Below are 113,856 nucleotides of genomic sequence, written 5' to 3' on the forward strand. Positions count from 1 at the left end.
CCGGCCGAACTGCACGCCCAGGCCGGCCTCTACCGCAGCATCCTGGCCGAGCGCCGGATGCTGATCCTGCTCGACAACTGCCGCGACTGGGACCAGATCCGGCACCTGCTGCCCGGCACCGGCGGCAGTCTCGTCATCGCCACCAGCCGCCGCCGGATCACCGGGGTCGCCGGCCAGGCGGGCGCCCACCCGTTGCACCTCGACCTGCTGACCGATGCCGAGGCCCGCGAGCTGCTCACCCGCCGGCTCGGCGACACGGCGGACGCCGACCCGGACGCCGTCAACGAGATCATCGCGCGGTGCGGCCGGTTGCCGCTGGCCCTGGCGCTGGTCGCCACCCGCAGCGTCAGCCGGCCCGGGCTCAGCCTGCCCGCGGTCGCCGATGAGCTGGCCGAGTCTGACGGCCGGCTGGCCGGTTTCGGGGACGCACACGCCGATCTGGCGGCGATCTTCTCCTGGTCCTACCGGGCGCTGACTCCCGAGGCGGCCCGGCTCTTCCGGCTCCTTCCCCTGCACCCGGCGGCGGAGCTGAGCACGGAGACGGCCGCCGCCCTGGGCGGTCTGTCCCCGCGCTCGGCCCGCGGCCTGCTCGCCGAGCTGGGGGCACAACTGCTGGTCCAGCCCGCCGACGGCCGGTGGCGGATGCATGATCTGCTACGCGCCTATGCCGTGGAGCTCGGGGAGGAGCACGACGACGCGGCCGAGCGGAACGCTGCCATCGAGCGGGTCTACGACTACTACCAGCTCACTGCGTACGCGGCGCAGCTGCCCTTGCTGCCGCAGGTGCCGCTGCCTGAGCCGGAGCCGTCCGAGCACGGGGTCACCGGACGCGGCTTCACCGGCCGGGCCGACGCGATGGCCTGGTTCGCCGCCGAGCAGCGGGTACTGACCGACATCGTCGAGCGAGCCAAGGAGCGCGGCCGGCCCCGCACGGCCTGGCGGATCGCGTTGGCCCTGCAGAACTTCTTTCAGGACACCGCGCAGTTCAAGCAGTGGGCGGAAGTCGTGAGCGCCGGTCTCGCGACGACCGGGGACGACCCCGCCGCTCAGGCCCTGCTGCATCGCAGCCTCGCCGGCGCCTGCTACTTCCTGGCCGATCTCGACCGCGGGCTGTCACACCTGCAGCACGCCCGGGCGCTCTTCGACCGGCTCGGCCGGCGTGCCGAGCAGGGCCACGTGGAGAACAACATCGCCGAGATCCGGCTGGACCAGAGGCGCTACCGCGAGGCGATCCGGCATGCCGAGGCCGCGCGGGCGCTCCTTCGCGCCGAGGGCAACGTGCGCGGCGCCACCAACGCCCTGTTGCCCATCGCGCGGGCAAAGGGCTGGCTGGGCCGGCACGCCGAGGCGCTGGGCATGTTCGTCGAGGCGCGGCGCCAGTTCGAGGCCCTCGGCGACCTGCACGGGGTGGGCACCGCCCAGACCTGGCTGGCGCACACGTACTCGATGATCGACGATCTGCCGCACGCGATGGCGACCTGGCAGCAGGCGATCGACACCTTCCGCGGCGCTCGGGCCCCCCACCACACCGCGGAGGTGCTGGTCTCCATCGGCGACTTTCACTCCGCCAACGGCGATCCGGCCCTCGCCGCGCGGGCGTGGAGCGAGGCCCTCGCGGAGCTCGACGGAACGGACTCGCCGATGGCCCGGCGGATCCGCGACCGGCTGCTCTGGCACCGGTGACCCGGACGCGGCGCCGGTGAGGCGCCGCGCCCGGGGCAGCCTCAGTACCGGTAGGCGCGGATCACGGTCTGCTTGACCGTGTTACCGCTGGTGTCCGTCGCAGCGGAGCGCAGCGAGACGAAGCCGGTGCCGGCCGGGTTGCGCACCCAGGCGACCGCCTTCTCGCCCGACCGCTGCACGGGCAGCTGCCGCCAGGTCTTGCCTTCGTCGAAGGACGCCTCGACGCTCAGGGTCCTGGTTCGGCCCGGCGCCGCCCCGACCTGACGGTCGAGCGAGACCGGGATGGCGAACAGCCGGTTGGCCGGCGCCCGGTTGTCGATGTCGAGCTCCGGGGTGTACCGGATCGCCGTCATCGGCAGCTTCACCAGGTCGCCGTCGCTCACGTGTGCGGACTTGAAGGTCCACTCCGCGTCGACCACGGTGGACAGGCTGAAGGCCGGGTCGCTGCGGAAGGTCGCTGCCAGCCGGTAGTCACCCTTCTCGGCGGGCACGTCCCACGTCCAGGGCGTCTGGTTCGCGTCGCCGATCTTGACCCCGTTGCGGTAGAGGTCCACCTGCACGCTGCCACCGACGACGTGCCGGAAGCCCATGTGCCCGGCGCCGTCACCGTGCAGCGGCCCCGGCCCGCCCATCGTGTCGCCCCAGTAGCGGGTGGCGAACTGCTGGCCGAAGTTCGGCTCCGGGAAGACCGGGCCGGCCACCGCGTTGGCCCACTTCACGTCGTACGTGCGCCCGGGCCGGAAGCTGGTCCACGCCGACTCGTAGTACGTGTACCCCGGCTGGCCCGAGGTCGACTGCCACACCGCCTTCTTGTCCTGGTTGTAGTACTCGGTGATGGTGCTCGGCACGTCGTAGGTGAAGCTCGGCGGGCCTACGCGCTCGGTGCGGTAGACCGGCGAGTTGCCGGGCGCGTGTGCGCGCGCGAGCCGCGCAACCGGCACGTCGGCCACGTCCGCGCTGACCTGGGAGCGGACCGTGGCGAAGTCGCCCGCGCGCAGCTTGCGGTTCAGCCCGGTCATCATCTTCTGCGGCTCGTAGAGGTAGACCCGGTAGACGTACGGGCTGTTGTGCAGGCTGCCGTCCTGGGCCACCTGGCCCCACATCCCGTTGACGTAGGAGACGAAGCCGGGCGTCTTGCCGGCCCCGATCTGCGCGGTCCGCACGTGGTCGAAGGGGACGTTCATCAGCACGCCGAACGGGTCGTTGCTGCCCCAGATCTGCGGCTCCTCGGTCCGGATCGTCCAGCCGGACTCCTGGAAGACCGCGGTGGCCTCCGGGTTCGGCACCGACACCGCGATCGGCTTCGCCAGGCGGGTGTCCATGGTGAGCGCCTGGTCCGTGGTCAGGTCGAGGCTCGGGCGCACCAGCGAAGTGATGGTCGGGAAGCCCGGGTCATTGCTCACCATGTAGGTCTGGACCAGGTAGCGGCCCGCGCGGACGCGGTACGTGGTGGCCGTGGGGTCGCCGAGCTCCAGGAGGGTCTGCCGGTCCAGGTCGGTCAGGACGGTCACCCAGCCCTGGTCCGCCCTGGGGGCGCCACCGTCCGGCCCGACGAGCTTGAGGGTCAGCTGGTGGCGGGCGATGTCGAGCGCGACCGGGGTCTGCACCTGCGTACCGTCGCCGGTGGCGGTCACCTCACCGCCGAAGTAGCGGTCGGGCAGGCCGGTGCCGGCCTGCACCGTGACCGTCACGGTGGCCGTGCCGCCGGCCGGGACCGTCACCGAGGAGGCGCTGAGGCTGAACAGGCCGGCCGGTGCCGGGGCGCCGTCGGCGTCCTTCGCGGCGAGAGAGACAGCCAGGGTGAGCGCGGACGAGCCGCTGTTCGCGTACGTGACGGTGCGCTGCTGCGCAGCGGTGGTCCGCTCGAAGGCGACGCTGACCGGGCTCGCCGTGACGGTCTGCTGGATCGCCCGGGCGACGTCGAGGAAGCCCGCGCCCTGCTCGTAGACACCGATGCCGGCGTTCGGCTGGGCGGCCGCCATCAGCGTGGACTTGATCCGCTCAGGCGTCCAGTCCGGGTGCTGCTGGGTCAGGATCGCTGCCGCGCCGGCCACGTGCGGAGTGGCCATCGAGGTGCCGTTGAGGCTGGCGTACTGCGGGTTCTCGTCGCTCGGCCACAGGTCGGAGATCGAGCTGCGGGCGGCGACGATGCCGACGCCGGGCGCGGTGACGTCCGGCTTGATGCCGGCGTCGCCCGCGCGCGGACCCCGTCCCGAGAACTCGGCCAGCTCGCCCGTCTTGGTCACGGCGCCCACGGTCAGCGCCTCAGCAACGGAGCCGGGCGAATCCACGGTGGACTCGCCGGCCATTCCGTTGTTGCCCGCGGCGACGACGAAGAGCACGCCGTAGCGGTGAGTGAGGTCGGTCAGGGCCGCCTCGATCGGGTCGGTCCCCGGGCTGTCCGGGCCGCCGAGGCTCATGTTGGCGACCTTGACGCCCTGCTGGGCCGCCCAGGTCATGCCGGCCAGGATCGCCGACTCCGGGCAGCCCTCTGCGACGCAGACCTTGGCGCTGTAGAGGGTCGCGCCGGGCGCCATGCCCTTGTAGCGGCCCTGCGAGGCGGCTCCGTTGCCGGCGATGGTGGAGGCGACGTGGGTGCCGTGGCCAACCCGGTCGAGGGCGTCCGGGTCGGCGGTGAAGTTCTCCGCGGCGGCGACGTGACCGGCCAGGTCGGGGTGGGTCTGGTCGATGCCGGTGTCGATCACGCCGACCTTCACCCCCGTACCCGTCCAGCCGGCCTGCCAGGCCTGCGGCGCGCCGGTCATCGGGACGCTGACGTCAAGGCTGGGCTGGCGCAGCCCGTCGAGCCAGATCTTCTCGAACCCGGCCCGCAGTTTGCGCTCGGTGCCACCCTCGGTGGACGTGAGGTTGTTCCAGAAGGACACCGCGTCCGCGCGGTTCTCCGCGACAGCGCTCGCCCCGGAGAGCTCCCGGGTGGTCCGGGCGCCGGTGAGGCCAGCGGGGGCGGCACCGCCGTGCTGGACGATGAGCGGCAGGGTGGCCCGGGTGTCGTCGTAACCGAAGCGGACCAGCGTCGAGATGTCGAAGAGCCGCTCGTCGAGCTTGCCCCGGTTGAGCAGGCCGACGGCGTCGGCGGGGATGACCCGCACGTCCTCGCCGGCGCTGTGGGTGATGAACGGGATCCGTTCCCGTCCCTTGCCCGGCACGACGTCGACAGCCGTCTGGCCGTCCACGGTGCTGAGGTGGACGGTGTCGCCGGTGAGCAGGGTGACCGTCCGGGGCTTGGACGCGACCGTGGGTGTGGTCGCCGGCTTCGCGGCCCGGGGCTGCGCCGATGCCGGCGCACCACCCGGAGCCACCGCCGAGACGCCCAGCACCACCAGTGCCAGCGCCGATAACTTGCGAACTGAACGCATCATTCTCCCTGGATGAACTCGAGAGGTATCCAGGTGCTCCGGACGTGACCGGCAGGTGAAAGTTCACCCCGAGTGACGTGTGTCACAGCGGTTGGGTCTCCTGCGGGTGCTGCTCAGCGGGAGGTCGGCGTAGGCGAGTCCGAACTCCCGCTGGGAAGCGACCGCGGTCTCAGCTCACCGCCTGCTTCACGAGCGCGCCGATCCGCGCCTCGTCGTCGGCCGTCAGCTCGGTCAGCGCGAAGTAGCACGACCACATGGTGCCCTCGTCGAGGTTCGCCTGGTCACTGAAGCCGAGCGTCGCGTACCGAGTCTTGAACTTCGCCGCGCTCTGGAAGAAGCAGACCACCTTGCCGTCGCGGGCGTACGCGGGCATCCCGTACCACAGCTTCGGGGTGAGGACCGGCGCGTTGGCCTTGATCAAGGCGTGCAACCGCTCGGCGATCACCCGGTCGGACTCCGGCATCTCGGCGATCTTCGCGAGCACGTCGGGCTCCGTTTCGGCCTTGGCGCCCCGCCGGGCGCGCGTCTTCAGCTCCTTGGCGCGCTCCTTCATCGCGCCGCGCTCCTCCTCGGTGAAGCCGTCGTACTGCTCGCCGTTCGTGGTGGTGGTCTTCGTCGTGGTCGACATGTCAGAGGTCCTTCCGGTGACTGTGGCTTCGGGCGGTACTGGTCGGTGGGGTGGTTGCGGGTCGGTCCTGGTCAGGGACCGGTCACCACGTGCCCGCCTGCTGGCGGGTCGGCGCGTTGAGCCGGTTGAAGGCGTTGGTGATCGCGATGTGGAGCAGCAGCGCGGCAAGCTCCTTCTGGTCGAAGTGCTTGGCGGCCACGTCCCACAGCTGGTCCGGCACGGGGTCCGACTGGTCGGCGAGCCGGGTCACGGCCTCGGTCAGCGCCAGCGCGGCGCGCTCCTCGCCGCTGAACCAGGGCGTCTCCCGCCAGGCGGCGACGGCATGGACCTGGTCGGCGGTCGCACCGTGCTGGCGGGCCTGGTGGGCGCCCCCGGCCACACACGGGCCGCAGCCGTTGATCTGGCTGGCCCGCAGATGGCTCAGCGCCAACAGCTTGCCGTCCACCCCGGCGCCCGCGACGGCCCTGGTGACGGCCATCAGGGCCTCCATCGCGTCGGGGAGCAGAACCGCTGGGTTCGGCATGCGCTCGGTCGACATCGCTTCTCCTTCGTCGTCGGTGTCTCTGACGGGAGTCATCCGACCATCGGGGTGCCGGGGCACGCGCGGTCCGTGGGACACGGTGGGACAGCGAGACCCCTGTCCAGCAGCGCAAACGCATCGGCGATCCGCTCGCGCGGGCCGGGACGGTACGGTGTTGCAGGTGTCCAGCCCCCAGGAGCAACTGGTGGCTCAGCTGGCCCGGATCAAGGAGCTGAGCGGGCTCAGCCTGCGCGCCCTTGCCCGCGAGTCGGGTCTGAGCAGCTCGTCGATGTCCCGGTACCTGACCGGTCGGCTGGTGCCGCCGTGGGAGACCGTCGTGGCGCTGTGCCGGGCCGTGGGCCGCGACCCCCGGCCACTGCGCGCGGTGTGGGCCGAGGCGGCCAAGGCCGGCCCGGCACCCGTTCCGCGCCGCAACGACCTGCCGGCCGACCTGTTCGACTTCACCGGCCGGGAGGCGGAGTCCGCACTGGTCGAGGAGCTGCTGCGTACCGCCGGCGCGGTCGCGATCGACGGCATGGCGGGCGTGGGCAAGACCAGCCTGGCCGTGCACGTGGCCCATCGGCTCGCCCCTACCTATCCGGACGGCGGGCTCTACCTCGACCTGCACGGCTTCACCCCGGGCCAGGAGCCGCTGGAGCCGCAGGCCGCGCTGGGCCGGCTGCTGGGCGCGTTGGACGTCACGCACCCGCCGGCCAGCGCCGCCGAACGCGCGGCGCTCTGGCGGTCGGAGCTGTCCCGCCGGCGGGCGCTCGTCGTGCTCGACAACGCGGTCGACGCGGAGCAGGTGCGCCCACTGCTGCCCGGCGCGGGAAAGTCGACGGTCCTGATCACCAGCCGCCACCGGCTGGTCAGCCTGGACGGGGTGCCGCCGGTGTCCCTGGAGCCACTGCCCGACGGCGACGCGGCGCACCTGTTCGGCCGGGCGGCCGGGCTCGCGCTCAGCGAGGAGGAAGCGGTCGGCCAGGTGCTGCGGCAGTGCGGCGGGCTTCCGCTGGCGCTACGGATGGCCGGCGCGCGGCTTCGCCACCGCCCGGGCTGGACGGTGGCGGTGCTGGCCGAGCGGCTGCGCGACACGACAAACCGCTTCGACTCCGTGTTCGGCATGTCGCTCCAGCAGCTCGACGCCGTCCAGCGCCGCATGTTCCGGCTACTGGGCGTGCTGCCGGGCGCCGACTTCGACGCGGCGGTGGCCGGCGCGCTCGCCGACATGCCGCCCGAGCGGTTCGGCGCGGTGCTGGAGGAACTGGTCGACGCCCACCTGATCCAGGAGCTTGCGCCCGGGCGGTACCGGATGCACGACCTGATCCGGCAGTACGCGGCAGACATCGCCGCCGACGAGGAGCCGCAGGCTGACGCCGCCCTGCGCCGGGTCCTGAGGCACTATCTGGCGCAGGCGGTCGCCCACGATCGGACGCTGCCCTCGCCGTACCGTAAAGAGCATTCGCCGGGCGATCCGGCGAAGGCCATGGCCTGGTTCGACCTCGAGTACGTCAACCTGGTCGCCTGTTTCGACGCCGCCGTGCGGCTCGGCATGGACGAGGTGGTGGCCGACCTGCCACAGGCCATGCGGGTGTGGTTCTTCCGGCACCGGGGCACCGACGACCAGGCACGCCTGCTCGAAGCCGCCGCGGCCGCCGCGGCACGTCTCGGCCGCGACCAGCAGCGGGCTTCGCTGCTGGCGGACCTCGGCTTCGCCCGTGCCGCCGCCGGACGCCTCGCCGAGGCGCTCTCCGCCTACGAACTGGCCGAGCAGTCCGGGCCGGTCGACGACGACCTCGCAGCTGGTCTGGCGCTGCGCATCGGCCTCGTCCGCCGGGATCTCGGCGACCCCGAAGCGGCGCAACTGCGCTTCCGGCGAGCGCGCGAGCTGTTCGAGAAGATCGGGCGCCGCGCCGGGCAGTCCCAGGCGCTGGCCTTCGACGGATGGGTGACACTTCAGCTCGGGCGGCACGGCGAAGCCGTCGAACTCGCCCGGGCGTCCGTCGCCCTGGCCGACGGGCCTGCCCAGATCACCGGGCTGGTCACCCTCGGCGTCGCGCTGGCATCGCACGACCCGGCCGAGTCGTTGCGGACGCTGCACGACGCGTTGCGGCTGTCCGAGCAGAACAACCTCCAACACAACCAGGCGTGGTGCCACAACTATCTCGGCGTCGCGCTGCGGGTCATGGGTTCACCCGAGGAGGCTCTCGAACACCACCGGCGCGCCTTCGAGCTGCTGGAACCGCTGGCCGAGATGCAGTTGGAGATCGACTGCCTGCACGCCTACGCCGAGACGTGCCGTGTGGCGGGTCGCTGTGACGAGGCGCTGGCGCTGCTCGACCGGACCATCGAGCTCGCGCGTGAGCTGGGCCGGCCGCACGACGAGCAGCTCGCGAGCGCGGCGCGGGAAGCCGTGCGCGCCGGCTGCTGACGCGCTACGCCGCGTCCTGGGACGTCGAGAATCGCGCAGCGGCAATGATCCGTCCACGCTCCGACTCGGGAAAACGGTCGAGCATGGCCCGCACCTCGTCAGCGCTCACGTTGGCGCCGAACAACTCGCTGCCTGGTTCGAGCCGGACGCCCTCGGCGAGCGGACCGGCAACGACCGGATCGAAGCCGAGCGCGTCGACGAGGGACGCGGCCACCGCGAGATCGGCGGCGTCGTCGCCAGCGATCGCGATGGCCTTGCGACCGGCCGCTCCAGCCGGTCGCGCCTCATCCTCAAGGTCGTGGTACCCCATGTGGTTGAACGCCTTGACGATGCGGGCGCCGGACAGGAAGGCCCGGACGGTCTCGCTCGACGAGGTGCGCGGGTTGGTGAGGTCGTCGCGGATGCCGTCGACCTCCCACCAGTAGTTCATCGCGTCGATCACGAGCTTGCCGCGCAACGCCTCGGCGGGAACGCTGCGGTACTTGCCCAGCGGGAGAGCGAGGATGACGATGTCGGCGGCGGCCGCGGCGTCGACCGCGGTCGTGGCGACCGCTCCGGGTGTGAGCACCTCGACGGTGAGGGCGATCTTCGCCGGGTCGCCGGAGCCGGCGACGAGCACCCGATAGCCGGCGGCGACGGCGAGCCGGGCGAGCACGGTGCCCACCTTGCCGGCGCCGAGGACAGCGATGGTCTGTGGCCTGTTCCGGCCGTTGCCGTTCATGTCTTCCTTCCGGGGTGCCGATGCGGCGTTCGTGGGGACGGGTCAGCTGGCCAAAATGTCACGGACCATGGGGATCACCTTGGTGCCGTACAGCTCCACCGCGCGCATGCGGGCACTGACCGGCTGCGCTCCGGCCGTGTAGATGAGATCGAAGCGGCCCACGCCGACGCTGCGGATCGCCCGAGCGATGCGGCGGGCCACGGTCTCCGGTGAGCCGATGTAGAGCGAGCCGTGCTCCACCTCGGCGTCGAACTCCTGGCGACGGATTGCCGGCCAGCCCCGCAGCCGGCCGATCCGGTCCCGCATGACCCGGTAGTGCGGCCAGTACAGCTCCTTCGCCTCCTCGTCGGTGTCGGCGATGAAGCCGGGGGAGTGCATCCCGACCGGGTGCGCGGTCGTGCCGAGCTGCTCGGCCGCCCGCCGGTAGAGGTCGATGTAGGGCGCGAAGCGTTCGGGAGCCCCGCCGATGATGGCGAGCATGAGCGGGAGGCCGTACTGGGCGGTGCGCACGACCGACTGCGGCGAGCCGCCGACGCCCACCCAGGTGGTGAGGTGCCCAGACTCGGTCTTCGGGAAGACGTCCGCGTTCTCCAGCGGAGCGCGCTTCGTGCCGCTCCAGGTGACCGGCTGCTCGTCCAGCAGCTTCACGAACAGTTCGATCTTCTCCTCGAACAGCACGTCGTAGTCGCGCAGGTCGTAGCCGAACAGGGGGAAGGACTCGGTGAACGAGCCGCGACCGAGGATGACCTCGGCCCGGCCGTGCGACAGCGCGTCGACGGTCGCGAAGCGCTGGAACACCCGGACCGGGTCGTCCGAGCTCAGCACGGTCACCCCGGAGGCGAGCCGGATCCGCGACGTGCGGGTGGCGATACCGGCCAGCACGGTTTCCGGCGTCGATACGGAATATTCGGGCCGGTGGTGCTCGCCGAGGGCGATGACGTCGACGCCGAGCTGGTCGGCCAGCACCGCCTCGTCGACGACCTGTCGGATCGCCGCCGCGTAGGAGATGGGCTTCCCGGCGTCGTCCTCCGGTACGTCGCCAAAGGTGTCGAGGCCGAACTCGAGGTCAGACATTGGTGGGCTCCTTCGCCAGCAGCTCCCGGACCCGCGGCGCGACCTCGCTGCCCAGCAGCTCGATGGTGCGCGCGCGTGCCTCGCGGGGCAGGTGCATGATGTCGTATTTGAGGTCGAAGCGGCTCAGCTGCAGATCGCGGGCCACCGCGGCGATCTTCCGCGCGACCGTCTCCGGCGACCCGACGAACAGCGCGCCGTGGTCGATCTCGGCCTCGTAGCGCGCGCGGTCCGGCTTGTAGAAGCCGCGCTCCTCGGCGAGCGCTGCCACGACGGGCTGCCAGTACCGCCACCACGTCTCCACCGCCTCCTCGTCGGTGTCCGCGACGAGGCCCAGCGAGTGTTGCCCGATCGGCTGGACAGTATGCCCGGCCTGTTCGAGCGCCCGGAGGTAGAGATCGACGTGACCGGCGAACCGCTGCGGGCGCCCGCCGATGATCGCCATCATGAGCGGAAGTCCGTAGCGCGCCGCGCGGAGCACCGAGTTCGGGCTCCCGCCGACGCCGATCCACGTCGGGATGCCACCGGACGGCATTCGCGGATGCAGCCGCTGCCTGACCAGTGGGGTGCGTACGGTACCGGACCAGGTGACCGGTTCGTCCCGCTGGAGCCGTACGAAGAGGTCGAGCTTCTCCTCGAACAACCGCTCGTAGTCGGCCAGGTCGTAGCCGAACAGTGGAAACGACTCGGTCGCCGACGCCCGCCCGAGAACCATCTGGGCCCTGCCGTTGGACACCGCGTCGAGGGTGGAGAACTCGTGGTAGAGCCGTACCGGATCATTCGTGCTGAGCACCGTGACCGAGGTGCCGAGGCGGATCTGACGGGTCGCCGTCGCGATCGCCGCGAGCAACACGGGGGTGGCCGAGTCGTTGTGACCCTCCCGGTAGTGCTCACCCAGGCTGAACACGTCGAGTCCGACCGACTCGGCGAGCCGCGCCTCGTCGACGAGCAGCCGCACGGTCTCGGCGTCGCTCAGGACCCGGTCGCCATCGGTGGCCACCTCCCCGAACGAGTTGAGCCCCAGTTCGAAGCCTTCAGCCGTCATGGTCTCCTCCTCAAGTCGTCCCGCCCGGTGACTCCGCGGAGCAGAGGTCTGAGCGGTTGACACGTCAATGATGCTAACCTGCCAATTGACACGTCAACCAAGGGGTAGCAGATGACAAGGGCCACACCCGAGCGGCGGAGAGGACGCCAGCTGCCGACCGCGGAGGAGCTACAGATCTGGCGGGACTTCATCGAGACGACCGAAGCCCTCAGGTCCCAGCTCGCGTCACGCCTCCAGACTGAGTCCGAGCTCTCGCCGGGGGACTACGCGGTGCTGCTCGCCCTCACCGAGGCGCAGGACAGGCAGATGCGCTCCTCCGAGCTCGCGGCACACATCGGCTGGGAGCGGAGCCGGCTCTCCCACCACCTCGGGCGCATGGAGCGGCGCGGGCTCATCCGCCGCCAGGAGTGCCCCACCGTTCCCCGAGGGGCGGAGGTGCTGCTCACGCCGGCCGGAGCCGAGGCGTTCCAGCGGTCCACGGTTCCGCACCTGCGCGCCATTCGGGAACTCTTCGTCGACGCTCTCACCCCGGATCAACTCGTCGCGGCGGGCAAGATCGCGGAGGCGCTTCGCGCGCGCCTCGACCCGCACCACGAGGAATGAGTGCTCTGACCGTCGTAATCGATGCGGCAGGAGAGCAGGGCCGGCCCGTCGACGCGAGGGCGGGCATTGCGTGCGAGCGCGCGCCCGGTGCGGATCAGGTGAAGCTGGCACCGCCGTCGACGAGCAGTGACTGGCCGTTGATGTAGGCGCCGTCGTCGGAGAAGAGGAACGCCACCATGGCGGCGAGGTCCTCCGGTTTGCCCAGCCGTGGCGACCGTACCGTCGCGAGCATCTGCCCGCGGAACTCCTCAGTGGTGGTCTCGAGTGCCGCGCCGGTGAGAACCACGCCCGGCGACACGAGGTTGGTACGGACGCCGTGCCTGCCGCCGAGGGTCGCGGTGTGCCGGGTCAGGCCGATCAGCCCGCTCTTGGCCGCCTGGTAGGCGACGCGTTCGGGCTCGCCCAGCCACACTGCGCTCGACATGGTGTTGACGATCGACCCGCCGCCGTTCTTCATCATGATCGGCAGGGCGTAGCGGATGCCGTACATGTAGCCGGTGAGGGTGACGTCGATGGTGTGCTTCCAGACGTCGACCGGCACCGAGGTGACGTCGCTGTCCCGGCCTATGTTTCGTGGCGACAGATCCGCAGCCACGTTGAACAGGCCGTAGAGGCCGCCGAACCGGTCGACGGTGAAGGTGATGAGGTCCCGGTAGGACTCCTCGTTGGTGATGTCGAAGCCCTGCGCCACGGCCGTTCCGCCGGCGGCCGTGATGTCGTCGACCACGGTCTGGGCGGCGGCCTGGTTCAGATCCGCCGCGACGACCAGCATGCCCTCCTCGGCGAGACGGATCGCGGTCGCGCCACCGATGTTGCCCGGCGCCGCGCCGGCGACCAGGGCGACCTTGTCCTTGAGCCCACGCACCGTGCTGTTTCCTTTCAATTTTTTACGGGGGTGGCGTTGATCGGTCCGGTCGAGCCTTACGCGGCTCGCAGGGGAGCGAGGGCCTGGCTCCAGGCCACGACCTGGTCGAGGGTGACGTTCAGCGCGTCCCGCTGGAAGTCGTTGGGCTTGAAGACGCTGTAGTTCTCGAAGTCGGTGAAGAGCGAGAGCGCCACCTGGGACCGCACGTCGGCCAGTTGCAGCTCGGCTGAGATCAGCCGCAGGTGCTCCACCGCCCGGGCGCCGCCCACCGAGCCGTAGCTGACGAACCCGACGGCCTTGTTGTTCCACTCGCTGTAGAGGAAGTCGATCGCGTTCTTCAGCGCGCCGGACGTCGAGTGGTTGTACTCCGGCGTCACCATCACGAAGCCGTCGAACGACGCGATCTTTCTGGCCCATTCCAGCGTGTGCGGCTGCTGGTACTGGCCCATCGACGGCGGGTACACCTCGTCCAGGTGTGGCAGCTTGTAGTCGAGCAGGTCCACGAGCTCGAACTCGACGTCCGTGCGCTGCCTGGCGATGTCGTACACCCACTGCGCGACGGCCGCGCCGTTCCGTCCCGGGCGGGTGCTGCCGATGATAATGCCGATCCTGGTCATCTGCGGTTCCTCCTTGTACGGGGCACCTGAGTGGTGTCCTTGCTCGGCGAAGCAACATTACGTCAGAAGATTGCTTCGTCAAGCAAGTACAGTGGGTGCATGGTCACCGTCACATCGAACCCGACAAGGGGCCCGGAGTGGGGCCAACCGCTCAATCCGGATGAAGAGGCCATCGTTCGGGTGCTCAATCGGATCATGTACGCCCTGCCGCGCGCCATCGACGCCGACATGGCCCGCGAGCAGCGGCTTCCCCTCATTGACTACCTCGCCCTGATGCACCTCTCCGAGGCACCCCACTCGCGGTTGCGGATGAGCGAACTCGCCGCCGTCTGCGGAATGTCGGTCAGTGGCATGAGTCGCGTCGTGCACCGGTTGGAGAGCCAGGGGCTCATTCAGCGGATCAGGTGCGAAGAGGACGGGCGCGGCTGGAACGCCGTCCTGACCGACGCCGGCCTCGCCCGCCTGCAACAGGCCTGGCCCACCAGCCTGGCCTCCGTACGCCGGCACTTCCTCGACCATCTCACGGGCCTCGACCTCGGAACGCTCTCCCAGGCCCTGCGGAAGGTGGCCACCTGATTCCCTGTCGAGGATGGCGGAGGGCCAGGAACGCGTCAGCGCCACCGGGCCAGGCGCGGCAGTGGCGCCAGCACCTGGTTCTGGTGCTGGCGCCACTGCCGACAGTCAGCCCTTGGCTTCCCGCTTGGCCATCTGCGGCTCGGCGCCCTTGCCAACCTTGCGTAGCGCCTGCCGGAGTTGGTCCTCGGTCATCTTCGAGTTGCCCTCGATGCCCGCATTGTGGGCCTGCTGGCGCAGGTCGTGGAGCTTTTCCCGGTCCGCCATGTCGCTCTCCCCTCAACCACGGCACAGGTGCGCCCCGTACCTGTTTGATCGCTGGCTTCCCGGGCGCAACCGACGCAAACCGCGCCCGTCGCTCCGGCCCGGACCTGTGACGAGGGCCTGCGCAGGCGCAGGATCTGGGATTCGCATCGACGGGTGACCTCGTTTGTCGACATGGAGCCTGGGAACTCGACTGCTCCAACGGCGAGAGGAAGGCCGCACGGTGAACGACAACGAGTTCCTCGCCCTGGTGGCGACGCGATCCGGGATGTCGTCGGAGCAGGCGACTGCCGTCACGCAGGCCACCTTGACCACCCTGGCCGAACGGATCGACGGCGGTGAGGCGCGCGACCTGGCCGGCCAGCTTCCTGCCGGGCTGCGGGCGTACGCCTTCGGCGGCAGCGAAACCGCGGAACGGTTCGGCCTCGACGTCTTCGTCGATCGGGTCAGCGGCCGCGCGGACCTCGACATGGACGCGGCGAGGGACGGGGTGACGGCCGTTTTCGACGTCCTCCGGGACGCCCTCGACCCCACCGACTACGAACAGGTGGTCACCCAGCTGCCGGCGGAGTACGGAGACGTCGCTGACCAGACCGCGCCGTTCGTCCGTCGGCAGGCCTGACGATCGGGGGAGCGATCACCGGCGCCGCAATGACGGGTCGAGCAGGGCGGGCGGAGTGTCGAACTTCTCGTGGGCGGCAAGGTCGACGCCGGGAGGGACGATCGCGTCGATCGCATCGAGCACGTCAGCGGTGAGCACGGTGTCCGCGGCGGCGAGCTGAGAGTGCAGGTGGTCCGTGGTGCGCGGGCCGATGATCGCGCTGGTGACGGCGGGGTGCGCGGTGACGAACCCGAGCGCGAGCTGGATCATCGTCAGGCCGGCCGCGTCGGCGACCTTGGCCAACTGCTCGACGGCGTCCAGCTTGGCGCGGTTGGCGGGGATGGTGGTGTCGAAGCGCTGCGGCATGAACGCGGAGCGGTTGGTGGCGATCTCCTGGCCCTCGCGGATCACGCCCGACAGCCAGCCGGAGGCCAGGGGGCTCCACACCAGCACGCCGAGTCCGTACTGCTCGGTCACGGGCAGGACGTGGGTCTCGATCCCGCGCTGCAGGATCGAGTAGCCGGGCTGCTCAGTGACGTACCGGCTCAGGTGGTTTTCCCGGGCGGCCCACTCGGCCTGCACGATGCGGTACGCGGGAAAGGTCGAGGAGCCGAAGTAGCGGATCTTTCCGGCGCGCTGCAGGTCGGTCAGGGCCGACAGTGTCTCCTCGTCGCTGGTCCTCGGGTCCCACCGGTGGATCTGGTAGAGATCGACGTGGTCGACGCCCAGACGGCGCAGGCTGTTGTCCAGCTCGGTGATCAACCAGCGGCGCGAACTGCCCTGATGGTTGCGCTCGTCGCCCATGGGCATGCTCGCCTTCGTGGCCAGCACGATGTCGTCGCGGCGGCCGGCGATGGCCTTGCCGACCATCTGTTCCGACTCGCCCTGGCTGTACATGTCGGCGGTGTCGATGAGGTTGATCCCGGCTTCGAGGGCGGCGTCGACGATGGCGGTGGCGTCGTCCTGGGTCGTCTGTCCGATCTTGCCGAAGTTCATCGCGCCGAGCGCGAGAGTGCTGACCTGCACACCGGTGCGGCCCAAGGTGCGGTACTGCATGAGGTTTCCTCCACTGGTCGGTGAGGTGTGGTGGCGCGTGGCTTGGTTGTCGGCCCCTGCTCTGGCATCATGAGCAAACGGAACCTCGCTCCGTTAAACGATACGGAACGGTGTTCCGTTTGACAAGGCCGGTGACGGAAGGAACAGCGTGGCGACCGAGGGTGACGGGAGTGCGGGCGCATCCCCGCGCAGGCGGGCTGATGCGGTGCGCAACGAGAAGGCCCTGCTCGACGCGGCCGCCGCGGTCTTCGTGACGTCGGGCGTCGAAGCGCCGGTACGCGACATCGCGGCCAAGTCCGGCGTCGGGACGGGCACGATCTACCGACACTTCCCGACGCGCGCCGATCTGATCATCGCCGTCTACCGGCACCAGGTCGAGGCCTGTGCCGAGGCGGGGCCGGCCCTGCTCGCGAGCAGTGCGACTCCGCACGCCGCCCTCGGGCGATGGATCGACCTCTTCGTCGACTTCCTGGTCACCAAGCGCGGGCTTGCCGGCGTGCTACAGCCCGACAACGCCGGCTTCGACACACTGCACGCCTACTTCCTCGACCGCCTCGTGCCCGTGTGTACCCAACTGCTCGACGCCGCGGCAGAGGCCGGCGAGATACGCCCCGGCATGCATGCCTACGAACTGATGCGCGGCGTCGGCAACCTCTGTATCGGCGCCGACAGCGACCCCAACTATGACGCTCGACGACTGGTCGAGCTGCTCATCGCGGGGCTGCTCCGACGGCAGTAGTCACCGGCCGTGCCGGCACCACACCTGGGTCAGGCTGAGTCCGCGGTTGAGGTCATTTTGGCTCTCTGGAGGTCTTGAACCCCGCGCCGGCCGAGATATGCGGTTGCCGACCCGCTGATCAGACCGAACGTGGTCATGCAGGCCACGGCCAGCCACGCCGAGCCGCCCAGCTCGTGATCGGCTGCAAAGACAACCGCCATGTAGATCGCGCTAGCGAGAACCAGCAGCGTGACGCACGCACAAACGATGGTCACCGCGATGGCCATGAACGCACCAATCGGCGGCTTTCGCCTTGTGAACGAGCGTTCTCTCGCCATGCCAGGCATCGTACGGGTCGGTAGATGACGGCGACTCAATCTCATTTGCCTGGCACCCCACCTGCGTCCGTGTCTGCCACGAAGGTCAAGAATCGTGGCATGGAGTTCCTCTGCTACCACCGGGACCGGCGCGGCTCTCTGGCGCTGCGCGGCGAGCTGCTGGAAGAGCACTGGTCCTACATGGACCGGTACGCGGCGGAGATGATCGCCCGCGGCCCGACCTTCGCCGACGACGGTGACACGCCCACCGGCAGTCTGCACATCGTCGACCTGCCAGATTCCGCCGCCGCTCTGGCGTTCGCCTTCGACGAGCCCAACTACCAGGCCGGGGTGTACCGGGACGTACTGCTGCGCCGCTGGCGCAACACCCTGGGGCGCACCATGTGGGACTTCCCTGGAGGGCGCATGGGTGGTGGCCGGTACCTGGTGCTCGGCCTCGGCACGGGGCAGGCCGCCGACCTCGCCGTGCCGTCGGACCGGGACGGACTGATCGCGTACGGGCCGCTGCTGTCCGACGATGGCGTCACCTGGCTGGGTACGGCTGCGCTGGTCCAGGCGTCGGACCCGGACACGGCGCGCGCCGTCCTGACCCTGGATCGGTACGCCGACATCGAGGTGCACAACTGGGCGTTCGGCGGGCGGCCGTCATGACCTGACGGCGGCTGTGGGCTGCCCCGGTGGTCCGGCCCGGGGTGGACGGCGGCAGCTAGCCGTCCACCCCGGACCCGGCCCGGTTCAGGCGATCCGGTAGGCCCGCTGGATCGTCTGCGTCACCGTGTTGCCGGCGGTGTCGGTAGCCGTCATGCGCAACGACACGAAGCCGGGCTGGCGCGGATGGGTGATCCGGGCGACGCCCCGGATGACCGGCAACGCGACCCACGTCCTGCCGTCGTCGAACGACGCGGAGACGCCGAGCGTCCGGTTCGGCGCGGCCGCCGATCCCGGCTGCTGGTCGAGTGCCACGGGGATGGTCATCGCCCGGCCCGCCCGGGCCGTGTTGGTGTCGTCCAGCACGGGCGTCGGCCGGGCCGTGGTCAAGGGCAGCGGCTCCGGCTTCGACGTGTGCGCCGAGGTGAAGGTCCAGGCCACCGAGACCGATGTCGACAGGGTGTCCGGAGCACCGCGGGTGACGGTCGCCTCCAGGCGGTAGGTGGCCTTGCCGGCGGGCACCGAGAAGTCCGCGTACGAGCCGTCGGCGGTGGCGATCTCCTTGCCGTTCTGCGACAACCGGTAACGGACCTGCAGGTCCTCACGGCTGCCGGGGCGGCCGGAAGCGTCGCCGAAAAGGGGCGGCGAAGCGATCGAGATGGTATCCCCGTCGCGGCCCGCGTAGCCGAGCGACGACCAGGCCGGGGGCTGGGCCAACGTGGGCCCGAAGGGTGCCGCGTTCCAGGTCTGGTGGTAGGTCCTGCCCGCCTGGAAGGTGGACTCCTGCGTGGTGAGGTTGTCGCCCTCGACGAACGTGGACGTCCAGACGAGGCCTCCGTCGGTGTTGTAGTACTCGGTGGCGTGGAACGGCAGGTCGAACGAGTTGCTCGAACCGATCGGTCCCGGGCCGCCGGGGGACGCCGCGCGGTGGAAGCGGACGGCGGTCGCGTTGCTGGACTGGCTGCGGTAGGTCGTCTTGACGGTGGCGAGGTTCTTCGGGGTGAGCTTGCTGGTCAGGCCAGTGAACATGTCGCCCTGGCGCACGTACGCGAGGTCGTACGTGTAGGGGCTGTTCCGGAACGTCCCGTCCAGGCCCGGGCGGGCGAGCCCGACGCCGAGTGTCGCCGCGAACTCGGGGGCCGTGACGGCGGGCCCGATCCGGCCGAAGAAGACGTCCGCGAACGACACCCCGCTGAGCTGGACACCCGGGTAGCGGAAGCCGTCGTTCCAGTTCGCGCTCACGTTGATCGAGAGCGGTGCGGCGTCCCGCTGGGGCACGGTCAGCGAGACCGGCCGGGCGGTGCGGGCGTCGAGCGCCTCGGTGACCGGGCCGCGTACGTCCAGGACCGGCTGCACGAGCAGGGACGACTTGCCGCCCTCGTGGATCGTGCTGTACAGCGCGTAGCGGCCCTTGGGCAGCCGCATCGTGCCGCCGCCCGGTTGCCCGGCGAGGGTGGTGAACTCGCCGGTGGTCAGGTTCGCCGCCACGGTCTCGTACTCCGTTGCCGGTTTGCCGTCGCGCCCGGTGTGGTCGAGCCGGACGTCGTAGCTCTCGATCTCCCGGTTGAGCGCGAACGGCGTCCGTACCCGCAGGTCGCCGGCGCCGGTCGCGGTCACCGCGCCCGGGTAGAGGCCGTCGGTGGCCTCTCCCCGGGTGTCCACCGTGACCGTGGCCTCGGCGCGACCGCCGGCCGGCACCACCAGGGTGGCCGGGCTGACAGTGATCATTCCGGCGGGAGCCGGGGTGACGCTGAGCGAGAGACTGACCGGGGCGGTGCCGGTGTTGCGGTAACCGATGACGCGGGTGAACGGGGTGTCGTCGGCGTGGGGCCAGCGCTGGACCGGGAAGTCGATCGCGGCGACGTCGGTGGCGACGGGCTGAGCGACGGCACGACCGACGTCGACCCGCCCGGCGCCCTGGTCATAGAGGCTGTCGGCGTCGGCCGGCTTGGCCGAGCCCATCAGGGCAGCCTTGAGCTGGGCACCGGACCAGTCGGGATGGCGCCCGGCGAGGATCGCGGCCGAGCCCGCCACGTGCGGCGTCGCCATCGACGTGCCCGACATGGGGGCGTAGCCGCCGCCGGGGGCGGCCGCCACGATGTCGACGCCTGGCGCGCTGATCTCGGGCTTGATGTGGTTGTCGCCGACGCGGGGGCCCCGGCTCGAGAAGTAGGCCCGCTGGTCGTCGGCGTCGACCGCGGCGACGGCGAGGGCGTCGTCAGCGGAGGCTGGCGTCGAGACCGACTTCGGCTTGCCTTCGTTGCCGGCGGCGACCACGAAGAGGGTGCCGTACCGGTGGCTGAGGTCCTGGACCGCGGTCTCCAGCGGGTCGAGAGCCGGCGTGTCCTTGTCGCCGAGGCTCAGGTTGATCACCCGGGCCTGCGGCGCGGCCCACTGCATGCCGGCGATGATGTCCGAGTCCTGGCACTCGGTGGTGGCGCAGACCTTGCCGACGACCAGCTTCGCGCCCGGCGCCACGCCGCGGTACCTGCCGCCGGAGGCGGCGCCACTGCCCATGATGGTCGACGCCACGTGGGTGCCGTGGCCGACCGTGTCGCCGGGGTCGTTGCCGCCGGTGAAGTCGTGGATCGCGGCGATGTGCCCGGCGAAGTCGGGGTGGCTGGCGTCGATGCCGGTGTCCAGCACCCCGACCGTCACGCCGTCGCCGTCGAAGCCCTCCTGCCAGGCCGCCGGGGCGCCGATCTGCGGCACGCTGCGATCGAGGGACACTCGTCGCTTGCCGTCCAGCCACACGTGGGTGATCCCGGCGGCGAGCGCGCGCGCCGACGACGTGCCGCGGGTGAGTGACGACCACAGCTCGGCCCGGTCGTCCAAGCCCGCCCGCACGGCCAGCGCGTGGGCGGCGGGCAGGTCGGCCCGCACCCGTGCGGCTCCGGCGACGGCGGCGGACCGCGCCTGCGCCGCCATGTTCTCCGGGTACGTGACCAGCAGCGGCAGCTCGGCCGTCCGGTCGTCGTAGCCGAACTCACCGAGCGCGGTGAGGTCGAACAGCCGCCGGTCGAGCCGCCCGTCGCGCAGCATCGGCATCGCGTCCACCGGGATGACGTACTGGTGGCCACCCTCCCGGCTGCTCACGAACCGCATGCCGGCCCGTCCCGGTCCCCGCTGGATCCGCGGAGGGCCGCCCGCGTCGAGCGAAACCCGGTCCCCGGTGATCAACGTGAAGGTGCCGCGCGGCCCGGAGACCGTTGCCGCCGGCTTCTCCTGCGCGTCCGCGGGGGAAGCCGTCAGGCCCGCTGCCGCCAGTGCGGTCGCGAGCACTCCGGCTGTCAGGGCGCGTCGTTGCCGTCGTCGCACATCGTCCTCTCCGCCACGGGCGTCTCCCGGGACGGCACGATGACGCCTGGCGCGGTCGACGGGTTGATCATTGGAGGTGTGACGGTCGCCACAATTGCGTACCGCGCGGGCGCGACCAGGTGTGCCGCCCGGTTACATGCGGCCGGTGACCACGGGACGAGACGTCGGAAAGCGCAGGTCAGATGCGTGACGCCGAGGAGTTCGACGCCCTCTACGCGGCCTGTGCCGGCCGGATCGTGGGTCACGTCTATGCCCTCACCGGCAACCGCAGCGAGGCGGAGGACGCCGTCGCCGAGGCCTTCACCCGGGCCTGGCAGCGCTGGCCGACCGTGCGGCAGGCGGACAGCCCGGAGGCATGGGTCCGCCGGGTCGCCTCCCGAACCGCGGTGAGCAGTTGGCGCAAGACGTTCAACCGGATGCGCGCGCACCGCCGGGCAGCCGTCGACCAGAGCGTGCCCGGACTCAACGAGGACCACGTCGCCCTGTTGCAGGCGCTGCAACGGCTGAGCGCCAACCAGCGCCGCGCCGTCGTGCTGCACCACCTGAACGATCTCAGCGTCGCCGAGGTGGCAGCCGAGATGCAGGCGCCCATCGGGACCGTCAAGACGTACCTCGCCCGCGGTCGGAGGGCCATGGCCGGGTTGCTGGACGAGGCGCGGCAGGAGGGAACCTCCCATGACTGATCCGCACCACGACGACCTGACGGCGGTCGCCGACGCGGTCCGGCGAGTCACGACGCTGCCCGCAGCGGAAACCCTGCGCCGCCGTGGCGAGCGGCGCCGGCGGCGCCGAACGGCCGTCTCCGGGGCGGGGCTGCTCCTGCTGGTCGTGACCGCTGGCGCCGCCCTCCTGCCGGCACGGCACCAGACGCCGGACCGGGGTGTCGGCCCTGCCGGCACCGTCGCGCCCTCGGTCGTCCCGTCCGTGACCGCCTCGGCGGGACCGCAGGAGATCCTCGGCGGCCGACGGCAGGTCCTGATCGTGGTGCCCGGCCTCGGTCGAGCACCACTGGCGATCGGCCGTGACGACGACCGGGTGCGGGCCACCACCGAGCAGGGCGTCGACGACCGGGCGCTGTGGGTCCTGCGCCCCGAGGGGGACAAGTTCCGGATCATGCTGGCCGCGGCGCGCGACGCCAGCCAGGTCTGCATGACCGTCGTGCACGACGCCGCGCCGGGCAGCGTTCGCGGCCGGGTGTGTGACACGACCGCGCAGACGCAGCTCTTCACGATCGAGCAGGTCGCCGACGGCAGTTACTCGATCTTTCAGGGCAAGCGCTACGTCCAGGTCGTCGACGGCACCAACGCCCTGGTCCCTGACCTGCCGGAGGCCCTGACCACGACGTACGAGTTCGAGGACCGCGGCAACCGTCGCGACTGAGCCCGCCGCCCTCGCCAGGACAGGCGGATCAGCCCGGGCGAAGGCTTCCTTCGTCGAGGTCCCCGACGAGCGCGTGCGGCGCACGCATGCGCCACGCGTCGGTCACTAGCTCCCGCAGGCGGTCGACTCCCACCTCCTCCAGGCACAGCAGCACCAGTGGCAGGCCGTCGTAGCCGGGCGCGGTGAAGAAGAGGTCGGGCTCCCCGAGCAGCAGAGCCTGCTTCTCGGCCTCATCGCCGACGAACAGCACCGCGATATCGGTTCGGATCACGCGTGGCTCACCCGGCCTGCGCTCGGGATAGGACCACACGAAACCCTTGCCGTCCACGCGGAAGTCGAAGCCCTCACTGTCGATCTCCACCGCCTGCGGCAGGGCCAGCGCCAGACGACGAACATCGTCGGCGTCAGCCACCGGAACCCCTCGCGAAGCGCAGAAACCCCATGTGCCCAGGCTACGCGCCGGCACCGCTTCATCTCCTGAAAGGTGAAGACGGACGGGCCGATCCGGATCAGACGTCCACTCGGGGTGCGTACCGGCACGAGGGCTTCCACCCCGGACCCCTCCGGGAAGGCTTGTGGCATCGTGGCACCGCACCCGGTGCCTCAACCAAGGAGATGGCTGTGCGTAAGCTCGTGTACTTCGTAGCCGCCACAGTGGACGGTTTCATCGCCGGACCCGACGGCGCGGACCCCACCGGCCCTGGCGGGTTCTGGCCCATTCCGGACGACTACCTGCGCCACCTCATCTCCAGGTATCCGGAGACCCTGCCGGGCCCGGCCCGGCAGGCGTTCGGCATCGACGCGGAGGGCTCGCGGTTCGACACCGTTCTGGAGGGGCGTCACTCGTACGACCTTGGGCTGAAGGCCGGCGTGACCGATGCCTACCCCCACCTGCGTCACCTGGTGTTCTCGCGGACCCTGGGCGAGAGCCCCGACCCGGCCGTCGAGGTCAGGTCCGGGGACCCGATCACCACGGTGCGCGAGCTCAAACGCTACGACGGCAAGGACATCTGGGTGATCGGCGGTGGCGCCCTGGCCGGCGCCCTGTATCCCGAGATCGATGAGCTGGTCGTCAAGCTGGCTCCGCTGACCATCGGCGCCGGCATCCCGCTGTTCGGCCGTGACGCGGTCTTCGCGCCGCGCACCTGGCAGCTGACCGACCACACCGTGCTGGACAGTGGCGCGCTCTTCCTGACCTACGGCCGCCACACGCCGGACAGGAGCTGACGGGACCGGCAGTGACGCGAGGGGTGAACGGCACCGCCGTCCCGGCAGGTGTGCTCGTAGCGGCGAACGGCACGCCGGGCGACCGCAACCAGGCTCGGCACCACCCTGCCCACCAGCAGGCGTGATCGGCGCACGCCTGCGGGTCCACGGCACCGCCCGGGGCATTCCGTGGGGCCACTCGCTCTGGAGTTGGAGGCGTAACGCCAGATGAACGGCCACCGATGACGTGGCGGCCCGGGCCTTTCCGTGCCGGCCACGACCGTCGTCCAACCGGACAGCGCATATACCATTGACCGGTATATGCTCCTCGGCATGACCGAGAGTCCGCTTCGGGAGCCCACGTTCCTGGTGCTCACCGCGTTGGCCGAGGCACCCAGGCACGGCTACGCCGTCATCGAGGACGTGCTGCGCATCTCCGACGGCCGGGTGCGACTGCGTGCCGGCACCCTCTACGCCGTTCTCGATCGGCTCCGCGCTGACGGCCTCATCGAGGTCGAACGCGAAGAGGTGGTGCAGTCGCGACTGCGCCGCTACTACCGACTCACCGCCCTGGGCGCACGTCGGCTCACCGACGAGGCGGCCCGCCTGCGACACAACGCGGACGCGGCTCGCGTACGGCTGCGCCGGGGCGGCCTGCTGACCGACGGAGGTGCGGCGTGAGCAGCGACGACCTGGAGCGCCGCTACCGGCGGCTGCTGGCCGTCTATCCGTGGGAGCACCGCCGGGCGTACGAGGACGAGATGCTGGCCGTGCTCGTCGCCGGGACGCGGCCGGGCCAACGGCGTCCCGCCCCGGGTGACGTGCTGAATCTGGTCGGTGCCGGGCTGCGGGCCCGACTGCGGGTGGGCGCACGGGGGTTCACCGAGTCGGCCTGGGCGGACGCGGCGGCGGTGACCGGCCTGCTGGTCGGGCTCGTCCTGCTCGCCCTCTCCGCCAAATCCCTGCTCGACCAGCTCATCCGGAACCCGGGTCTGCCGCCGGGGTTCGGGCCGGGCAGCACCGACCTCGTCGACTGGCTGCGGGTGGCCGGCTGGGCGATCGTCTGTACGGCCGCGCTGGCCGGGTGGCGCTGGTTGGCCGCCGGTCCGGCCTGGGCTGGCGTGATCGGCTGGGGGGTGCTGGTCGCACCGCACGCCAGCGACAACCTGACGTACGTGGTGGACACCATGCCGCAGTTCGCGCTCGCCGTGGTGGCGGCCGCCGCACTGACCGTGCCGACGCCGCGTCACCGGCTGCTCGCGCTGCTGGGCGTACGCCGGTTGGTGACGTTGCTGCTCGCGCCGGCCGCCGCGGTCGCGCTGCTGGAGGTCAACCGGGTGACCAGGCCCGGGTTCGACCCTGACGGCGGGGTCAGCTACCAGGTCTTCTACGGCCTCGAGGCCAGCAGTGAGCTGGTCCTCTGGCTCTACATCGCTGGTCTGGCGGCCGTCGCGCTGGCCATGCTGGTCGCGCTGGTCACGCTCGCCCCCGGGGTACGCCGGCGGATCGTCGTCATGCTCCTGCCGGTGGCCGCGCTCGCCCTGGTGATCGACAGCGCCCTCGCCGGCTGGGCCACCTCCACCATGCACATGGGACACACCATCCCCCTGGTGCCCGCGCAGTGGGCGATGCTGATTCTCGTCCCACCGGTGACGTTCCTGGCCGGGACCCTGCTCGTCCGTCGCCGAGAGGAGACACTACACATGGTCGCCATCGGCCGGGCCGCGGACCGCGAGCGGCCGGCGGGTCAGTGAGGCGTCACCTTCGCTGAGACTGCGCAGATCTTGGGAGAGCGGGCGGCATGAGTTTCCCCGGTAGGGGCAGCAGCGGTTTCAGTCGTCAGCGGCCACGATCTGGGCCAAGGTACGGCTCGTGCGGTCGACGAGTACGAACTCGTGGAAGTCGTTGTGCACACCGCCCCAGTCGTGGAAGGCGGCCGGACCTAGGTCGCGCAGCTGGTACACACGATCAGCGGCGTGCAACGGCTGGTACACCGCACGCTGTAGCTCAGGCCGCACACGCCCGGGTACGGGAGCGAACTGCTCGGCCCACGATCGCAGGCACCGCTCGGCGATCCCGGCCTCGATCAGGTCGTAGCAGTCGGGTGTGATCTGGTCACGCCAGTACGGGCCGTGTCGTTCCGGGTCCCCGCCGGGCCCGGGCCCGGTGGCGTAGTTGTCGCCGAACGAGTCGTGGCCGGTCAACGCCGCTAGAAGGGCAACGTCGGGCTCGTCGGTCGCTGGCAACCCGAAGCGGTTGATGTGCACCCACTGGAACGTCTGATTGGCGAAGTTGATGAAGAGGTGACCGGTGTACGTGAGTTGGACTGTCATCGGGAACCTCGGCCAGTGGCGGACGCACCCCCGTCCGGTGCGGCCGGTCGGCCACCCTCTTCGAGGTGGCCCTGCCGTTCGATGTCCCGCACCCACCGCTCAGTCAGCGCCAAAGCGGCGGCGCGGCCCGTCACCCGTCGCCGATGCGACCGGTCGCCGCGCTGGTCATCCCTCGCGACCAGGGATGAATCAAGTGGGTAGGCCACAACCGGCCAACGGCTGGAGACCGCTCGATACGGCCAGACGACCGAGGTGGCCAGCAGCGCGGCGAGCCAGTTGAGCAGGTAGCCCAGGCCCAGCAAGAGGATGACGGCGACGACGATCATCTCGAACGGTCCGCCGTCTCCGCCGCCAAGCCATTCCGGCCGAGGAAAGCGGGGACGCCAAGCGAGGCGGCGGCGACCCACCCGCCATGCGCGCAGGTGACCGGACTCGTCCCGCCACAGCGCCAACATGACCGCCATGGTGGCGTACACCCCTCGGCCCGGCAACCCGCCAGCACCGACCTGCGGCGACGCTAGTCGTCGGCAACCGCCACCGGTTCTGAGCCGATACAGCGCAGCTTCAGCTCGTACTCGCCGGCCGGCCCCTCGAACTTGACCTCGACGTCGTCGTCCGGGCCCCGGTCCACGTCACGGACCCGGTAGCCCTGCGCAGGCGCCCAGGAGACGAGACGTACGCCGCCGGCACCGCACTCGGCCACGGCCGTGCCGCCGCCGGTGGCGAACCCCCGGCGGACCCCGGAGCTGGCGGTCGGCGCGGCGGGGCCGGCGGTCGGCGCGGCGGGGCCGGCGGTCGGCGCGGTGCCCGTCGTGCCGGCGGGCACCGGCTCCGGCGAGGCGAGCGCCCGTTCGATCTCCGCCTCGCTGCGCACCCCGCCCGGGGTGCCGGTGATGCTCTCACCCACCAGCCGGATCGCGCCCAACCCGATCAGGGTGGCCACGGCGGCGGTGGCCACCCACCCGGTGGCGACGAGGATCGAACGACGGCCCATCCCCTGACTATCCCCGATCCATGGTTGTCGTCGGCATATCCGGAGGCTAAGGCACGGTTAACGTGCGCCTCGCTTCCAGCCGCAGCGGCTAGCCTGCCAGCTGTGGCCCGCCTGCTGCTCATCGAGGACGACCTGACGATCCGTACGCCGCTGATCCGCGCGTTGCGGGAACGCGGCCACGCGGTGGCCGCCGCCTCGACCGCGATGGCCGGGCTCCGCGACGCGCTCGAGGACCGACCCGATCTCGTCGTGCTCGACCTGGGGCTGCCCGACCTGGACGGACGCGAGCTGCTGCGGATGCTGCGCGCGGTCAGCTCGGTGCCGGTCATCGTGGCCACCGCCCGCGACGACGAGGCCGAGATCGTTCGGGTCCTCGACGCGGGAGCCGACGACTACCTGGTCAAGCCGTTCACCGCGGCGCAGCTCGACGCCCGGGCCCGGGCGGTGCTGCGCCGGGGGCCTTCCGGCGCCGACGCGCAGGACTCGTCGCTCGTCGTCGGCGGGCTGCGGGTCGACCCCCGGGCCCGACAGGTCACCCTGGACGGGGTGGCGGTCGAGCTGACGCCCCGCGAGTTCGATCTGCTGCACCATCTCGCCGGCCGGCCCGGTCAGGTGGTCACCAAGCGCGAGCTGCTCACCGAGGTCTGGCAGATCCCGTACGGCGGTGCCGACAAGACCGTCGACGTGCACCTGTCCTGGTTGCGCCGCAAATTGGGTGAGAGCGCTCTGGAACCCCGCTACCTGCACACCGTGCGCGGTGTCGGGGTGCGGCTGGAGGCGCCGGGGGCGCAGCGGTGAGGGCGCGGCTCGCGCTGCTGGTCGCCGCGGTCAGCGTCCTCACCCTGATCGCGTTCCTCGTGCCACTCGCGTTGCTGGTCCGCACCGTCGCCGAGGACCGGGCCACGGTCCGGGCCACCGCCGACGCGCAGAGCCTGGTGCCGGTGGTCGGCACCGCCGACGCGACGACCATCCGGCTCACCGTCGAGCAACTCGCCGCGGAGTCCGGTCGACCGGTGAGCGTCTTCCTGCCGGACGGCACGGTGCTCGGCGCCCAGGCACCCCGTACGCCCGCGGTGGCCCTGGCGGCACGCGGGCAGAGCCTCACCGGGGAGTCGGCGGCCGGCCGGGAGGTGGTCATCGCGGTGCAGGGCGGCGCGGACGGCACCGGTGTGATCCGGATCGTGGTCCCCCGGGACGAGCTGACCGCCGGGGTGACCCGGGCCTGGCTGGTGCTGGCCCTGCTCGGAGTGGTGCTGGTGGTGATCGGGCTGGTGGTCGCGGACCGGCTGGCGCGCACCCTGGTCCGGCCGATCAGCGACCTCTCCGCGGTCTCCAACCGGCTGGCGAACGCCGAGCTGGACGCCCGGGTCGTGCCGGCCGGCCCGGCGGAGCTGCGGGAGGTGGCCGGCGCGCTCAACCACCTGGCCGGCCGGATCCAGGTGCTCCTGCTCCAAGAGCGGGAGCAGGTCGCCGACCTGTCACACCGGCTGCGTACGCCGTTGACGGCGCTGCGGCTGGAGGCGGAGTCGCTGCGCGACCCGGACGACGCAGCCCGGATCACCGCTGCCGCTGACGGGCTCGAACGGGCGGTCACCGGGCTGATCCGGCAGGCCCGCTGGCGCCGGTCACCGGCGACGGAAACGGCTGCCTCGGACGCCGCGACGATCGTCGGTGACCGGGTCGCGTTCTGGTCGGTGCTGGCCGAGGACACCGGCCGGACCGTCACCCTCGACCTGGCACCCGGCCCGCTTCCCGTCGGTGTGCCCGCCGACGACCTGGCGGCGGCCGTGGACGCCCTGCTGGGCAACGTTTTCGCGCACACCCCCGACGGCACGCCCTTCGCCGTCCGGCTCGCCCGGGACGAGGGCCAGGTGCTGCTCACCATCACCGACGAGGGCCCGGGGATGCCGGCCGGGGCGGTCCGGCGGGGTGCCAGCCCGGCCGGGTCGACCGGCCTCGGGCTGGACATCGCCCGGCGCGCCGCGCAGGCCGGCGGCGGTCGGCTGGAGCTGGTCGCCGGTCCGGGAGGCGGGGCACAGGTGCTGCTCCGGCTCGGGCCGCCGTCGCCGGAGCGACCGGCGGTGGACGGCGGGCCCAGGTCCGCCGGGAACGGCTTAACCCGGCCTTAGCGTCCGGACAGCGCGGCGCTATCCCAATTCAGCCGATCCTCGGAGTCGACAACCGAGGAAAGGTGGACATCATGATGAAGCGCAGCTCTCTGCTCCTGGCGTCGGTCGGCGGAGCGGCGGTGCTGGCCGTGGCCGGAGTCGCCGTCGGCGTCAGCGCCGCCGGCGACTCGCGGGCCACCGGCACGGCACTCGCCGCCGCCGTCGACCCGACGGCCACGGACGCGCCGGACGACAGCGCCACCAGCTCCGCGCCGGGGACCAGCGGCACGCCGTCGAGCGGCGCGCCCCCCAGCGGTACGCCGTCGAGTAGCAGCCCGTCGAGCGGCGGCCCCAGCGGAGCCGTCGACCAGCAGCGGGCCGGCGAGATCGCGCTCGCCAGGGCCGGCGGCGGTCAGATCGTCGAGGTCGAGGCCGAGCAGGAGCACGGCCGACCGGTCTGGAGCGTCGAGATCGTCGCGGGCGACACCGAGCACGAGGTCGACGTCGACCGGGACAACGGCACGGTGCTCAAGGCCGAGCAGGAGCCGGTCGACGACGACGACCGGGACGACGACGGCGACGACCGGGACGACGATGACGACGATGACGACGATGACGACGATGACGACGACAAGTCCGGCGACGACGACTGACGCCCAGTTTGCCGCCGCCCACCACGGGCTCACCGTGGCGGGCGGCGGTACGACGTCGTTCCTCAGACGGCCGCGACGCGCTCCTCCTGGACCACCGGCTCGTCCTGGTCGAACTGGGTGCGGTACAGATCCTGGTACCGGCCACCGGCGGCGAGCAGCTCGCTGTGTCGCCCGCGTTCGACGACGCGTCCGTCCTCGATGACGAGGATCTGGTCGGCCGCCCGGATGGTGGACAGCCGGTGCGCGATGACCACACTGGTCCGGCCGGTCAGGGCCTCGGCGAGGGCGTCCTGTACGGCGGCTTCCGACGTGGAGTCCAGATGCGCCGTGGCCTCGTCGAGGATGACCACACGGGGACGGGCCAGCAGTAGCCGCGCGATGGTGAGGCGTTGCCGTTCCCCGCCCGACAGGCGGTACCCCCGTTCACCGACGACGGTGTCGAGCCCATCGGGAAGTGAGCGGATCAGGGTGTCGAGCCGGGCCCGTCGCAGTACGTCCCACATCTCCTCCTCGGTCGCATCCGGCCGGGCGAACACCAGGTTGGCGCGGATGCTCTCGTGGAACAGGTGCCCGTCCTGGGTCACCACGCCGAGCGCCGTTCGGATCGACTCGGCCGACAGGTCGCGTACGTCGACGTCGGCGAGCTTCACCGCGCCACCCTCGACGTCGTACAGGCGCGGCACGAGTTGGGCGATCGTCGACTTGCCCGCCCCGGACGAGCCGACGAGGGCGACCATCTGCCCCCGCTTCGGCGCGGAACGACACGCCGTGCAGCACCTCCTCGCCGCCGCGCGTATCGAGCTTCGTCACGTCCTCAAGGGACGCGAGCGACACCTTGTCGGCCGACGGGTAGCCGAACCGTACCGCGTCGAACTCCACCGCGACCGGTCCGTCAGGGAGCGGCCGGGCATCGGCCTTGTCGAGGATCAGTGGCTTGAGGTCGAGGATCTCGAACACCCGCTCGAAGCTCACGAGCGCGCTCATCACCTCGACCCGGGCGCTGGCCAGCGACGTCAACGGCGCGTACAGGCGCGACAGCAGCAGCGCGAGCGCGACCACGGTGCCGGCGTCGAGGCTGCCCCGCAGGGCGTAGAGACCGCCCAACCCGTAGACCAGGGCCAGCGCCAGCGAGCCGACAACGGTGAGCGCGGTGATGAAGACCCACTGGAGCATGGCGGTGCGAATGCCGATGTCACGCACACGGCGCGCCCGCGCCGCGAACTCGGCCGACTCCTCGGCCGGACGTCCGTAGAGCTTGACCAGTGTCGCGCCGGGTGCCGAGAAGCGCTCGGTCATCCGGGTGCTCATGGCCGCGTTGTGCTCGGCCGCTTCCCGCTGCAACCGGGCGAGCCGCGACCCCATCCGCCGGGCCGGGAGGACGAAGATGGGCAGCAGTACGAGCGCCAGCAGGGTGATCTGCCACGAGAAGCTGAGCATCACCGCCAGGGTCAGGACCAGTGTGACGGCGTTGCCGACCACACCCGACAAGGTGTCGCTGAATGCCCGCTGCGCGCCGATCACATCGTTGTTCAAACGGCTGACCAGCGCACCGGTACGGGTCCGGGTGAAGAACGCCACCGGCATGCGCTGGACGTGGTCGAAGACGGCCGTCCGCAACTGGACGATCAGTCCCTCACCGATGCTGGCGGACAGGAACCGCGTCACCAGACCCAGGCCGGCTTCGGCCAGCGCGATCACGGCGATCAGCACCGCCAACCGGATCACGACACCGCTGTCGGCGCCGTCGACGATCGCGTCCACCACCCGACCGGCGAGGACCGGTGCCGCCACCGTGAGGACCGCCGTCACCACGCTCAACAGCAGGAACCTGATGATCAGGGCACGGTGCGGCCGCGCGAACCGCGCGATGCGCTTCAGGGTCGCCCGGGACAGTGGTCGTTCGTCCTGCGCGTTCATCGCGTGGTGCAGGGACGTCCACGCGGTAACTTCCATGCTCATGCCGTACCTCCGCGAAGCAGGCTAGAACCTCGTGTGAGGTTGAGGTCAAGCCGCCGCGCGGAAGGCATAGGCGGTGCGGTCCCGGGTAGCTGCGATCCATGGCGCGGTACACGAAGCCCGAACTCAGAGAGCAGATCAAGGAAGAGATCAAGGCTTCCGACAAGGGCGGCAGACCGGGGCAGTGGTCGGCACGGAAGTCACAACTGGTCACTCAGGAGTACAAGCGGCGCGGCGGGGGATTCCTGGGCCCCAAGGACGAGCGGCAGAAGTCCCTGCAACGGTGGGGCGCGGAGGACTGGCAGACCAAAGAGGGTGACACCCGGGCCCGGCACGGCGACACAACCAGTCGCTACCTGCCGAAGAAGGCCTGGGAGGAGCTGTCGGAGGAAGAGAAGCGCGCCACCGACACCAAGAAGCGGAGGGCGTCGCGAACCGGCAGGCAGTTCGTGGCCAACACGAGGCCGGCCAGTCGAGCCCGCCGGGACGCCACGACGGCCGGACGGATGTCGGAGATGTCGGTCGCCGAAGCGGCCAAGCTGGTCCGGGGCCTCGACACGCGCCAGCTCAGGGCCGCCCTGCGGAGCGAGCGCGGCGGAAAGGCCCGCAAGACGCTCATCCAGCGACTCGAGGCGGAGCTCAGCCGCCGCTGACCCGTTACAGGTCGGCCTGTGTGGTCAGGATCTGCCGGAGGTGGGTCTTGGGCCTGGAGCCCACGGTCGAGCCGACGACCTCGCCCCGGCGGAACACCAGCAGCGTCGGCAGAGACATGACGCCGTAGCGCCGGGTGGCCGCCGGGTTCTCGTCGGAGTTGAGCTTGGCCACGACCGTCCGGTCGCCGAACTCGCCGGCCAGCTCGGCGAGGCTCTTCTCGATCGCCTTGCAGGGCGGGCACCACTCCGCCCAGAAGTCGACCACCACGGGCCGGTCGCTGGCCAGCACCAAATCGGCGAACGTGTCGTCGGTGACGGTGACTAGCGAGCCAACTGCCGTTTCCTGGGGCATGTTTCCTCCCGGTGCGCGATGGCGTGGGTGAGCTGGGCGTGGAGTTGCTGGCGAACGGCGCCGAGCCGGTCGATGTAGGCGTCGACCTCGGCGAGCTTGCGTCGCAGCACCAGCACCGAGTCCGGGCAGACATCGCCGGACGTGTTGCCCGCCCGGAGGCAGGCGACGAACGGGCGGACGTCATCGAGGCCGAAGCCGACGTCGAGCAGTGCCCGGATCTCCCGTACGACCCGGAGCTCCGCCTCCTCGTAGACGCGGTAGCCGTTGGCCGAGCGTTGGGCGCGGACCAGCCCGTGCGCCTCGTAGTAGCGCAGGGCACGCGTGCTCGTGCCGGCCCGCTCAGCCAACTCACCGATCAGCATCCGACCCCCTCCGCCAGCCCGTCGCGACCACGCTAAACCTTGTCGCCGGCGTCAAGGCAAGGGCGCCTAGCCGATGCGGAACTGCTCCCCGTAGACGGCGAACACCAGCGGCGTGTTCAGGTCGACGTTGCCGTTGTTGAGGAACACCCGCTGGGCCGTGTCGACGCGGGACGTGTCCGAGTGGGCCGCCTCCTTCTTCATCTCGATGACCCGCTCGTCGAGGAAGGCGTTGAGCCAGGTCCGCTCGTCGCCGCCCTGCGCCGGGGGCTTCGCCCGGGCGAGGGCACGGTTGCGGATCGCCCGGATGCCCTCGTACCCGTGCATCACCGCCGCGTCGTAGTACGCGAACTGGCCGAGCGCCCGGACCTGGTCGGTCTTGCCGTCGCGTACCGAAGGGTTGAAGTACACCCGGTCCCGCTCGGCCTCCTGCGCGGCCCGGAAGACCGGGTCGGTGGCCGCGGCCCGCCAGTCGCGGGGGAAGCTGGGGTCGAGACCGGCGTGCGAGTCGGTGCCGTTGACGGCACGCAGCGCCGGTAGGTACGACGCCAGCACGTTGCCTGGCTTGGTGCGCGTGTACGCCTCGACAAGTTCGAGCATGTCGCCGGTGCCGGAACAGAACCCGATGATGCCGGCGGTGTAGCCCCGCCCGTCGCCGATGTCCTCGATGTAGGAGAACTGCGCGCGCCAGTCGAGCGAGGAGTTCTCCGCCGCCGACACGAGCTGCATGGCGACGTCCTTCTTCGCCGGGTCGTCGAGGTTGCGCACCGTCGGGGTGGTGGGGGGCGGGGTCCCACCGCCGGGCAGGGTCCACCGCTGGTTGGTGCCGCCCGAGCAGCTCCAAATCTGCAACCGGGTGCCGTTGGCCGTGCTTCGGTCCGTGACGTCGAGGCACTTGCCCGAGCCGCCGTTGACCAGTGCGCCGTTGCTGGCCGTCCACTTCTGAGCGCCGGTGCTGTTGCAGTCGTACAGCTGCACCTTGGCACCGTCAGCGGTCGACGCGGCGGTGACGTCCAGGCACTTGCCGAGTGCCCGGATCGAGCCGTCGGCGTTGCCGACCGTCCACGTCTGGGCCGCGCTGCCGTTGCAGTCGTAGAGCTGGACGGGCGTGCCGTTGGCCGGGCTGGCCCCGGCCACGTCGACGCACTTGCCGCCGAGGCCGGTGATCGGGCCGGCGGCCGCCGCGCTGGCCGACGGCAGGCCGTACCCGAGGGCCGCGGTGCCAACCAGCAGCGCGCCCACGACGTACGCGGCTGACCTCTTGCGAAGCATGGTGCTCCTCGGGGAAGGGGCGGCGTGCCGCCTGCGGGTCGGTGGCCCCCGTGCGGCGGATCGACCCCGAGGGCGCCGCGAGCATCAGGAAACTCTCTTAACAAATAGCAGCGCGTCGATGTGCTGTCAATCGGTGGTGGTCCACCGCAGGAGTGGCGGGTCGCGGTCGGTCGGCGCGGCTTCGGGCGCCCGGGCGGGCCGTCAGCTGATCCGCAGGCTCGCGATGAGGTTGTCGCGCAGGTGGAAGGTCATCGGGCCGGTGCCGTTGTAGCCGTTGCCGGTCACCGTGAGGGTGACGACGTAGCTGTCGGGATCGGAGCCGGGCTCGATCGCGACGACCTCGAAGTGCGATTGCTTGCCGATGTTGTCGGTGCGGTCCCAGTCGCGTACGCCGTCGCGGCCCCGATACTCGCGGCCCCAGTCGTTGAGGTAGGCGTCGTCGGTGAAGGCGGCGGCGAAGGCCTCCGAGTCGCCAGTGTTGGTCGCGTCGATGAAGGCGCGGATGGCGGCTGGGGTGTCCGTGGTGGTCATGAGTCGATCTTTCGTCGGTTGAGAAAAGCCTGGTGGCGAGCGTAGAACAACCGCTCCTGCTACGCGGGCGCGACGCGCCGCAGATCGTCTGTTCGCCAACTCATGTTGCAGCCAACACATTGGTCCGGATCCGGAATGTGCGGGCGGGCAAATAAGTTGTGGATCAACAGAAAGTTGGCGACCAACGAGAAGCAGATTGGTGGGTACGGCAATGCCCGATTACGGACATGACCTCCTGTTCGGGACGTTCCTTGCGCCAAGCGTGCACGACCCGGACCGGGTTGTGGCGTTGGCTGAGCTGACCGAGGCGACGGGGCTGGACCTCGCCACCTTTCAGGACCATCCCTACAACGCCGAGTACCTCGACACCTGGACTCTGCTGAGCTGGGTGGCCGCCCGTACCGAGCGGCTACGGATCTCGGGGAACGTCCTGAGCCTGCCGCTGCGCCCGCCGGCCGTCCTGGCCCGGGCCGCGGCGAGCCTGGACCGGCTGTCGCACGGCCGGTTCGAACTCGGCCTTGGCGCCGGCGCCTTCTGGGACGGGGTCGAGGGGATGGGCGCGCGTCGGCTGACCGCCGGGCAGGGCGTCGACGCGCTGCGCGAGGCGATGGACGTCCTGCGCGGCGTCTGGGACGACAGCGCCGCCGGGCCGCTCCAGCGCGAGGGAAAGTACTACCCGATTCCGGGCATGCGGCGCGGCCCGGCACCGGAACACGACATCAAAATCTGGCTCGGCGCCTACCAGCCTCGGATGCTGGCGTTGACCGGTCAGAAGGCCGACGGATGGTTGCCGACGCAGGAGTACCTCCGGTCGCCGGACCGGGCCACCGCCAACCGACTCATCGACGAGGCGGCGGTGGCGGCCGGACGCGACCCGCGACAGATCCGCCGGCTGCTCAACGTGTTCACGGTCGACGTGTCGTCGCGTAGTCGCGGCTTCCTCCAGGGGCCGGCCGAGCAGTGGGTCGACCAGCTCCTCCCGCTGGTCCTCGACGAGGGGTTCAGCACCTTCCTCATCGGCCGCGACGATCCACGCCTCATCCAGGTCTTCGGGCAGGAGATCGCCCCCGCGCTGCGGGAGGCCGTTGCCAAGGCGCGCTCGGGAAGCGCGACCACGACCGGCCGGGTCCGGTCGAGCGTCGCCCTGGCCAAGCGCCAGCCCGGCGTCGACTACGACGCCCTGCCCGCGTCGCTGGCCACCAGGGCCGTCGAGCCCGGCGACCCGGAGTACGAGCGGGTGCGCCACAGCCACAGCTGGCAGGGCTCACCGGCCCTGGTGATCCGCCCCCGGGACGCCGCCGAGGTGATCGACGCCGTGACCTACGCGCGGACGCAGCAGCTTCCGCTCGCCGTACGCAGCGGTGGGCACGGCATCAGCGGCCGGTCGACGAACGACGGTGGGGTCGTCATCGACATGTCCACGATGGACAAGGTCGAGGTGCTCGACCGGTCCACCCGCCGGATCCGCCTCGAGCCGGGAGCCCGCTGGGGACACGTCGCCCAGGCGCTCGCCCCGTACGGGCTGGCGATGAGCTCGGGGGACTACGGCGACGTGGGCGTCGGTGGCCTCGCCACCGCCGCCGGCGTCGGATACCTGGTGCGCAAGTACGGCCTGACCATCGACCACATCGTCGCCGCCGAGATCGTCACCGCGGACGGCAGCCTGCTGCGGGTGGACGCACATCATCACCCCGACCTGTTCTGGGCTATCCGCGGTGCGGGCGGCAACTTCGGGGTCGTCACCGCCCTCGAACTGGAGGCGTACGAGGTCGACAAGGTCGTGTTCGCCCGGCTCGTGGTCGACGCGAGCGACACCGCCGACCTGCTAGGTCGTTGGGGGCGGCTCGTCGAGGACGCGCCGCGGGAGTTGACCAGCTTCCTCTCGCTGTTCCCCGCACGCCGAGGCGACCCACCGATGGCCCAGGTCACCCTGGTGTACGCCGGAGACGACATCGAAGCGGCGCAGTCCGCCCTGAGCCCGTTCCTGGAGATCGGGCCCATCCTCGATCAGCAGGCCCAGCTCGCGCCGTATCCGGCGCTCGTCGCGCCGCCCGGCAACCAGCATCGGGGCCAGGGACTGTCGGACAGCCACAGCGGCCTGCTGCACCACATCACGCCGCAGGCCGCGGAGGTCATGGCGACGATGATCCGCTCCGGTGACGTGATGGTCATGCAGTTCCGTTCCGTCGGGGGAGCGGTCAACGACATCGCCGGCGAAGCCACCGCGTACGCGCACCGGGATCAGAACTTCTCCGTGCTCGCCGCCACCGTCCCGGACCGCAGGCTCCGGCTCGACAAGCTCTGGGCCGATCTGTACGAGCACCTCGACGGCATGTACCTCAGCTTCGAATCCGACACCAGCCCGGAGCGGCTCCTGGACGCCTTCCCCGAGCCCACCCTCAGTCGGCTGCGCGCCGTCAAGGCGGCGTACGACCCGGACAACGTCTTCAACCGCAACTTCCCCATCCCGCCGGCGCTTGCCGAGCAGGCCGGAGAGGGGACCGACGATGGCGCCTGAGATCGGTCGGGTCCGCGTCAGCGCGGGGGCTGATCCGTCGGGCTGATGACGCTGCTCACCGCGGCGCAGGGGTCGGTGCCGGGTGCGGCGGCCTGGATCGCCTCGGCGGCGCGGTCGGCGAAGTCGCGGAAGGTGGCACGCTGCTCCTCGGGCAGCCCGGCCAGCACGTGGTCCTCGGCGTGCGCGACCCGCTTCTCGGCGTCGGCGAGTGCCAGCCTCCCGCGCTCGGTGGCCACGATCCTGCGGGCACGGCGGTCGCGCGGGTCCAGTTGTCGCTCGATGAGGCCGGCGTTCTCCAGGTCGTCGATCACGTACGTCAGGACACTGCGGTCGATCACGAGCCGGGAGGCCAGGGCCGCCTGTGTCGGCACCTCTTCGTGGACGACCACGGCCAGGATGTGGTAGCCGCGGCTGCCGTGGGGCAGGTCCTTCAGCGCCTCCTCGACGTACTCGTGCCAGCGACGCAGCACCATGCCCAGAGACCACCCGAAGTTCGAACCGCGCTGGCGGTCAGCTGGCAGCTCGCACGGGTCGATGTCGGACATGTACCCAGCCTAGCAGCGGTGTGTTGATCGCTCTATCTGTTGTTCCGACAACCATTTGCTGGGCATGCTTCAGGCGGCAACGGGTCAGCGCAGTCCGGCGAAGAGGTCGTCCTCGGGTACCGGTGCGCCGGTCGTGTCACGGACCCGGACGTAGGTCTCCATGCCCATCAGCTCGGTGAACCGCTCCCTGCCCAGTTGCAGGAAGAAGATGGTCTCGCTCTGACTGGCATGCGCGGCCAACGCGTCGAACTTCTGCTCGCCGTAGCTCCTGGTGTCCACCCAGGTGGTGATCTCGTCGTCGGGCAGGCCGAGCTCCGGCTCCGGTGCGCCCGACGACGCGTCCGGCTCGGCCCACTCGACGCCGAGCTCCTGCATGACCCGGCCGAACTCCGCGAAAGCCGTACGAGGCACCGTGGTCCAGTACACCTTCGCGGGGACGTCCGTCTTCGCGACAGCGGCCATGGTGATGCGGTGGGCCTGGATGTGGTCCGGGTGGCCGTAGAAGCCGTTCTCGTCGTAGGTGACGACGACGTCCGGCCGGTACTGGCGGATCAACTCCGCCAGCCGGTCCGCGGCCTCGTCGACCGGCGTGGTCCAGAACGCGCCGGGCAGGTCGTTCGTCGCCCAGCCCATCATCCCGGAATCGGCATAGCCGAGCGTCTCCAGGTGGGTCACCTTCAACGCCGCGCAGCTGACCTCCAACTCGGCCTGGCGCAGCGCCACGACCGCAGCCGGGTCGTGCGCCGGGTCGCCGGGCTTGACGCCGCCGGGGCCGTCGCCACATCGCCCGTCGGTGCAGGTCACGAGCACGGTCGTGATCCCCTCCGCCGCGTAGCGCGCAAGGACACCACCGGTGCTCGTCGCCTCGTCGTCGGGGTGCGCGTGCACCGCCATCAAGGTCAGAGATCGCTCAGCCATGCCATCACCCTACGAGGGTCGCCGCGACCGCCTGCGCCTGCACACGTAAGTCGGGCTTTCCGTGGATACGTGCGGCGGCGCATCCTACCCACTCAGTCGTCGGCCACCCCGACCTTGCGGAACCCGCCATCGTGGCCGTCGCGCGGCCCTACGATTCGTGCTTGTCCGGCACCCCCGAAGCGTAGTTCTACATCGATGAGACGCGATGGAAGGGGCCAGTGCGATGGCTGTGTTGGACGACGTGCGACAGATCGACGCCGGTGTCCTGAACATCGGATACGTCGATGCCGGTCCGGCGGACGGCGCCGCCGTGATTCTCCTGCACGGCTGGCCGTACGACATCCACAGCTTCGTCGACGTCGTGCCCCTGCTGACTGACGCCGGCTGCCGGGTCATCGTGCCGTACGTCCGCGGCTACGGCACGACCCGATTCCAGTCCGATGAGTCCATCCGCAACGGCCAGCCGTCGGCCATGGCCGTCGACGTGGTCGAGCTGATGGGCGCCCTCGACATCGATACCGCGAAGCTGGCCGGGTTCGACTGGGGTGCGCGTACGGCCGACATCGTGGCCGCGCTGTGGCCCGAGCGCTGTCGCGGTCTGGTGTCGGTGAGCGGCTACCTGATCGACAGCCAGGAGTCGGGGAGACATCCGTTGCCCCCGAAGGCCGAAATCGCCTGGTGGTACCAGTTCTACTTCGCCACCGACCGCGGCCGGGAAGGGTACGACAAGAACCGGTACGACTTCGCCAGGCTGATCTGGCGCACGGCCTCCCCGCAGTGGGCGTTCGACGACGCGACGTTCGGCCGCAGCGCGGCCGCGTTGGACAACCCCGATCACGTCGACATCGTGATCCACAACTACCGGTGGCGGCTCGGCCTCGCCGCGGGCGAGCCACAGTACGCCGAGTTGGAGGCGCGACTGGCGGAGAAGCCGAAGATCAGGGTGCCCGCCATCACCCTCGAAGGCGATGCCAATGGCGCGCCGCACCTGGAGCCGAGCGTCTACGGCAAGCAGTTCGCCGGGCGGTACGAACACCGGACCATCGGCGGGGGTGTCGGGCACAACCTGCCGCAGGAGGCCCCTCGGGCGTTCGCCGACGCGGTGTTGCAGGTCTGAACTCGTCGCTGGTGCGAACGGACCTCGTCATCGTTGCCGCGAGCGCTGTCCGGGGGTGTCGTGTCCCGATGGCTCCGGGCCTTCGACGCGGGTGGGGTTGCCGCGTACGAGCTCGTCGTGGACGCGCCAGCGGGCGGTGGTGACGGCGCGACGGGCCGCCTCGTCGCCGCGCTCGATGCGCTGCCGCAGCAGGCGCAGGGCGATGCGCCGGTTGAGGCTGAACTGCCGCTCGTCGTCCACCACGACCACGATGCCCGAGGGGCGGTGCGTCGCCCGTACCGCCGTGCTCGCCTTGTTTCGGTGCTGCCCTCCGGGCCCGCCGGTACGGCAGGCGAGGATGTCGACATCCGCCTCCGCGAACGCCGTGGGCGGGGTGTCGAGCTGGGGCTGTTGCGCGATCACGTACCAGTTCTTTCGGCCGGCGCTCGCCCGGTAGGGACTGGGCGCCTGCCAGCACAGGGTTCCGGTCCACGAGGAGGTGAACGCCTCGGCTGCGGCTCCGGAGACCTGGATCAGGACCGATCGGTAGGTGCCCGGCCGGTCGCCGGGTACGGCCCGGACCCTCCGGACCGTCAGGCCCTGCCGGGTGGCCTCGCCCTCCAAGCGGCGCAGCAGGTGGGCCAGCGCCCAGGCACACTCCTGCGGGCCACGCCCGGCCGACAACAACAGGTGGACGCTCACACCCGGCCTCGCTTGCGGCGCTGGTCACGGCGGTCCGGTCGGTGCGTCGGCCCCAGATCCGGCGTCTTGTACGTGACCAGGGGAGTGGTGGTGGCCACCGGCGTGGCCAGGTGGTGGTCGACGAGGTCCGCGATCACCTGTTCGATGCGCTTGTACGCCGTGGGCGCCTCCTCGAAGAGCAGCTGACGATCGCCGCACACCACCAGCGACCCCACCGCAGTGCGGCGCAGCTCGTCGACGGTGTGCTTGGCCCGGCCCCGGCGCAGGGCGTCGGCGCGCGACATCTTGCGGCCCGCGCCGTGCGCGACGGAGTGGTTGGCGTCCGGCCCGGCGTGGGCGGCCACGAGGTAGGACGAGGTGCCCCGGGTACCGGCGATGAGCACGTCGCGGCCGTCGCCCGGTGCCGCCCCCTTGCGGTGCAGGTAGACCCCGTCGTGAACCTCGACCAGATTGTGGCACTGATCGACGAACGGTTCGCTGGGCTCGGCCCCCAGGGCGTACGCGACCCGGGCGGCCATCAACCGTCGGTTGAGCGATCCCCAGCGCACCGCGTCGTCATGCATCGCCAGGTAGGCGGCCGGATCGGAGACGGGGCCCGCGCCATGGACCTCGGTGTGCGCTCGCAGGATCCGCTCGCCCAGGCCCCGCGAACCACTGTGGACGATGAGCACGAGGTCGCCGGCGTCGAGCCCGAGGCGGGCCGCGTGACCGGAGTCGCAGACGGTGTCGACGCGCGCGAGTTCGACGAAGTGGTTGCCCCGGCCGACCGTTCCGAGGCCCTCCAGGTGGCCGGCCGGAATCTCGCAGTGCACGACGGCCCAGGCGGGGTCGTTGGCGTCCCGCTCGGGATCCAGCGCACGGTCGAGGTCGGGGAACCGCGCGGCGAGCCGCTCGGGTACGACGCGCTTGAGCCGGATGGGGAACACGGCGATGCCGCACCCGATGTCGGAGCCCACCAGGAACGGATACAACACGGTCGACGCCATGGCAGCGCCGATGGGTGCACCCTTGCCCGGGTGCAGGTCCGGCATGGCGGCAACGTGGATCATGCCGTCGAGGGCGGCCACCTGCTGGCACTGGTCGAGGGCATCGGACTCGATCCAGCTCGCGGGGGAGGCGAACACCGAGACGGTCGCCGGGGTGGACGGGGGCAGGGACTCCCGACGGGAGTGGGGCTGGGACAAGGACGCTCACTTCTCACGAAAACGCAGGGACGGACGGCAGCACGGCACCGGGGTGGCGTCGCCGGTGGCGCGGAGCGGGTTTGAAATCCGTCAGTACGTCATGGACACCACTCTGGCGGCGTCCGCCGCGCCCAGCAAGCGAGTTTCGTTCGTCGCGTATGCAGCCGGAGATGGATCACCGAACGGCGGCAGCGGGGACAGCCGACCGGAGGCCGTTCCCTCTACTGGGCGGGCGGCGTCGGCCTGATCGCGCGTCCCACCACGCAGGGCGAGGACGGGCTGTTGCTGCCGGCCGGGAACCGGAACCGGTGCAGCTCCTCGATGACGAACCCGGCGGCACTGATGGCGGCGGTGGTGTCGCGGCCGGTGTGGCAGCCGGCGAACAGCTTCGGCCACAGCGTCGCGTCGAACAGCCGTTGGGCCCGACGCAGACCGCCATTGCCCTCGACGGCGACGTGCTCGAAGAACCGCAGCTGACCGCCGGGGCGAAGCACCCGGTCGATCTCGGCGAGTGCGGCCGCCTGATCGGGGACGGTGCACAGCACCAACGCGACCACGGCCGCGTCGAACTCGCCATCCCCCGCCGGTAGTGCCTCGGCCAGACCGTCGACGACCGTCACGGGCACCGGCGCCGTCTGCGCGGCCCGGATGGCTGCGGCGCGCAGACGTCGTTCCGGCTCGACCGCGACGACCTCGGTGACCGCGGGTGGGTAGTGGGGGAACATGCGGCCATTGCCGGCGCCGATCTCGATCACCCGGCCGGACAGGCCGGCGACGAGACTCCGCCGGTACTCGGCGGTGCCGGCGCGGTCCATCGCCACGCTGAGCCGCTCATAGACCCGGGCGAAGACCGGGTGGGACACCGTGGCCACGTCGACCTCCAGATGCGATGGCGTCCCCATCGTGCATGACGTACACAACCAATGTGTTGGCAGACTGGCGCCGCCACAGCCGTTGCCAGCGTTCTCGTGCCTCCGGACTGCGCGCTGGTGTAGATACCGCACTGTGACAGTGGACTGGTTAGAAGCCTCTTCGGTTTGCGCTACGGGTCCGATCAAGTCCTACGCGCGGGGCCGGCCGCGGTGTGTCCTGGGCGAGGGATTCGGCGAGGAGCCGCCAGATTTCAGCGGCAAGTGCCATGTTGCCGTTGTTCTGGGCCTGCTCGGCGAGGCCGCGCAGGCCGGTGACCGCTTCGTCGCGTGCGCCGTCCAGTAGGAGGAGCCGGTTGCGTAGCACGTCGAGTTGGATGCGGTCCTGGTAGGGCAGGAGCGGGTCGAGGCTGTCGAGCTGGTCGAGCAGCGTGCGGGCCTCGGTGGGGTGTCCGGTGTGCATGGCGAGGTGCGCGCGCAGGAACAGCAGCTCTTGTTCGATGGTGGGTGTTCCGGTCAGGGGGAGGCTGGCCTGGACTTCCTCGACGCGGCGGTGGGCGGCTTCGGTGTCCGGCGGGGTGGTCTGGAGGTTGAGCCTGGCCGCGCTGATTCGCAGGCGCGTCCACAGGGTGGGGTTGTCGCGTCCGTCGAACCCTCGCACGGCCTCGCCGAGTAGCTCGGCCGCGGCGGCGGGCTCGCCCTGGCGGAGCCGGATGTTGGCCGCGGTCCAGAGTGCCTCGGCCCACAGCGGGTCTGACCGGCCCTCGACGAGGCTGAGCAGTTCGTCGGTGTGCCGGCTGGCCTCGGGCAGCCGGTCTGCCTCGGCCAGCACTGACACCACGGCCAGCAGGACGTTCGCCATGACATAGGGGGCCAACGCGTTGTCCTTGGCCAGCTGGTGGGCCGTCAGCGCGGTGTCGACGGCTGCTGGAACCTCGCCGGTGGACCGCAGGCAGCGGGCCAGCTCGGCCAGTGCCCTGGCCCGCAGCTCGGGCAGTCCGAGTTGGTCGCTGAGGGTGGTCAGCTCGTCGAGGCAGGCCCGCTGCTCGGCGTACTCCTTGCGTTGCCGCCGCCAGTCGGCGACCTGCCACAACGCCTGCCAGCGCAGCAGGGGGTCCTCGCCCCCGGCGGTGGCCAGCGCGCCGGACAGCAGCTCGCCCGTCTCGTCCGCGCCGAGGCCGGTGGCGATGGTGAGGCTGCGCGCCAGTGATGAGGCGGTGGACTCCACCAGCTCCTCGGTGCTGACACCGAGCTGGCTGGCCAGGTGCGCCAGCGCGCGTTCGGTGGGCTGGCGGGCCCCGGACTCCAGCCGGGACAGGTAGCCGGTCGACATGCCGTCACCGGCGAGCGCGCCCTGGGTCAGGCCCCGCTCGATCCGCAGTTGCCTGAGCCGGCGGCCGAAGGCTGGTTGTTCCACCACACCCGGATCCTAGCCAGCTTGCCTCAGTCTTGGCAACTAGCCTTACTCCGAGACGCTTCGTTGGCAAATCCTTTTGGCAAACTCTTGCCAAGAAGTTGGCAGTAGTCGTAACGTTGCCGGCGTTCGAAACCCCGAGTCGCAGGAGAGCACGATGCAGAAGATCATTTGCATGACGAACGACATGCAGTGGACCGACAGGACCAGGACAACCGCACGGCGTGCCGGCCGCGTGATCACCGTCGCCGGGGGAGCGGCCGGCGCTCTCCTGCTGTGGGCCGTCAACGACCCCTGGGCAGGCATCGACCTCGCCGTCCGCCAGGGCGACGCCACCCAGCACATCGGGCCGGCCGCCGTGGTGGTGGCCGCGCTGATCGCCGGCCTGGCCGCCTGGGGCCTGCTCGCGCTGCTGGAGCGTACCGTCGGCCGCGCCCCCGCCCGGACGTTCCGGATCATCGCGCTGATCGTGCTGGTGCTCTCGCTGGCCGGCCCGCTGGGCAGCGGCATCGGCATCAGCAGCCGGCTGGTCCTGCTCGCCATGCACCTGACCGTCGGCGCGGCGCTCATCATCGGGCTGCCCGGCTGGCAGACCCGCCGATAAGGATGGACAACGTGCCGATCGGATACGTGCGGGCACTCGCGGGATCCAAGTAGGTCGGCACCCGGTGCGCGCCAAACGCGCCTTGACACACCGGACGGGCGCTGGTGCGGGGAGAAGAGCGGGGTGGGGTGCGGCGAGTTACCTGGGCAGGCCGCCGCCCGCACCCCATCCCCACCGGGCAGCGACCCGCCCGACGACTGGCGGTGGCGCGTGCGGCCGGTTTCGGCCGCCTTGGAGACGTACAGAATCATGGGGCGTGATGTCTGCACGCAAGGTATCCGCAGGTACGTAGCCTGGTGTCGTCGTGACCCCGTCCGGGGGGTGATGCGTCAGCTGACAGCAGGAAGGCTCGTTCATGAAGATCGTCGTTATCGGCGGTAGCGGCCTCATCGGCTCCAAGCTCGTGGGCAAACTCGGCGCGCAGGGTCACGAGGCCGTTCCGGCGTCGCCCAAGACCGGCGTGAACACGCTGACCGGCGAAGGGGTGGGTGAGGTGCTCGACGGCGCCGATGTGCTCGTCGACGTGTCGAACTCGCCCTCGTTCGAGGACGCCGCCGTGCTGGATTTCTTCCAGACGTCCACCCGGACCCTCCTCGGCGCCGCGACGGAAGCCGGGGTGGGGCACTACGTGGCCCTCTCCATCGTGGGCTCGGACCGGCTTCCGGAGAGCGGGTACATGCGGGCCAAGGTCGCCCAGGAGAAGCTCATCGCCGCGTCCGGGCTGCCCTACTCGCTGGTGCACGCCACGCAGTTCTTCGAGTTCGTCCAGGGCATCATCGACACCGCCACGGACGGCGACACCGTCCGCCTCGCGCCGGTGCTCATCCAGCCGATGGCGGCCGACGACGTCGCGTCCGCGGTGGCCGAGGTCGCGGTCGGCGCACCGACGAACGGTACGGTCGAGATCGCCGGGCCGGAGCAGTTCCGCCTCGACGAGCTGGGCCGATCCACTCTCGCGGCCCGTTCCGACTCCCGTTCGGTGATGACCGATCCCGGCGCCCGGTACTTCGGCGCCACCCTGGGCGAGCGCTCCCTCGTCCCCGCCGATGGCGCCCGCGTCGCCGGTACGCGCCTGGACGACTGGCGCGCGCAGGCAGCCTAGCGGGAACTCCACTACCTCGCCGTGGCGGGCGGGTCCACCGGCTCGCCGAGGCGGCGCACCAGCTCACGCGCCGCAGCGGCGAACGACTCGTCGGATTCGTCCGGGCAGTGTCCCTGGATTGGTGGCGGGACGCTGTCGCTGGGCGGCGTCACCACATCGCTGGGATCTCGCAGCCGGCGGTCCACCGTGGCCGGCGGGCCGTCGACGGTGGCCCGCTCCCCGGGCCGGTGAGCGGAGAAGAGCCAGCCGCCGATGGAGTCGGTGTCGCGCCACAGGTTCACCCACCGCCAGCCGACCCGGCTCCCGATCTCGCGCAGCGCCGCGTCGTCGATGTAGGCGGGAAAGAGCCGCCCGTAGAGCCGGCGCAGCGGCGACCCGTGGGTGAGCAGGGCAACCCGGCTGCCGACCTCCGGTGACAGCTGGAGCACCGTCGCGGCGAGCAGGACCGAGCCGTGGCTGTGTCCCGTGAGCAGCACCGCGTTGCCCCGGGAGACCAGATACGTGATCCGTCGGGCCAGCTCGGGCACGGCCCGTTCCGAATAGCAGGGCGGCGCGAACGGGTGGGCGGCCCGGGGCCAGAAGGTGCCGAGGTCCCAGAGGACGCCGACGTGGCGCCGGAACGGGAGGCTCCGGTAGGCGAACATTCCGCCGATGATCAGACCGAGGATGATCGCCGCGATCAGCCAGCTGCCGAACGCGATGCCGAAGGTGACCACGTCGGCCGGCACCCTGGCGTACCGCTCGATGACGTCGCTCGGGAACAGCTCCAGCAGGCCGATCGCGGTGGTGGCCGTGCCGAGTCCGGCGAGGCAGCCGTAGACCACGGCCAACGGCACCAGCTTCTCGGTGAACCGGGCCCGGGCAATCGCCTGACGCACCTGCCCGAGCCGGGGTCCGGTCTGCGCGGGCGGGTCGGGGTAGTCGCGCGCGACGATCGCCGCCGCGACCCGGTACCGGCCGGGGCGGGAGATCAGGATCATCAGGCCCGCGACGATCAGCGTGATCAGCACCGCGCGGAAGTAGCCGTAGATCGCCCAGGTGTACGCCCGGGGCGCGCCGGTGGCGATACCCTCTCCGGTCGGCAGGTCGCGATCCAGGAAGTCCGCCACCCGGTAGACCACCTCGGCGGAGTACGCCACCCCCAGGCTGACCGCGGTGGCCACGATCACCAAGGCTCCCAGCCCGAACAGCGGGCTGACGTCCCGCCGCCGGTCCCGGCGCCAGAGCAGCACCACCCCCAGGGCGGCCAGCAGCGCCGTCTGGGTGACGAAGAGCCAGGTCAGGGTTGCGTCGTAGCCTGGCAGGGTGCCTCCCTCGTGCCATGGCGCGGGGTTGGTCAGCAGGTGGGTCACGACCACGATGGTCAGGATGATGGCGGTCGTCCGCAGCGTGCGGGTGACCCCGTCGAGCCGCCGGTCGGCGGCGGCCCGGTCGATGATCGGGGGCGCGCAGAGCAGCGCCACGCAGGCGACCAGGACCACCCCGGTGACCACGGCCAGCGTGACCGTGATGGCCGACGCGCCGGTTGCGGCTCGGGCAGCGAGCAGAGTGAGGTCGAGTGTCGCGAACGCCGCCGCCACGTGGATGGAGCGCAGTCGACCCACCAGCGGTTCGGCGTCCCACTGCCCGACCGCGGCGAGCGGATGACCGGAGACCGCCTTGTCGGGTGCGTGAAAAGCCTCGAACGTCTTCCCCGGGCGGTTGCTGACGCGCCAGATCAGGCCGATGACGGCGGCCGGGACCAGGGCGAGCACAGCCAGCCGCAGTCCGACCGGATGCCCTCCCAACCAGGACAACCAGCTACGTCCGGCCAGGCAGCGGGGCGAGGCCATGCACTTCCAGGCGATCAGGTCCAGGGCGACGCCGGCGATGGCGAGCACGTAGAGCACGGTGAGCGTGAGCGCCAGCACCCGGCACAGGGATCTGACCATCGCCTCGGAGCCGGGGTTGGCCGGGCGCATCCAGATGGCCACGTTGGCCAGCAGGAACGGCAGCAGGAACACCAGCGCCAGCGTGCGGGCCACGGTCCCGGAGGGCAGGTCACCCCAGCGGTACGCCTCCAGCGTGACCCCTCGCGCGCCGCCGGTGTCCGAGCAGTGCGGGCGGGGCCGGTAGAAGCCCCCACTGCGGTCGCCCGCCACCTGCGCGATCTGCCGCCGGTCCAGGACCTCAGCGACACTCGCGCCGGACACCCCGTGCACCCGCAGCTCCACGACGCCGCCGGTCATCTCCGGCCGGCTCAACCGCGCTGATCCATCCGACATCGCCCCCCGACGCGCTCGGCAGCCCTGGCCGCGCGATCTCGCGCAGGACGGCCATCCCCATGACAGACCGGCGTCTACCCCACCCAGACCGACCCAACCGTGGCAACAGCGGACGTGCTGCCGCTCACCGACGACCTATCTGAGGCGAGCGGCCTCTACACGGGGCGGCGCGGGCCGTCCGGTTTCCCGCCGGTCCTGCGGCGTCGGCGGTCAGGATTGATCCGGTGATGGTGGGGTAGGTGCCGCCATGGTCGACGCCGATCGGCATGAAGGTGATGGGAGTGCGCCGACCCGCGCCGACGACACCGACCACCCCGGCCTGGCGGCGGCCGCTGCCAGGCTTCGCGACCGTGCGGTGGTCGCTCTGCGGGACCGGCTGCGTCGGGTACGCGCCATCGGCGGCCTCGCTGTGCAGGCGGGCCTGGCCGCAGCGCTGTCCTGGCTGGTGGTCAAGGAGGTGCTGCACATCTCGCAGCCGGTGTTCGCGCCGATCTCCGCGGTGTCGACCCTCGCCGCATCGGTTGGCCAACGCCTGCGCCGTACCGTCGAGCTGATCATCGGCGTCACGGTCGGGGTGCTGATCGGCGACCTGCTGCTTCAGGTGACCGGCACCGGCTGGTGGCAACTCGCCCTGATCGTCGTGCTGGCGATCGTCGTCGCGTTGTTTCTCGCCGGGAGCGCGGCGGTGGTGATCCAGGCCGGGGCGACAGCGGTGCTCATCGCCACGCTCAGTCCGTCCGTGCGTGACCTGGAGATCCCACGGTTCGTGGACGCCCTCGTCGGGGGAGCGGTGGCGCTTCTGGTCACCGCCGTACTGCTGCCGCTGAATCCGCTGCGGGTGCTCAATCGGGCCGCGCGGCCGGCGTTGGATCTCCTGAGTGCCCAGCTCGATGCCACCGCTGGCGCGTTGGCCAGGCATGATCCCGCTCCGGCACGTGCCGCCATGGCCGAGCTGCGGCAGAACAAGGACGAGCTGAAGGCACTCGTCGAGGCGACCCAGGGCGCACGGGAGGCCAGCACCCTGTCGCCGGTGCACTGGCACGAACGGCACGGGCCGGTGGGCCGGTACGCGCAGGCGGCGGAGCCGATCGACCGGGCGATGCGCAACAGCGGGACGTTGATCCGCCGGTCGGTGAGCCTGATCGAGGACGGCGAGCCGATACCGGAGCCGATGCCCAGGGCGGTCACCGACCTGGCCGAGGCGGTCCGGCTGCTGAAGCGGCAGTTCGCTGCCGGCGACGAACCCAAGCGGGCGCGGGAGCAGGCGTTGCGGGCGGTCTGCGCGGCCGGCGACGCCTACCGGGAGGGGGTCGGCTTCTCCGGCGCGGTCGTCGTCGCGCAGGTCCGCACGACCGTCAGTGACCTGCTGGTGGCCACCGGACTGACCCAGGAGCTCGCGAACCGCGTGGTCCGACGCGCCTTCGGTGAGCTGAGGCCGCCCGCTGGTGCTCGTGGCTGAGCAGGGGTTGCCCAGCCGGATGGCGCAGCATCTCCGACCGATGGCATCACTGTGAGCCGAGAGGGTTGCACGCTGAGCCAAAGTGGTGCCATGATGGTGCCATGGACCTGAGGCCGTACGTCGAGAACCTGCGTAACGAGTTCGCCGTCGCCGCGGAGGGGGTTGACCCGGACGCTCGGGCGCTGGCCGAGCGGCTCTTCACCCAACTGGAGGCGGCGACCCGCCTCACGCTGCTCGAGGCGCTGTCCGACGCGGCCGAAGAGATCACCCGCGAGCTAGCGCCCGGGTCTGTGCACGTCCGGCTGCGCGGTCGCGAGCCTGACTTCGTGGTGGCGCCGGCCAACCCGCCGGCCGACAGCGTTGGCGAGCAGATCCCCGCGCCCACGCTGCCGGCGCCGGTGCTCGCACCGGGCGGCGACGACGGCGGCACCTCGCGGATCAACCTCCGGCTTCCCGACCAGTTGAAAGCCAGCATCGAGGAAGCTGCTGGCCGGGCCGGACTGTCGGTCAACGCCTGGCTCGTGCGTGCGGTCGCCGGCGCCATCGGGGCTGGCGAGCCGGACCGTCGCCCGGCCCGCCGGACGGAGCCGCGCTCCGGCCAGCACTTCACCGGCTGGGCGCGCTGACCGCGTACCCCCTCGTTCTTCCCGCCGCTCACCTGCAGCGCTGCCCGCTGCCCACATTCCGGGAGACCACCATGCCTGTTTTCGATACGCCAGAGCCCATCTCCGTCCAGATCGAGCTGCCCGTCGGGGACGCGTGGATCGCCGCGACCGACCGCACCGACACTGTCGTTCAGGTGCGGCCCCGTGACCCGTCGAGCAAGGCCGACATGAGCGCCGCCGAGCAGACCACCGTCGAGTACGCCGCCGGCCAACTGATGATCAGAGCGCCGAAGAGTTGGCGTCGCTACGGCTTCGGCCCCGGACCCTCGGTCGACGTCCTGATCGAGGTGCCGACCGGGTCGCGGTTGCACGCCAAGGCATCCTGGGCGGCGTTCCGCTGCGAGGGGCGGCTCGGCGAGTGTCACGTCAGGACCGGAGGTGCGATCCGGCTCGACCGGACCGGGCCGCTGGACATCGACTCCAGCCACGGCGAAATCGTTGTGGAGCACGTCGCCGGATCAGCCCGGGTGAAGGCGTCCTCCGGCAAGGTACGCATCGGCGCGGTCGACGGCCTCGCCGAGATCAAGAACTCCTCCGGCGACTGTTGGATCGGCCAGAGCAACGGCGACGTCCGGGTCAACACCGCCTACGGCGACGTCACCGTCGACGAGCCGATGGCCTCGGTGACGGCACGCACGGCCTACGGCAACGTCCGGCTGGGCGAGGTCGTACGAGGGTCGATCGAGTTGCAGACCTCCTACGGAGCCATCGAGGTCGGCGTCCGCCGCGGGACCGCCGCCTGGCTCGACGTCAGCTCCCGCCATGGCCGGGTGCACAACGCGCTCGACACGACCGACAGCCCGGCCCAGACCGACGACACGGTCGAGGTCCGGGCGAGCACCGACTACGGCGACATCATGATCCGCCGCGCCTGATGAACGATGCCCGGCGGCCCCCCCGTCCAGGAATAGAGGAGACCATGGCCAGCCCTTCCCGACCCGCGATAGTCGCCACCGGCCTGCGCAAGTCCTACGGCGACAAGGTCGTGCTCGACGGCATCGATCTGGAGATCGCCGAAGGAACGATCTTCGCGCTGCTCGGCCCCAACGGAGCCGGTAAGACCACCACTGTGCAGATCCTGTCCACCCTGATCAGTGCCGACGGCGGCGACGCCCTCGTCGGCGGCCACGACCTGATCCGGGAGCCCGACGCGGTACGCGCACTGATCGGTGTCACCGGCCAGTTCTCGGCCGTCGACAACCTGCTCACCGGCCGGGAGAACCTGAGCCTGATGGCCGACCTGCGCCACCTCGGCAGGGCGGCAGGCCGACGACGCGTCGTCGAGCTGCTGGAAACGTTCGACCTGACGGAGGCGGCGGACAAGCCGGTGGCGACGTACTCCGGCGGTATGCGCCGCCGGCTCGACCTCGCGATGACCCTGGTCGGGGACCCGCGCGTCATCTTCCTCGACGAGCCGACGACCGGCCTCGACCCGCGCAGCCGCCGGGCGATGTGGCAGATCATCCGTGATCTCGTCGCCGATGGCGTCACCATCCTCCTGACCACTCAATACCTCGAAGAGGCCGATCAACTCGCCAGCCGGATCGCCTTCCTCGACCACGGCCGCCTGATCGCCGAGGGCAGCCCGCACGAGCTGAAACGGCTCATTCCCGGGGGTCACGTCGTGTTGCAGTTCGCCGACCACGCGGGGCTCGACTCCGCCGCCGGCCTGCTGGCGGCGGGTACCCGGGACGACGCGGCGCTGACCCTGCAGGTCCCGAGCGACGGCGGGGTCGGGTCGCTGCGATCCCTGCTCGACCAGCTCGACCGCGCCTCGGTGAGCGTGGCCGGTCTCACCGTGCACGGCCCGGACCTGGACGACGTCTTCCTCACCCTGACCGGCCGACCCGACAACGAAAGGGCCATGGCGCGATGAGCACCCTCACCCTCGCTGCCCGCGATTCGAGCACGATGCTGCGGCGCAACATCCTGCACATGCGGCGCTATCCGTCGATGACGCTCCTGCTCATCGGCATGCCGGTCATCCTCCTGCTGCTCTTCGTCTACGTCTTCGGTGGCACGCTCGGCGCCGGCCTCGGACCGACCGGCGACCGGGCCGAGTACGCCAACTACGTCACCCCCGGCATCCTGCTCATCGCCGTGGTCAGCGGCGCGCAGGGCACCGCCATCTCGGTTGCCATGGACATGACCGAGGGCATCATCGCCCGGTTCCGCACCATGGCGATCTTCCGACCGTCGGTCCTCACCGGCCACGTGCTGGGCAGCCTGCTCCAGACGCTGCTCAGTCTCGCGGTCGTGACCGGTGTGGCACTGCTCGTCGGCTTCCGGCCGACCGCCAGTCCGGTCGAGTGGCTCGCTGCGATCGGCGTCATCGCCATGATCACTCTCGCGCTCACCTGGCTGTCGGTCGCTCTCGGACTGATCAGCGAGAGTGTCGAGACGGCCAGCAACCTGCCCATGCCGCTGGTGCTGCTGCCGTTCCTCGGAAGCGGGTTCGTCCCCACCGATTCGATGCCGACGGCGGTGCGGTTGTTCGCCGACTACCAGCCCTTCACGCCCGTCATGGAGACCCTCCGCGGCCTGCTGCTCGGCACCGGAATCGGCAGCAACGCCATCCTCGCGGTGGCCTGGTGCGCCGTCACCACCGTGGTCTGCTTCTTCTGGGCCAGGGCGCTGTACAACCGCAACCCCGCCCGCTGATCGCAACCCCGCCCGCTGATCGCAGCGCCGATCGCGGTCGACGAGCCGCGACAACCCGAAGGCCCGGCCGCCAGGCCGGGCCTTCGGCGTTTCCATGCTCGGGCTGACGTTGCCCATCGGGGCGCCCGGCGACGAGCGCCCGCGTACCGACGCCGCGGCACCCCGGCGGCGTTACGGAGCTGTTGCCGACAGGTGTCTTGACGAGGGTGGATGTGAGCGTTAACACTTGGCCCGTCGACGGTGGAGGTGGACATGAATCCTGTGGACGGAGCCGGCGAACGCTACGTCGTCGGTGTCGACTTCGGCACCCTGTCCGGGCGAGCCCTGGTGGTCCGGGTCGGCGACGGCGCCGAGCTGGGGACCGCGGTGCACGAGTACGGCGACGGAGTCATCAGCGCCGCCCTTCCCGGAGGTCGGCCGCTGCCGCCGGACTGGGCCCTGCAGAATCCGGAGGACTACCGCGACGTGCTGCGGTACGCCGTCCCGGCGGCCGTGTCCGCCGCGGGGGTGGACCCCACCGCGATCGTCGGGATCGGCATCGACTTCACCGCCTGCACGGTGCTGCCGACGTTCGCCGACGGCACGCCGCTCTGCGAGGCGCCGGAGCTGCGCGACCGTCCGCACTCCTGGGTGAAGCTCTGGAAGCACCACGCCGCCCAGCCGCACGCCGACCGGATCAACGCCCTGGCCCACGATCGGGCGGAGCCCTGGATCGGCCGGTACGGCGGCAAGATCTCCGCCGAGTGGCAGTTCGCCAAGGGCCTCCAGATCCTGGAGGAGGACCCCGAGGTCTACCACCGCGCCGAGCGCTTCATCGAAGCCGCGGACTGGATCGTCTGGCAGCTCAGCGGCACCGAGACCCGCAACGTCTGCACGGCCGGTTACAAGGGCATCCTGCAGGATGGCCAGCACCCGTCGCAGAGCTTCCTGACCGCGCTCAACCCGGACTTCGGCGACTTCGTCGCCAAGCTGGACGGTCCCCTGCTGCCACTCGGCGGCCGTGCCGGCACGCTCACCGCCCATGCCGCGGCCTGGACCGGCCTGCCGGAGGGGATCGCGGTGGCCGCCGGCAACGTCGACGCGCACGTCACCGCCGCCTCCGCGCAGGCCGTGGAGCCCGGTCGACTCGTGGCCATCATGGGTACCTCCACCTGCCACGTGGTCAACAGCACGCACCTCGCCGAGGTGGCCGGAATGTGCGGCGTCGTCGACGGCGGCATCAGCGCCGGCGCGTGGGGCTACGAGGCCGGGCAGAGCGGAGTCGGCGACATCTTCGGCTGGTTCGTCGAGCACGCCGCCCCGGCCGGGGTCGCCTCCCACGAACGCCTCACCGAACTGGCCGCCAGCCAGCCGGTCGGCGCGCACGGCCTGATCGCGTTGGACTGGTGGAACGGCAACCGGTCACTGCTGGTCAACCACGACCTCAGCGGGATGATCGTCGGGATGACCCTGGCCACCCGGCCCCAGGACGTCTACCGGGCGCTGCTGGAATCCACGGCGTACGGCACGCGGATGATCATTGAGGCGTTCGTCGAGGCCGGGGTGGCCGTGAACGACCTGGTGATCGCCGGTGGTCTCACCTCCAACGAGCTGCTGATGCAGATCTACGCCGACGTGACCAACCGGCCGCTGAACATCATCGCCTCCGCGCAGGGACCGGCGCTCGGATCGGCGATCCATGCCGCCGTCGCCGCCGGCGAGTACCCGTCGATCCACGAGGCGTCGCAGGCGATGGGCCGGGTGCACGAGGCCGTCTACCGACCGGACCCGGACCGGGCGCGCGCGTACGACGCCCTCTACGCCGAGTACCGGTCGCTGCACGACCACTTCGGTCGCGGTGGCAACGACGTCATGCTCCGCCTGCGGGCGATCCGCAATGCGGCGATCGAGGCCGGCGCAACCACGCACGAGACCGCACTGGAGGTGGTCGCATGAACGCCGAGCTGACCCGACAGATAGGCGAACTGCGCGAGACGGTCGCCCTCCTGCACGCCGAACTGACCCGGTACCGCCTGGTGTCCTGGACGGCCGGCAACATCTCCGCGCGGGTTCCCGGTCGGGACCTCATGGTCATCAAGCCGAGTGGCGTCGGCTACGACGACCTCTCGGCGGACACCATGGTGGTCTGCGACCTCGATGGCGTCCTCATCGAGGGGGACCTCGCCCCGTCCAGCGACACCGCCGCCCACGCCTACGTCTACCGGGCGATGCCGGAGGTCGGCGGGGTGGTGCACACGCACAGCTCGTACGCCACCGCCTGGGCCGCCCGCGGGGAGGCGATCCCCTGCCACCTCACGGCGCAGGCCGACGAGTTCGGCGGGGAGATCCCGGTGGGCCCGTTCGCGCTGATCGGCGGGGACGACATCGGCAAGGGCATCGTCACCACGCTCGCCGGGCACCGCTCACCCGCGGTGCTCATGCGTAACCACGGCGTCTTCACCATCGGCCGCGACGCCCGCGCGGCGGTCAAGGCGGCGGTCATGTGCGAGGACGTCGCCCGCACCGCGCACCTGGCACGCGCACTCGGGCAGCCGGTGCCGATCGCGCAGGCGGACATCGATGCGCTCTACCACCGCTACCAGAACGTCTACGGCCAACAACCGACCTCACCGGCGAGTTCCTGACCGGCGACCCCGGCGCAGCCCGCCGGGCTGCACCACCCGACGGCACCAGCACGCACCACCCGCGTACGCCGCCCGCCCCTCTCGGCGGTTGGCGCGGTCACCCACCACACCCAGCCAAGGAGATCCGATGAGAAAGATGCGAACGCAGTCCGCTCCGTGGCGCGCTGTCGCGGTACTCGCCAGCGTGCTGCTCGTCGGCGGCGTGGCGGCCTGCGGCAACAGCGACACCGGCGGTGGCTCCGCCGCCGACGACGGCAAGATCACGCTGGGCTTCTCCCAGGTCGGTGCGGAGAGCGGCTGGCGTACCGCGAACACCACCTCCATCAAGGAGGCCGCCGCGGCCGCGGGCGTCGAGCTGAAGTTCGACGACGCCCAGCAGAAGCAGGAAAACCAGATCAAGGCCATCCGCAACTACATCCAGCAGAAGGTCGACGTGATCGCCTTCTCGCCGGTGGTGGAGTCCGGGTGGGACACCGTGCTCAAGGAGGCCAAGGATGCCGGCATCCCGGTCATCCTGACCGACCGCTCGGTCGACTCGGCCGACAAGAGCCTCTACAAGACCTTCCTCGGCTCGGACTTCATCAAGGAGGGCCGGCTCGCCGGCGAGTGGCTGGTCGAGCAGAAGAAGACCGCGTCGGGCCCGGTGAACATCGTCGAGTTGCAGGGCAGCGCGGGCGCCGCCCCGGCCAACGACCGCAAGAAGGGCTTCGCCGAGGCGATCGCCGCCAACCCGAACCTGAAGATCATCGCTTCGCAGACCGGTGACTTCACCCGGGCCGGCGGCAAGGCCGTGATGGAGCAGTTCCTCAAGGCCAACCCGAAGATCGACGTGCTCTTCGCGCACAACGACGACATGGGTCTCGGGGCGCTCGAGGCGATCACCGCCGCCGGCAAGGTGCCCGGCAAGGACATCACCATCATCACGGTCGACGCCGTCAAGGACGGCATGCAGGCTCTCGCCGACGGGAAGTTCAACTTCATCGCGGAGTGCAGCCCGCTGCTCGGCCCACAGCTGATGGACCTGGCCAAGAAGGTCCACGCGGGCGAGGAGGTGCCTGCTCGGATCGAGACCGAGGAGACCACCTTCACGCAGGAGCAGGCCAAGGAAGCACTGCCGAACCGTAAGTACTGATCGACGCCTGGGGCCGCCGCGCTCGCGCGGCGGCCCCGCAGCGTCGGCAAATCCCCCGAACGGACCGGGAGCGCAGCGGCCCTTCCGCGTCGACAACCCCAGAAGAGGTCTGATGGGATGACGGATAGCCGTCCGGTCCTGACGATGACCGGGATCAGCAAGTCCTTCCCCGGGGTGCGTGCACTCCACGACGTCAACTTCCGACTCTTCCCCGGCGAGGTGCACGCCCTGATGGGCGAGAACGGGGCCGGCAAGTCGACCCTCATCAAGGTGCTGACCGGCGTCTACGACACCGACGAGGGCTCGATCACCCTCGACGGTGCGCCGGTGTCCTTCAGCGGGCCGATGCAGGCGACGGCCGCCGGGGTGAGCACCGTCTACCAGGAGGTCAACCTCTGCACCAACCTCTCGGTGGCGGAGAACATCTTCATCGGACGCGAGCCCCGGCTCCTGGGCGCCGTCCGCTGGGGTGAGGTCCGCCGCCGCGCCCGTGCGCTCCTGGCCCGTCTCGACCTCGACCTCGACGTCAGCGCGCCGCTCGGCTCGTACTCCCTCGCCATCCAGCAGATGGTCGCCATCGCCCGCGCCATCGACATCCAGGCCCGGGTGCTGATCCTGGACGAGCCGACGTCCAGCCTCGACGCGGGCGAGGTCGCGCAGCTGTTCCGCATCATGCGGCAACTGCGCGACGAAGGCATCGCGATCCTGTTCGTGACCCACTTCCTCGACCAGGTCTACGAGATCGCCGACCGCATCACCGTGCTGCGCAACGGCGGGCTCGTCGGCGAGTACCCGACAGCCGAGCTGCCCCAGCTCGGCCTCGTCGAGAAAATGATCGGCAAGGAACTCGACGTCCTCGAGGGCATCGAGGAGCACTCCCGACGGGACCTGGCCGCCCTGGAGGAGGGCACTCCGCTGGTGGCGGTGTCGAGCCTCGGCCGGGCGGGCGCGGTCGAGCCGTTCAACCTCACGATCCACGCCGGTGAGGTGGTGGGCCTGGCAGGCCTGCTGGGTTCCGGGCGTACCGAGGTGGCGAGGTTGTTGTTCGGTGCCGACCGGGCGGACGGCGGTCAGGTCGCGGTCGACGGCACGTCGAGCAGTCTGCGTACCCCCGCGCAGGCCATCGATCAGGGCGTCGGCTTCTGTTCGGAGAACCGCCGCGCGGAGGGCATCGTCCCTGACCTGTCGGTCCGCGAGAACATCATCCTCGCCATGCAGGCCGCCCGCGGCTGGCTGCGGCCGATCCCGCGCCGCCGCCAGGACGAGCTGGTCGACAAGTACGTCAAGGCCCTCAACATCCGGCCGGCGGACCCGGAGGTGCCGGTACGCAACCTCTCCGGCGGCAACCAGCAGAAGGTGCTCCTGGCCCGGTGGCTGATCACCGAGCCCCGGCTGTTGATCCTCGACGAACCGACCCGGGGCATCGACATCGGGGCGAAGACCGAGATCCAGAAGCTCGTGACGCAGTTGTCCGACGGTGGCATGGCGGTGCTGTTCATCTCCGCCGAGCTCGAGGAGGTGCTGCGCCTCAGCCACAAGGTGGCCGTCATGCGGGACCGGCAGATGGTCGCGCAGCTCGCCAACGACGACGGCCTCGACGCCGACCGCATCATGCAGACCATCGCCAGTGGATCCCACCGGGAGGAGGAAGACCGATGAACGACACCATGGGCCGCTACCGGACGATGGTGGGTCACCGGCTGTTCTGGCCCGCCGCCGTGCTGGTCGTCATGCTCGCCGCGAACACGGTCTACCGGCCCGGGTTCCTGTCCGTCGAGCTCAAGGACGGGCACCTGTACGGCACACCGATCGACATCCTGCGGCTGAGCGCGCCGCTGATTCTCGTCGCGCTGGGCATGACCGTCGTCATCTCGACCGGCGGCATCGACCTGTCGGTCGGGTCGATGTGCGCGATCAGCGGCGCGATCGCCTGCATGTACATCAGTCAGCAGCCCGACCAGAACAGCCTCCCCGTGGTGCTGACCGCCCTGGCCATGGCGCTGGGGGTGGCGCTCGTGCTGGGCGCCTGGAACGGGGTGCTGGTGGCCGTGATCGGAATCCAACCGATCATCGCCACCCTGATCCTGATGGTGGCCGGCCGAGGGCTCGCTCAGCTGATCACCGAGGGCCAGATCATCACCATCAACTCCGAGCCGTACCGGGCGATCGGGCTGGGCCACGTGCTGACCCTGCCCCTGGCGATCCTCATCGCCCTGGCGGCGGCGCTGCTCGTCGGCGCGTTCACCCGTCGTACCGCGCTCGGCATGATCATCGAGTCGGTGGGCGGCAACGCCGAGGCGAGCCGGCTGGCCGGCATTCGCTCCGGTCGGGTCATCTTCCTCGCGTACGTCCTCAGCGCCGTCTGCGCGGCCGTCGCCGGCTTCATGATGACGGCCAACGTCTCCAGCGCCGACGGCAACGCCGCGGGCCTCTGGGTGGAGCTGGACGCCATCCTCGCGGTCGTCATCGGCGGTACGTCCCTCGCGGGCGGCCGGTTCTTCCTCAGCGGCACCATCCTCGGCGCGCTGATCATCCAGACCCTGACCACCACGGTGTACGCCATGAACATCTCGCCGCAGACCTCGCTGCTGTTCAAAGCGGTCGTCGTCATCGCCGTCTGCCTCATCCAGGCGCCGGCCTTCCGGGCGCGGTTCACCCGCCGAAGGAGCAGCGCTCCACCGCCCAGCACCGTCACCGACTCGCCGAAGGAGCAGGTGCCGGCATGACCACTGGATCGCTCACCGCTGGCCGTACCCGGCTCCGGCTGCCGAGGCGGCAGATACCGGTCCTGGCCACGCTCGCCCTGCTCCTGGTCATGTACGGCGTCGGCGTGTCGCAGTACCAGGCGTTCTCCAACGTGCAGGTCATCTTCAACGTCTTCATCGACAACGGCTTCCTGCTCGTCGTCGCGGTGGGGATGACCTTCGTGATCCTCACCGGCGGCATCGACCTGTCCGTCGGCTCCGTCGTCGCCATGACGGCGATGGTGTCGGCCTCGCTGCTCCAGCAGGGCCTGCCGGCGGCGCTCGTGCTCGTCATCGCCCTGCTGATCGGCCCGACGCTCGGCCTGCTGATGGGCTGCGCCATCCACTTCTTCGACATCCAGCCGTTCATCGTCACGCTCGCCGGGATGTTCTTCGCCCGCGGGATGTGCACGTTCATCTCCGGCTCGTCCATCCCGATCACCGACGGGTTCTGGACCAGGATGTCGCAGGAGCGGATCGGAGATCCCCGGGGCAACTTCGTCTCGATCAGCGTGCTCATCGCCTTCGCGGTGGTTGTCGTCGCCGCCTACACGTTGGCCTACACCCGTCTCGGGCGCAACGTCCACGCCATCGGCGGCAACCCGCAGTCGGCGCTGCTGATGGGCCTGCCGGTGGGGCGTACCCGGATCGCCGTCTACACGATCAGCGGTCTGTGCTCAGCGATCGGCGGGATCCTGCTGTCCTTCTACACCCTCTCCGGCGCGCCTCTGATCGGCGTCGGCATGGAGTTGGACGTCATCGCGGCGGTCGTCATCGGCGGCACCGTGCTCACCGGTGGCTCGGGGTACGTCTTCGGCACGGTGCTCGGCGTCCTGGTCCTGGGCGTGATCCAGACGCTCATCACCTTCGACGGGAGCCTCAACTCCTGGTGGACCAAGATCGTGATTGGGGGTCTGCTCTTCGCGTTCATCCTCCTGCAACGCCTGATCGGAATCCGTTACAAGTGACCGCCCCTCTCGCGGAAGGCAACCCCATGGCACCACACAGCGCACCCGAGATCTGGTTCCTCACCGGCAGCCAGGGCATGTACGGCGAGGAGACTCTTCGGCAGGTCGCCGAGCAGTCCCGTGCGATCGCGGCCGCGCTCGACGACTCGCCGCAGATTCCCGCCCGGGTGGTCTGGAAGCCCGTCCTGACCAACAGCGGTGAGATTCTGCGGGTCTGCCGCGACGCCGCTGCGCAGGGTGCGATCGGGGTCGTTGCGTGGATGCACACCTTCTCGCCGGCGAAGATGTGGATCGCCGGGCTGGACGCCCTGCAGACGCCGCTGCTGCACCTGCACACCCAGGCCAACGTCCTGCTGCCGTGGGACGAGATCGACATGGACTTCATGAACCTGAACCAGGCCGCCCACGGCGACCGTGAATTCGGGTACATCCAGACCCGGCTCGGTGTGGCACGCAAGACCGTGGCCGGGCATGTCAGCGATCCCCGGGTGACTGCCCGGGTCGGGGCGTGGGCCCGCGCGGCGCTCGGCTGGTCGGCGATGCGGTCGCTGCGCCTGGCCCGCTTCGGCGACAACATGCGCGACGTCGCCGTGACCGAGGGCGACAAGGTCGAGGCGGAGCTGCGCTTCGGGGTGTCGGTCAACACCTACGGCGTCAACGACCTGGTCCAGGTGGTCGACGAGGTCGCCGACGCGCAGGTGGACGACCTGGTCAAGGAGTACGACGACACCTACCGGATCGCCCCGGAGCTGCGTCCCGGGGGCGAGCGGCACGACTCGCTGCGCTACGCCGCCCGCCTGGAGCTCGGCATGCGCGCCTTCCTGGACGCCGGCGGGTTCCGGGCGTTCACCACCAACTTCGAGGATCTCGGTGGGCTGCGTCAGCTGCCCGGCATCGCCGTGCAGCGACTGATGGCGGACGGCTATGGGTTCGGTGGCGAGGGCGACTGGAAGACCTCCGTGCTGGTCCGGACCCTCAAGACGATGTCCGTGGGCGTGGACGGTGGCACGTCGTTCATGGAGGACTACACCTACGACCTCACCCCGGGCGAGGAGCTGGTGCTCGGCGCGCACATGCTCGAGGTCTGTCCGACCATCGCCGGCGGCGTGCCGAACGTGGAGATCCATCCGCTGAGCATCGGCGGGCGCGAGGATCCGGTCCGGCTCGTGTTCGACGCCGCACCCGGTCCGGCGGTGGTGCTCGGGCTGGCCGACATGGGTGACCGTTTCCGGCTCGTGGCCAACGAGATCGACGTGGTGTCTCCGCCGCAGCCGCTGCGGCGGCTGCCGGTGGCCCGGGCGGTCTGGCGTCCGCGACCGCACCTGCCCGGGTCGGCCGAGGCGTGGATCACCGCCGGCGCACCGCACCACACCGTGCTGTCGCAGGCGGTGGGCGTGGAGGAGTTGCACGACCTGGCCGAGATGAGCCGTACCGAGCTGGTCGTCATCGACGCCGACACCGAGCCCCGCCGATTCGCCGACGAGATCCGTTGGAACCAGGCGTACTACCGACTGGCGCGCGGCTTCTAACATGATCACGAGGCGGTGAGGCAGTGACCGTGACAGGCGGCGTGACAGGCGGCGTGGCCGGCAGGATGTCCTGCCCCGGCAGGAGACGCCCGCGCCGCCCGGGGCGTCGCCCCGGGCCAGCCGCACGCCTGGTCAGGGCGTTGGCTGGCGTAGACTGTGGGCCATCCAGCGCTGGTCAGCGGGGGTTTGGCGCCGACGTGGTGGCTGAGCGCCGGAATCGGCGGACCGCTCCAGTCGACGTCGGTGGGCCGCGGCTTCGGGTACGCAGACGGGGGAAGTGACATGGCCGTGCATGGTCCGGCGATGACGGACGTCGCCCGTCTGGCCGGTGTCTCGCACCAGACGGTGTCGCGGGTGCTGAACGGGCATCCCAATGTCCGTGAGCAGACGCGGTTACGGGTGCGGGCGGCGATCGCGGAACTGGGCTATCGGCCCAACGGCGCGGCGCGTGCGTTGGTGACCGGCCGGTCGCAGGTGATCGGCGTGGTGGCACAGAACACGACGTTGTACGGGCCGGCGTCGTTGCTGGCCGCGTTGGAGCAGACCGCCGCGGAAGAGGGCTTCGCGGTGAGTGTGGGCAGCGTGCGGGACCTTGACTACCGTTCCATCTCGGCAGCGGTCGAGCGGCACCTGTCGCACCGGGTCGCCGGCATCGTCGTCATCGCGCCGGTGGAGTCGGCCGGTGAGGCGCTGGAACGCCTGCCCAAGGACGTCCCGCTGGTCACCGTCGACGGTGACCCACGCCGTCCGGTGCCGTTGGTGACGGTCGACCAGGTGGCGGGTGCCCGTGCGGCGACCCAGCATCTGCTCGACGCCGGACACCGCACGGTCTGGCACGTGTCGGGGCCGTCCGACTGGTTCGACAGCGTTGGGCGGATCGAAGGCTGGCGGGAGGCGCTGCTGGCCGCCGGGGTCGACCCGCCACCGTTGATGCAGGGGGACTGGTCCGCGGCCTCGGGATACCGGTGCGGGCAGCTGCTGGCGCGGATGCCCGAGGTCACCGCCGTCTTCACCGCCAACGATCATCTCGCGCTCGGCGTGCTGCGGGCGTTGCACGAGTTCGGTCGGCGGGTGCCGGCCGAGATCAGCGTGGTCGGCTTCGACGACGTGCCGGAGGCGGCGTACTTCATTCCACCGCTGACCACCGTCCGGCCGGACTTCGACGCCGTGGCGCGGGCGAGTATCCAGCTGTTGCTGGCCCAGATCGAATCGGGTACCGGAGGGGCCCTGCGGCAGACCATCGCTCCGACCCTGGTCGCCCGCGACAGCGTCGCCGAACCGCCCCGCCGCTGACGGCGTCAGGCCCGGCCGCCCGCCGCCCGCCGCCCGCCGCCCGCCGCCCGGCCGCCCAGCCGCACAGCCGCACCGGCGGGCACTGCGAGGGCACGTGCCTCGCCGCACGCACCCGGCATCGCCTGTGCGAGCCCGCGCCATCTCCGATGCAGACCGGCCCCGTTTCCACCGCCGGCACCTCCGCTGCTCCCTGTCGAGCTGCCCCAGATATGGGGCAGCGCTCGGACCTGCCGTCGTCGGGCCGCCCGACAGGTCGGCGCCGCTTGATCGACTCGGTTTCGTTGATATGGCGGTGTCGGAGTGTTGGGGATGCCCCGATATCGGTGATACCGAGTCGATCACCAGTCGGCCTTTAGGGCGCAGATCCGCAGGGGCAGCCGTCCGGCCGGGCCGGTCTGGCCGGGATCGCTGTACGGCCGGTCGCTGCCGGCCAGGCCGGCGGCTCCGGATCACTTGATCGACTCGGTTTCGTTGATGTCGCGGTGTCCGGGCGTTGGCGATGCCCCGACCTCAGCGATGACGAGTGGATCACCCCTGACAACCCCGAGGCGCAGGTCCGGTGGGCCAGCGACCACCGGACAGGGCTCGGCCCGCCTGCCCTGCGCGGCGGACATCGCGCCGACCGGGACGCAAGTCACTGTGTCCGAGTGGAGGGCGTGTTCGGGATGCCCTTGCCAAACGTGCCGCCGTTACGAGACCGTGACACCGGTATTTCCGGCTAAGTGTTGACGTGCGTTATGTGAGCGCTAACACTACCCGGGAAGATGACAGGTGGCCCCGGCGGTCGGCGGGGGAGTCCAGAGAGGAGAAGCCCGTGGGCAGGAAGTTCCTGGTTGCTCTCGGCGGCGCGGTGCTGGCGCTGAGCCTGGCGGCGTGCAGTGGCGAGGGTGCTGGCAGCGGCGGTGACACCAGCGCAGAGAAGCCCGGCGACCTGACCATCGGTGTCTCGATGCCGACGCAGACCTCCGAGCGGTGGATCGCCGACGGCAACGCGGTGAAGCAGAAGCTGGAGGCCAAGGGCTACAAGGTCGACCTCCAGTACGCGGGCGACGACATCCCCACCCAGTCGCAGCAGGTCGACCAAATGATCACCCAGGGCGCGGACGTTCTGGTGATCGCGGCGATCGACGGTACGGCGCTCAGCGGCCAGTTGCAGGCCGCCGCCGACGCGAAGATTCCGGTGATCGCGTACGACCGGCTGATCCGTGGCAGCAAGAACGTCGACTTCTACGTCAGCTTCGACAACTACAAGGTGGGCGTCGCCCAGGCCACCGCTCTGCTGGTCGGCCTCGGCCTGCAGAACAAGGACGGCTCGAAGGGCACCGCGAAGGGTCCGTTCAACGTCGAACTCTTCGCCGGCTCGCTCGACGACAACAACACCCAGTACTTCTTCGGCGGGGCGATGGACACGCTGAAGCCGTTCATCGACGGTGGCACGCTGCGGGTCAAGTCGCGCCAGACCACCATCGAGCAGGTGGCCATCCTGCGGTGGCAGCAGGAGACCGCGCAGAAGCGGATGGAGGACCTGCTCACCTCCAGCTACAACGACGGCGCGCGGGTCGACGGGGTCCTGTCGCCGTACGACGGCATCTCCCGCGGCATCATCACCGCCCTGCAGAACGCCGGCTACGGCACCGCGGGTAAGAAGATCCCCGTGGTGACCGGCCAGGACGCGGAGATCGCCTCGATCAAGCTGATCAACGATGGCGTGCAGAGCTCCACGGTCTTCAAGGACACCCGCCTGCTCGCGGACCAGGCCGTGAACGCCGCCGAGGCGTTCCTGCAGGACAAGCAGCCGCAGGCCAACGACACGCAGACCTACAACAACGGCGTCAAGGTCGTGCCGTCGTACCTGCTGCCGATCGCCACGGTCTACAAGGACGACATCAAGGCCACGCTGATCGACTCCGGTTACTGGACGGCCGAAGAGGTCGCCGCCGGGCAGGCCAAGAACTAGCCGTCCGCCGGGCTCGGCGCTCGTCGCCGGGCCCGGCGCCATGGCGTACCGCGTCCCGATCTGACGATGAGGACAGTGACCATGGACGACACCATCCTCGAGATGCGTCGCATCACGAAGACCTTCCCCGGGGTGACCGCGCTGGAGGACGTCACCCTCGCGGTGCGCCGCGGCGAGATCCACGCCATCTGTGGCGAGAACGGCGCCGGCAAGTCCACCCTGATGAAGGTGCTGTCCGGCGTCCACCCGGCCGGCTCGTACGACGGCGAGATCCTGTTCGACGGCAAGCCGATGCAGTTCCGCGGCATCCGGGACAGCGAGGCCAACGGCATCGTCATCATCCATCAGGAACTCGCCCTGGTGCCGTACCTGTCGATCGCCGAGAACCTCTTCCTCGGCAACGAACGCCGCGGCCGCAGCGGCCTCATCGACTGGAACCGGGCCAACGCCGACGCGGCGGAACTGCTGGCGTCCGTCGGGTTGCACGAGAACCCCGTCACCCCCGTCATCCAGCTCGGCGTGGGCAAGCAGCAGCTGGTGGAGATCGCCAAGGCGCTGTCGAAGAAGGTGCGCCTCCTCATCCTGGACGAGCCGACCGCCGCCCTCAACGACGTCGACTCGGCCCACCTGCTCAACCTGTTGCGGCAGCTCAGGGAGCAGGGGATCACCTGCATCATGATCTCCCACAAGCTCAACGAGATCACCGAGATCGCCGACTCGACCACGGTCATCCGGGACGGGCGCGCGGTGGAGACCCTCGACATGAGGGCCGACGACGTGACCCAGCAGCGGATCATCCGGGGCATGGTCGGGCGCGACCTGGACAGCTTCTACCCCGACCGGGTGTCGTCCCCCGGCGAGGAGGTGCTCCGGATCGAGGACTGGACGGTACGGCACCCGACCCAGGACCGGCTGGTCGTCGAGGGCGTCGGCCTGTCCGTGCGGGCCGGTGAGGTCGTCGGCATCGCGGGGCTGATGGGGGCCGGGCGTACCGAGCTGGCGATGAGCGTGTTCGGCCGGTCGTACGGCCGCGACATCAGCGGCCGGCTGTTCGTGCACGGGCGGGAGGTGAAGGCCCGTACCGTCGCGGAGGCGATCGACCACGGCATCGCCTACGTCACGGAGGACCGCAAGCGGTTCGGCCTGAACCTCATCGACGACGTCCGCCGCAACGTTTCCGCCGCGGCGTTGGCCAGGCTGGCCCGGCTGGGCTGGGTGAACGGCAACGAGGAGATCAAGGTCGCCGAGGCGAGCCGGCGGGAGATGAACATCAAGGCGCCCAGCGTCATGGCGGTGGTCGGCAAGCTCTCCGGCGGCAACCAGCAGAAGGTCGTCCTGTCGAAGTGGCTCTTCACCGACCCCGACGTGCTGATTCTGGACGAGCCGACGCGCGGGATCGACGTCGGGGCCAAGTACGAGATCTACACGATCATCAACCGGCTCGTGGCCGAGGGCAAGGCGGTGATCATCATCTCCTCCGAGCTGCCGGAGCTGCTCGGGATGTGTGACCGCATCTACACCCTCGCCGCCGGCCGGATCACCGGTGAGAAGCCGGTCGGCGAGGCGACCCAGGAGAGCCTCATGGAGCTGATGACCAAGGACAAGGAGCTCGTCGGATGACCAGCATCAAGACCCCCTCGACGGAGCGCCCGACGCCCCCGGACCGCGCGCCGGCCGCCGCCCTGCACACCGGGACGAGCGACCTGCGGGCCCTGGTGTTGAACAACCTGCGGCAGAGCGGGATCTACGTCGCCCTGGTCGTCATCGTCGCGCTCTTCGCGATCCTGACCGACGGGGTGTCGCTGAGCCCCGGGAACATCACCAACATCGTCCTGCAGTACTCGTACATCCTGGTCCTCGCGATCGGGATGGTCATTCTGATCATCGGCGGGCACATCGACCTGTCGGTGGGGTCGGTGGTCGCGCTGACCGGAGCGGTCTCCGCGGTCCTGGTGATCCAGCAGGGCTACCCGTGGTGGGTCGGCGTCCTGGCCGCGCTCGTCGTCGGCGTCGCGGTCGGCGCCTGGCACGGCTTCTGGGTGGCGTACGCCGGGATCCCAGCCTTCATCGTGACCCTCGCCGGGATGCTGCTGTTCCGTGGCCTCACCCTTCGGGTGCTCGACAACATCTCGCTGTCTCCGTTCCCGGCCGAGTACCAGCGAGTCGCGGCGGGATTCCTCAACGGACTGCTCGGCGGGCAGGGCTTCGACGCCTTCACCCTGCTGATCGGCGCCGTGGCCGTGGCCGGGTACGCGGTGAGCGGCTTCCGCACCCGCGTCGCGCGGATCCGCTACCAGCAGCCCGTCGAGTCGTTCCCACTGTTCGTCGCCCGGGTCGCCGTGGTCGGCGCGGTCATCATGTACTTCGCCTGGCAGTTGGCGCACGCCCGTGGGCTTCCGATCGTGCTGATCGTCCTGGCGGTCCTCGTCTTGGTCTACGGCCTGCTCACCCGGCGTACCGTCTTCGGTCGTCAGGTCTACGCGATCGGTGGCAACCTCTCGGCCGCGGCCCTGTCGGGGGTGAAGGTCCGCACCGTCAACTTCTGGATGTTCGTCAACATGGGCTTCCTGGCGGCGGTCGCCGGCGTCATCTACTCCTCGCGGTCCAACGGCGCCCAGCCCGCCGCCGGCAACATGTTCGAGCTGGACGCGATCGCCGCCGCGTTCATCGGTGGCGCGGCGGTCACCGGCGGGGTGGGCACCGTGGTCGGCGCTATGGTCGGTGGTCTGATCATGGCGGTGATGAGCAACGGCATGCAGCTGATGGGCGTCGACCAGTCGACCCAGTCGGTGGTAAAGGGGCTCGTCCTGCTCGTCGCCGTGGCCTTCGACGTCTACAACAAGCGACGCGCCGCCGGGACCCGCTGACGCCGCGTCCTCCAGGGACCTACCGACTGGTCGCCGGCTACGACAAGCAGCCGCGGGCCCGCTGCACACTCCAGCGCGCGGATCGCACTGAGAGTGCACGCCCCTCTGGGCTGCGCCCGCCCTGTGCGAGTCCTGTCGAGCTGCCCCACATATGGACCGCCGCCGCAGTAGCCGCCGTCCGGTCCGCTCCGGTCCGCTCCGGTGCGGTGCGGTGCGGTCCGGTCCGGTGTTGTGCGGATTGGCGATGGCCCATATCTGGGCCAGCTCGACAGGGTCCGGCCAGGCCCTGACCACCGCCCGCACGCTCGGCGTCTTCCGCGTCGATGCCACCGGAAACGTGGCCGCGATTCAGGACAGTGATCCCGCTGCGGCCTGAACGGCGCAGCGGGATCGACGGATCAGTGGCAGTTGCCGGTGCCGCTGTCGTTGTAGGTCTGCCCGGCGACCGGCACGAACTGCCAGTCGTAGCTGCCGGCGTGCAGGGTGAACTTCAGTACGCCGAAAGCCGAGCTGTTGCGAGCCTCGCTGTCGGGCTGGATGGTGCCGAAGCCGTAGTGGTCGGCGCCGCCCATCCCGGCGACGAAGCTGCGCATGCCCCGGCTGGCGTCGTAGCCACCGGCCGGGTTCATCGGGCCGAACCGCTCGTACACGTGGTTGTGCCCCCAGACGACCACGTCGGCGTTGTGGTCGTATAGCGCCTGGTACAGCGGCCGCGTCGACGTCGACGGCGCGTGGTTGGAGCTCGACGTGAACAGCGGGTGGTGCCAGTAGGCCAGGGTGCACGGCCTGCTGCTGGCCGCGAGGTCGGCCCGCAGCCACTGCTCCTGGGTGGAGCCCGCCGACATGCTGATGTTGGAGTTCAGCGCCACGACATGCCAGTTGCCGAGGTCGTAGGAGTAGTAGCCGCGGCCGCTGGGGCCGGCCTGCGTACCGAAGTAATTGAAATAGGGGGTGGCTCCCGACGTGTTGTAGTCGTGGTTGCCGGGCGTCGGGCGGGTACGCGCCTTGTGCCGGCCCCAGGTGGGGGCGTAGTAGCTGCTGAACTCGGCCGCGGTGCCGTTGCTGTAGACGTTGTCGCCGGTGGTGAAGACCGTTCCGGGGATGTTGTCGAGCAGTGCCGCCGTGGCGGTGTCGCCGGAGCGGGAGTTGGCGATGTCGCCGGCACCGACGAGGACCGGGTCGCCGGAGGGCGGCGGTGTGGTCCCGGTCGTGACCACCAGCTGCGGGGCGTCGGCTCCGCCTCCGCGCGAGTCGTAGTAGGCGCCGTCGCCGCTGGCGGAGGTCACCCCGAAGCTGTACGTGCCGTTGCCGGTCACCGCGGCCCGGACGTCCAGCTCGTACCAGGTGTCGCCGCTGACCGCCCCGATCGAGCCGAGCGTGGCCCCGTCGATGGCCGGCTGGTTGCTCCAGGTGGTGCCGGTCTCCGACCAGCTCGTGTTGGACATCCGCCGGAACGTGCCACCGGAGTCGCTGCCGCTGTTGCCGCTGATCGTGCGCAGCCGCAGCTTGGCGGTGGTCACCGTGCCGCTGACGCCGCTCACGGTGAAGCGCAGGAACGACCGCCGGACGGGGGAGTTGTCGACCACGATCTGGGTTGACGTGCCGTAGTTGGTGGACGCCGTGTCGCTCTGGACGTAGGTGTCGGCGACCGGCATGAAGGTCACGCTCGCCGCGGACGCCGCTCCTGCGCCGGTCACAACGACGGCGGCGGTGGCGGCGACCAGCACCGCGACCGCCCCCAGCATCACCGGCGGGCGGGGAATTCGGTTGTCCATTCAGGACCTCTTGTCTGCGTTTGTCAGGCGCAAGGAACGTAGGAAGGTCGCCGAACCGGCGGACTACGGCCAGATGAACAGTACGCTCGACCAGCGAAACATTTCGATGTTCCAGCCGAGTTCATCCACCGCATGTCTGCCTGCCACTCCCGGTCTCTTGTGTCCCGTCCGATCAGCTCGCAGGATGGCTGACCGTCAGCCCGCGATCCGAGGAGATGCTCGTGTACCTGTCGACCGTCTCCCGACCGGACGCCGACCCGCCCTCCTCCGGACGGCCCCGTCGCGGGCTGGCCCTGGTCAGCGGCAACGTCGTCGCCCTGGGCACGGTCAGCCTGATCACCGACGTCTCCGCCGAGATGGTGACCGCCGTCCTGCCGCTCTACCTGGTGCTGGGTCTGCAACTCAGCCCGCTGGCCTTCGGCGTGCTCGACGGCGTCCACACCGGCGCGAGCGCCCTCCTACGAGTCGTCGGTGGCTTCGCCGCCGATCGGTTCGGCCGGCGCAAGCTGGTCGCCGGCGTCGGCTACGCGCTCTCGGCGGTCGCCAAGCTCGGCCTGCTGCTCGCCGGCCGGTCGGTGCCGGCCATCGGCGCCGTCATCGCCGTCGACCGGCTCGGCAAGGGCCTACGCAGCGCACCGCGCGACGCGCTGATCACCCTCTCCACGCCAGCCGAGGCGCTGGGCCGGGCGTTCGGTGTGCACCGGGCGATGGACAGTGTCGGCGCGTTCCTCGGGCCGCTCGCCGCGTTCGCGGTCCTGCTGGTCGTCGGGCAGTCGTACGACGCGGTCTTCGTCACCAGCTTCTGCGTCGCCGCACTGGCCGTCGTCGTGCTCGTGCTCTTCGTCCGGGAGCGCCCACCCGGCGAGCCGACGGACCGCCCGGGCGACCCGAAGGTCTCCGTACGCGAGGCGCTCGGTCTGCTGCGCAGCCGCCCCACCCGCCGCCTGCTGCTGGCGGCGGCACTGCTCGGGCTGGCCACGATCGGCGACGGCTTCGTCTATCTGCTGCTGCAACGCCGCGAGGACCTCGGCCTGCGGTGGTTTCCGCTGCTCGCGGTGGGGACCAGCCTGGCCTACCTGGTCCTCGCCGCGCCACTCGGTGTGCTCGCCGACCGGATCGGCCGACTGCCGGTGGTGGTGGGCGGCTACGCGGCCCTCGGCGCGACGTACCTGCTGCTGGCCGGCCCCGTCCACGGCTGGCCGGTGCTCGCTCTGACACTGGCGCTGTACGGGACGTTCTACGCGGCCACCGACGGCGTGCTCATCGCGCTCGCCGGGCCGGTGCTGCCACCACGGCTGCGGACCACCGGCATCGCGCTGGTGCAGACCGGGCAGGCGCTGGCGTACCTCGTCTCCTCGGTCCTGTTCGGGCTCACCTGGCAGGCGTGGGGACCGGACACCGCCATCCGGCTCGCGGCCCTGGCCGTCGCCGGGGTCCTCGTCGTCACGGTGCTCCTGCTCGCCTCCCCGTCCCGCCTGTTCACCCGGAAGGTGCCCCGATGACTGCGATGTCGACCCGAACGAAGCTCGGTGTGGTGGCCGTCTCGGCGGTGCTGCTGGGCACCGTGGCGGCCGGCTACGCCGCCACGGCTGGGCAACGGGACCGGACCCCGCCGCCCGCCGCCGGCGCCGATCAGGCGGTCACCCTGGCGCCCGGGCCGCGCCTGCTGGCGATCACCGACCGGCACGTCTCCTCCGTCGCCACGGCCGACCCCACCGGGCCGCGCACCGTGTCCGGCCTGGAGTGCCTTCGGGTGTACGCGGCGGCCGGCACCGGCGTCTGCCTGAAGCCGGAGACGCCCTGGACGTACCAGGTCGTCGTGCTCGACGCCGCGCTGCGACCGACGCGGGCGATCCCCGTGCCCGGCCTGCCCAACCGGGCCCGGGTCTCGTCCTCCGGCCGGATGGTCTCCTGGACCACGTTCGTCGGCGGCGATTCCTACACCAGCAGCGGGTTCTCCACGCGCACCGGAATCCTCGACACCACCACCGGCGCCGCGGTGATGTCACTCGAGGAGTTCGCGGTCACCCGGGACGGCCGCGCCTACCGCAGCCCCGACGTCAACTACTGGGGCGTCACCTTCACCGCCGACGACAACCGCTTCTACGCGACCATGTCGACCGACGGGAAGCGGTACCTCGTCCGGGGTGACGTCGCCGCCCGCACCGTCGAGACGGTGCGGGAGAACGTCGAGTGCCCGTCGCTGTCGCCGGACGGCACGCGGATCGCCTTCAAGGAGGCCATCGACGCCGACCCGGCGAAGGGCTGGCGGCTGTCGGTCCTCGACCTGGCGACCATTCGGGTGACACAGACGGCGGAGACGGCCAGCGTCGACGACCAGGCGGCCTGGCTGGACGCCGGCACGCTGGCCTACACGCTGCGCCAGAGCGACGGCCGACCCGATGTCTGGACCGTCCCGGCCGACGGGTCCGGTACGCCGAAACTGGTGCTGCCCGGCGCCGAGTCCCCGTCGCCGCTCACCTGACGGCGAGCGCGGCGGGGGGAACTGCCCCGACAATCCTGTAGCGGGGCCAAGCGGCCTGCATCATGATCAGCCCATGCTTGCCGACCTGTGGCCCCAGTACAACCTGATCATCTCGACGCCACGACTCGAACTGCGCCTGCCCCGAGACGAGGAGTTGGCGGCCCTGGCCCAGCTCGCCGGCGACGGCGTGCACCGCATGGATGAGCGTCCGTTCCTGACCCCGTGGACCGACGGCGGCCCGGGGGACCGAGCGCGGTTCGTGTTGCAGGAGCACTGGGGTCAGCTCGCGGGGTGGAGCGTGGCACGGTGGCGGCTCGGGCTCGGTGTGTTCCACCACGGGCACCCGCTCGGCGTGGTCACGCTGCGAGCGCACGACTTCCCGGTCATTCGGGAGGTCACGACATCGGCCTGGCTGGGAATCGACCACCAGGGCAGGGGATACGGGACGGAGGCCCGGGTGGGTCTGCTCACGCTGGCCTTCGACCACCTGGGCGCGCGAGCCGCCCGCACCGAAGTGTTCCAGGACAATCACGCCTCCCAGGGCGTGTCCCGCAAGCTCGGCTACGAGCACGACGGCATCTCCGTCGACGCTCGCGGTGACGAGGCTGTCGTTTCTGACCGGCTGAGGCTCACCAGGCAAACGTGGGCCCAGCAGCAGCGGCCCGCGGTGCGGGTCGACGGGATGGCGCCCTGTCGCCCGATGTTCGGCCTCTGACACCGGGCAGGTGAGCGTTCGGGTGCGGCTCGGCGACTGCTCGTCAACCGGCGTCGCCGCTGCCCCTCGCCACCTCGCCGTTCCGGGGGATGGACGGGTTCATCGTGGCGTGCAGGGTGATCGACTCATCGGTGTGGCCGACCTCGAAGAGCGTCCCGGCCGGAAAGGCCGCCAACGTCTCCGGCGGCAGCTGGATCGTGCCGTCCCCGGCCACCACGGCGAAGTCCCGGCCGTCTCGGCCCTCGGCGCCCACCCGGCCGTCCCGGATGGTGACGGCACGACCCAGCCGGGCACCGACATCACCGTCGTGGGTCACCACGACGACCGTCGTCCCCCGCTCGGAGTTGATGGTGGCCAGCGCGCCGAGCACCTCGTCGCGGCCGGCTCCGTCGAGTTGGCTGGTCGGCTCGTCGACCAGGAGCAGACCGGGCCCGGCGGCAAGCCCCTGAGCCAGTGCGGCCCGCTGACGCTGCCCCGGGGTCAGGTCGCCGGAGCGGCGCGCGCCCGCGCCGGCGAGACCGACGAGCTCGAGGAAAGCCTCCGGGGGATCCAGCCGACGCCCGGCGATGCGCGCCGCCGGCCGCTGGGCCAACCAGATGTTGCGCGACAGCGACACGTACGGCAGCAGGTTGCGCTCGGCGCCCTGCAACACCGTGCCGACCGTCGGCCCGCGAAGGGTGGCCAGTTCGGTCGGGGAGAGCCGGGACAGGTCATGGTCGCCCACGTACACCCGGCCGGCGCTGGGCCGCATGAGCCCGCCGAGTATCGAGACCAGGGTGGACTTGCCGGAGCCCGACGGCCCGACCAGCGCCAGCATCTCGCCGGCGGAGATGTGCAGGTCCACCCCGGAGAGCGCGACCACGTCACCTGTCCCGGTCGAGTAGATGTGGATCAGCCGGTGGCAGGTGACCGGTACGCCCTCCTCGGGCCGTGCGGTGGTCATCGGTCGGTCCGGCGACGAACCGAGGCGGCGATGAACCGGCCGAGCACCGCAGCGATGACCGCGAAGAGCGCGACCGTGGGCGCCGCGAACAACAGCAGTCGGCCGACGTCCGGCCAGTCGGGCAACGGGACCGGCGACCGGCCGTCACTGAACAGACGCTGCCCACTGCGGGTGAGAAGCCAGATCATCAGGGTGGCGAGACCGGCCGACACGGTGGCGACTGCGACCGGCCACCCGTAGCCGCCGCGGACGGCGCGTGCGGGCAGCCCCTGCCGCCGGAGCGCCACCAGCATCGCGACCCGGTTGCGCTGTTCGGCTGCTGCCGCCGTGATGAGGCCGGCCGCCCCGATGAGAACCCCGGCCAGCGCGGCGAACAGGTTGAAGCGCAACGCCAGCGCCGCACCCTGTCGGTCGAAACCCTGTCGCGCTGCGGCGATCGTCCGGTCGTACTGGATGACCAGACCCTGTGCCCGGAGCCGGTCGAGTATGTCGGCGGGCGCCGTCGGTGCCAACCAGACCTCCTTGACACCGGTCTGGCCGGCGACGGCGAGCCGGTCGGCGTACTCCAGGTCGACGATCATGCCGGATCCCCCGAGCCGGGGCAGTCGGTCCGCCAGGCCCTCGACTGACGCCTGGGTCGGCGACCCGTCGATTCCCTCGTACGGATACCCCCGTTGCAGGGCTGTCCCCTTGGACCGGGTCAACCAACCGGGCAACGGGAACGGCGCGTCGACGACGGCGATGCCCAACGACCGGGACCGTCGGCCCTCCGCCACGTCGAAGACCAGAGCGTCCCGGCCAGTCGTGGCGGTCAGCGCCGTGTCCATCGGGTCGGACAACCGCCACCGCCGCAGATCGGCCAACTCCGCTCCGGTCACCCGCGCCGCGCCGCCGGTGCGTAACTCCTCGAAGCGAACCGTCAACGGGCCGGGGGTGACCGGAGCGACGACCTCGATGCTGACCAACCGGCATTCCTGCGCGCACTCGGGCACCTGCACGTGGTATTCGCGAAGGTCGGGCTTTATGTCCTTGTGCGCGGTGATCCGGCGGGTGCCGGTCCTGCTGGCGACCGAGACGAAGAGGCGGACACGGTTCCCGCCGAAGGCGTCCTCGTCGTAGCTGGCGGACAGGGCGACGGTGAGCAGCCGCCCCCGCAGCATCATCGGTGCTCCCGGCGGATCCGGGCGGATCTTTCGCGCGACGTCCGACAGGGCCGCCCCGTACGACGAGTGCGGCGCGGCCACCGTCGCCAGCCGGTCGGAGTCCACGGCGAGCACCGGCGTGCCGGCTCCGGTGGCCACCTCCTTCACCGCCGCGGCCATCGCGAAGCGACCTTCGGGGTCAGCGGCCCGGACGGACTCCAGCAGGTGCCGGTGCGACAACGCGTCGACGCCGACCACGCGGGGCGCCCCGACCTCGACGGTTGCCCGATCCGTGTAGGCGGCCGACGCGACCTCGCTCGTCGCGGCGGTGAAGGCGAGCATCGCGACAACCACGGTGAGCAGCGCGATCAGTGGCCGGAACCGTGGCTGGCGGGCCACCTGGACGAGGGCGAGGCCAATGACTGTCCGGCCCCGTGTCAGCAGCGCCGCGCCCACCACCGCCCCGGCGATCATGGCGACCCGCGCCAGCAGGACGCCCGCGGCGAGCGCGCCGAACACCGGCGCCAACAGGGCCAACCCCGAGGGCGACCCGCCGGAGCGCAACTGCACCACGGCGGCCACGGCGACCGACACCGCGACGATGTCACCCACGGTCGCCCGCCATCCCCGCATCCGCGCCGGCACCCGGCGCAGCAGGTCGACGACCGGCGCGGACACGGTCCGCGCCTGGGCCAGCAGCACCGCGGCGAGCGCGCCGGCGGCGCCGACGGCGGCGTAGCCGATCGCGGTCGCCTCCAACGTGACGTCGGCACGGGCGGGCAGGGTGTGCGCGGCGAGCAGTTTGGCGGCGGCGAGGCCGCCCAGGCAGCCCAGGGGGATCGCGACCAACACGGGTACGGCGTGCTCGCCGATCGCCAGTGCCCACAGTCGTCGGCGCTGCACGCCGCGCAGGAGGAGCAGGCCCTGCTCCGGTCGGCGCTCGTCGGCCGCCGAGCTGACCGCCACGAAGAGCACCAGCCAGCAGAGCAGGACGAGCAGACCGGCACCCAGTGTCACGCCCGCGGCCAGCTGCTCGCGCTGCAGGGTGATGCGATCGAGCAGGCGCGGCAGTGCGGTGCCGGCACCGAAACCCTCGCGGCTTCCGTCGCGCGTCACCGTCGCGACAGCGGCGTGCAGGTCCTGCGCCGACCGGGTGGACAACACCTGCTCGGTAACGAACAGGTCGGCCGTCGATCGGTACAGGATGGCCTGGTCGTCGGCCAGGGGCGCGGACTCGGCGCTGAAGATGGCGTCCTCGGCGCTGCCCACGGCCGACGTGGACGCCAGCCCCGGTGCGGGTGGCCGAAGAAACTCGCCACCCAGCCAGAACGGATCGGTCGGGTCCAGCGGCCGGTAGACGCCGGCCACCCGCACCGGCACCGCGTCGAAGGTGAACTCGCCGCCGGCGGCGACACCCAGATGCGTCGCGGTATTCGTGCTGACCAGCACCTCGGGGAGCTGGCCGTTCGAGGTGGACCGGGGGCAGGCGCCGGCAACGACAACCCGCTCGCACACCCCGGCTCGGAAGATCAGGTTGGAGGTCACTCGCCCGGCTGGGCCGGTGGCGACGCCGCCGCTCTGCGCGCCGAGGACGACAACGAACCCGGCCGGCGCGAGTCGCTCGACTCGAGCGCCGAACACACTTTTGGTCGGGTCACCCGGCATCCCCGGGTACTCCGTGGGGTCGACGAGCCGCAGCCGTAGCTCGTCCGGGTCGGCGGCGGAGAGCTCGTTGCTGGCGAGGGCCCGCGCGGCGGCGGCCACGTAGCTGGGTGCGGCCGCGGCGGCGGCACTGGCGAGCACCGCGAGCAGGAGCACCGCCAGGGCTTGTGCCCGGCGGGCCGCGAGCGCTCCCCCGATGACGGCCAGCATTGACGGTCACGCTATCGACCAGCCGGCCCGCCCACCGTCCCGCGTCCGCGGATCGATACCGACCGGTTACCTGTCGCGAGCCTCAACCGCGCACGATCTGCGCTCGCCCGTCGACGAGGTGCAGTTCCGCCGCACAGGCGGCGGCCACCTCAGCGTCGTGGGTGGCGAACACGACGGCCGCACCCCGCCGGGCCTCGTCGTGCAGCAGATCCAGCACCCGTTGCCGGTTGCCCGCGTCCAGCTCGCTGGTCACCTCGTCGGCCAGCAGCACGCCACCGCGCAGCGCCACGCCGCGGGCGATGGCCGTACGCTGCTGCTGGCCGCCCGACAGCTCCTCGACCAGTTGGTCGGCCTGGCCGGAGAGGCCGAGCTGAGCCAGCGTCGCGGCGGTCTGCCGGCGTGCCTCGGGCGGTGCCACGCCGCCGGCGACGAGGGCCACCTGCACGTTCTCCGCGGCGGTCAGGATCGGGGCCAGCCCGTTGTCCTGCGGGATGAGGACGATCCGGTGGTCCACCGCGTGGTCACGGTCGCGCAGCTGCTGCCCGTCGACGGTCACCGCGCCGTCGCGCGGCCGCAGCAGCCCCGCCATCGCGTTGAGCAGGGTGGTCTTGCCCGCGCCGGACGAGCCGGTCAACGCCAGCACCCGGCCCGGGCGGACCGTCACCGAGACGTCCGTGAGAACGGGTGGTGCGTCGCCGTACCCGACCGTCACCTCATGGATGGTCAACATGTGCAACCGCCCCCTCCGGCCCCGAGGATTTGCACACTGCCACGGCGAGCGGGGGCGGCACAATCCATCGATCCGACGCGCCGTGCGTAGAAAACTTTCGATGCGACGGTTGACTTCGGTGGTTTATGACACAACAATCACCATCAATATTTACGCTCGTATTTGTAGTCCTCATGCCAGAAAGGAGGCACCCATGGCAGCTCTGCGAGGCGAGGTGTCGTGGTTCTGCTGCGGCAGCGCCTGGGGTCCCTGCGGCACGGCCGGCGGCGGCGCCTGCGGCACCTGCAGATCAGGCAACTACCAGCACGCCTGGCCGAACACCTCGGACGCGTGCCTGGCCATCACCCGCCCGGACCGGTGCGGGGTGACCGGGATGACCCGGCGCGGCTGCGGCTTCCGGCACTACACCACCGACCTCTGCAACGGCGCCCGGGTCGGCACCACCATCGCCGACTGTGGGCCGCAGACCGACCTGTTCTGCGGCGAGCGCACCTGCTGCGGCTCCGCCTGCGGCAGCAACCGGATCATCGATCTCACCCCGGCCGCGTACAGCGCGATCGCCAGCCTCTCGGCGGGGCTCCGGCCCTGCTCGGTCGACACGGTCTGAACGGAGGGCGCCACCATGAACCAGACCCTGGACCGCCGGCGGCTGCTCGCCACCGCGGCGCTCGGCGGCGTGGTCGGGGCCACCGGCCTCGGGTCGCTGGCCCCGGAGGCGGCCTTCGCCGCTGAACCCGCGACCATCGAGCCAGGCGCGCCGGACCCGAACTTCGCCGAAGGCCGGATCAGCAAGATCTCCGGCAGCATGCTGCTGGTCACCGGCTCGGACACCGTGCTGCACTCCATCCGGATCACCGACGGCACGAGCATCTGGAAGCTGCACCCCACCACGTTCGACAAGGTCGCCATCGGCGACGGGCTCTACGCCCGCGGCGTCCGCCTGCCCGACGGCACACTCGCCGCCGACTCCGTCTGGGTCAACATCGTCAACCTGCACGGGCACATCGCCGCGGTCGGCCGCAACGTGCTGCACCTCGACCACCAGGGCCGGCGGATCGTCGCGCACGTCGTGCCGGACAGGTCCGCCGCGGTCTACAACGGCACCCCGGCGGTCAGCGACCTGTCGCTGCTGCGGGTCGGCCGGCACGTCCAGGTGCTCGGCGCCTGGCATCCGGACACCAACGAGATCGACATCGCCACCGTCTACGCCGCCGCCTGACGGACCCCGGGCGGCGCGCATCCGCGCATCGGCGTGCCGCCCGCCGGACACACCCGAGGGGAGAACCCATGATCGACCTGATCGCGACGCTGCAACCGCTGGTCGTGGGCGCGGTGCTGATCTGGTCCGCCCGCGTCAAGCTCGTCAGCCCGCACGCCGCCGCGGCCGCCAACCGGTCCGCGCTCGCCCGGCTGCTCGGGCAGGACCGGGCGCTGCCCGCGTACCGGCTGCTGGGCGGCGTCGAGGTGACCCTCGGCGCGCTGCTCCTGCTGCCGCCCGTCCTGCGCGCGGAGGCGCTGGCCGCGACCGGGCTGGCCGTCGCCTTCCTCGGCTACCTCGCATACGCCCGCCGCGCCGCCCCGACCTCCTCCTGCGGCTGCCTGAGCGCCCGACCGACCCCGGTCTCCGGCCGCAACCTGGCCCGGGCCGGCCTGCTGGTGGCGGCGGGCGGGCTCGCCCTGCTGGCCACCGGTGGCTGGTTGACCGCGTTGGCCGGGCAGCCAGCGGCCGGCGGCGCCGTGCTGCTCGTCGAACTCGCCGCCGTGGTGGCGCTCTCGCCGGAGCTGGACCACGTCTGGCTGCTGCCGCTGCGCCGGCTGCGGGCCCGGCTGACCCACCCGCTGCGGGGCGGCTCCGGCGTACCGCTGCTCGCCACCGTGCAGCAACTCCAGCTCAGCGACGCCTACCGGCGGGTGGCGCCGCTGCTGCGCTCCGACGTACGGGAGCACTGGGACGACGGCGACTGGCGCTTCGTCGGGCACGCCGCGCGCTACCAGGGCCGCCTGGTGACGGCGGTGTTCGCCGTGCCACTGACCGACCCGGAACCCGACGGGGTGCGGGTCGCCGTGGTCGACGACGTCACCGGACACACCCTGCTCAGCCTGGCCGGCACGTCGCCCGGCAACGGCCCCCGACTCTCCGTGGTCCCGGCCTGAAACCACATCCCGGAAGTGAGGTCACCATGAGACACGGTCGACGATGGGCCGGCAGCGCGGCTGCGGCCCTGCTGACGGTCACGAGCCTGATCGTCGCGGCGCCGAACGCCGCCGCGACGGCCGACGCCCCCGCGCTCACCGCCGCGGTGACCGCCAAGCTGCTCGGCTCGGCCCAGGCGCACACGGCCGTCGACGAACGGGACACCCGGATCACCGTCAGCCGCACCAGCGGCCGGTGGGCGTTCGGCACCGCCGTCGCCCTCGCGCCCCGGCAGGAGGACGCCCACCCGACCGGTTCGATCTTCATCGCCCGGGCGGACCCGGCCGGGTGGCGGGTCGCCATCGACGGTGAGGCGGCCTTCGGCGACCTGGCCGCCGAGTCACCCCTGGTGAACGGTCGGGAGAGGAAGTTCCTCACCACCACCCCGACCCCGATGTACGCGGGCGGGGACTACCGGACCGGAATGGCCCTGCCGTTCGCGGTGGGCCAGACGTGGACGCTCACCAGCGGCCCGCACGGCTGGGGCGGGAGCGAGCTGCCGTACAGCTCGGTCGACCTGGCCGGCGGCGACCAGGTGGTCCGCGCGGCCCGGGCCGGCGCGGCGTACACGATGTGTCAGGGGTGGATCCGGGTCATCCACGACCGAGGCTTCTCGACCGACTACTACCACCTCTGGAACAGCATCTCCGTCAACGGCGCCAGCGTCGGTCAGGGCGCCTTCCTGGGCAACACCGGCACCGACGTCACCTGCGGCGGCGCCGCCTACGGCCGGCACGTCCACTTCGGGCTGCGGCAGAACAGCGCGTACGTGCCGATCGCCGGCCACGACATCGGCAAGTGGGTGCTGGCCAACGGCGCCGCCGCGTACCAGGGCGGGGCGCGGCACGGTTCGGCCTGGGCCGGTGCGGGAGCGGGCCTGTACAACTACGGCGCGCTCGGTCTCACCCAGGCGGTGGTCGACGCGAACGGCGGCGGGGCGCTGACCCGCCGCGCCGGTCCGGGGGCCGGCTACGGCGCGCTCGGCTCACTGGCCGACGGCGCCACCGTCTCCGTCTCCTGCTCCGCCAACGGCACCTCCCACACCGGGCGGTACGGCACCACCGCGCTCTGGGACCGGTTGAGCGACGGCAGCTGGGTGTCCGACGCCTACCTCTGGACCGGTGTGAACGGTCCGGTCAACGGCTGGTGCTGACGAGCCGGACCGCCGAGGCGGCCGGTGGCTCACCGGCCGCCCGATCCCATCCATCGCAAGGAGTGGCAATGGCCGTACCAACCTTCCGCCGGGGTCGGCTCCTGCTCGGCGGCCTGCTCACCCTGACCACCGCCCTGGCCGGCTCCGTCGTGGCCGGGTCACCGGCGGTTGCCGCCCCGGCCGGGACGCCGGCGTCGTCCGGCCCGCTGGCCACCGCGTTCGACACCGCCGCCGCGCGGTACGACGTCCCGCGGGACCTGCTGATGGCGCTGGGGTACGCCGAGTCGCGGCTGGACATGCACGCCGGTGCGGCGAGCGCGGCCGGCGGGTACGGGCTCATGCACCTGGCGAGCAACCCGCAGGTGCACACCCTCGACGAGGCGGCGACGCTCACCCGGCTGAGCCAGGTCGCGTTGCGTACCGAACCCGCCGCGAACGTTCTCGGGGCGGCCGCCGTGCTGCGCTCGTACGCCGATCAGGCCGGCCTCACCGCCGCGACCCGCGACGACGTGAACGGTTGGTACGCGCCGATCGCCCGGTACGGCGGCGCCAGCAACCCGTCGGTCGCGCGACTCTACGCGGACACCGTCTACGACCTGCTGCGCGCCGGATTCACCTCGGCGCGCGGCGAAGCGGTGGCGGGCCGGCCGGTCGCGCCCCGGCGGGGCGGCCTGGAGCCGGCCGCCGTGCTCGGCGGGGTCGGCACCCTCAGCACCGACTACGGGCCGGCCGCGTGGGCACCGGCCAGCACGAGCAACTACACCGTGGCCAATCGACCGGGCAGCCACCCGGTCACCCGCGTCGTCATCCACATGACGCAGGGCTCCTACGCCGGCTCCATCAGCTGGTTCCAGAACCCGGCGGCCAAGGTCAGCGCGCACTACACCTTCCGGTCCTCCGACGGGGCCGTCACCCAGTCGGTGCGGGAGAAGGACATCGCCCACCACGCCGGCAACTGGACCTACAACACCCAGTCGATCGGCATCGAGCACGAGGGGTACGTCGACAACCCGGCCTGGTTCACCGACGCGATGTACCGCGCGTCGGCGGCGCTCACCCGCACCCTCACCACCCGGTACGGCATCCCCAGGGACCGGGCGCACATCATCGCGCACGTCGAGGTGCCCGGCGCCACCCACACCGACCCGGGCCCGAACTGGAACTGGACCTACTACCTGCAACTGGTGAACGGAATCACCGGCATCGGGTACGGCACGGTGAACACCGAGTCGGCCAACCTCAACGTGCGCTCCGGCCCGGGCGCCAGCTATCCGGTCGTCGGCTCGGTCGCCGACGGCGCCACCGTCGCCGTCTACTGCCAGGCCGTCGGCAGCACGGTCACCGGCCCGTACGGCACGACCGCCATCTGGAACCGGATCGACACCAACCGCTACGTCTCCGACGCCTACGTGCTGACCGGCTACGACGGGTACATCCCGAACGTGCCCCGCTGCTGAGGGCGTTCGGCTCCCGTCGGCCACCACTCAGGCAGCGTCGACGCCGAAGAGCAGGTCGAGGTGGGCATCCAGCGCCGCCAAGGCCTGCTCCGCGGTGTACTGCCCGCCCAGCAGATAGATGCCCAGCCCCTCCATCAGCGCCAGCAGGCCGGCTGCGGCCGCGGCGGCGTTGGCGTTTCGAGCGGGCAGGGCGCTGGCGATGAACTCGGTCAGCTGCGCGGTGTCCGCGCGCAGGCTGGACGCGGCCGCCGGCCGCACCGCGGTGTAGGCGAAATACGCCAGCGCCACCCGGCCGTCGTCGCGGGTCCGGTCGTCGAGTGGCAGCAGGGCGGCGATCATCGTGCGCAGCAGCAGCCGAGGAGAGGGGTCCGAGCCCAGTCGCTCCATCGCCTCGGTGACCCGGATCTGGCCGCGCTCGCGGACCACGGCCAGCGCGAACGCCATCATCTCGTCCTTGGTGCGAAAGTAGTGCTGGACCATGCCGGCGGAAACCCCGGCCTCGGCGGCCACGTGACGAAGGCTGACGGCCTCCAGGCCCTGATCCGCGGCGACCCGCATCAACGCGTCAGCGATGAGGGTGCGTCGCTCCTGGTGATCGACCTTCTTGGGCATGACCTCGATCATCTCAGAGTGGGTGGCCCGGACACTCCGCCAGCGGGCGGCAGCTACCGGCTGACGGTTCCGGTCGCGGGGGTGCCGCGAGCGCTGCGCAGGAGGCCGTCGGGATCGTCGGCGTACAGCCGCAGCTCATCCATCGGCTCGGACCGGCCCTTGGGCAGGTCGAAGGTCGTCGGCCGGCGCAGCAGAACGTCGATGCTGGTCTGACTGCCGACCGAGATGTACAGGACGCGGCGTTCGCCCTCCTGCTCGACCTGCACCGATTTGCTGGAGGGCAGCGAGCGGTAACGCTTGCGCAGTGCCTCGATGTCCGTCCACGGGATCCAGATGTCGATGCCCGAGCTCAGCCGCACCCGCAGGCCCCTGTCACCAACGGTGTGTGGATGGATCTGCATGCTCGCGTGGAGGCCGGCCATCCAGAGCAGACCCCAGATGCCGAGGCCGAGCACGATCCAGCGGGCCGGCCGCCACGGCACCACGTGGGTGACGATGAGGTCGAAGATCGGAATCTCGACGACCGACAGGGCGATGAAGATGCCGAGGATCGGCTTGACCACGCCGAGGTAGCCGAACGGATCGTCGCCCGGGGCCAGCGGCAGTGGCTTGCGCCGTGCCCAGACGTACAGGCTGCGCCACATGGCTCCCTCCATCGCGGCCGCCCGGCGGAGCAGCGGACCTACCGTCGCCCTGGTCGGGGCCTTCGTGTCGGTCATTCCTCGTCCTCGTGGTCGTGGGCTGGCGTCAGTGGACGGTGACGGTTCCGGCGCCGCCGTCGACGGTGACGAGCTGACCGGTGGAGATGGTCCGGGTGGCGTCGGGCACGCAGATGACGGCGGGAATGCCGTACTCCCGGGCCACGGTGGGGCCGTGCGCCATGATCGCGCCGGTCTCGGTGACCAGCGCCGAGGCCGTGAGGAAGAGCGGGGTCCAGCCGGGGTCGGTGGTCGCGGCGACCAGGACCTCGCCGGGCTCGATGTGGGCGGTGGCCGGGTTGTGGACGATGCGGGCGGGGCCGGTAACCCGGCCCGCTGACGCGCCGACACCGGCGAGGGTGCCGTCGCGGGCAGGCGCCGCCGGCAGGATCGCCTCGACGTCGGTGCCGTCGGACAGCAACGCCACCGGGACCGACCTGCGGCGCAGCTCCCGGCGGTGCTCCGCCCGGCGGGAGGCGACCGTGGCCCGGTGGTCGGTGCTCCGGTGCACCGCCGCCTCCGCCTCGTCCAGGGTCAGGAACATGATGTCGTCGGGCTGTTCCAGCAGGCCGGTGGCGGTCAGGTCGGCGCCGATGAGCAGCAGTTGCCGGCGCGTCTCCCGTAGCGGGTACAGCCCGGCGAACTTGCCGGCCTCCCGCAGGCCGGCCAACGAACGGGCCCGGCGTAGCAGGAACACGGCGATCCTGCCGCGTACCGGCCGGCGACGGCGGGCCCGCGCGGCCAGCTCCGCGAGCGCCGTCTCGGCCGCCGCGGCGGCGCGTTCGAACCGCTGGTCGGGCCCCTGCTGGGGATCGGTGACCCGCAGGTAGTTGGCCATCGCCGCGAAGACCGGTGCCGGATCCTCCGCCCACCGCGGTACGCCGAGGTCGACCTCGGCGACGCCGCGATGACCGTAGGCGTCCAGGAACGCGGCCATCCCGATGTCGGGCAGTGTGCCGCGCAGGTAGCGCGCGGCCAAATCGTCCGGGGGGGTGCCGAGCAGGAGACCCCGGTGCTCGTCGGCGCCCCGGGCGAGCCGCCAGAGCGCCAGGTCCATCTCGATGGTGACGTTGTGCGGCATGCCGCCCAGCACGGTGTGGATCTCGTCCGGGCTCGCGACGCCCTTGAGCAACGAGGCCGGCAACGCGGCGGCGAGCATCCCCGTCACGATGGGCCACATGATGTCGTCCGCGCTGTCCTCGGCGTCCTGCGAACGAAGGAGGCGCAGCCGGTCGGCGGCGGTCCGCAGGTCGTCGGGCGCCGCCGACCGCACTCTCATCCGCTCGATCGCCTGGAACATCCGGATCCGCGCCGCGTCCGGACGCGCCAGCGCGCGCAGGATCCCCACGACCGCACGGCCGGCCGTGCGCAGGGACGCGGCCCCGGCCGCCGCGCCGCGCTCGGTGCTGCCCGTGGTGGGTGCGAACCGTGGATCCGCCAGGACATGCTCCATCACCGCCTGGGCCCGCGGGCCGAAGTCGACCGCCATGAGCTTGACCAGCCGCTTGCGGGACGACCTGCTCCGGGCCAGCTCGGTCAGGTCACCGTAGAGGCGACCGCCGATGTCGACGATCTCGACCCGGACGCCGAGCGAGGCGAGCATCGCCGCAATCTGCGACCGCAGTGTCGACATGCCCATCGGGGTGACCGGTTGCAGCATGCCCTGAACGTGACCGAACTCCAGATAGACCCGGGGGAGGGGCTTCCCGGTCTCCGGGGGGAGCGGAAACAGGCTGGTGATCGGCCGCGACTGCAGCAACCACAGCAGACCGTCTCCGTCGATCGCCCATTCCACGTCCTGCGGGCGGCCGAAGTGATCCTGCAACCGCTCACCCGTGGTCCGCAGCTCCGCCAGGTGCGCCGAGGTCAGGCATCCCGCGTCGTCCCGCGCGACGCCGTCGAGGACGTAGTGGTCCACCGTCGTCGCACCGTCCACCACCGTGGTGCCGACCCCCGGCGCCGCGTCGACCGCCATCTCGTCGCGGCGGCCGGTCAGCGGGTTCGCGGTGAACAGCACCCCGGCCACGGCAGGTGTGATCATGCGTTGCACGACGACGGCCATCCGCACCGTCTGATGATCGATGGCACGGGCGTCGCGGTAGGCGGTCGCGCGCACGGTGTGCAGCGAGTCCCAGCACTTCCTGATCGCGGCGATCAACTCGGTGGTGCCCGTGACGTTCAGGACGCTGTCCTGCTGCCCGGCGAAGCTCGCGTCCGGCAGGTCCTCCGCCGTGGCGCTGGAGCGCACCGCCACGGGGCCCGTGCCGAGCAACTCGTACGCGGCGACGATCTCCGCCTGCGGGATGACACCGAGCCGGTGAGCCTCGGTGGTGACGCAGAATCCCTCGGGGACCCGTTTGCCCAGCCGGATCAGCTCGCCCAGCCCGGCCGCCTTGCCGCCCACCAGGTCGACCATGCCGGCGGTTGCCTCGGACAGCGCGATCACGTGCATCTGGGCCTTCTCTCTATGCAATGCAACTGCATTGCATCCCACCGTACGCGGTTCGCGATACGACTGCAATGTGACCGCTCGGGCCGGCCGGACGGCAGTCGTGACCCGGGGCTGAGGCGTTGCCGGGATCTGCCATGCTCGGTGCGGTGACGACCGGCCACCCCACCAGAGTCCGCACCCACCGCCGCGTCCGCAGCCGCACCACCCGGGTTCTCCTCGCGCTCGTCGTGGTCGTGGCCCTCATCGGCACCGCCCTGGTCGTCGTACCGATGCTGCTGCCGCCAGGCCCGCGTCCGCTCTTCCAACTCCCCGTCTCGTGCGGTGAGACGTGGCAGCTCAGCACCTATCCCGGCCACGACGACTACGACGTCGACCTGTTTCCGACCGAGGGCGAGGCGTGGGGGCGGCCGGTGCTCGCCTCCTACGCCGGCACGGTCACCGTGGCGGGCGTCAACGGGTCGGTGGGCGGGCGTAACCCCGAGAATCCGGAGGGCCCGCGCGGTCGCGGCGGTGGCTACTGGGTGAAGATCGACCACGGTGGCAAGTGGGAGACCCAGTACCTGCACCTGCTGGAACCGCCGCTGGTCCGGGAGGGTCAGCGGGTCGCCCAGGGTGACCAGATCGGGCGCCTTGGCAGCACCGGCAACTCCGGCGCTCCGCACCTGCACTACGAGCAGCGCCGCGGCTGGGACAAGGTGGAGACGCACTTCGACGGCGAGCCGTCGGGTATCACCAGCGACGAGCGCGAACACATCGTCAAGCGGACGAGCAACAACTGCCAGTCCGGGTGATGGTCGCCGTGACCGTCTGTTGAGGACCACGTAGCCCACGTTTGTCCCGGAACGGCTCCGGGCAACTGGTGTGGTGGACGCAGCAGACGCAGGGAGGAGCCGGCGATGAGCAAGGGTGACGTCGACACGTACCACGAGGACGGGCAGTGGAAGAACCGGCCCGAGGGCAACGCGCGGGCCAGCAGTACGCATGACTCCAAGGCCGACGCGCAGGCCCAGGGCCGCGAGATGGCAGCCGACCGCGGCGTCGAGCATGTGATCAAGAAGCAGGACGGCACGGTCGGGGAGAAGAACACCTACCCGCGCAGCCGCGACCCACGAGACATCGAGGGCTGACAGCTTCGAGCCTCCTGCGGACTGACCTCTTCGGCGCGGCCGAGGAGGTCAGTCCGCTTTCACTACTACATGATCCGTCGGAGCGGGTAGGGGCCGAGACGACCCGGTCAGGCCGGCACCACGTACGGGAACGCTTCGGCACGGGCGGCCTTGGTCACGTCCGGGGTGAGGCCGGAGGTCACCCCGGTGTTCAGCACCAGGGAGAACATCACCTCGGGCACGTTGTCGGCCATGGTGCGGCCGTTGCGGACCGCGAAGCCGTAGTTGGCCGCCGTCCCGACCTGGTACGACAGCACGTCGGGATAGACCTGCCGCGCCACGCTCCAGCCGTACGCCTGGGGATCCGGCGCGGTCCCGTTCGCCGCGACCACCCGCGCGACCGCTGACGCGATCTCCTCGCCGTCCTCCTTCAGGTCGTTGCTCGGGTGCCGGGCGTTGGCCGGGTCGGAGAAGTCGGTGTCGGTCGGCCAGAAGATCGGCCACATCATCGGGTGGCCGCCACGGTTGATCGGCCGCCACCCTCCGGCGTCGGTCGCCAGCTTGGTGGTGCACCAGACGCCGATCCGCGTGCCGTCGCGCAGCATCGGCTCGTCCTGGGAGACCTCGAGGACGATCGACTCGACGGTGGTGCCGGCGAAGCTGTTCTTGGCCTCGTCGGCCTTCCACGCCGAGCGGTCCAGCTTCGCGCCGTCCTTGAACGCGGCGTTGACGGTCGCGAGCTGCCCGAGGTCGATGTAGAACGGGTCGGTGATCCGCCCGGCCCAGATCCGGACGTTCCCGCCGGTCGACACCTCGCCGGTTCGACCTTCGACGATGGGAGTGCCCATGGCCGCGTCGTCGCGGGCATCGGCTCCGGTGAGCTCGTAGACCATCAGCGTCTGCTTCCCGGTGCCATCGAGTTCGCCGAAGACGACCCGGTAGGTCAACTCCTCGAACTCCCCACCGTTGAAGTGGATCTTGATTTCGTAGCGCGCCTCAGCGTGGAAGCCGCGCTTGATGTCGGCCTTCGTCACCGAGCTGTTGACGTCCATGACGAACACGGTGGCGCGCTCACCGTTGAAGACGAACAGGTCGTTGATGAAGAGCTGGCCGCTCTGGGCGGCGAGGGGGGTGTCGAGGTGGTGCGACATGAGCTGACTCCCGGTGCTGCCGGACTTATTGGTTAAATCCGAACATAGCGGGCATTGGTGTGGCCCTGGCGTCATCGGTCGAATCCGCGGAGCGCTCCTGCCCAACCGCTTCCGGCCGCCGCCGGGCGGCGCACGCCGGTGGGCCGCCCGAGCGTGTTTCCCAGGCGGCCCACTCGCGGGTGGTACGAGCTGTCCGCGTCCTCAGAAGCGGGACCACTTCTGATTGGCGGCGCCGATGCAGTCCCACAGGTGCAGCTTGCCGCCGTTGGCGGGGTTGGCGTCCCGGACGTCCACGCACCGGTTGGCGCTGACGTTCACCAAGTCGCCGGCGGCGTTGAGGGTGAAGCGTTGGGCGGGATTGCCGTTGCAGGAGACCAGGTTGACCTCGGTGCCGTTGGCGGTGCCGGCCCAGGCGGGGTCCATGCACTTGCCCATCGCCCGGACGGTCCCGTCGGAGGCGAACGTCCAGGCCTGCGCCGCGGTGGTGTTGCAGTCCCAGATCTGCAGCTTGGCGCCCTCGACCGGGTTGGCGTTGGGGATGTCGATGCAGCGCCCGCTCTGCGCGCCCCGGATCCGGCTGGTGCCGGGGGCCGGGTCGCCACCGCCGCCGGAGGTGTAGCCGGACACCCGGATGTAGTCGACGAGCATCTGCTGCGGGAACTGCGTGGAGCCGTCCGGGTAGCCGGGCCAGTTACCGCCGACCGCCACGTTGAGGATCATGAAGAAGGGGTGGTCGAACACCCAGCGGTTGCCGCCCAGCCGGGCGGGGTCGACCCGGTGGTACTGCACCCCGTCCAGGTACCAGGTGATCACGTTCGGCTCCCAGTCCACCCGGTAGGTGTGGAAGCCGTCGGCGAGTGGCCCGCCGAGGGTGCGGCTGCCGGTGATGCCCCCGCCGCCTGAGTACCCGGGCCCGTGCACGGTGCCGTAGACGGTGTTTGGCTCCCTGCCGATGTTCTCCATGATGTCGATCTCACCGACGTTGGGCCACCCGCCGCTGCCCGTGCCGAGCATCCAGAACGCCGGCCAGATGCCCTGACCGCGCGGGATCTTGATGCGAGCCTCGAACCGGCCGTACGTCTGCGTGAAGGTGGCCGCGGTCAGCAGCCGCGCCGAGGTGTACTCGCAGCGCCCGTAGTGGCACTGGTAGTTGGCGGGGTTGTCCCGGCGGGCGGTGATGACGAGGTTGCCCTGGCCGTCGTGGACGGCGTTGCTGGTGCTGTTGGTGTAGTACTGCCGCTCGTTGTTGCCCCAGCCACCGCCGCCGATGTCGAAGCGCCATTTGCTCTGGTCGACGGCCGCGCCGGCCGGTGCGTTGAACTCGTCCTGCCAGGTGATCGGGCCGATGGCGGCCTCGGCCCGGTCGGGGTGGGCTGGGAGGACGAGCGCCGCGGTGGTGGCCATGAGCGCGACCGCAGCGAGGACGAAGGGTCGGAAACGGGGGGCGGGACGGGCTTTGAACACGGGGGGCTCCTCAGCGTGGGGGTGGCGGAGGCTGTGCACCGGAGAGCGCTCTCTATAACGAAGCATGTCGATGTCCCGACCTTTTTGTCAAGAGTGTTTCCAATGCGACGACAGTCCGTTACCACCTGATGGTGGGGCGCACGCCTCTCCAGACCGGTCGCGCGGCCCGGCCTTGAGCGGAGGGTCAGGCGGTCGCCGGGCGGGTCTGTCGGCCCTTCGCGAACTCCGCCACCATCGTGGCGCAGAACGCTGGCAGGTCCTTCGGGCTGCGGCTGGTGACCAGGCCGTTGTCGACCTGGACCTCCTTGTCCACCCAGGTCCCGCCGGCATTCTGGATGTCGGTACGCAGGCTGGGAAACGAGGTGACCGTCCGACCGGCGACCATCCCGGTCTCGACCAGCGACCACGGACCGTGGCAGATCGCGGCCACGGGCTTGCTCTGCTCGAAGAACGCCCGGACGAAGGCCATCGCTCCCGGGTTCATCCGCAGCCGGTCCGGGTTGACCGTCCCACCGGGAAGCACCAGAGCGTCGTAGTCGCCCGGATCGGCCTGATCGACCGTCCGGTCCACCGGAAAACGGTTCGCCGGGTTGAGGTCGTGGTGCATCGACTGGATCTCCTCAGGGCGTAGCGAGATCAGGTGGACCCGGGCGCCCGCCTCCTCGGCTGCGGCGCGGGGCTGGGTGTACTCGACGTCTTCGACCCCGTCCGCTGCCAGGAACGCGATCCGCCTGCCGACCAGTTGCTGCTGTCGGGTGGCCATCCTGCGGCTCCTCTCGCGGCGCCGTCTCTTTCGACGGCGCCTGGCGTCGCGCGGCGCGTTCCCGGTGTGGACACGGGCAAACGAGCCCTCCGGCGACGCGATGGGCGGCCGCGCGCCTGCTGACCATGGTCGATGTGGCCGGCCGCCGCGGGTCCGACGGCACATTCCTCCGATCGGGGCCGAATCGATTCTTCCTATTGCCGTGGGGCGTCCATGGGGGTCAGGATGACGAGGCTCGCCGGAAACATCCCCGTAACCTGCGCGCTGCTGGTCTCTGTCACGAGGAAGTGGGAGTCAGTCATGAGCGACGTGTCGACGGCGCTGGGTGTGCGCCTCTACCCGGACCTGGTCGAGCGGGGTGGTCTGGCCCCCGCGCTCATCGAGATCGCTGCCCGGCACGAGCTCGACCTCGGCCGGGTCACCGCCCCCGAGCAGGGGCGTAGCCGGTTCACCTGCGCCGAGCTGCACTCCGATCAGGGCGTGGTCTGCGTCGGGCTGGGCTCCCAGGCCCGATACTTCATGATCGACCTTCGGGTCTCGGGAGAGGTCCAGGCGCGAGGCGACGCCATGGATCTCGTCCAGGTCGCCCAGCTGGCCTCGGCCTGGCGCGCCGGGCTGACGCTCGCCGAGCTCACCGCCCGGTTCCCCTTCATGGAGGAGACGAAGCGTCATCCCGCGCGGGTGGCACAGGTCGGCTGACGCGCCTCCCGCAGCAGCGCCCGCGATCGTGCGGGCGGCGGCGGTCAGCAGCGCAGCCGAGGTGGCAACGGTGACTCGCTGCTGGCCTCACGGTCCAGGTAGGTCGCCTCGACGAAGGCGAGGAAGCGTTCCGCGTCGGTCGCGTTGGAGGCCAGACCGAACGAGACGCGCACCGCGCCGCCGGTCGGTAGCCGCAGCGCACCGAGGTACTGGTCGATCGTGTCGACCCGCGCGAGCAGCCGCCGGCGCAGCGAACCCCGGCTGATCCCGAACGCGCCCTCGCCCGCACCCGGGTTGCAGAAGCAGCCGGTGCGCAGGGAGAAGCCGGCCGCCGCGGCCTCCCTCGCGACGAGCCGCTCGTCGACCAGGGTGCCGTCCGGGTGGCGGAGGTTGAACGTCACGGTGCCGCCCCGGTCCTCGCCCGTCGCCGGCCCGTACACCTGGACCAGTGGCCGGCCGGCGCGGTGCCGCAGCGTGGTCAGCCGGGCCAGTAGCCATCCGGTGAGCAGGCTGACCCGGGTGTGCACGAGGTCCACGCCGATCGCGTCGAGCCAGCGCAGCCCGAACTCCACGTCCGGGATGCTCAGGAAGTTGAGGGTTCCGTCCTCGAACGCCGACTCGTCGTCCATCGACCGGTGCCAGTCGCCCTGCACGCTGACCGCCCGGATCGTGCCGCCGGCGAACCACGGCCGGCGCAGCCGGGCCAGCGCGTCGCGGCGGGCCAGCAGCGCGCCGACGCCGGTGGGGTAGCCGAAGAGCTTGTACCAGCTCAGGCAGACGAACTCGGGTTGGACGACGCGGAGATCCAACCGGTTCGTCGGGGCGTACGCGGCGGCGTCGAGCAGCACGTCGTACCCGTGCCGGTGGGCCAGCTCCACCCAGCTCAGCGGGTGGTGCACGCCGGAGAAGTTGCTCTGCGCCGGATACGCGAACAGGCCCCGACCACCGGGCCGGCCCCACCGCCGGCCGGGGCCGCCACGGCCGGCGTCCAGCACGTCGACCAGGTCCGCCTCGGCGACCCGCAGCTGCGGGCCGGTCAGCGGTACGTAGCGCGTCGGCGCGTCGGCTGCCCGCGCGTACTCGCGGATGCCGTTGACCGAGTTGTGGTTGTCCCAGGTCAGCACGAACGGTGCGGCCCGGCCGAAGTCGTACGCCTCGCCGACCAGCCGGCAGGCGCCGCTGGCGTTCGGGGTGAAGACGACCGCGTACTCGGCCGGGTCCGCGCGGAAGAAGTCGAGCACCGCTCGCCGGGCCGACTCCACCAGGGAACCGGCCGCTTCCGAGGTCGGGTTCTCCGAGTGCGGATTGCTGTAGAGGCCGGCCAGCAGCCGGTCGTGGTGGGCTCGCACCTGGGCCTGTGCGGCCACCCCGGATCCGGCGTAGTCCAGGTAGACGTGGCCGTGCCGGTCGAGGTGCCGGTATTCGGTGGCGCGCAGTTCGTCGATCCGGGTGGTGCCGGCGTACCCCGGCAGAGCCGCCGGCGAGGTGCCGGCGGCGGCGCGGGGTGCCAGCTCAGGAGGCACGGCGGGACTCCCGACGGACCAGCACCACCCAGGTCGCGCCGAGGAAGAGCACCACGAAACCGCCGAGCACCAGCCAGTTCACCCACACCGGACGGGAGAAGCTGTCGCCGTACGTGGCGAGCAGGGGCGGACCGAGAGGGGAAGCGCCGTTGCGCCAGAGCCGCTCCACTCCGGCCGTGTGTCCCAGGCCCTCGAACGCCCACCGGTTCGACATCGCGTAGCTGAGCCACTGGCCGCCGGCCGCCATGGCCGGCACCGGCAGGATCGCGCCGACGAACAGCACCTGCGGGAAGCAGAGCATCGGCAGCATGAGGGTCGCCTGGGCGGCGTCGGAGACGGCCGCCGAGCACAGCAGGCCGAGGGTGAGCGCGGCCGCCGAGGAGAGCAGCAGCGTCGTGTACAGGGCGGCGAAGCCGGCGCCGTCGACCGGCGGGAGCCGATCGATGCCGCGCAGCACACCGAGCAGGGCGAGGTCCACCAGGGCCAGCAGCGGCAGCAGCACCGCCACCTTCGCCACCAGGTACGGCACCAGCCGGACACCCGCCAGCCGCTCCCGGCGCAGGATCGGCAGCTCGGTGCAGATCTGGAGCAGGCCATAGGTCAGCCCGAAGAAGAAGCCCCCGAACGCGATCCAGAACAGGATCATCACGGTCACGTTCGGGATCGGATGCGCCGGGTCGAACGCCCCGGGCCGGAACAGCAGCGCGAACATGCCGAGCACCATCAGCGGCGACCCGAGCAGGATCGCCAGGGTGAGTCGGTTTCGGGCGACGATCTCCGCGTTGCGGGCGGCGAGGACGCCCAACTGGCGCAGTCGGCCGACCTGCCGGTGTCCCGCGGCGCCCGGGTCGACCGGACGGGCCGCCGGGCCGGCGTCGCGGTGCGCGGCGAAGCGGTCGGGCAGCGCCGCCGGGTCCGTCTCTTCGGCGAGCCGCAGATACACCTCGGCGAGGGACCGTAGGCCGAAGAACTCCCGGGCCTCAGCCGGCGTGCCGGCGAACGCCAACCGGCCGTGGCGGGTCAGCACCACGACCCGGTCGCAGCGGTCCACGTCGGTGATCTGGTGGGTGGTGAGCACGACCGTGGTCCCCGCGTCGGCGAGCGTGCGCAGCACCCGGAGCAGGTCCACGGCGATCGCCGGGTCCAGCCCGGAGGTGGGCTCGTCCAGGAAGAACACACCCGGCCGGGTGAGCAGCTCGACGGCGATGCTGGCGCGCTTGCGCTCACCGCCGCTGAGCCGGCCCACCGGGACGGCGCCCCGATCGGTCAGCCCCAACCCGGAGAGCACCTCGGCGACCCGCTCGGTCACCTCGACCGGACCGGTCCCCGGTGGCAGGCGCAGCCGGGCCGCGTACCGCAGCGTGCGTTCCAGGGGCAGCTCCCGGTGGATGATGTCGTCCTGCGGGACGTAGCCGAGCGCACCCTCGCCGGTGGCGCCGTCGTACGACACGGTGCCCGCCGCCGGTCGCCGAATCCCGGCGAGCGTCTCCAGCAGGGTGGTCTTGCCAGCGCCGCTGGCGCCGATGATGGCGACCACCTCGCCCGGCTGGATGGCCAACGAGATGTCGTCCAGGATCCGGCGCCCGTCCCGGACGCTCTGGCCCAGACCACTGGCCGTGATGCCGACGCCCGCGCGCGGGGGAGACGTCGTCTGCTCGGTCGTCATGTGGAGTGTGCTCGATCCGGTCGGGAGTGGCCTGAATATCGTGCATCGCCGATGCTACGTCCGGGCACCCACTCCACGATGCCGACCACTCAGTCGGTCGTGGTGCGCGCTTCCGCCGGCACCTGGAGGAGGTCCAGGCAGTTGCGCCACAGCGTCTCCAACTGGGCCGGATCGTTGAGCAGCTTCGCGAGCAGGACCCGCCCCTCGATCTGGGCCACAATGGACCGGGCGGCCTCCCGCGTGTCGACCGACGGGCCGGCGAGTCCGCTCTCCTTCGCCTCGACCACCACCAGCTCGATGAGGTCGATCTGGGCCTCGAAGATCTCCTGGAGCCGGCGGCGGATCTCCTCGGCCTGGTTGCTGAGTTCGAGGGCGAGGTTGCCGAACAGGCAGCCGGCGACCACGCCGGCCTTCTGCTGGCCGGTGCGCTGGACCTCCTCGGTGGCCTCGAAGAGGTCCCGTAGCCGCCGCAGCGGGTCGCGCCCGCTGCCGAGCAACTGCTCCCACTGGCGGCGCTGGCTCGCCCAGTGCTCGTCGATGACGGTGCGGGCGAGCGCCTGCTTGGACTCGAAGAAGTAGTAGAAGCTGCCCTTCGGCACGCCCGCCGTCGCGCAGATCGCCGCCACGCCCAGGGCCGAGTAGCCGCGCTGCTCGATCAGCACCGCGGCCGCGTCGAGGATCTTGTTTCGTGCGTCACTGGTCCGTCCCATGCTTCGACGATACCCGACCGGTCGGCTAGCGTGTAGTCGACCAGTCGTCTAGTGGTCATTGCGGTCGGGCCGAACCGGTCCGGCCCCCCTCCGGCCAGTCAGGAAGTGGTTCCCGTGAACACCAGTCAGGGACAGAAGGTCGTCGTGATCACCGGTGCGTCACAGGGCATCGGCGCCGACCTCGTGACCGCCTACCGCAAACTCGGGTACGGCGTCGTCGCGACCTCGCGCTCGATCGGCCCCGTCGACGACCCGAAGGTCGTCACCGTTCGCGGCGACATCGCCGAGGCGGACACGGCGGACCGGGTGGTCCGTGCCGCCCTGGACCGTTTCGGGCGTATCGACACCCTGGTGAACAACGCCGGCGTCTTCGTCGCCAAGCCGTTCACCGACTACACAGACGAGGAGTTCGACCTGGTGACGGGGATCAACCTCGCCGGGTTCTTCCACCTCACCCGGCGCGTCCTGCCACACCTGCTGGCCACCGGCGCCGGGCACATCGTGACCATCACGACCAGCTTCGTCGACCAGCCCAGCTCGCACGTCCCGTCGGTGCTCGCCTCGTTGACCAAGGGTGGTCTCAGCTCCGCGACCAAGTCGCTGGCCATCGAGTACGCGGCTCGCGGAGTCCGGGTCAACGCCGTCGCGCCCGGCATCATCAAGACCCCGATGCACCCGGTCGAGACGCACCAGACACTCGCCGGCCTGCACCCGGTCGGCCGGATGGGCGAGACCAGCGACGTGGTCGACGCCGTCGTCTACCTCGAGTCCGCGCCCTTCGTCACCGGCGAGATCCTGCACGTCGACGGCGGCCAGAACGCCGGTCACTGACGCCCAACCCCATCCCCGAAGAGGAGCAGACGATGCCGATCGTCACCATCCAGATCACCCGTGAGGGCAACACGCCGGGCACGTCCGCGGCGACCGCCGAGGAGAAGGCCGCGCTCATCAAGGGCGTTAGCGAGCTGCTGCGCGACGTCCTGAACAAGCCGTTGACGTCGACCTTCGTGGTGATCGACGAGGTCGAGACCGAGAACTGGGGTCGCGGTGGCCTCCCGGTCGACCAGTTCCGACAGCAGCAGAGCGGGGCCGTACCCGAGTAGCGGCCCACCGGCACCGGCCCTCGAACATCGCCGCGCCGGGGACGTCGGCACGCCGACGAACCCGGCGCGGGTCGTGCCCGGTGGCATGAACGCCGCGGCCGCGGGAAGAACGTCGTCCGCCGCCGGAGTGGGGAGTCGGGATGAGAGCCGTCGTCTACGCGGACGTCCGGACCGTCGCGGTGCGGGAGGTGCCGGACGCGACGCTGGAGGCGGAGACCGACGCGCTCGTGCGGATCACCTCCACCGCCCTGTGCGGCACCGACCTGCACATGTACGACGGGCGGACCGGAGCCGAACCCGGCCTGGTGTTCGGCCACGAACCGCTGGGCGTGGTCGAGCAGGTGGGCAGCGCCGTGCAGACGGTCCGTCCCGGCACCCGCGTGGTGATCCCCACACACCTGTTCTGCGGAACCTGCGTGATGTGTGCCCGGGGGCTCTCGGCGGCCTGCCTGCGCGCCCGCGCCGAGGGGCCGGGCGCCGCGTACGGCTACGCCGGGATGGGCCCGTACCGGGGCGCCCAGGCCGACCTGCTGCGCGTGCCGTGGGCCGACGCGAACTGCGTACCCGTGCCAGGGGAGCCGGGTGACGGGTACGAGGACGACTTCGTGCTGCTCGCCGACGCGTTCGTCACCGGGTGGCACGCCGCCGCGACCCTCGCGGGGGTCGAGCCCGGCGACACGGTGGCCGTGTTCGGCGCCGGCACCATCGGCCTGCTCACCGCCTACTCGGCGCTGATCCGGGGTGCCAGGGTGGTGTACTGCGTGGACGGTGTGGACGCCCGGCTGGACAAGGCCGGTGAGATCGGCGCGGTGCCGGTCGACTTTCGCCGGGGCGACCCGGTCGAGCAGATCCGCGCGGACCGGGCCCGGACGGGGCTGCCGCTGGGCGAGGAGAAGCTGGGCGGGATCGACAAGGTGGTCGACGCGGTCGGGTTCCAGGCCCGCGACCGCGAACGCCCCGAGCAGGAGCGCCCCGACCAGGTCATCGCGGACGCGGCCCGGCTGGTCAACCCGGCCGGAGCGATCGCGGTCGCCGGCGTGTACCCGGAGAAGGACCTGCATCCGCGCCCCGGCGCGAGTGCCAGCGAGGAACTGGTCGCACCGTGGGGGACGCTGTTCAGCAAGGGTGTCTCGGTCCGGTTCGGCCGTACCCACGACCGCCGCTACACCGTGCTGCTGCGAGACCTGGTCGTCTCCGGCCGGGCCCGGCCCAGCGTGATCGTCACCCACCACGGCACCCTCGCCGACGCGCCCGAGCTGTACCGCAGCTTCGACCGCCGGGAGAACGGGGTGATCAAGGCGGTGCTGCGTCCCTGAGCGCCGGCCCGCTCCGGCCTGCCGGCCGCGTCAGAGGTTGAGTGGTGCCGGGTCGGTGGCCAACTCCCGGAACCGTCCGCGCGGGTCGGGCACCAGCCGCCGGGCCGACAGATCCAGCAGTCCGCCCACCCCGGTCAGCCGCGCCACCGGGGTCCCGTCCGGGAGGGTGTAGTCCTGTTCGATGTGGAAGGCCCGGCCCTCGCCCCAGCGGAACTCGCAGGAGACGTCCACCTCGTCACCGCCGCGCAGCTCCCGCAGGTACTTGAGGGTCACCTCCATGGCGACCGGTCCCACACCGGCGGCGAGAAGCCGGTCCTGCGCGATGCCGGCCGCGCGCAGGCACTCCCACCGGGCGTGCTCGCCGTACTGGAGGTAGACGGCCTGGTTCAGGTGGCCCTGGGTGTCCAGCTCGTAGCCACGAACGGTGATGCGTACCCGGAACGGATCTCCCATGGGCCCGAGGGTAGCGGGGCGCCAGGGCCAGGTCGGCACGCGTGGCGTCGATGGGCCACATCCACGCCGACGAGTCCCTAGGATGGCCGCAGAGCCATCCGCGCCAGCCCTGGGCCTGACCGACGACCGGGCCGGTGCGACAGTGCGGAGCGACGGGAGGCGGGCGCCGGGACATGACGTACGTGCTGGGTGTGGTGCTCTTCGCCATCGGCATCCTGATCTCCGTCGCCCTGCACGAGGCCGGGCACATGGGCACCGCCCAGATGTTCGGCATGAAGGTGACCCGGTTCTTCATCGGCTTCGGCCCGACGCTGTGGTCGTTCGGCGGCGGGAGACGGAGTACGGCATCAAGGCCATTCCGGCCGGCGCCTTCGTCAAGATCGTCGGGATGACCCAGCAGGACGACGATGTCGACCCGAAGGACGAGCCACGGGCGATGTGGCGGTATCCGGTGTGGAAGCGCACCGTCGTGATGTCCGCCGGTTCGATGACGCACTTCGCCCTCGGTGTGCTGATCCTCTGGGGCCTCTTCGCGTTCGTGCCCGTGCAGGACGTGGCGAAGTTGCAGTCCGAGCCGGTCCGGGTCGGGTCCACCTCGCCGTGCGTGCAGGCGAGGTGGAGCGTCGACCCGGCCACGAAGCGCGAGCGGGAGTGCCGGCCCGGGGTGGACCCGCCCAGCGCCGCGGCCCAGCTCGGGCTGCGGCGCGGGGACGTCATCACCGCGATCGAGGGCCGACCGCTGCGCGGTTGGGACGCCATGTCGGCAGCGGTACGGGCGGCCGGCGGCCGACAGGTCGAGGTGGCCTTCGTCCGGGACGGGCAGCCCCGGACGGCGGCGGTCACCCCTGCCGCTGGCCGAACGGGTCCGGCTCGACGTGGTTCGCGATCCGACCCGGACCATCGAGGACATCACCCCGGCCGACCTTGAGCAGGTGGGCGTCCTCGGGGTCACCCCGATCGTCCCGACCAGCACCGCCGGCCCGGTCGCCGCGGTGGGCCGGGCGGCCGACCAGACCGGCCTGATGTTCTCCAACACCCTGCACGCACTGCAGCGGGTGCCGGAGAAGATCCCCGCGCTCTGGGCGGCCGTGACCGGCGGGGAACGGGACGCGGAGACGCCGATCAGCGTGGTGGGTGCCAGCCGGATCGGCGGGGAGCTGTCCGATCGGGGCGAGTGGCCCACGTTCCTTCTGCTGCTGGCCGCCTTGAACTTCTTCGTCGGGTTGTTCAACCTGCTGCCGCTGCTGCCCGTGGACGGCGGGCACATCGCGATCGCCTGGTTTGAGCGGGCCCGGTCGCTGCTCTACGCCCGGCTGGGGCGGCCGGACCCGGGTCGGGTCGACTACCTCAAGCTCATGCCGCTGACGTACGCGGTGATCCTGATCTTCGCGGGGTTCACCCTGCTGACGCTGGTGGCCGACATCATCAATCCGATCACGTTGCCCGACTGAGCGAGGTCAGGCGCGGCTCATCCGCCAGGCGCTCGTCACGCACACGGCCGCGGGCAGCAGCCCGACCAGCCAGGCCCACTCCTGGCCCCACAGAAGGTAGTAGGCGACCAGGGCGGCGACCAGTGCCACGCCGTAGGCGTTGAGGGTGGCGGCAGCCGCCCGTGCCGGCTCGGCCCCATCACGCCGGCGCACGGCCGAACTCAGCCACACCAGGGCGCCGACGAAGAAGATGACGCTGAAGCCGAGGACGGTCTGTGCCGCCGACGGCAGCCGGCCCGCGCCGGCGAAGATGGCGACCGTCAGCACCGCCAGGGCCAGGATGCCGGCGATGTACCGCGTCCGGGGGGAGTCGAGTGATTCACCGTCTGTGTCGGGCCGTGCGGTCACGCTCCGGATTCTAACGGACACGGAGGTGCGTCCGGGACCCCCGGAACTGTCGCCTGCCGGCCGGTCGGGAACTGGTCATGGTGTCCCGAGTGGCGCCGTCAGAGGTGTTGATCACATCGCGTCTCCGATCCACCGCATCGCCGCTAGGCGGGGCGTTGGAAGGTCTGCCTGATCAAGGACGTTCGATGGCGGCGAGCGCCCGTTGCGGTGCTCCACGATCCCTCAAGAATCGGGTCGTGCCTGCTGGCGGCCCTGCGGGCAGTGGCCGAGGTCGATCATGGCCTGGTCACCGGTTGGACGGGGTGCGGCGAGCGGCGGCGGGATCGCGGGTGGGGCGCTGGCGGCTGCTGTGACGTGTGAACACTGCACGACGTCGATATTGCCGGATTGTTACTTTTTCAACAGTCCCTCGCCTTGCGGATGACCCTCCCACCGCAATACGTTGCCGTCAACAACAAAACCAAGTGAAGGTCAAACCTTCCGGAGGCACCGATGACGTTGGCGAGGTGGTACGAGCGATGAGCAACGTGCCCATCCTCCTTGAGATGCGTTCCATCACCAAGGAGTTTCCCGGAGTCAAGGCCCTCTCCGACGTCAACCTGGTGGTTCGCGCCGGCGAGATCCATGCCATCGCGGGTGAGAACGGTGCGGGCAAGTCGACCCTGATGAAGGTCCTCAGCGGGGTCTACCCGTACGGCACCTACGACGGCCAGATCGTCTATCAGGGCGCGGAGGCCCGGTTCTCCGACATCCGCGCCAGCGAGAACGCCGGGATCGTGATCATCCACCAGGAACTCGCGCTCATCCCGCACATGTCGATCACCGAGAACATCTTCCTCGGCAACGAACCGCGCAAGCGGGGCGCGATCGACTGGACGGCCGCGAACCGGATGGCGCTGGACCTGATGGCCCGGGTCGGTCTCGAGGAAGACCCGGACACCCTGATCAAGGACATCGGGGTCGGCAAGCAGCAGCTGGTGGAGATCGCCAAGGCGTTCGCCAAGGACGTCAAGCTGCTCATCCTGGACGAGCCGACCGCGGCGCTGAACGAGGCCGACTCCCGGCACCTGCTGGACCTGCTGCGCGGGTTCCGGTCCAGGGGCATCACCTCGATCATGATTTCGCACAAGCTCAACGAGATCGCGGCGATCGCCAACCAGATCACGATCCTGCGCGACGGCCGGACGGTGGAGACCCTCGAGGTCACCGAGGACGGCATCGACGAGGACCGGATCGTGCGGGGCATGGTCGGCCGCGAGCTGAGCAGCCGGTTCCCGGACCACACGCCGAAGATCGGTGAAGTCTTCTTCGAGGTCCGCGACTGGAACGTCCGGCACCCGATCTCCGCCGAGCGCCAGGTCTGCAAGAACGAGAGCTTCGTGGTGCGCCGCGGCGAGATCGTCGGTTTCGCCGGCCTGATGGGCGCGGGTCGTACCGAGTTGGCGATGAGCGTCTTCGGTCGCTCCTACGGCGTGTACGAGTCGGGCACGATCATCAAGGACGGCAAGGAGATCGTGCTCAAGTCGGTGGCGGATGCGATCGCCAACGGGCTCGCGTACGTCAGTGAGGACCGCAAGGCGATCGGTCTCAACCTGCTCGACGACATCAAGGCGTCGACGGTGGCCGCCAAGCTGTCCAAGATCTCGCACCACGGTGTCCTCAACCAGGTGGAGGAGTACAAGGCGGCCGAGGCATACCGCAAGGAGTTGCGGACCAAGGCTCCGACGGTCGACGAGGGCGTCTCGAAGCTCTCCGGCGGCAACCAGCAGAAGGTGGTGCTGGCGAAGTGGATGTTCACCGACCCGGACCTGCTGATCCTCGACGAGCCGACGCGCGGCATCGACGTGGGTGCCAAGTACGAGATCTACGGCATCATCCAGCGGCTCGCCGACCAGGGGAAGGGCGTCGTCGTCATCTCCTCGGAACTGCCTGAGCTGATCGGGCTCTGCGACCGCATCTACACCGTGTTCGAAGGCGCCATCACGGGCGAGATCGCCCGCAAGGATGCGGACCCGGAGACCCTCATGAAGCAGATGACCTCTACGAAGAAGATGTTGACACGATGAGCCGATTGAAGGACCTTCAGAAGAACCTGTTTGGAGGCACCACCTCCAACGCCCGTCAGTTCGGCATGATCTTCACGTTGGTGGCGATCGTCCTGCTGTTCCAGATCCTGACCGACGGGCTGACCCTGCGATCGGACAACCTGATCGCACTCTTCCAGCAGAACTCGTACATCCTCATCCTGGCCATCGGCATGCTGATGGTGATCGTCGCCGGGCACATCGACCTGTCGGTCGGCTCGGTCGCGGCGATCGCCGGCATCCTGGTCGCGAAGTCGATGACCGAGTGGAACCTGCCCTGGCCCGTCGCCATCCTCTTCGGCCTCGCGATCGGTGCCATCATCGGCGCCTGGCAGGGCTTCTGGGTGGCCTACATCGGGGTACCGGCGTTCATCGTCACCCTGGCCGGCATGCTGCTCTTCCGCGGCGGCAACCAGTTCATCGGTAACGCCAACACCATCCCGGTGCCCGAGGGCTTCCGGGAGATCGGCTCGGGGTTCCTGCCCGAGTTCGGGCCGAACACCGGCTACAACAACGCCACGCTGCTGCTCGGCCTGGCTGCGGCGGTGGCCCTGGTGTGGCGGGAGCTGCGGCTGCGCCAGACCCGCCGGGCGATGGACGCGGACCCCGCGCCGATGTGGATCTCGATCCTGCGCATGGCCGTCATGGTCGGCGTGATCGCCTTCGCCGCGCTGCGCTTCGCCAGTGGTCGCGTCGGCACCAGTTTCCCGATCTCCGGCATCATCCTGGTGGCGCTGGTCATCGCCTACTCCTTCTACACCCGCAACACGGCCGGCGGCCGGCACATCTACGCGGTGGGCGGCAACGCCCGGGCCGCGGAGCTGTCCGGTGTGAAGCTCAAGCGGGTCAACTTCTTCGTCATGATGAACATGTCCGTCCTGGCCGCCCTGGCCGGCATGATCTTCGTGGCCCGCTCGGCGGCCTCCGGACCGCAGGACGGTAACGGCTGGGAACTGGACGCGATCGCCGCTGTCTTCATCGGTGGCGCGGCCGTCTCCGGCGGTATCGGAACCATCAGCGGCTCCATCGTTGGTGGTCTCGTCATGGCCGTGCTCAACAACGGCCTGCAACTGATGGGCGTCGGCACCGACCGCGTCCAGATCATCAAGGGCCTGGTCCTGCTGCTGGCCGTCGCGATCGACGTCTACAACAAGAGCCAGGGGCGCTTCTCCATCATCGGAAGTCTGATGCGACCGTTCCGTCGCGAGGACGCCGCCCCACCCGCCTCACCGCCGGACGCGGAGCGCGAGCCCGCCAAGGCTGCGGTGTCCGGCTGACGGTCACCGACCTCTCCACCCGTCTCAATTATCAGAAAGGCAAGTCCTCCCATGCGTAAATTCTTCGGCACGTCGGTGGTCGCCATCAGCGCCGCCGCCATGCTGGCTCTCGCCGGCTGCGGCTCCGGCCGTGACGGCGAGTCCGGCGGCTCCAGCGGAGACGCCAAGGGCTTCGCGGCCAACTCGCTGATCGGTGTCGCCCTGCCGGCCAAGACCTCGGAGAACTGGGTCCTCGCCGGTGACCTCTTCACCAACGGTCTCAAGGAGGCCGGTTTCCAGGCTGACGTGCAGTACGCGGGCGCGTCGACCACGGTGGCCGACCAGCAGGCCCAGATCACCGCCATGACCACCAAGGGTGCCAAGGTCATCGTCATCGGCGCGACCGACGCCGCGCAGCTCTCGACCCAGGTCGCGGCGGCCCACGCGGCCGGCGCGAAGGTCATCGCGTACGACCGGCTCATCACCAACACGCCGGACCTCGACTACTACGTCGCGTTCGACAACTTCAAGGTCGGCGAGCTCCAGGGCCAGGCCCTGCTCGAGGGCATGAAGGCCAAGAAGCCGAACGGCCCGTACAACATCGAGCTGTTCTCCGGCTCGCCGGACGACAACAACGCCGGTGTCTTCTTCAACGGCGCGATGAGCGTGCTCAAGCCGGAGATCGACAAGGGCAACGTGGTCGTCGCCTCGAAGCAGACCGACGTCAAGCAGACCGCCATCCAGGGCTGGAAGGCCGAGGGTGCGCAGGCCCGCATGGACCAGCTGCTGACCTCGACCTACGGCAACAAGGAGCTGGACGGCGTCCTCTCCCCGAACGACACCCTGGCCCGCGCGATCATCACCTCGATCAAGGGTGCTGGCAAGCAGGTCCCGGTCGTCACCGGTCAGGACTCCGAGGTTGAGTCGGTCAAGTCGATCGTCGCTGGCGAGCAGTACATGACGATCAACAAGGACACGCGGAACCTGGTCAAGGAGACCATCAACATGGTCAAGTCCCTCCAGGCCGGTAACACCCCGCAGGTGAACGACACCAAGTCCTACAACAACGGCAGCAAGGTCGTCGACACGTACCTGCTCCCGCCGGTCGCCGTCACCAAGGCGAACGCGGCTGAGGCGTACGCCAACGACCCGAAGCTCGCGCCGCTCACCAAGTAAGCACCACACGGTAGGCAGCAACGCCGATGGGTCCCGGAATCTCCTCTTCCGGGGCCCATCGTCGTCCTGGCACCCCCTCGCACCAGCCGGCACCGATCCATAAGGAGGTCTGACCGTGGCGACACCAGTCCGGGCCAGGCCAGCCGGCGTCGGCCGTAACCCCGAGTCCCCGCTGCCCTCCGTTCCCGGCGCCAGCCAGGAGGAGATCCGGCGGCAGAACCTCGGCGCCGTCCTGCGCTACGTCCACCTGCACGGGCCGACGTCCCGGGCCGAGCTGACCAGCCGACTCGGCCTCAACCGCAGCACCATCGGCGCTCTGGCGGCCGACCTGGTCGCCAGTGGCCTGGTCACCGAAGAGGCGCCGACCACCGCCCGCCGTGCCGGCCGCCCCTCGCTGGTGGTCAGCCCCCGTTCCGACCGGGTCTACGCGCACGCGCTGAGCATCGACGCGGACCGACTGCGCGCCGCCCGGGTCGGCCTCGGTGGGCGCATCCTGGACCTGCGCGAGGTCGCCCGTCCCGGTGGCATGACGGCGGTCGACGCCGTCGGGCCGCTGGCCGACCTCGTCCGCGACATGGAACGCTCCGTAGCCCCCGACGCGCTGCTGGTCGGCGGCGCGGTCGCGGTCACCGACACCACCTGCGAGGCGGACGGCACCATCCGGATCGCCGGCGTCGACGAGAGCCTGGGCGTCGCGCTCGAGGCCGAATTCACCGCCGGCCCAGGCTTCGTGGCTGGCGACCTGGCCGACATCGCCGGCCTGGCCGAGCACATCCGCGGCGTGGCGGCCGGCATCGACGATCTCATCTACCTGCACGGTGACCTCGGCATCAGCGCCGGCATCATCGTCGATGGCCGGCTGGTGATCGGACACCGGGGCCACAGCGGCAAGGTCGGTCACATGGTGGTCAACCCGAACGGGTTGCTCTGCGGCTGCGGCTCCCGCGGCTGCTGGGAGACCGAGATCGGCGAGGCCGCGCTGCTGCGGCACGCCGGCCGGGACCCTGGTGACCGTGGAGCGGTGGCCGAGGTGCTGCGCGCGGCGGCGGACGGCGACCGGACCGCTCGGGAGGCGGTCGAGCAGATCGCCGACTGGCTCGGCTTCGGCGTGGCCAACCTGGTCAACGTGGTCAACCCGGACGCCGTGGTGTTCGGCGGCTCGCTGCGCGACATCTTCACCGCCGGTGCGGACGCGGTCCGCAGCCGGTTGGGTGCCATGCCGCTGCCGGGCTCCCGTGAGCACCTACGTCTGGAGGCGGCGGCACTCGGCCGGGACGCCGTCCTGATCGGCGCCGCCGAACTGGCCTTCGACAAGTTGCTGGCCGACCCGCTGAACGTGGGTGTCGCGGGCCAGTTGGGCGCCGACGACCCGGCCTGACCGCGTCTCCGTGCCGACCTCGCCAGTCGGTATCCCTGCCACTGTCGGTCGCTCTGCACCTGGGGTTGGTCCGTTGAACCGAAGCGTGTCGTACGTTGTACGCTAGAGGTGTCGGGGTAGCACCGCCTTGACCGGTCAGGAGGCACAGTGCGGTTCGCGGTCGTCTTCACGCCGGGCGACCCGCCCCGGACCGGCCGGATCCACGTTCATCACCCGGCCGGCGAGGCGCTGACCGAGCACTTCGCCGGCGTCGGAGAGGACGACGAACTGCGGCTGGCCATCCCGGGCGACGGCCGGCCGGTCGCCGAGACCGTGCCGGTCCGCACCCTTGGAGTGGGCGACGCCGTTCGCCGGCTCGTCGCGCTGCGCGACACCGACGAGCTCGACCCGACCGCCGCGTTCTGGTCGGCCGTCGCGGTCACCGCGCTGCACCTCACCGCCCGGGGGCGGATCCTGCCCGGAGTGTCCCCGCAGGGGTACGACGCCTGGCGGGCCGGCCCGTTCGACGTCGCCGACGTGCGACGGATCCGGGCGCTGGCCGCCGCCATGCCAGCGGCGGCGCGCGCGGTGCCGCTGGATCCGACCGCGCGACGGCTGGTCCTCCCCGATCCGGAGGAGCTGATCCGCGCGTTCCTCGACGCGGTGGCCGACACGCTGCCGCGCACCCCGGCCGCGCCCTGGCTCACCGGCGACCCTCGGTTCACCGCCGCGGAGCCCCAGCGGGCCGAGGAGCTGCGCGGCTGGGCCGGGCAGGTCTCCGCCGGGGTGGACACCGGCCTGCGGATGGCACTGCGGGTGGAGATCCGGGGAGATCTCGACAGCACCGTGCCGACCGCCGTCGTCCGGCTCCGCAGCCTCGCCGACCCCACCCTGGTCAGCGACGCCGCCACCCTCTGGGCAGGAGACGAGCACGGCCTCGGCGACCGGGCCACCGTGGAGGCGATGCTCGCCGTGCGACGCGCCGCCGCCCTGTGGCAACCGCTGCAACGGCTCCTCGACGAGGCCGCGCCGATCGAGCTGGAGCTGCTCGACGAGGACCTGGTCGACCTGCTCGGCGGCGCCGAGGCCCGGCTCGCCGCCGCCGGCATCGACATCGAGTGGCCACCGCAACTCTCTCGTGCCCTCGCCGCCCGTGTGCTGGTCAGCTCCCCACCGGAGCAGCCCGCCGACCCGGCGGCTTTCTTCCGCTCCGCCGCGCCGATGCCGCTGCGTTGGCAGCTGACCCTCGCCGGGGTCCCGCTGACCGACGAGCAGACCGACCTGGTCGCCGGTGCCCGGCCGATCGTCCGCCTCCGGGACGGGTGGGTCCTGGCTCCACCGGCACTGGCCGGCAAGGCCGCCGAACGGCAGCTTTCCCCGTGCCCGGCGTACGACGCCCTGGCCGCGACCCTGGCAGCCAGCACCGAGGTGGCCGGCGAGCGGGTCGAGGTGGTGGCCGACGGTTGGTTGGGTGCGCTGTGCGACCTGCTCGGCGACCCGGATGGCGGGCCGGAGCCGCTGACACCGCCGGCAGGGCTGGCCGGCCGCCTGCGCGACTACCAGCTGCGCGGGCTGCGCTGGCTGGAGCGGATGGCCTCGCTCGGGTTCGGTGGCTGTCTCGCCGACGACATGGGCCTCGGCAAGACGGTCACTGTCGTCGCCCTGCACCTGCGCCGGCAGCTCGACCGGAGGACCGCGGGCGCGACCCTGGTGGTCTGCCCCGCGTCGGTGCTCGGCACCTGGGAACGGGAGATCCACAAATTCGCCCCCGGCACGTCCGTGCGCCGCTTCCACGGCACCGCGCGTTCACTGGCGGAGCTGACCGACGGGATCGTGCTGACAAGTTACGGCACCATGCGACTCGACGCCGACACCCTGGCCAACCAGTGTTGGGGGCTGGTGGTCGCCGACGAGGCGCAGTACGTCAAGAATCGGCTCAGCGGCACCGCGAAGGCGCTGCGAATGATTCCGGCGCGTGCCCGGGTCGCGCTCACCGGCACCCCCGTGGAGAACGACCTCACCGATCTGTGGGCGATCCTGGACTGGACCACGCCCGGCCTGCTGGGCGCGGCGGGGCAGTTCCGTACGAGCTGGGCCCGGCCGATCGAGGTGGACCGGGACTCCGCGACCGTCGCGCGGCTGTCCCGCCTGGTCCGTCCGTTCCTGCTGCGCCGCCGCAAGTCGGATCCGGGCATCGCCCCCGAGCTGCCACCGAAGACGGTCACCGATCACCTTGTCCCGCTGACCGCCGAGCAGACCGCCCTCTACGAGAAGGTGGTCGGTGAGGTGCTGGCCGACATCCGGGCCAGCGGCGCCGGCATCGCCCGCCGTGGGCTGGTGCTCAAACTGCTGGTCGAGCTGAAGCAGGTCTGCAACCACCCGGCGCACTACTTGAAGGAGCCGCGCGGCCCGCTGCGCGGCCGGTCGGAGAAGCTGCAGCTCCTCGACGACCTGCTGGACACCATCCTCGCCGAGGGCGGCGGCGCGCTGGTCTTCACCCAGTACGTGCGGATGGCCCGGCTGCTGGCACGCCACCTGGCCGAGCGGGGCGTACCGGCGCAGTTGCTGCACGGCGGCACGCCCGTGCCGCAGCGCGAGGACCTGGTCCGCCGGTTCCAGGCCGGTGAGGTGCCGGTCTTCCTGCTGTCCCTCAAGGCGGCCGGCGCCGGCCTGACCCTCACCCGAGCCGACCACGTCATCCACTACGACCGCTGGTGGAACCCGGCGGTCGAGGAGCAGGCCACCGACCGGGCCCACCGGATCGGGCAGACCAGGCCGGTGCAGGTGCACCGGCTGATCGCGCAGGGCACCCTGGAGGAGCGCATCGCCGCCCTGCTGGAGTCCAAGAGGGCGCTCGCCGACGCCGTGCTCACCGGCGGCGAGACCGCCCTGACCGAGCTGTCCGACGCCGAGCTGCTCCGTCTCGTCCGGCTCGGCGGCGAGGAATGAGGGGCCCGGACGTGGCTGACAACGCCGAATTCGACGACCAGTGGGACGACGACGCCGAGCCGGTGCGGGACGACGGCCGGGCCCGCAGCTTCCCGGCCTTCGGGCCGGACCGGCGGATCGGCCGGACGTTCGCCACCACCTGGTGGGGCACCGCCTGGATCGACGCGATGGAGCGGGCCGCGCTCGACCGCGGGCAGCTGAGCCGGGGCCGCCGGTACGCGTTCGCCGGCCAGGTCGGCCCGATCACCGTGAGCCCGGGCCGGATCTCCGCGCCGGTCCACGACGGCGACCCGGAGACACCGCACGACACGGTGGTACGCGTGGCCCCGCTCTCCGATCGCCAGTGGGACCGGCTGCTCGACGCACTCGCCGCGAAGGCCGGGCACATCGCCGCGCTGCTCGACCGGGAGATGCCGCCCGACCTGGTCGACACCGCCGAGGACGCCGGCGTACGCCTGCTGCCCGGCTTCGGTGACCTGGAGCCGGAGTGCGACTGCCCCTCGTGGGACCAGCCCTGCCGGCACGCCGCCGCGCTGGCCTACCAGACGTCCTGGCTCCTCGACCGCGACCCGTTCGTGCTGCTGCTGATGCGCGGGCGGGCCGAGGTCGAGCTGGTGGAGGAGCTGCGTGGGCGCAACGCCCGGCGGCGCTTCGCGGTGGCGGACGACGCCGCCCCGGCCGGCACCGGAGCGGACGAGGCGTACGCCGCCACCCCGGCGCCGCTGCCGGGCCCGCCCGTGCCGGTGCCGGGCGAACCGCTGGCGCTCGCCCCACTTCTCGCCGGGCACTCCGCGCCCGGCGTCAACGCCGAGGCGCTCGGGCTGCTCGCCGCCGACGCCGCGTCCCGGGCGCGGAGCCTGCTCGCCGCCACCCGGGAGGAGCTGCTCGCGCCGGACCCCGAGGCCTGGCCGGACGCCGTGCGGCTGGCGGCCCGCGCGCCGCGTTCGCCGGCGGTCGAACGGCTGGCCGAGGCCACCGGCCGGGCGGCGGACCTGCCCCGGGCCATCCGAGCCTGGGAGTACGGCGGCACCGCCGGCGTCGACGTCCTGGACGCGGTGTTCACCCCACCACCCGAGGTGACCGCCCGGGCCACCGAAACGCTGCGTGAGATGGGCGACGACGGCGTCAAGACCTGGCGCAACCGGTGGACAGTCGGCCGGGACCTCCAGGTGCGCTACGGCCGGGACGGGCACTGGTATCCGTTCCGGCGCCGCGCCGGTGCCTGGTGGCCGGCGGGCCCGCCCCGCACCGACCCGGTTGACGCCGTGCTCGACCTGCCCCCGGACCTGCCCACCGGCCGTCCGTGACCTGCGTGGTATCCGTGCCGGGCGTCCGGTGGGGTGAGGGCGGGCCGGCGCGTTGTCGGCCGCGGCCGGGTGCTGCGCCGGGCGCCGGTGATGGAGATGTCGTCGCCGACGAACGCCTCGCGCCACACGTTCCGTGCGAATCCTCATCTCGCGGTTCGCTCGGTATCGACATCTCGACGAGCTTGACCGATTGGTTCGTGGTCAACCAGAACTGCGGGCACGATGAGTCGGACTGGAACGTGTTGCCAGGCGGTCGGCGGCACGGTCGACCGCCAGGGACGAGCAGGCCGCGGCGCGGTAGGTGGTGGACCTGTTCCTGCGACAGCAGGGGGCGGAGCCATCTTGTTACGGCAGGGAGACGACAGTGCGGATCTTCGTCGCGGGCGGAACAGGAGTCCTGGGTCGGCCCCTCGTCGAGGCGCTGGTCGCCCGGGGTCACGAGGTCACGGCCAGCACCCAACGGACCGAGAAACTCTCCATCATCGAGGCATTCGGGGCGCGGCCGGCACTGATGGACGGGCTCGACGAGGCTGCGGTGCGTCGCGCGATCCTCGAGAGCGAACCGGAGGTGATCATCAATCAGATCACCGCGCTCTCCACGCCGTCCCATGACTACGCCACGTGGCTGGCAATGACCAACCGGCTGCGGAGCGAGGGCACGAAGACGCTGATGGCGGCGGCTCGCGAAGCCGGCACCCGTCGAGTTGTCGCGCAGAGCGCCAGCTTCATGACCCCGCCGGTCGGATCGGGCCCCACGGACGAGTCGTCACCGCTGTATCTCGAGGCCCCGGAACCGATCCGCAGCCACATCCAGGCGAACGTCGCGGCCGAGACACTGGTGGTGGACACACCAGGGATCGAAGGCCTCGTCCTCCGATACGGCTTCTTCTACGGTCAGGGCACCGCGATCGGACCGGGTGGAGAATGGGCGGAAGGGATCAAGTCGGGCGACGTGCCAATTGTCGGCGACGGGGCCGGCCGGTATCCGTTCGTACACGTCCGCGACGCCGCGTCGGCCACCGTGCAGGCGGTCGACCGGGGAAGCCCCGGTATCTACAACGTCGTGGGGGATGAGCCCGCACGCCAGGCTGAGTGGCTGCCCTACCTGGCCGAAATCCTGGACGCCCCTCCGCCGCGGCGCGTCTCCGAGGAGGAGGCCGAGGAGCAGATCGGAGTGCAAGCCGTGTACTACGGCACCCAGATCCGCGCGGCCAGCAACGCCAAGGCCAAGTCCGAGTTGGGGCTGACTCTGGAGTACCCGTCATGGCGGGAGGGATTCCGGAGGGTTTTCGCTTGATCGCTCGGCCGGGACGTGCAGGTTCGCTCCGGCCGGGCCGGGCACGCCCACCGGCCGTCGGTGACCGGCGGGTGTGGGTGCCGGGCGTCCGGTCGGGCGAGGGCGTGCTCGCCCGACCGGTACGCCATCCGTCAGCCGGCGGGGCGCAGCACCCGGCCGGGGCCGGCGGCGTTGTCGGCCGCGGCCTGGCTGCGCTGGGCGCCGGTGACGCAGACGTCGTCGCCGAGGAACGCCTCGCGCCACACGTAGCCGGCGACGCAGGTGTGCGGACCGTACGGGCCGCTGACCCAGCGGCTCGCGGCGACCGCGTTGTCCGCGAGCACCTGGGAACGGGTCGCCCCGGTCACGCAGACGTAGTCGGACTGGTCCGCGTCGCGCCAGACGTACCCGCTGACGCAGGTGTTCGGGCCGGACACCAGCCGGGCGGGGTTGCGTCGGGACGCGGCGGCGGCGTTGTCCGCGGCGGCCTGGCTGCGCTGGGCGCCGGTGACGCAGACGTCGTCCCCGGCGTACGCCTCGCGCCACACGTAGCCTGCGACGCAGGTGTGCGGGCCGTACGGGCCGTTCACCCAGCGGCTCGGCGCGGCGGCGTTGTCCGCCCACACCTGGCTGCGGGTGGCGCCGGTGACGCAGACCAGGTCGCCCGGGCGGGCCTCCCGCCAGACGTACCCCTGCAGGCAGCGGTTGACCACGTCGGTCGTGACGGTCACCGACGCGGCGTTGCCGGAGACCCAGTTCACGCCGATCTGCACGCCGTTGGCGTTGAGTGACTGGGCCGGCCCGCCGCCGGGCCCGGTGCGCAGCAGAGTGGGGGTGCCGTTGCGGACCTCGTGCAGCAGCACCGTGTCACCCGGGATGCCGGCGCTCCAGCCGATCTTCCGGCGGAACTCGACGGTGTAGTAGCGGAACAGGTCGGCCGGGTCGAACGGGATCCGGACCAGCTGCGGGCCGCTCGCCGCGGGCACCTCCAGCGGGGCCAGGGTGAGGGCGCGTGAGCCCACCCCGTCGGCGGCCATGGTGAACACCCGGTTCTTCGGCAGCCAGCCCAGCTCGTCGCGGTGCGGCCCTTTGAGCCCGACCGCGCTGGTGCCGTAGTTGGCGGTGCCGAAGGCGTAGATGTGCATCGCGCTCATCTCGTCCCACGGGTCGTCGTACTCGCCCGGCTGGGACCACGGCGCGTTCTGGTAGGTGGTGTCGTTGGAGAACGAGTGGCCCGGGTTGTAGCCGTGCAGCATCTCGTGCGCGGCGAAGCCGACGTTCCAGGCCCCCGGGTCGAGCAGCACGCGGCCGCCGGCCGCCCCGGAATCCACCCAGTCGTTGAGCATGACCGCGATGCGGTTGCCGGCGGGCACCGCGTAGCCGGCGGCCGCCGCGGTGTCCACGCAGCGATGGATGCGGGTCCACCGGTCGATCGGCTGGAACTGCGCCAGCGTGTACGGCATCGTGTACCAGCCCCGGACCACCGAGCCTGCCAACGAGACCCGCCCGCCGGACTGGTCGGCCAGGTAGTCGGCGACCCCGCCCGTGCCGATCCCGGCGGCGGTGAGGAAGTTGGCGAAGTGCGACGGCGCTTTCGGCTCGGCCGGCTTGTCGCTGAACTTGCACAGCAGCACCGACCAGGCGGTCGCGTTGCGGATCGGGCTGGCGGTCGCCGGCGCGGCCGGCAGCGCCGCCGCGCCCGCCAGGGCGCAGGCGAGCGCCACGGTCGACGCGGCGACCCGGCGGAGGATTTGGACTTCACGCGTACGCTCCCATCCCTGCGGCCCGACCGACGCGGGCCCTGCGGTCCACATCGGAGCACTCCGGGTGACCGGGTGGACACGTTCAGTCGCGTTGGCGACGGGCCGGAATCCGACTCCGCCCGTCCGTCCGCTGTCGGGGCTGGCCGTTAGGCTCGACGATGTGGTGATGCACCAGCTCGACCGGGCGCAGGCGCGGCGGATCGCCGTCCGCGCCCAACTGCTCGCCGCCCCGCGGCCGACCGACCTGCTGACCGTGGTGCGCCAGCTGACGCTGTTGCAGATCGACCCGACGGTCGCCGTCGCGCCGAGCGCTGATCTGGTCGCCTGGAGCCGGCTCGGGTCGTCGTACCAGCCGGCCGAGTTGCAGCGGGCGCTGGAGCGGGACCGGACGCTCTTCGAGCACCAGGCGATGGTGCGGCCGATGGACGATCTGGGGCTCTACCTGGCCGCCATGGCGGCCTCGCCGGGTCACGAGCGGCAGCGCGAGTGGCTGCGTGCCAACGACTCGTTCCGCCGCGACGTGCTCGACCTGCTCGGCCGCTCCGGGCCGCTGCTCTCCCGCGACATCCCGGACACGTGCGTCGTGCCGTGGCCGTCGTCGGGGTGGACCAACAATCGCAACGTCACCCAGATGCTGGAGTTCCTGGTCCTGCGCGGGGAGGTCGCGATCGCCGGCCGC

Annotated in this window: 101 protein-coding genes and 2 pseudogenes (2 of these 103 running past the window's edge); 59 read left to right on the top strand and 44 right to left on the bottom strand. The window is 71.0% G+C overall.

The features are described 5' to 3' along the window. Window positions 1–1,683 carry the 3' portion of an AfsR/SARP family transcriptional regulator gene (locus tag BUS84_RS32725; protein ID WP_074318238.1) on the top strand. It extends 1,071 nt beyond the left edge of the window, so only the last 1,683 of its 2,754 coding nucleotides appear in the window; the start codon falls outside the window, past its left edge; its stop codon occupies window positions 1,681–1,683. Window positions 1,684–1,724: 41 nt separating this feature from the next. On the opposite strand, the gene BUS84_RS32730 is transcribed toward BUS84_RS32725, so the two are convergent. The 3 genes from BUS84_RS32730 to BUS84_RS32740 all read right to left on the bottom strand — a co-directional run bounded on the left by BUS84_RS32730 (window position 1,725) and on the right by BUS84_RS32740 (window position 6,226). Next, complete coding sequence (locus BUS84_RS32730) at window positions 1,725–5,060, bottom strand: S8 family serine peptidase (protein WP_084757893.1); 3,336 nt, start codon at window positions 5,058–5,060, stop codon at window positions 1,725–1,727. Between the two features lie 169 nt (window positions 5,061–5,229). Continuing rightward, window positions 5,230–5,688, bottom strand: coding sequence for an iron chaperone (locus tag BUS84_RS32735; protein WP_074318240.1), 459 nt, complete (start codon window positions 5,686–5,688; stop codon window positions 5,230–5,232). A gap of 82 nt (window positions 5,689–5,770) precedes the next feature. After that, window positions 5,771–6,226, bottom strand: coding sequence for a carboxymuconolactone decarboxylase family protein (locus BUS84_RS32740; protein WP_074318241.1), 456 nt, complete (start codon window positions 6,224–6,226; stop codon window positions 5,771–5,773). Window positions 6,227–6,389: 163 nt separating this feature from the next. On the opposite strand from BUS84_RS32740, the gene BUS84_RS32745 reads away from it, so the two are divergent. Beyond that, the gene (locus tag BUS84_RS32745; RefSeq protein ID WP_244298796.1) at window positions 6,390–8,639 is read left to right on the top strand and encodes an ATP-binding protein; all 2,250 of its coding nucleotides are present in this window, start codon (window positions 6,390–6,392) and stop codon (window positions 8,637–8,639) included. Between the two features lie 4 nt (window positions 8,640–8,643). Here BUS84_RS32745 and BUS84_RS32750 read toward each other — a convergent pair whose 3' ends face one another. The 3 genes from BUS84_RS32750 to BUS84_RS32760 are packed head-to-tail and all read right to left on the bottom strand — an operon-like array spanning window position 8,644 to window position 11,476. Further along, window positions 8,644–9,360 carry an NADPH-dependent F420 reductase gene (locus BUS84_RS32750; protein ID WP_074318243.1) on the bottom strand — a complete coding sequence of 239 codons (717 nt, stop codon included), beginning with the start codon at window positions 9,358–9,360 and terminating at the stop codon, window positions 8,644–8,646. A gap of 42 nt (window positions 9,361–9,402) precedes the next feature. After that, the gene (locus tag BUS84_RS32755) at window positions 9,403–10,434 is read right to left on the bottom strand and encodes an LLM class flavin-dependent oxidoreductase (protein ID WP_074318244.1); all 1,032 of its coding nucleotides are present in this window, start codon (window positions 10,432–10,434) and stop codon (window positions 9,403–9,405) included. Beyond that, window positions 10,427–11,476, bottom strand: a complete 1,050-nt coding sequence (locus BUS84_RS32760) for an LLM class flavin-dependent oxidoreductase (protein WP_074318245.1) — start codon at window positions 11,474–11,476, stop codon at window positions 10,427–10,429. The genes BUS84_RS32755 and BUS84_RS32760 overlap by 8 nt, the downstream gene beginning before the upstream one ends. 111 nt (window positions 11,477–11,587) lie before the next feature. Between BUS84_RS32760 and BUS84_RS32765 the strand changes: the two genes are divergently transcribed. After that, window positions 11,588–12,079, top strand: coding sequence for a MarR family winged helix-turn-helix transcriptional regulator (locus BUS84_RS32765; RefSeq protein WP_074318246.1), 492 nt, complete (start codon window positions 11,588–11,590; stop codon window positions 12,077–12,079). 94 nt (window positions 12,080–12,173) lie between these two features. Here the strand turns inward: BUS84_RS32765 and BUS84_RS32770 are convergent, their stop codons facing one another. Further along, complete coding sequence (locus BUS84_RS32770) at window positions 12,174–12,944, bottom strand: SDR family NAD(P)-dependent oxidoreductase (protein ID WP_074318247.1); 771 nt, start codon at window positions 12,942–12,944, stop codon at window positions 12,174–12,176. A gap of 56 nt (window positions 12,945–13,000) precedes the next feature. After that, window positions 13,001–13,561 (bottom strand): NADPH-dependent FMN reductase, encoded by a 561-nt coding sequence (locus BUS84_RS32775; protein ID WP_074318248.1) that lies wholly within the window; start codon window positions 13,559–13,561, stop codon window positions 13,001–13,003. Between the two features lie 99 nt (window positions 13,562–13,660). On the opposite strand from BUS84_RS32775, the gene BUS84_RS32780 reads away from it, so the two are divergent. Further along, window positions 13,661–14,137, top strand: coding sequence for a MarR family winged helix-turn-helix transcriptional regulator (locus BUS84_RS32780; protein WP_074318249.1), 477 nt, complete (start codon window positions 13,661–13,663; stop codon window positions 14,135–14,137). Window positions 14,138–14,242: 105 nt separating this feature from the next. Here BUS84_RS32780 and BUS84_RS38450 read toward each other — a convergent pair whose 3' ends face one another. Next, the gene (locus BUS84_RS38450; RefSeq protein WP_159451099.1) at window positions 14,243–14,401 is read right to left on the bottom strand and encodes a hypothetical protein; all 159 of its coding nucleotides are present in this window, start codon (window positions 14,399–14,401) and stop codon (window positions 14,243–14,245) included. 220 nt (window positions 14,402–14,621) lie between these two features. Between BUS84_RS38450 and BUS84_RS32785 the strand changes: the two genes are divergently transcribed. Further along, a complete protein-coding gene (locus BUS84_RS32785; RefSeq protein ID WP_074318250.1) occupies window positions 14,622–15,020 on the top strand; it encodes a DUF2267 domain-containing protein in 399 nt (132 codons plus the stop codon). A 15-nt stretch (window positions 15,021–15,035) separates the two neighbouring features. Here the strand turns inward: BUS84_RS32785 and BUS84_RS32790 are convergent, their stop codons facing one another. After that, a complete protein-coding gene (locus BUS84_RS32790) occupies window positions 15,036–16,055 on the bottom strand; it encodes an aldo/keto reductase (protein ID WP_074318251.1) in 1,020 nt (339 codons plus the stop codon). Window positions 16,056–16,203: 148 nt separating this feature from the next. Between BUS84_RS32790 and BUS84_RS32795 the strand changes: the two genes are divergently transcribed. After that, a complete protein-coding gene (locus tag BUS84_RS32795; protein ID WP_074318252.1) occupies window positions 16,204–16,794 on the top strand; it encodes a TetR/AcrR family transcriptional regulator in 591 nt (196 codons plus the stop codon). A gap of 29 nt (window positions 16,795–16,823) precedes the next feature. Here the strand turns inward: BUS84_RS32795 and BUS84_RS32800 are convergent, their stop codons facing one another. Then, window positions 16,824–17,111 carry a hypothetical protein gene (locus BUS84_RS32800; RefSeq protein ID WP_143728590.1) on the bottom strand — a complete coding sequence of 96 codons (288 nt, stop codon included), beginning with the start codon at window positions 17,109–17,111 and terminating at the stop codon, window positions 16,824–16,826. A 99-nt stretch (window positions 17,112–17,210) separates the two neighbouring features. Here BUS84_RS32800 and BUS84_RS32805 point away from each other — a divergent pair, with 99 nt between their 5' ends. Next, window positions 17,211–17,762 carry a YciI family protein gene (locus BUS84_RS32805; RefSeq protein WP_074318254.1) on the top strand — a complete coding sequence of 184 codons (552 nt, stop codon included), beginning with the start codon at window positions 17,211–17,213 and terminating at the stop codon, window positions 17,760–17,762. Between the two features lie 84 nt (window positions 17,763–17,846). On the opposite strand, the gene BUS84_RS32810 is transcribed toward BUS84_RS32805, so the two are convergent. After that, window positions 17,847–21,077 (bottom strand): S8 family peptidase, encoded by a 3,231-nt coding sequence (locus BUS84_RS32810; protein ID WP_143728591.1) that lies wholly within the window; start codon window positions 21,075–21,077, stop codon window positions 17,847–17,849. A gap of 182 nt (window positions 21,078–21,259) precedes the next feature. On the opposite strand from BUS84_RS32810, the gene BUS84_RS32815 reads away from it, so the two are divergent. Together BUS84_RS32815 and BUS84_RS32820 are read left to right on the top strand one after the other, a co-directional pair. After that, complete coding sequence (locus BUS84_RS32815) at window positions 21,260–21,760, top strand: SigE family RNA polymerase sigma factor (RefSeq protein WP_074318255.1); 501 nt, start codon at window positions 21,260–21,262, stop codon at window positions 21,758–21,760. Then, window positions 21,753–22,457 carry a hypothetical protein gene (locus BUS84_RS32820; protein ID WP_074318256.1) on the top strand — a complete coding sequence of 235 codons (705 nt, stop codon included), beginning with the start codon at window positions 21,753–21,755 and terminating at the stop codon, window positions 22,455–22,457. The genes BUS84_RS32815 and BUS84_RS32820 overlap by 8 nt, the downstream gene beginning before the upstream one ends. A 28-nt stretch (window positions 22,458–22,485) precedes the next feature. On the opposite strand, the gene BUS84_RS32825 is transcribed toward BUS84_RS32820, so the two are convergent. Then, a complete protein-coding gene (locus BUS84_RS32825) occupies window positions 22,486–22,869 on the bottom strand; it encodes an MmcQ/YjbR family DNA-binding protein (protein ID WP_074318257.1) in 384 nt (127 codons plus the stop codon). 203 nt (window positions 22,870–23,072) lie between these two features. On the opposite strand from BUS84_RS32825, the gene BUS84_RS32830 reads away from it, so the two are divergent. The 3 genes from BUS84_RS32830 (at window position 23,073) to BUS84_RS32840 (ending at window position 25,417) form a co-directional block, all read left to right on the top strand. Continuing rightward, window positions 23,073–23,684, top strand: coding sequence for a dihydrofolate reductase family protein (locus tag BUS84_RS32830; protein WP_425293477.1), 612 nt, complete (start codon window positions 23,073–23,075; stop codon window positions 23,682–23,684). Between the two features lie 312 nt (window positions 23,685–23,996). After that, on the top strand, window positions 23,997–24,344 hold the full coding sequence (locus BUS84_RS32835) for a PadR family transcriptional regulator (RefSeq protein WP_074319283.1): 348 nt from the start codon (window positions 23,997–23,999) through the stop codon (window positions 24,342–24,344). After that, entirely contained in the window at window positions 24,341–25,417 is a 1,077-nt protein-coding gene (locus BUS84_RS32840) for a hypothetical protein (protein ID WP_074318258.1), read from the top strand. Before BUS84_RS32835 ends, BUS84_RS32840 begins: the two co-directional genes overlap by 4 nt. A gap of 78 nt (window positions 25,418–25,495) precedes the next feature. On the opposite strand, the gene BUS84_RS32845 is transcribed toward BUS84_RS32840, so the two are convergent. The 3 genes from BUS84_RS32845 to BUS84_RS32855 form a co-directional block, all read right to left on the bottom strand. After that, window positions 25,496–25,996 (bottom strand): hypothetical protein, encoded by a 501-nt coding sequence (locus BUS84_RS32845; protein ID WP_074318259.1) that lies wholly within the window; start codon window positions 25,994–25,996, stop codon window positions 25,496–25,498. Beyond that, complete coding sequence (locus BUS84_RS32850) at window positions 25,993–26,451, bottom strand: hypothetical protein (protein WP_143728592.1); 459 nt, start codon at window positions 26,449–26,451, stop codon at window positions 25,993–25,995. The genes BUS84_RS32845 and BUS84_RS32850 overlap by 4 nt, the downstream gene beginning before the upstream one ends. Window positions 26,452–26,513: 62 nt before the next feature. Next, window positions 26,514–26,990, bottom strand: coding sequence for a septum formation initiator (locus BUS84_RS32855; RefSeq protein WP_074318261.1), 477 nt, complete (start codon window positions 26,988–26,990; stop codon window positions 26,514–26,516). Window positions 26,991–27,092: 102 nt separating this feature from the next. On the opposite strand from BUS84_RS32855, the gene BUS84_RS32860 reads away from it, so the two are divergent. The 3 genes from BUS84_RS32860 to BUS84_RS32870 all read left to right on the top strand — a co-directional run bounded on the left by BUS84_RS32860 (window position 27,093) and on the right by BUS84_RS32870 (window position 29,751). Further along, the gene (locus BUS84_RS32860) at window positions 27,093–27,788 is read left to right on the top strand and encodes a response regulator transcription factor (RefSeq protein ID WP_074318262.1); all 696 of its coding nucleotides are present in this window, start codon (window positions 27,093–27,095) and stop codon (window positions 27,786–27,788) included. Further along, entirely contained in the window at window positions 27,785–29,119 is a 1,335-nt protein-coding gene (locus BUS84_RS32865; RefSeq protein ID WP_074318263.1) for a sensor histidine kinase, read from the top strand. Before BUS84_RS32860 ends, BUS84_RS32865 begins: the two co-directional genes overlap by 4 nt. A 71-nt stretch (window positions 29,120–29,190) precedes the next feature. Beyond that, a complete protein-coding gene (locus tag BUS84_RS32870; protein WP_244298797.1) occupies window positions 29,191–29,751 on the top strand; it encodes a PepSY domain-containing protein in 561 nt (186 codons plus the stop codon). Window positions 29,752–29,813: 62 nt separating this feature from the next. Here BUS84_RS32870 and BUS84_RS32875 read toward each other — a convergent pair. Beyond that, a pseudogene (locus BUS84_RS32875) lies at window positions 29,814–31,710 on the bottom strand (ABC transporter ATP-binding protein). A gap of 98 nt (window positions 31,711–31,808) precedes the next feature. Between BUS84_RS32875 and BUS84_RS32880 the strand changes: the two are divergent. Then, window positions 31,809–32,360 carry a DUF5872 domain-containing protein gene (locus BUS84_RS32880; protein ID WP_074318264.1) on the top strand — a complete coding sequence of 184 codons (552 nt, stop codon included), beginning with the start codon at window positions 31,809–31,811 and terminating at the stop codon, window positions 32,358–32,360. A gap of 4 nt (window positions 32,361–32,364) precedes the next feature. On the opposite strand, the gene trxA is transcribed toward BUS84_RS32880, so the two are convergent. The 4 genes from trxA to BUS84_RS32900 form a co-directional block, all read right to left on the bottom strand. Continuing rightward, the gene (gene trxA, locus BUS84_RS32885) at window positions 32,365–32,712 is read right to left on the bottom strand and encodes a thioredoxin (RefSeq protein ID WP_074318265.1); all 348 of its coding nucleotides are present in this window, start codon (window positions 32,710–32,712) and stop codon (window positions 32,365–32,367) included. Beyond that, window positions 32,682–33,074: a MerR family transcriptional regulator gene (locus BUS84_RS32890; RefSeq protein WP_074318266.1), complete on the bottom strand. Its 393-nt coding sequence runs from the start codon at window positions 33,072–33,074 to the stop codon at window positions 32,682–32,684. Before BUS84_RS32890 ends, trxA begins: the two co-directional genes overlap by 31 nt. A 66-nt stretch (window positions 33,075–33,140) precedes the next feature. Beyond that, window positions 33,141–34,343, bottom strand: a complete 1,203-nt coding sequence (locus BUS84_RS32895; protein ID WP_074318267.1) for a chitosanase — start codon at window positions 34,341–34,343, stop codon at window positions 33,141–33,143. 201 nt (window positions 34,344–34,544) lie between these two features. Continuing rightward, window positions 34,545–34,874 carry a nuclear transport factor 2 family protein gene (locus tag BUS84_RS32900; protein WP_074318268.1) on the bottom strand — a complete coding sequence of 110 codons (330 nt, stop codon included), beginning with the start codon at window positions 34,872–34,874 and terminating at the stop codon, window positions 34,545–34,547. A gap of 211 nt (window positions 34,875–35,085) precedes the next feature. Between BUS84_RS32900 and BUS84_RS32905 the strand changes: the two genes are divergently transcribed. Next, window positions 35,086–37,392 (top strand): LLM class flavin-dependent oxidoreductase, encoded by a 2,307-nt coding sequence (locus BUS84_RS32905; protein ID WP_074318269.1) that lies wholly within the window; start codon window positions 35,086–35,088, stop codon window positions 37,390–37,392. Between the two features lie 17 nt (window positions 37,393–37,409). On the opposite strand, the gene BUS84_RS32910 is transcribed toward BUS84_RS32905, so the two are convergent. Continuing rightward, window positions 37,410–37,937, bottom strand: a complete 528-nt coding sequence (locus BUS84_RS32910) for a MarR family winged helix-turn-helix transcriptional regulator (protein ID WP_074318270.1) — start codon at window positions 37,935–37,937, stop codon at window positions 37,410–37,412. An 84-nt stretch (window positions 37,938–38,021) separates the two neighbouring features. Next, entirely contained in the window at window positions 38,022–38,855 is an 834-nt protein-coding gene (locus BUS84_RS32915) for a PIG-L family deacetylase (RefSeq protein WP_074318271.1), read from the bottom strand. A gap of 223 nt (window positions 38,856–39,078) precedes the next feature. Between BUS84_RS32915 and BUS84_RS32920 the strand changes: the two genes are divergently transcribed. Beyond that, a complete protein-coding gene (locus BUS84_RS32920) occupies window positions 39,079–39,972 on the top strand; it encodes an alpha/beta fold hydrolase (protein ID WP_074318272.1) in 894 nt (297 codons plus the stop codon). A 27-nt stretch (window positions 39,973–39,999) separates the two neighbouring features. Here BUS84_RS32920 and prfH read toward each other — a convergent pair whose 3' ends face one another. From prfH to BUS84_RS32940, 4 genes are all read right to left on the bottom strand, one after another. After that, window positions 40,000–40,653 (bottom strand): peptide chain release factor H, encoded by a 654-nt coding sequence (gene prfH / locus BUS84_RS32925; RefSeq protein ID WP_074318273.1) that lies wholly within the window; start codon window positions 40,651–40,653, stop codon window positions 40,000–40,002. Continuing rightward, window positions 40,650–41,837, bottom strand: a complete 1,188-nt coding sequence (locus BUS84_RS32930; RefSeq protein ID WP_074318274.1) for an RNA ligase RtcB family protein — start codon at window positions 41,835–41,837, stop codon at window positions 40,650–40,652. The genes prfH and BUS84_RS32930 overlap by 4 nt, the downstream gene beginning before the upstream one ends. A gap of 221 nt (window positions 41,838–42,058) precedes the next feature. Next, window positions 42,059–42,739 (bottom strand): class I SAM-dependent methyltransferase, encoded by a 681-nt coding sequence (locus BUS84_RS32935; protein ID WP_074318275.1) that lies wholly within the window; start codon window positions 42,737–42,739, stop codon window positions 42,059–42,061. Between the two features lie 118 nt (window positions 42,740–42,857). Further along, window positions 42,858–44,123, bottom strand: coding sequence for a helix-turn-helix domain-containing protein (locus BUS84_RS32940; protein WP_208869780.1), 1,266 nt, complete (start codon window positions 44,121–44,123; stop codon window positions 42,858–42,860). A gap of 154 nt (window positions 44,124–44,277) precedes the next feature. Between BUS84_RS32940 and BUS84_RS32945 the strand changes: the two genes are divergently transcribed. Together BUS84_RS32945 and BUS84_RS32950 are read left to right on the top strand one after the other, a co-directional pair. After that, window positions 44,278–44,724, top strand: coding sequence for a DUF6069 family protein (locus tag BUS84_RS32945; protein WP_244298798.1), 447 nt, complete (start codon window positions 44,278–44,280; stop codon window positions 44,722–44,724). A gap of 355 nt (window positions 44,725–45,079) precedes the next feature. Next, a complete protein-coding gene (locus BUS84_RS32950) occupies window positions 45,080–45,826 on the top strand; it encodes an SDR family oxidoreductase (RefSeq protein ID WP_074318277.1) in 747 nt (248 codons plus the stop codon). A gap of 11 nt (window positions 45,827–45,837) precedes the next feature. Here BUS84_RS32950 and BUS84_RS32955 read toward each other — a convergent pair whose 3' ends face one another. Further along, window positions 45,838–48,069: a hypothetical protein gene (locus BUS84_RS32955; protein ID WP_244298799.1), complete on the bottom strand. Its 2,232-nt coding sequence runs from the start codon at window positions 48,067–48,069 to the stop codon at window positions 45,838–45,840. Window positions 48,070–48,337: 268 nt separating this feature from the next. On the opposite strand from BUS84_RS32955, the gene BUS84_RS32960 reads away from it, so the two are divergent. From BUS84_RS32960 to mmsB (BUS84_RS33035), 16 genes are all read left to right on the top strand, one after another. Beyond that, window positions 48,338–49,549 carry an FUSC family protein gene (locus BUS84_RS32960; protein ID WP_074318279.1) on the top strand — a complete coding sequence of 404 codons (1,212 nt, stop codon included), beginning with the start codon at window positions 48,338–48,340 and terminating at the stop codon, window positions 49,547–49,549. A gap of 101 nt (window positions 49,550–49,650) precedes the next feature. Next, window positions 49,651–50,175, top strand: a complete 525-nt coding sequence (locus tag BUS84_RS32965; protein WP_074318280.1) for a hypothetical protein — start codon at window positions 49,651–49,653, stop codon at window positions 50,173–50,175. A gap of 71 nt (window positions 50,176–50,246) precedes the next feature. Then, a complete protein-coding gene (locus BUS84_RS32970) occupies window positions 50,247–51,089 on the top strand; it encodes a DUF4097 family beta strand repeat-containing protein (RefSeq protein WP_074318281.1) in 843 nt (280 codons plus the stop codon). A gap of 44 nt (window positions 51,090–51,133) precedes the next feature. Beyond that, the gene (locus tag BUS84_RS32975; RefSeq protein WP_074318282.1) at window positions 51,134–52,090 is read left to right on the top strand and encodes an ATP-binding cassette domain-containing protein; all 957 of its coding nucleotides are present in this window, start codon (window positions 51,134–51,136) and stop codon (window positions 52,088–52,090) included. Continuing rightward, window positions 52,087–52,875 carry an ABC transporter permease gene (locus tag BUS84_RS32980; protein ID WP_074318283.1) on the top strand — a complete coding sequence of 263 codons (789 nt, stop codon included), beginning with the start codon at window positions 52,087–52,089 and terminating at the stop codon, window positions 52,873–52,875. The genes BUS84_RS32975 and BUS84_RS32980 overlap by 4 nt, the downstream gene beginning before the upstream one ends. 252 nt (window positions 52,876–53,127) lie before the next feature. Beyond that, on the top strand, window positions 53,128–54,810 hold the full coding sequence (araB, locus tag BUS84_RS32985) for a ribulokinase (protein WP_074319286.1): 1,683 nt from the start codon (window positions 53,128–53,130) through the stop codon (window positions 54,808–54,810). After that, window positions 54,807–55,499 (top strand): L-ribulose-5-phosphate 4-epimerase, encoded by a 693-nt coding sequence (locus tag BUS84_RS32990; RefSeq protein ID WP_074318284.1) that lies wholly within the window; start codon window positions 54,807–54,809, stop codon window positions 55,497–55,499. Before araB ends, BUS84_RS32990 begins: the two co-directional genes overlap by 4 nt. A 127-nt stretch (window positions 55,500–55,626) precedes the next feature. After that, window positions 55,627–56,631 (top strand): ABC transporter substrate-binding protein, encoded by a 1,005-nt coding sequence (locus tag BUS84_RS32995; protein WP_425293478.1) that lies wholly within the window; start codon window positions 55,627–55,629, stop codon window positions 56,629–56,631. Window positions 56,632–56,748: 117 nt separating this feature from the next. Next, window positions 56,749–58,290, top strand: a complete 1,542-nt coding sequence (locus BUS84_RS33000; protein ID WP_074318286.1) for a sugar ABC transporter ATP-binding protein — start codon at window positions 56,749–56,751, stop codon at window positions 58,288–58,290. Further along, window positions 58,287–59,357 (top strand): ABC transporter permease, encoded by a 1,071-nt coding sequence (locus tag BUS84_RS33005; RefSeq protein ID WP_074318287.1) that lies wholly within the window; start codon window positions 58,287–58,289, stop codon window positions 59,355–59,357. The genes BUS84_RS33000 and BUS84_RS33005 overlap by 4 nt, the downstream gene beginning before the upstream one ends. Further along, on the top strand, window positions 59,354–60,343 hold the full coding sequence (yjfF, locus tag BUS84_RS33010) for a galactofuranose ABC transporter, permease protein YjfF (protein ID WP_074318288.1): 990 nt from the start codon (window positions 59,354–59,356) through the stop codon (window positions 60,341–60,343). The genes BUS84_RS33005 and yjfF overlap by 4 nt, the downstream gene beginning before the upstream one ends. A 26-nt stretch (window positions 60,344–60,369) precedes the next feature. After that, a complete protein-coding gene (gene araA, locus BUS84_RS33015; RefSeq protein ID WP_074318289.1) occupies window positions 60,370–61,872 on the top strand; it encodes an L-arabinose isomerase in 1,503 nt (500 codons plus the stop codon). 303 nt (window positions 61,873–62,175) lie between these two features. Continuing rightward, window positions 62,176–63,165: a LacI family DNA-binding transcriptional regulator gene (locus tag BUS84_RS33020; protein ID WP_208869782.1), complete on the top strand. Its 990-nt coding sequence runs from the start codon at window positions 62,176–62,178 to the stop codon at window positions 63,163–63,165. Window positions 63,166–63,979: 814 nt separating this feature from the next. Then, complete coding sequence (gene chvE / locus BUS84_RS33025; protein ID WP_074318290.1) at window positions 63,980–65,122, top strand: multiple monosaccharide ABC transporter substrate-binding protein; 1,143 nt, start codon at window positions 63,980–63,982, stop codon at window positions 65,120–65,122. Between the two features lie 81 nt (window positions 65,123–65,203). Next, window positions 65,204–66,742: a multiple monosaccharide ABC transporter ATP-binding protein gene (gene mmsA, locus BUS84_RS33030; RefSeq protein ID WP_074318291.1), complete on the top strand. Its 1,539-nt coding sequence runs from the start codon at window positions 65,204–65,206 to the stop codon at window positions 66,740–66,742. Continuing rightward, a complete protein-coding gene (gene mmsB / locus BUS84_RS33035; RefSeq protein ID WP_074318292.1) occupies window positions 66,739–67,989 on the top strand; it encodes a multiple monosaccharide ABC transporter permease in 1,251 nt (416 codons plus the stop codon). The genes mmsA (BUS84_RS33030) and mmsB (BUS84_RS33035) overlap by 4 nt, the downstream gene beginning before the upstream one ends. Before the next feature lie 398 nt (window positions 67,990–68,387). Here the strand turns inward: mmsB (BUS84_RS33035) and BUS84_RS33040 are convergent, their stop codons facing one another. Continuing rightward, window positions 68,388–69,764 carry a CBM96 family carbohydrate-binding protein gene (locus BUS84_RS33040; protein ID WP_074318293.1) on the bottom strand — a complete coding sequence of 459 codons (1,377 nt, stop codon included), beginning with the start codon at window positions 69,762–69,764 and terminating at the stop codon, window positions 68,388–68,390. A gap of 221 nt (window positions 69,765–69,985) precedes the next feature. Here BUS84_RS33040 and BUS84_RS33045 point away from each other — a divergent pair, with 221 nt between their 5' ends. From BUS84_RS33045 to BUS84_RS33055, 3 genes are all read left to right on the top strand, one after another. Next, on the top strand, window positions 69,986–71,266 hold the full coding sequence (locus BUS84_RS33045; RefSeq protein ID WP_244298800.1) for an MFS transporter: 1,281 nt from the start codon (window positions 69,986–69,988) through the stop codon (window positions 71,264–71,266). Then, complete coding sequence (locus tag BUS84_RS33050; RefSeq protein ID WP_084757690.1) at window positions 71,263–72,249, top strand: TolB family protein; 987 nt, start codon at window positions 71,263–71,265, stop codon at window positions 72,247–72,249. The genes BUS84_RS33045 and BUS84_RS33050 overlap by 4 nt, the downstream gene beginning before the upstream one ends. 73 nt (window positions 72,250–72,322) lie before the next feature. After that, window positions 72,323–72,964: a GNAT family N-acetyltransferase gene (locus tag BUS84_RS33055; protein WP_074318296.1), complete on the top strand. Its 642-nt coding sequence runs from the start codon at window positions 72,323–72,325 to the stop codon at window positions 72,962–72,964. A gap of 43 nt (window positions 72,965–73,007) precedes the next feature. Here the strand turns inward: BUS84_RS33055 and BUS84_RS33060 are convergent, their stop codons facing one another. The 3 genes from BUS84_RS33060 to BUS84_RS33070 form a co-directional block, all read right to left on the bottom strand. Continuing rightward, window positions 73,008–73,907, bottom strand: a complete 900-nt coding sequence (locus BUS84_RS33060) for an ABC transporter ATP-binding protein (protein WP_074318297.1) — start codon at window positions 73,905–73,907, stop codon at window positions 73,008–73,010. Then, window positions 73,904–76,921: an FtsX-like permease family protein gene (locus BUS84_RS33065; RefSeq protein WP_074318298.1), complete on the bottom strand. Its 3,018-nt coding sequence runs from the start codon at window positions 76,919–76,921 to the stop codon at window positions 73,904–73,906. The genes BUS84_RS33060 and BUS84_RS33065 overlap by 4 nt, the downstream gene beginning before the upstream one ends. Window positions 76,922–77,003: 82 nt before the next feature. Further along, window positions 77,004–77,651, bottom strand: a complete 648-nt coding sequence (locus BUS84_RS33070; RefSeq protein ID WP_074318299.1) for an ABC transporter ATP-binding protein — start codon at window positions 77,649–77,651, stop codon at window positions 77,004–77,006. A 193-nt stretch (window positions 77,652–77,844) separates the two neighbouring features. On the opposite strand from BUS84_RS33070, the gene BUS84_RS33075 reads away from it, so the two are divergent. The 5 genes from BUS84_RS33075 (at window position 77,845) to BUS84_RS33095 (ending at window position 82,455) form a co-directional block, all read left to right on the top strand. Then, window positions 77,845–78,258 (top strand): RlpA-like double-psi beta-barrel domain-containing protein, encoded by a 414-nt coding sequence (locus BUS84_RS33075; protein WP_074318300.1) that lies wholly within the window; start codon window positions 77,845–77,847, stop codon window positions 78,256–78,258. Window positions 78,259–78,273: 15 nt separating this feature from the next. Beyond that, window positions 78,274–78,870 (top strand): cell wall protein, encoded by a 597-nt coding sequence (locus BUS84_RS33080; RefSeq protein ID WP_074318301.1) that lies wholly within the window; start codon window positions 78,274–78,276, stop codon window positions 78,868–78,870. Between the two features lie 68 nt (window positions 78,871–78,938). Then, window positions 78,939–79,805 carry a MauE/DoxX family redox-associated membrane protein gene (locus tag BUS84_RS33085; RefSeq protein ID WP_074318302.1) on the top strand — a complete coding sequence of 289 codons (867 nt, stop codon included), beginning with the start codon at window positions 78,939–78,941 and terminating at the stop codon, window positions 79,803–79,805. A 26-nt stretch (window positions 79,806–79,831) separates the two neighbouring features. Next, window positions 79,832–80,998, top strand: a complete 1,167-nt coding sequence (locus BUS84_RS33090) for a peptidoglycan DD-metalloendopeptidase family protein (RefSeq protein WP_074318303.1) — start codon at window positions 79,832–79,834, stop codon at window positions 80,996–80,998. A gap of 68 nt (window positions 80,999–81,066) precedes the next feature. After that, complete coding sequence (locus BUS84_RS33095) at window positions 81,067–82,455, top strand: peptidoglycan recognition protein family protein (protein WP_208869786.1); 1,389 nt, start codon at window positions 81,067–81,069, stop codon at window positions 82,453–82,455. A 27-nt stretch (window positions 82,456–82,482) separates the two neighbouring features. On the opposite strand, the gene BUS84_RS33100 is transcribed toward BUS84_RS33095, so the two are convergent. From BUS84_RS33100 to BUS84_RS33110, 3 genes are read right to left on the bottom strand one after another with little or no spacing between them, the layout of a single operon-like run. Then, window positions 82,483–83,067 (bottom strand): TetR/AcrR family transcriptional regulator, encoded by a 585-nt coding sequence (locus BUS84_RS33100; protein ID WP_074319289.1) that lies wholly within the window; start codon window positions 83,065–83,067, stop codon window positions 82,483–82,485. 53 nt (window positions 83,068–83,120) lie between these two features. Then, window positions 83,121–83,786, bottom strand: coding sequence for a hypothetical protein (locus BUS84_RS33105; RefSeq protein WP_074318304.1), 666 nt, complete (start codon window positions 83,784–83,786; stop codon window positions 83,121–83,123). Window positions 83,787–83,814: 28 nt separating this feature from the next. After that, a complete protein-coding gene (locus BUS84_RS33110) occupies window positions 83,815–86,217 on the bottom strand; it encodes a PEP/pyruvate-binding domain-containing protein (protein WP_074318305.1) in 2,403 nt (800 codons plus the stop codon). Between the two features lie 134 nt (window positions 86,218–86,351). Between BUS84_RS33110 and BUS84_RS33115 the strand changes: the two genes are divergently transcribed. Both BUS84_RS33115 and BUS84_RS33120 read left to right on the top strand, forming a co-directional pair. Beyond that, window positions 86,352–87,008 carry a M23 family metallopeptidase gene (locus BUS84_RS33115; RefSeq protein ID WP_074318306.1) on the top strand — a complete coding sequence of 219 codons (657 nt, stop codon included), beginning with the start codon at window positions 86,352–86,354 and terminating at the stop codon, window positions 87,006–87,008. A 105-nt stretch (window positions 87,009–87,113) separates the two neighbouring features. Beyond that, complete coding sequence (locus BUS84_RS33120; protein ID WP_074318307.1) at window positions 87,114–87,344, top strand: DUF2188 domain-containing protein; 231 nt, start codon at window positions 87,114–87,116, stop codon at window positions 87,342–87,344. Window positions 87,345–87,451: 107 nt separating this feature from the next. Here the strand turns inward: BUS84_RS33120 and BUS84_RS33125 are convergent, their stop codons facing one another. The 3 genes from BUS84_RS33125 to BUS84_RS33135 form a co-directional block, all read right to left on the bottom strand. Next, on the bottom strand, window positions 87,452–88,474 hold the full coding sequence (locus BUS84_RS33125) for a DUF4331 family protein (RefSeq protein ID WP_074318308.1): 1,023 nt from the start codon (window positions 88,472–88,474) through the stop codon (window positions 87,452–87,454). Between the two features lie 201 nt (window positions 88,475–88,675). Further along, window positions 88,676–89,938, bottom strand: coding sequence for a glycoside hydrolase family 16 protein (locus tag BUS84_RS33130; RefSeq protein ID WP_244298801.1), 1,263 nt, complete (start codon window positions 89,936–89,938; stop codon window positions 88,676–88,678). Between the two features lie 184 nt (window positions 89,939–90,122). Beyond that, window positions 90,123–90,701, bottom strand: coding sequence for a type 1 glutamine amidotransferase domain-containing protein (locus tag BUS84_RS33135; protein ID WP_074318310.1), 579 nt, complete (start codon window positions 90,699–90,701; stop codon window positions 90,123–90,125). Window positions 90,702–91,001: 300 nt separating this feature from the next. Here BUS84_RS33135 and BUS84_RS33140 point away from each other — a divergent pair, with 300 nt between their 5' ends. Further along, a complete protein-coding gene (locus BUS84_RS33140) occupies window positions 91,002–91,400 on the top strand; it encodes a hypothetical protein (protein WP_074319290.1) in 399 nt (132 codons plus the stop codon). Between the two features lie 44 nt (window positions 91,401–91,444). Here the strand turns inward: BUS84_RS33140 and BUS84_RS33145 are convergent, their stop codons facing one another. From BUS84_RS33145 to BUS84_RS33155, 3 genes are all read right to left on the bottom strand, one after another. Next, window positions 91,445–92,923, bottom strand: a complete 1,479-nt coding sequence (locus tag BUS84_RS33145; protein ID WP_084757693.1) for an aminotransferase class V-fold PLP-dependent enzyme — start codon at window positions 92,921–92,923, stop codon at window positions 91,445–91,447. After that, complete coding sequence (locus BUS84_RS33150) at window positions 92,913–94,589, bottom strand: ABC transporter ATP-binding protein/permease (protein ID WP_074318311.1); 1,677 nt, start codon at window positions 94,587–94,589, stop codon at window positions 92,913–92,915. Before BUS84_RS33150 ends, BUS84_RS33145 begins: the two co-directional genes overlap by 11 nt. 89 nt (window positions 94,590–94,678) lie before the next feature. Further along, on the bottom strand, window positions 94,679–95,299 hold the full coding sequence (locus BUS84_RS33155; RefSeq protein ID WP_074318312.1) for a TetR/AcrR family transcriptional regulator: 621 nt from the start codon (window positions 95,297–95,299) through the stop codon (window positions 94,679–94,681). Between the two features lie 114 nt (window positions 95,300–95,413). On the opposite strand from BUS84_RS33155, the gene BUS84_RS33160 reads away from it, so the two are divergent. The 3 genes from BUS84_RS33160 (at window position 95,414) to BUS84_RS33170 (ending at window position 97,718) form a co-directional block, all read left to right on the top strand. Further along, window positions 95,414–96,130, top strand: coding sequence for an SDR family NAD(P)-dependent oxidoreductase (locus BUS84_RS33160; RefSeq protein ID WP_074319292.1), 717 nt, complete (start codon window positions 95,414–95,416; stop codon window positions 96,128–96,130). Window positions 96,131–96,162: 32 nt separating this feature from the next. Next, window positions 96,163–96,402: a tautomerase family protein gene (locus BUS84_RS33165; protein ID WP_074318313.1), complete on the top strand. Its 240-nt coding sequence runs from the start codon at window positions 96,163–96,165 to the stop codon at window positions 96,400–96,402. A 140-nt stretch (window positions 96,403–96,542) separates the two neighbouring features. Then, complete coding sequence (locus tag BUS84_RS33170; protein ID WP_074318314.1) at window positions 96,543–97,718, top strand: glutathione-independent formaldehyde dehydrogenase; 1,176 nt, start codon at window positions 96,543–96,545, stop codon at window positions 97,716–97,718. 30 nt (window positions 97,719–97,748) lie between these two features. On the opposite strand, the gene BUS84_RS33175 is transcribed toward BUS84_RS33170, so the two are convergent. Further along, window positions 97,749–98,171, bottom strand: coding sequence for an acyl-CoA thioesterase (locus tag BUS84_RS33175; RefSeq protein WP_074318315.1), 423 nt, complete (start codon window positions 98,169–98,171; stop codon window positions 97,749–97,751). 173 nt (window positions 98,172–98,344) lie between these two features. Between BUS84_RS33175 and BUS84_RS40985 the strand changes: the two are divergent. Beyond that, window positions 98,345–99,622: pseudogene (locus BUS84_RS40985) on the top strand (M50 family metallopeptidase). A 6-nt stretch (window positions 99,623–99,628) separates the two neighbouring features. Here BUS84_RS40985 and BUS84_RS33185 read toward each other — a convergent pair. Next, window positions 99,629–100,009 (bottom strand): hypothetical protein, encoded by a 381-nt coding sequence (locus BUS84_RS33185; protein WP_074318316.1) that lies wholly within the window; start codon window positions 100,007–100,009, stop codon window positions 99,629–99,631. Window positions 100,010–100,527: 518 nt separating this feature from the next. Here BUS84_RS33185 and mmsA (BUS84_RS33190) point away from each other — a divergent pair. The 7 genes from mmsA (BUS84_RS33190) (at window position 100,528) to BUS84_RS33220 (ending at window position 111,435) form a co-directional block, all read left to right on the top strand. Further along, on the top strand, window positions 100,528–102,075 hold the full coding sequence (mmsA, locus tag BUS84_RS33190; protein ID WP_074318317.1) for a multiple monosaccharide ABC transporter ATP-binding protein: 1,548 nt from the start codon (window positions 100,528–100,530) through the stop codon (window positions 102,073–102,075). Further along, the gene (gene mmsB, locus BUS84_RS33195; protein ID WP_074318318.1) at window positions 102,072–103,370 is read left to right on the top strand and encodes a multiple monosaccharide ABC transporter permease; all 1,299 of its coding nucleotides are present in this window, start codon (window positions 102,072–102,074) and stop codon (window positions 103,368–103,370) included. The genes mmsA (BUS84_RS33190) and mmsB (BUS84_RS33195) overlap by 4 nt, the downstream gene beginning before the upstream one ends. A gap of 51 nt (window positions 103,371–103,421) precedes the next feature. Beyond that, window positions 103,422–104,525, top strand: a complete 1,104-nt coding sequence (locus tag BUS84_RS33200) for a substrate-binding domain-containing protein (protein WP_074318319.1) — start codon at window positions 103,422–103,424, stop codon at window positions 104,523–104,525. Window positions 104,526–104,697: 172 nt separating this feature from the next. Then, the gene (locus BUS84_RS33205; RefSeq protein ID WP_074319293.1) at window positions 104,698–105,903 is read left to right on the top strand and encodes an ROK family transcriptional regulator; all 1,206 of its coding nucleotides are present in this window, start codon (window positions 104,698–104,700) and stop codon (window positions 105,901–105,903) included. Window positions 105,904–106,050: 147 nt separating this feature from the next. Next, on the top strand, window positions 106,051–108,831 hold the full coding sequence (locus tag BUS84_RS33210) for a DEAD/DEAH box helicase (RefSeq protein ID WP_074318320.1): 2,781 nt from the start codon (window positions 106,051–106,053) through the stop codon (window positions 108,829–108,831). An 11-nt stretch (window positions 108,832–108,842) separates the two neighbouring features. Then, entirely contained in the window at window positions 108,843–110,138 is a 1,296-nt protein-coding gene (locus BUS84_RS33215) for an SWIM zinc finger family protein (RefSeq protein ID WP_244298802.1), read from the top strand. Between the two features lie 364 nt (window positions 110,139–110,502). Continuing rightward, window positions 110,503–111,435 carry an NAD-dependent epimerase/dehydratase family protein gene (locus BUS84_RS33220; RefSeq protein ID WP_074318321.1) on the top strand — a complete coding sequence of 311 codons (933 nt, stop codon included), beginning with the start codon at window positions 110,503–110,505 and terminating at the stop codon, window positions 111,433–111,435. 131 nt (window positions 111,436–111,566) lie between these two features. On the opposite strand, the gene BUS84_RS39200 is transcribed toward BUS84_RS33220, so the two are convergent. Next, entirely contained in the window at window positions 111,567–113,228 is a 1,662-nt protein-coding gene (locus tag BUS84_RS39200) for a hypothetical protein (RefSeq protein WP_208869788.1), read from the bottom strand. A gap of 115 nt (window positions 113,229–113,343) precedes the next feature. On the opposite strand from BUS84_RS39200, the gene BUS84_RS33230 reads away from it, so the two are divergent. Then, on the top strand, window positions 113,344–113,856 hold the start of the coding sequence (locus BUS84_RS33230; RefSeq protein ID WP_074319295.1) for a DNA glycosylase AlkZ-like family protein. The gene runs 570 nt beyond the window's last position; only the first 513 of its 1,083 coding nucleotides appear in the window; the start codon lies at window positions 113,344–113,346; its stop codon lies off the right edge, out of view.

Source organism: Micromonospora cremea, from assembly GCF_900143515.1.
Taxonomy (GTDB): domain Bacteria; phylum Actinomycetota; class Actinomycetes; order Mycobacteriales; family Micromonosporaceae; genus Micromonospora; species Micromonospora cremea.

Bases quoted from the DNA above. Each gene is read 5' to 3' on its own strand.
- BUS84_RS33175 (WP_074318315.1), bottom strand. From the start codon at position 98,171: ATGGGAGATCCGTTCCGGGTACGCATCACCGTTCGTGGCTACGAGCTG.
- BUS84_RS33120 (WP_074318307.1), top strand. From the start codon at position 87,114: ATGAGCAAGGGTGACGTCGACACGTACCACGAGGACGGGCAGTGGAAG.
- araA (WP_074318289.1), top strand. From the start codon at position 60,370: ATGGCACCACACAGCGCACCCGAGATCTGGTTCCTCACCGGCAGCCAG.
- mmsB (WP_074318292.1), top strand. From the start codon at position 66,739: ATGACCAGCATCAAGACCCCCTCGACGGAGCGCCCGACGCCCCCGGAC.
- BUS84_RS32805 (WP_074318254.1), top strand. From the start codon at position 17,211: ATGGAGTTCCTCTGCTACCACCGGGACCGGCGCGGCTCTCTGGCGCTG.
- BUS84_RS32950 (WP_074318277.1), top strand. From the start codon at position 45,080: ATGAAGATCGTCGTTATCGGCGGTAGCGGCCTCATCGGCTCCAAGCTC.
- BUS84_RS32760 (WP_074318245.1), bottom strand. From the start codon at position 11,476: ATGACGGCTGAAGGCTTCGAACTGGGGCTCAACTCGTTCGGGGAGGTG.
- BUS84_RS32780 (WP_074318249.1), top strand. From the start codon at position 13,661: ATGGTCACCGTCACATCGAACCCGACAAGGGGCCCGGAGTGGGGCCAA.
- BUS84_RS39200 (WP_208869788.1), bottom strand. From the start codon at position 113,228: ATGTGGACCGCAGGGCCCGCGTCGGTCGGGCCGCAGGGATGGGAGCGT.
- BUS84_RS33110 (WP_074318305.1), bottom strand. From the start codon at position 86,217: ATGCACGTGATCGCGCTGTCCGAGGCAACCGCCGGCATGGTCGACCTG.
- yjfF (WP_074318288.1), top strand. From the start codon at position 59,354: ATGACCACTGGATCGCTCACCGCTGGCCGTACCCGGCTCCGGCTGCCG.
- BUS84_RS33150 (WP_074318311.1), bottom strand. From the start codon at position 94,589: ATGACGACCGAGCAGACGACGTCTCCCCCGCGCGCGGGCGTCGGCATC.
- BUS84_RS32855 (WP_074318261.1), bottom strand. From the start codon at position 26,990: ATGGGCCGTCGTTCGATCCTCGTCGCCACCGGGTGGGTGGCCACCGCC.
- BUS84_RS33090 (WP_074318303.1), top strand. From the start codon at position 79,832: ATGAGACACGGTCGACGATGGGCCGGCAGCGCGGCTGCGGCCCTGCTG.
- BUS84_RS32935 (WP_074318275.1), bottom strand. From the start codon at position 42,739: ATGGGGACGCCATCGCATCTGGAGGTCGACGTGGCCACGGTGTCCCAC.
- BUS84_RS32975 (WP_074318282.1), top strand. From the start codon at position 51,134: ATGGCCAGCCCTTCCCGACCCGCGATAGTCGCCACCGGCCTGCGCAAG.
- BUS84_RS32905 (WP_074318269.1), top strand. From the start codon at position 35,086: ATGCCCGATTACGGACATGACCTCCTGTTCGGGACGTTCCTTGCGCCA.
- BUS84_RS32890 (WP_074318266.1), bottom strand. From the start codon at position 33,074: ATGCTGATCGGTGAGTTGGCTGAGCGGGCCGGCACGAGCACGCGTGCC.
- BUS84_RS33075 (WP_074318300.1), top strand. From the start codon at position 77,845: ATGGCAGCTCTGCGAGGCGAGGTGTCGTGGTTCTGCTGCGGCAGCGCC.
- BUS84_RS32815 (WP_074318255.1), top strand. From the start codon at position 21,260: ATGCGTGACGCCGAGGAGTTCGACGCCCTCTACGCGGCCTGTGCCGGC.
- BUS84_RS32895 (WP_074318267.1), bottom strand. From the start codon at position 34,343: ATGCTTCGCAAGAGGTCAGCCGCGTACGTCGTGGGCGCGCTGCTGGTT.
- BUS84_RS32775 (WP_074318248.1), bottom strand. From the start codon at position 13,561: ATGACCAGGATCGGCATTATCATCGGCAGCACCCGCCCGGGACGGAAC.
- BUS84_RS32965 (WP_074318280.1), top strand. From the start codon at position 49,651: ATGGACCTGAGGCCGTACGTCGAGAACCTGCGTAACGAGTTCGCCGTC.
- BUS84_RS32820 (WP_074318256.1), top strand. From the start codon at position 21,753: ATGACTGATCCGCACCACGACGACCTGACGGCGGTCGCCGACGCGGTC.
- BUS84_RS32765 (WP_074318246.1), top strand. From the start codon at position 11,588: ATGACAAGGGCCACACCCGAGCGGCGGAGAGGACGCCAGCTGCCGACC.
- BUS84_RS33135 (WP_074318310.1), bottom strand. From the start codon at position 90,701: ATGGCCACCCGACAGCAGCAACTGGTCGGCAGGCGGATCGCGTTCCTG.
- trxA (WP_074318265.1), bottom strand. From the start codon at position 32,712: ATGCCCCAGGAAACGGCAGTTGGCTCGCTAGTCACCGTCACCGACGAC.
- BUS84_RS32850 (WP_143728592.1), bottom strand. From the start codon at position 26,451: ATGTTGGCGCTGTGGCGGGACGAGTCCGGTCACCTGCGCGCATGGCGG.
- mmsA (WP_074318317.1), top strand. From the start codon at position 100,528: ATGAGCAACGTGCCCATCCTCCTTGAGATGCGTTCCATCACCAAGGAG.
- BUS84_RS32915 (WP_074318271.1), bottom strand. From the start codon at position 38,855: ATGGCTGAGCGATCTCTGACCTTGATGGCGGTGCACGCGCACCCCGAC.
- BUS84_RS33140 (WP_074319290.1), top strand. From the start codon at position 91,002: ATGAGCGACGTGTCGACGGCGCTGGGTGTGCGCCTCTACCCGGACCTG.
- BUS84_RS33170 (WP_074318314.1), top strand. From the start codon at position 96,543: ATGAGAGCCGTCGTCTACGCGGACGTCCGGACCGTCGCGGTGCGGGAG.
- BUS84_RS32830 (WP_425293477.1), top strand. From the start codon at position 23,073: ATGGCTGTGCGTAAGCTCGTGTACTTCGTAGCCGCCACAGTGGACGGT.
- BUS84_RS32870 (WP_244298797.1), top strand. From the start codon at position 29,191: ATGATGAAGCGCAGCTCTCTGCTCCTGGCGTCGGTCGGCGGAGCGGCG.
- BUS84_RS33085 (WP_074318302.1), top strand. From the start codon at position 78,939: ATGATCGACCTGATCGCGACGCTGCAACCGCTGGTCGTGGGCGCGGTG.
- BUS84_RS32990 (WP_074318284.1), top strand. From the start codon at position 54,807: ATGAACGCCGAGCTGACCCGACAGATAGGCGAACTGCGCGAGACGGTC.
- BUS84_RS33155 (WP_074318312.1), bottom strand. From the start codon at position 95,299: ATGGGACGGACCAGTGACGCACGAAACAAGATCCTCGACGCGGCCGCG.
- BUS84_RS33050 (WP_084757690.1), top strand. From the start codon at position 71,263: ATGACTGCGATGTCGACCCGAACGAAGCTCGGTGTGGTGGCCGTCTCG.
- BUS84_RS32740 (WP_074318241.1), bottom strand. From the start codon at position 6,226: ATGTCGACCGAGCGCATGCCGAACCCAGCGGTTCTGCTCCCCGACGCG.
- BUS84_RS32750 (WP_074318243.1), bottom strand. From the start codon at position 9,360: ATGAACGGCAACGGCCGGAACAGGCCACAGACCATCGCTGTCCTCGGC.
- BUS84_RS32790 (WP_074318251.1), bottom strand. From the start codon at position 16,055: ATGCAGTACCGCACCTTGGGCCGCACCGGTGTGCAGGTCAGCACTCTC.
- BUS84_RS32960 (WP_074318279.1), top strand. From the start codon at position 48,338: ATGGTCGACGCCGATCGGCATGAAGGTGATGGGAGTGCGCCGACCCGC.
- BUS84_RS33060 (WP_074318297.1), bottom strand. From the start codon at position 73,907: ATGACCACCGCACGGCCCGAGGAGGGCGTACCGGTCACCTGCCACCGG.
- BUS84_RS33040 (WP_074318293.1), bottom strand. From the start codon at position 69,764: ATGGACAACCGAATTCCCCGCCCGCCGGTGATGCTGGGGGCGGTCGCG.
- mmsA (WP_074318291.1), top strand. From the start codon at position 65,204: ATGGACGACACCATCCTCGAGATGCGTCGCATCACGAAGACCTTCCCC.
- BUS84_RS32735 (WP_074318240.1), bottom strand. From the start codon at position 5,688: ATGTCGACCACGACGAAGACCACCACCACGAACGGCGAGCAGTACGAC.
- BUS84_RS32920 (WP_074318272.1), top strand. From the start codon at position 39,079: ATGGCTGTGTTGGACGACGTGCGACAGATCGACGCCGGTGTCCTGAAC.
- BUS84_RS33165 (WP_074318313.1), top strand. From the start codon at position 96,163: ATGCCGATCGTCACCATCCAGATCACCCGTGAGGGCAACACGCCGGGC.
- BUS84_RS33105 (WP_074318304.1), bottom strand. From the start codon at position 83,786: ATGACCGACACGAAGGCCCCGACCAGGGCGACGGTAGGTCCGCTGCTC.
- BUS84_RS32755 (WP_074318244.1), bottom strand. From the start codon at position 10,434: ATGTCTGACCTCGAGTTCGGCCTCGACACCTTTGGCGACGTACCGGAG.
- BUS84_RS32800 (WP_143728590.1), bottom strand. From the start codon at position 17,111: ATGGCGAGAGAACGCTCGTTCACAAGGCGAAAGCCGCCGATTGGTGCG.
- BUS84_RS33115 (WP_074318306.1), top strand. From the start codon at position 86,352: ATGCTCGGTGCGGTGACGACCGGCCACCCCACCAGAGTCCGCACCCAC.
- BUS84_RS32835 (WP_074319283.1), top strand. From the start codon at position 23,997: ATGACCGAGAGTCCGCTTCGGGAGCCCACGTTCCTGGTGCTCACCGCG.
- BUS84_RS32995 (WP_425293478.1), top strand. From the start codon at position 55,627: ATGAGAAAGATGCGAACGCAGTCCGCTCCGTGGCGCGCTGTCGCGGTA.
- BUS84_RS33005 (WP_074318287.1), top strand. From the start codon at position 58,287: ATGAACGACACCATGGGCCGCTACCGGACGATGGTGGGTCACCGGCTG.
- mmsB (WP_074318318.1), top strand. From the start codon at position 102,072: ATGAGCCGATTGAAGGACCTTCAGAAGAACCTGTTTGGAGGCACCACC.
- BUS84_RS38450 (WP_159451099.1), bottom strand. From the start codon at position 14,401: ATGGCGGACCGGGAAAAGCTCCACGACCTGCGCCAGCAGGCCCACAAT.
- BUS84_RS33070 (WP_074318299.1), bottom strand. From the start codon at position 77,651: ATGTTGACCATCCATGAGGTGACGGTCGGGTACGGCGACGCACCACCC.
- BUS84_RS33020 (WP_208869782.1), top strand. From the start codon at position 62,176: ATGACGGACGTCGCCCGTCTGGCCGGTGTCTCGCACCAGACGGTGTCG.
- BUS84_RS32970 (WP_074318281.1), top strand. From the start codon at position 50,247: ATGCCTGTTTTCGATACGCCAGAGCCCATCTCCGTCCAGATCGAGCTG.
- BUS84_RS33100 (WP_074319289.1), bottom strand. From the start codon at position 83,067: ATGCCCAAGAAGGTCGATCACCAGGAGCGACGCACCCTCATCGCTGAC.
- BUS84_RS32910 (WP_074318270.1), bottom strand. From the start codon at position 37,937: ATGTCCGACATCGACCCGTGCGAGCTGCCAGCTGACCGCCAGCGCGGT.
- BUS84_RS33200 (WP_074318319.1), top strand. From the start codon at position 103,422: ATGCGTAAATTCTTCGGCACGTCGGTGGTCGCCATCAGCGCCGCCGCC.
- BUS84_RS32880 (WP_074318264.1), top strand. From the start codon at position 31,809: ATGGCGCGGTACACGAAGCCCGAACTCAGAGAGCAGATCAAGGAAGAG.
- BUS84_RS33080 (WP_074318301.1), top strand. From the start codon at position 78,274: ATGAACCAGACCCTGGACCGCCGGCGGCTGCTCGCCACCGCGGCGCTC.
- BUS84_RS32945 (WP_244298798.1), top strand. From the start codon at position 44,278: ATGCAGAAGATCATTTGCATGACGAACGACATGCAGTGGACCGACAGG.
- araB (WP_074319286.1), top strand. From the start codon at position 53,128: ATGAATCCTGTGGACGGAGCCGGCGAACGCTACGTCGTCGGTGTCGAC.
- BUS84_RS33000 (WP_074318286.1), top strand. From the start codon at position 56,749: ATGACGGATAGCCGTCCGGTCCTGACGATGACCGGGATCAGCAAGTCC.
- BUS84_RS32845 (WP_074318259.1), bottom strand. From the start codon at position 25,996: ATGACAGTCCAACTCACGTACACCGGTCACCTCTTCATCAACTTCGCC.
- BUS84_RS32980 (WP_074318283.1), top strand. From the start codon at position 52,087: ATGAGCACCCTCACCCTCGCTGCCCGCGATTCGAGCACGATGCTGCGG.
- BUS84_RS32730 (WP_084757893.1), bottom strand. From the start codon at position 5,060: ATGCGTTCAGTTCGCAAGTTATCGGCGCTGGCACTGGTGGTGCTGGGC.
- BUS84_RS32900 (WP_074318268.1), bottom strand. From the start codon at position 34,874: ATGACCACCACGGACACCCCAGCCGCCATCCGCGCCTTCATCGACGCG.
- BUS84_RS33095 (WP_208869786.1), top strand. From the start codon at position 81,067: ATGGCCGTACCAACCTTCCGCCGGGGTCGGCTCCTGCTCGGCGGCCTG.
- BUS84_RS33055 (WP_074318296.1), top strand. From the start codon at position 72,323: ATGCTTGCCGACCTGTGGCCCCAGTACAACCTGATCATCTCGACGCCA.
- BUS84_RS33065 (WP_074318298.1), bottom strand. From the start codon at position 76,921: ATGCTGGCCGTCATCGGGGGAGCGCTCGCGGCCCGCCGGGCACAAGCC.
- BUS84_RS33125 (WP_074318308.1), bottom strand. From the start codon at position 88,474: ATGTCGCACCACCTCGACACCCCCCTCGCCGCCCAGAGCGGCCAGCTC.